Origin of the sequence: Shewanella sp. SW24 (assembly GCF_025653395.1) — a bacterium.
GTDB lineage: Bacteria > Pseudomonadota > Gammaproteobacteria > Enterobacterales > Shewanellaceae > Shewanella > Shewanella oncorhynchi.
In genome coordinates, this window is the sequence record NZ_JAKKSH010000013.1 from 57,672 (window position 1) to 147,841 (window position 90,170).

Annotated in this window: 87 protein-coding genes, 1 tRNA gene, 1 rRNA gene, 4 pseudogenes and 1 riboswitch; of the genes and pseudogenes, 47 read left to right on the forward strand and 46 right to left on the reverse strand. The window is 46.2% G+C overall.

Annotated elements, in window-relative coordinates; all coding sequences use genetic code 11:
- Positions 1–46 precede the first annotated feature (46 nt).
- The 7 genes from L5M17_RS12340 (at position 47) to L5M17_RS12370 (ending at position 6,417) form a co-directional block, all read left to right on the forward strand.
- Positions 47–1,246 carry a beta-ketoacyl-[acyl-carrier-protein] synthase family protein gene (locus L5M17_RS12340; RefSeq protein ID WP_219251354.1) on the forward strand — a complete coding sequence of 400 codons (1,200 nt, stop codon included), beginning with the start codon at positions 47–49 and terminating at the stop codon, positions 1,244–1,246.
- A 4-nt stretch (positions 1,247–1,250) separates the two neighbouring features.
- A complete protein-coding gene (locus tag L5M17_RS12345; protein ID WP_219251353.1) occupies positions 1,251–1,784 on the forward strand; it encodes a hotdog family protein in 534 nt (177 codons plus the stop codon).
- A 112-nt stretch (positions 1,785–1,896) separates the two neighbouring features.
- Entirely contained in the window at positions 1,897–2,622 is a 726-nt protein-coding gene (locus L5M17_RS12350) for a 3-ketoacyl-ACP reductase FabG2 (protein ID WP_263147783.1), read from the forward strand.
- Positions 2,623–3,891, forward strand: a complete 1,269-nt coding sequence (locus tag L5M17_RS12355) for a beta-ketoacyl-ACP synthase (protein ID WP_263147785.1) — start codon at positions 2,623–2,625, stop codon at positions 3,889–3,891.
- Positions 3,892–3,912: 21 nt separating this feature from the next.
- Complete coding sequence (locus tag L5M17_RS12360; RefSeq protein WP_263147787.1) at positions 3,913–4,656, forward strand: hypothetical protein; 744 nt, start codon at positions 3,913–3,915, stop codon at positions 4,654–4,656.
- 609 nt (positions 4,657–5,265) lie between these two features.
- Complete coding sequence (locus tag L5M17_RS12365; protein ID WP_263147790.1) at positions 5,266–5,775, forward strand: hypothetical protein; 510 nt, start codon at positions 5,266–5,268, stop codon at positions 5,773–5,775.
- A 165-nt stretch (positions 5,776–5,940) separates the two neighbouring features.
- Complete coding sequence (locus tag L5M17_RS12370) at positions 5,941–6,417, forward strand: GNAT family N-acetyltransferase (protein WP_263147793.1); 477 nt, start codon at positions 5,941–5,943, stop codon at positions 6,415–6,417.
- A 51-nt stretch (positions 6,418–6,468) separates the two neighbouring features.
- Here L5M17_RS12370 and L5M17_RS12375 read toward each other — a convergent pair whose 3' ends face one another.
- Positions 6,469–7,656: a benzoate/H(+) symporter BenE family transporter gene (locus L5M17_RS12375; RefSeq protein ID WP_263147795.1), complete on the reverse strand. Its 1,188-nt coding sequence runs from the start codon at positions 7,654–7,656 to the stop codon at positions 6,469–6,471.
- Between the two features lie 164 nt (positions 7,657–7,820).
- On the opposite strand from L5M17_RS12375, the gene L5M17_RS12380 reads away from it, so the two are divergent.
- The 3 genes from L5M17_RS12380 to L5M17_RS12390 all read left to right on the forward strand — a co-directional run bounded on the left by L5M17_RS12380 (position 7,821) and on the right by L5M17_RS12390 (position 9,126).
- Positions 7,821–8,396, forward strand: coding sequence for a helix-turn-helix domain-containing protein (locus tag L5M17_RS12380; RefSeq protein ID WP_263147798.1), 576 nt, complete (start codon positions 7,821–7,823; stop codon positions 8,394–8,396).
- Positions 8,397–8,541: 145 nt separating this feature from the next.
- Positions 8,542–8,865: a rhodanese-like domain-containing protein gene (locus L5M17_RS12385; protein ID WP_131524018.1), complete on the forward strand. Its 324-nt coding sequence runs from the start codon at positions 8,542–8,544 to the stop codon at positions 8,863–8,865.
- A 75-nt stretch (positions 8,866–8,940) separates the two neighbouring features.
- Positions 8,941–9,126, forward strand: coding sequence for a hypothetical protein (locus L5M17_RS12390; protein WP_263147802.1), 186 nt, complete (start codon positions 8,941–8,943; stop codon positions 9,124–9,126).
- A 181-nt stretch (positions 9,127–9,307) separates the two neighbouring features.
- Here the strand turns inward: L5M17_RS12390 and azoR are convergent, their stop codons facing one another.
- The 6 genes from azoR to L5M17_RS12420 all read right to left on the reverse strand — a co-directional run bounded on the left by azoR (position 9,308) and on the right by L5M17_RS12420 (position 13,570).
- A complete protein-coding gene (gene azoR, locus L5M17_RS12395; protein WP_173242729.1) occupies positions 9,308–9,904 on the reverse strand; it encodes an FMN-dependent NADH-azoreductase in 597 nt (198 codons plus the stop codon).
- A 181-nt stretch (positions 9,905–10,085) separates the two neighbouring features.
- Positions 10,086–10,523, reverse strand: coding sequence for a thioesterase domain-containing protein (locus L5M17_RS12400; RefSeq protein ID WP_263147805.1), 438 nt, complete (start codon positions 10,521–10,523; stop codon positions 10,086–10,088).
- A gap of 30 nt (positions 10,524–10,553) precedes the next feature.
- Complete coding sequence (gene dtd, locus L5M17_RS12405; protein ID WP_131524019.1) at positions 10,554–10,991, reverse strand: D-aminoacyl-tRNA deacylase; 438 nt, start codon at positions 10,989–10,991, stop codon at positions 10,554–10,556.
- 16 nt (positions 10,992–11,007) lie between these two features.
- Complete coding sequence (locus L5M17_RS12410) at positions 11,008–11,613, reverse strand: hypothetical protein (protein ID WP_263147809.1); 606 nt, start codon at positions 11,611–11,613, stop codon at positions 11,008–11,010.
- A complete protein-coding gene (locus L5M17_RS12415) occupies positions 11,610–12,563 on the reverse strand; it encodes an alpha/beta fold hydrolase (RefSeq protein WP_263147811.1) in 954 nt (317 codons plus the stop codon). The genes L5M17_RS12410 and L5M17_RS12415 overlap by 4 nt, the downstream gene beginning before the upstream one ends.
- 35 nt (positions 12,564–12,598) lie before the next feature.
- Positions 12,599–13,570, reverse strand: a complete 972-nt coding sequence (locus tag L5M17_RS12420) for a virulence factor BrkB family protein (protein WP_263147813.1) — start codon at positions 13,568–13,570, stop codon at positions 12,599–12,601.
- A gap of 81 nt (positions 13,571–13,651) precedes the next feature.
- Between L5M17_RS12420 and L5M17_RS12425 the strand changes: the two genes are divergently transcribed.
- The 6 genes and pseudogenes from L5M17_RS12425 (at position 13,652) to L5M17_RS12450 (ending at position 20,215) form a co-directional block, all read left to right on the forward strand.
- Positions 13,652–13,873 (forward strand): hypothetical protein, encoded by a 222-nt coding sequence (locus L5M17_RS12425; protein WP_006079786.1) that lies wholly within the window; start codon positions 13,652–13,654, stop codon positions 13,871–13,873.
- Between the two features lie 28 nt (positions 13,874–13,901).
- Positions 13,902–14,555, forward strand: a complete 654-nt coding sequence (locus L5M17_RS12430; protein WP_168826470.1) for a DUF2959 domain-containing protein — start codon at positions 13,902–13,904, stop codon at positions 14,553–14,555.
- Between the two features lie 266 nt (positions 14,556–14,821).
- Complete coding sequence (locus L5M17_RS12435) at positions 14,822–16,036, forward strand: 4Fe-4S binding protein (protein ID WP_105251123.1); 1,215 nt, start codon at positions 14,822–14,824, stop codon at positions 16,034–16,036.
- Positions 16,037–16,404: 368 nt separating this feature from the next.
- Positions 16,405–16,821 (forward strand): hypothetical protein, encoded by a 417-nt coding sequence (locus L5M17_RS12440; protein WP_105251122.1) that lies wholly within the window; start codon positions 16,405–16,407, stop codon positions 16,819–16,821.
- A gap of 637 nt (positions 16,822–17,458) precedes the next feature.
- Positions 17,459–18,994, forward strand: a pseudogene (locus L5M17_RS12445) (LTA synthase family protein).
- Between the two features lie 195 nt (positions 18,995–19,189).
- Positions 19,190–20,215 carry a GGDEF domain-containing protein gene (locus L5M17_RS12450; RefSeq protein WP_263147818.1) on the forward strand — a complete coding sequence of 342 codons (1,026 nt, stop codon included), beginning with the start codon at positions 19,190–19,192 and terminating at the stop codon, positions 20,213–20,215.
- A 112-nt stretch (positions 20,216–20,327) separates the two neighbouring features.
- Here the strand turns inward: L5M17_RS12450 and typA are convergent, their stop codons facing one another.
- Positions 20,328–22,139 (reverse strand): translational GTPase TypA, encoded by a 1,812-nt coding sequence (typA, locus tag L5M17_RS12455; RefSeq protein ID WP_105251119.1) that lies wholly within the window; start codon positions 22,137–22,139, stop codon positions 20,328–20,330.
- Positions 22,140–23,149: 1,010 nt separating this feature from the next.
- Here typA and glnA point away from each other — a divergent pair.
- Positions 23,150–24,559 carry a glutamate--ammonia ligase gene (gene glnA / locus L5M17_RS12460; RefSeq protein ID WP_113941334.1) on the forward strand — a complete coding sequence of 470 codons (1,410 nt, stop codon included), beginning with the start codon at positions 23,150–23,152 and terminating at the stop codon, positions 24,557–24,559.
- Between the two features lie 326 nt (positions 24,560–24,885).
- Here the strand turns inward: glnA and L5M17_RS12465 are convergent, their stop codons facing one another.
- The 3 genes from L5M17_RS12465 to L5M17_RS12475 all read right to left on the reverse strand — a co-directional run bounded on the left by L5M17_RS12465 (position 24,886) and on the right by L5M17_RS12475 (position 27,857).
- Positions 24,886–25,758: a hypothetical protein gene (locus L5M17_RS12465; RefSeq protein WP_263147820.1), complete on the reverse strand. Its 873-nt coding sequence runs from the start codon at positions 25,756–25,758 to the stop codon at positions 24,886–24,888.
- 182 nt (positions 25,759–25,940) lie between these two features.
- Positions 25,941–26,813, reverse strand: coding sequence for a hypothetical protein (locus L5M17_RS12470; protein ID WP_263147822.1), 873 nt, complete (start codon positions 26,811–26,813; stop codon positions 25,941–25,943).
- 183 nt (positions 26,814–26,996) lie between these two features.
- Positions 26,997–27,857, reverse strand: a complete 861-nt coding sequence (locus tag L5M17_RS12475) for a hypothetical protein (protein ID WP_263147825.1) — start codon at positions 27,855–27,857, stop codon at positions 26,997–26,999.
- A gap of 558 nt (positions 27,858–28,415) precedes the next feature.
- Here L5M17_RS12475 and L5M17_RS12480 point away from each other — a divergent pair.
- Positions 28,416–28,673, forward strand: a complete 258-nt coding sequence (locus L5M17_RS12480; RefSeq protein ID WP_251068942.1) for a YceK/YidQ family lipoprotein — start codon at positions 28,416–28,418, stop codon at positions 28,671–28,673.
- Positions 28,674–28,838: 165 nt separating this feature from the next.
- Here L5M17_RS12480 and L5M17_RS12485 read toward each other — a convergent pair whose 3' ends face one another.
- Both L5M17_RS12485 and L5M17_RS12490 read right to left on the reverse strand, forming a co-directional pair.
- Complete coding sequence (locus tag L5M17_RS12485; RefSeq protein WP_263147828.1) at positions 28,839–29,960, reverse strand: aminotransferase class V-fold PLP-dependent enzyme; 1,122 nt, start codon at positions 29,958–29,960, stop codon at positions 28,839–28,841.
- 4 nt (positions 29,961–29,964) lie between these two features.
- Positions 29,965–31,143 carry a PrnB family protein gene (locus L5M17_RS12490; RefSeq protein WP_105251111.1) on the reverse strand — a complete coding sequence of 393 codons (1,179 nt, stop codon included), beginning with the start codon at positions 31,141–31,143 and terminating at the stop codon, positions 29,965–29,967.
- A gap of 264 nt (positions 31,144–31,407) precedes the next feature.
- Here L5M17_RS12490 and L5M17_RS12495 point away from each other — a divergent pair, with 264 nt between their 5' ends.
- From L5M17_RS12495 to L5M17_RS12510, 4 genes and pseudogenes are all read left to right on the forward strand, one after another.
- Positions 31,408–32,751: an anaerobic C4-dicarboxylate transporter gene (locus L5M17_RS12495; protein WP_105251110.1), complete on the forward strand. Its 1,344-nt coding sequence runs from the start codon at positions 31,408–31,410 to the stop codon at positions 32,749–32,751.
- A 235-nt stretch (positions 32,752–32,986) separates the two neighbouring features.
- A complete protein-coding gene (locus L5M17_RS12500) occupies positions 32,987–33,607 on the forward strand; it encodes a CHAP domain-containing protein (RefSeq protein ID WP_263207382.1) in 621 nt (206 codons plus the stop codon).
- A 12-nt stretch (positions 33,608–33,619) separates the two neighbouring features.
- On the forward strand, positions 33,620–34,210 hold the full coding sequence (locus L5M17_RS12505) for a hypothetical protein (RefSeq protein WP_263147834.1): 591 nt from the start codon (positions 33,620–33,622) through the stop codon (positions 34,208–34,210).
- A 37-nt stretch (positions 34,211–34,247) separates the two neighbouring features.
- Positions 34,248–34,758: pseudogene (locus L5M17_RS12510) on the forward strand (M23 family metallopeptidase).
- Between the two features lie 19 nt (positions 34,759–34,777).
- On the opposite strand, the gene L5M17_RS12515 reads toward L5M17_RS12510, so the two are convergent.
- Positions 34,778–34,969, reverse strand: coding sequence for a DUF2986 domain-containing protein (locus L5M17_RS12515; RefSeq protein WP_113941341.1), 192 nt, complete (start codon positions 34,967–34,969; stop codon positions 34,778–34,780).
- A gap of 424 nt (positions 34,970–35,393) precedes the next feature.
- Between L5M17_RS12515 and L5M17_RS12520 the strand changes: the two genes are divergently transcribed.
- Positions 35,394–37,571: a TonB-dependent receptor gene (locus L5M17_RS12520; RefSeq protein WP_168826443.1), complete on the forward strand. Its 2,178-nt coding sequence runs from the start codon at positions 35,394–35,396 to the stop codon at positions 37,569–37,571.
- A gap of 72 nt (positions 37,572–37,643) precedes the next feature.
- On the opposite strand, the gene L5M17_RS12525 is transcribed toward L5M17_RS12520, so the two are convergent.
- A complete protein-coding gene (locus tag L5M17_RS12525) occupies positions 37,644–37,811 on the reverse strand; it encodes a YqaE/Pmp3 family membrane protein (RefSeq protein WP_006079767.1) in 168 nt (55 codons plus the stop codon).
- A gap of 259 nt (positions 37,812–38,070) precedes the next feature.
- On the opposite strand from L5M17_RS12525, the gene L5M17_RS12530 reads away from it, so the two are divergent.
- Entirely contained in the window at positions 38,071–39,240 is a 1,170-nt protein-coding gene (locus L5M17_RS12530) for a GGDEF domain-containing protein (RefSeq protein WP_263147837.1), read from the forward strand.
- A 26-nt stretch (positions 39,241–39,266) separates the two neighbouring features.
- Here L5M17_RS12530 and L5M17_RS12535 read toward each other — a convergent pair whose 3' ends face one another.
- From L5M17_RS12535 to L5M17_RS12550, 4 genes are read right to left on the reverse strand one after another with little or no spacing between them, the layout of a single operon-like run.
- On the reverse strand, positions 39,267–39,959 hold the full coding sequence (locus L5M17_RS12535) for a TIGR01621 family pseudouridine synthase (RefSeq protein ID WP_263147841.1): 693 nt from the start codon (positions 39,957–39,959) through the stop codon (positions 39,267–39,269).
- Positions 39,960–39,992: 33 nt separating this feature from the next.
- Positions 39,993–41,249 (reverse strand): sensor histidine kinase, encoded by a 1,257-nt coding sequence (locus L5M17_RS12540; protein ID WP_263147843.1) that lies wholly within the window; start codon positions 41,247–41,249, stop codon positions 39,993–39,995.
- A 49-nt stretch (positions 41,250–41,298) separates the two neighbouring features.
- A complete protein-coding gene (locus tag L5M17_RS12545) occupies positions 41,299–41,976 on the reverse strand; it encodes a response regulator transcription factor (protein ID WP_006079763.1) in 678 nt (225 codons plus the stop codon).
- A 60-nt stretch (positions 41,977–42,036) separates the two neighbouring features.
- On the reverse strand, positions 42,037–42,558 hold the full coding sequence (locus L5M17_RS12550) for a hypothetical protein (protein ID WP_131524044.1): 522 nt from the start codon (positions 42,556–42,558) through the stop codon (positions 42,037–42,039).
- Positions 42,559–43,042: 484 nt separating this feature from the next.
- Here L5M17_RS12550 and L5M17_RS12555 point away from each other — a divergent pair, with 484 nt between their 5' ends.
- Positions 43,043–43,204: a hypothetical protein gene (locus L5M17_RS12555; RefSeq protein WP_263147846.1), complete on the forward strand. Its 162-nt coding sequence runs from the start codon at positions 43,043–43,045 to the stop codon at positions 43,202–43,204.
- 14 nt (positions 43,205–43,218) lie between these two features.
- Here the strand turns inward: L5M17_RS12555 and L5M17_RS12560 are convergent, their stop codons facing one another.
- From L5M17_RS12560 to moaA, 7 genes are all read right to left on the reverse strand, one after another.
- Complete coding sequence (locus L5M17_RS12560) at positions 43,219–44,322, reverse strand: ABC transporter ATP-binding protein (protein WP_263147848.1); 1,104 nt, start codon at positions 44,320–44,322, stop codon at positions 43,219–43,221.
- Positions 44,303–44,983: a molybdate ABC transporter permease subunit gene (gene modB, locus L5M17_RS12565; RefSeq protein WP_105251087.1), complete on the reverse strand. Its 681-nt coding sequence runs from the start codon at positions 44,981–44,983 to the stop codon at positions 44,303–44,305. The genes L5M17_RS12560 and modB overlap by 20 nt, the downstream gene beginning before the upstream one ends.
- Positions 44,983–45,786, reverse strand: coding sequence for a molybdate ABC transporter substrate-binding protein (gene modA / locus L5M17_RS12570; RefSeq protein ID WP_263147851.1), 804 nt, complete (start codon positions 45,784–45,786; stop codon positions 44,983–44,985). The genes modB and modA overlap by 1 nt, the downstream gene beginning before the upstream one ends.
- 79 nt (positions 45,787–45,865) lie before the next feature.
- Complete coding sequence (gene moaE / locus L5M17_RS12575) at positions 45,866–46,333, reverse strand: molybdopterin synthase catalytic subunit MoaE (protein ID WP_263147854.1); 468 nt, start codon at positions 46,331–46,333, stop codon at positions 45,866–45,868.
- Position 46,334: 1 nt separating this feature from the next.
- Positions 46,335–46,586: a molybdopterin synthase sulfur carrier subunit gene (gene moaD, locus L5M17_RS12580; protein ID WP_006079756.1), complete on the reverse strand. Its 252-nt coding sequence runs from the start codon at positions 46,584–46,586 to the stop codon at positions 46,335–46,337.
- A gap of 23 nt (positions 46,587–46,609) precedes the next feature.
- The gene (gene moaC, locus L5M17_RS12585) at positions 46,610–47,086 is read right to left on the reverse strand and encodes a cyclic pyranopterin monophosphate synthase MoaC (protein WP_006079755.1); all 477 of its coding nucleotides are present in this window, start codon (positions 47,084–47,086) and stop codon (positions 46,610–46,612) included.
- 96 nt (positions 47,087–47,182) lie between these two features.
- Positions 47,183–48,163 (reverse strand): GTP 3',8-cyclase MoaA, encoded by a 981-nt coding sequence (moaA, locus tag L5M17_RS12590; RefSeq protein WP_263147857.1) that lies wholly within the window; start codon positions 48,161–48,163, stop codon positions 47,183–47,185.
- Positions 48,151–48,284: riboswitch (molybdenum cofactor riboswitch) on the reverse strand. Its footprint overlaps the gene before it by 13 nt.
- A gap of 247 nt (positions 48,285–48,531) precedes the next feature.
- Here moaA and L5M17_RS12595 point away from each other — a divergent pair.
- The gene (locus L5M17_RS12595) at positions 48,532–50,181 is read left to right on the forward strand and encodes an electron transfer flavoprotein-ubiquinone oxidoreductase (protein ID WP_263147859.1); all 1,650 of its coding nucleotides are present in this window, start codon (positions 48,532–48,534) and stop codon (positions 50,179–50,181) included.
- 345 nt (positions 50,182–50,526) lie between these two features.
- Positions 50,527–52,443 carry a methyl-accepting chemotaxis protein gene (locus L5M17_RS12600; RefSeq protein ID WP_263147862.1) on the forward strand — a complete coding sequence of 639 codons (1,917 nt, stop codon included), beginning with the start codon at positions 50,527–50,529 and terminating at the stop codon, positions 52,441–52,443.
- Positions 52,444–52,519: 76 nt separating this feature from the next.
- Here L5M17_RS12600 and L5M17_RS12605 read toward each other — a convergent pair whose 3' ends face one another.
- The 4 genes from L5M17_RS12605 to L5M17_RS12620 all read right to left on the reverse strand — a co-directional run bounded on the left by L5M17_RS12605 (position 52,520) and on the right by L5M17_RS12620 (position 56,369).
- Positions 52,520–52,876 carry a DUF4870 domain-containing protein gene (locus tag L5M17_RS12605; RefSeq protein ID WP_105251079.1) on the reverse strand — a complete coding sequence of 119 codons (357 nt, stop codon included), beginning with the start codon at positions 52,874–52,876 and terminating at the stop codon, positions 52,520–52,522.
- A gap of 35 nt (positions 52,877–52,911) precedes the next feature.
- Complete coding sequence (locus L5M17_RS12610; protein WP_198572493.1) at positions 52,912–53,607, reverse strand: MOSC domain-containing protein; 696 nt, start codon at positions 53,605–53,607, stop codon at positions 52,912–52,914.
- Between the two features lie 135 nt (positions 53,608–53,742).
- Positions 53,743–55,203, reverse strand: coding sequence for a diguanylate cyclase (locus tag L5M17_RS12615; protein WP_263147864.1), 1,461 nt, complete (start codon positions 55,201–55,203; stop codon positions 53,743–53,745).
- Between the two features lie 314 nt (positions 55,204–55,517).
- Positions 55,518–56,369 carry a PfkB family carbohydrate kinase gene (locus tag L5M17_RS12620; RefSeq protein WP_263147868.1) on the reverse strand — a complete coding sequence of 284 codons (852 nt, stop codon included), beginning with the start codon at positions 56,367–56,369 and terminating at the stop codon, positions 55,518–55,520.
- A 361-nt stretch (positions 56,370–56,730) separates the two neighbouring features.
- Here L5M17_RS12620 and L5M17_RS12625 point away from each other — a divergent pair, with 361 nt between their 5' ends.
- Complete coding sequence (locus L5M17_RS12625) at positions 56,731–56,913, forward strand: hypothetical protein (RefSeq protein WP_113941356.1); 183 nt, start codon at positions 56,731–56,733, stop codon at positions 56,911–56,913.
- Positions 56,914–56,952: 39 nt separating this feature from the next.
- On the opposite strand, the gene L5M17_RS12630 is transcribed toward L5M17_RS12625, so the two are convergent.
- Positions 56,953–57,348, reverse strand: a complete 396-nt coding sequence (locus tag L5M17_RS12630; RefSeq protein ID WP_198572490.1) for a hypothetical protein — start codon at positions 57,346–57,348, stop codon at positions 56,953–56,955.
- A gap of 365 nt (positions 57,349–57,713) precedes the next feature.
- On the opposite strand from L5M17_RS12630, the gene ovoA reads away from it, so the two are divergent.
- The gene (gene ovoA, locus L5M17_RS12635; RefSeq protein ID WP_263147871.1) at positions 57,714–59,828 is read left to right on the forward strand and encodes a 5-histidylcysteine sulfoxide synthase; all 2,115 of its coding nucleotides are present in this window, start codon (positions 57,714–57,716) and stop codon (positions 59,826–59,828) included.
- A 141-nt stretch (positions 59,829–59,969) separates the two neighbouring features.
- Here ovoA and L5M17_RS12640 read toward each other — a convergent pair.
- Positions 59,970–61,925 (reverse strand): annotated as a pseudogene (locus L5M17_RS12640) (methyl-accepting chemotaxis protein).
- A 358-nt stretch (positions 61,926–62,283) separates the two neighbouring features.
- Here L5M17_RS12640 and L5M17_RS12645 point away from each other — a divergent pair.
- From L5M17_RS12645 to glnG, 8 genes are all read left to right on the forward strand, one after another.
- Positions 62,284–62,595, forward strand: coding sequence for a pyrimidine/purine nucleoside phosphorylase (locus L5M17_RS12645; protein ID WP_063884943.1), 312 nt, complete (start codon positions 62,284–62,286; stop codon positions 62,593–62,595).
- A 296-nt stretch (positions 62,596–62,891) separates the two neighbouring features.
- Complete coding sequence (locus L5M17_RS12650; protein ID WP_212600236.1) at positions 62,892–63,488, forward strand: TetR/AcrR family transcriptional regulator; 597 nt, start codon at positions 62,892–62,894, stop codon at positions 63,486–63,488.
- Positions 63,489–63,660: 172 nt separating this feature from the next.
- Positions 63,661–64,818, forward strand: a complete 1,158-nt coding sequence (locus L5M17_RS12655) for an iron-containing alcohol dehydrogenase (protein ID WP_263147874.1) — start codon at positions 63,661–63,663, stop codon at positions 64,816–64,818.
- A gap of 59 nt (positions 64,819–64,877) precedes the next feature.
- A complete protein-coding gene (locus tag L5M17_RS12660; protein ID WP_263147877.1) occupies positions 64,878–65,570 on the forward strand; it encodes a type 1 glutamine amidotransferase domain-containing protein in 693 nt (230 codons plus the stop codon).
- 133 nt (positions 65,571–65,703) lie between these two features.
- Positions 65,704–66,330, forward strand: a complete 627-nt coding sequence (locus tag L5M17_RS12665; protein WP_131525136.1) for a glutathione S-transferase family protein — start codon at positions 65,704–65,706, stop codon at positions 66,328–66,330.
- Positions 66,331–66,534: 204 nt separating this feature from the next.
- The gene (locus L5M17_RS12670) at positions 66,535–67,041 is read left to right on the forward strand and encodes a DUF4124 domain-containing protein (RefSeq protein ID WP_263140863.1); all 507 of its coding nucleotides are present in this window, start codon (positions 66,535–66,537) and stop codon (positions 67,039–67,041) included.
- Positions 67,042–67,194: 153 nt separating this feature from the next.
- Entirely contained in the window at positions 67,195–68,241 is a 1,047-nt protein-coding gene (gene glnL, locus L5M17_RS12675; RefSeq protein ID WP_263147879.1) for a nitrogen regulation protein NR(II), read from the forward strand.
- Between the two features lie 38 nt (positions 68,242–68,279).
- Positions 68,280–69,692 carry a nitrogen regulation protein NR(I) gene (gene glnG, locus L5M17_RS12680; protein WP_263140867.1) on the forward strand — a complete coding sequence of 471 codons (1,413 nt, stop codon included), beginning with the start codon at positions 68,280–68,282 and terminating at the stop codon, positions 69,690–69,692.
- Positions 69,693–69,830: 138 nt separating this feature from the next.
- On the opposite strand, the gene L5M17_RS12685 is transcribed toward glnG, so the two are convergent.
- The 4 genes from L5M17_RS12685 to L5M17_RS12700 form a co-directional block, all read right to left on the reverse strand.
- Complete coding sequence (locus L5M17_RS12685; protein ID WP_131525140.1) at positions 69,831–70,388, reverse strand: porin family protein; 558 nt, start codon at positions 70,386–70,388, stop codon at positions 69,831–69,833.
- A 207-nt stretch (positions 70,389–70,595) separates the two neighbouring features.
- The gene (locus L5M17_RS12690) at positions 70,596–71,048 is read right to left on the reverse strand and encodes a hypothetical protein (protein WP_263147882.1); all 453 of its coding nucleotides are present in this window, start codon (positions 71,046–71,048) and stop codon (positions 70,596–70,598) included.
- Between the two features lie 14 nt (positions 71,049–71,062).
- Positions 71,063–71,953, reverse strand: coding sequence for a cation diffusion facilitator family transporter (locus L5M17_RS12695; RefSeq protein WP_212600228.1), 891 nt, complete (start codon positions 71,951–71,953; stop codon positions 71,063–71,065).
- A gap of 51 nt (positions 71,954–72,004) precedes the next feature.
- Positions 72,005–72,514 carry a Spy/CpxP family protein refolding chaperone gene (locus tag L5M17_RS12700; protein WP_113941370.1) on the reverse strand — a complete coding sequence of 170 codons (510 nt, stop codon included), beginning with the start codon at positions 72,512–72,514 and terminating at the stop codon, positions 72,005–72,007.
- A 284-nt stretch (positions 72,515–72,798) separates the two neighbouring features.
- On the opposite strand from L5M17_RS12700, the gene L5M17_RS12705 reads away from it, so the two are divergent.
- Both L5M17_RS12705 and L5M17_RS12710 read left to right on the forward strand, forming a co-directional pair.
- Entirely contained in the window at positions 72,799–73,485 is a 687-nt protein-coding gene (locus tag L5M17_RS12705; RefSeq protein ID WP_105251061.1) for a response regulator, read from the forward strand.
- Positions 73,473–74,849 (forward strand): ATP-binding protein, encoded by a 1,377-nt coding sequence (locus L5M17_RS12710; RefSeq protein WP_411568941.1) that lies wholly within the window; start codon positions 73,473–73,475, stop codon positions 74,847–74,849. The genes L5M17_RS12705 and L5M17_RS12710 overlap by 13 nt, the downstream gene beginning before the upstream one ends.
- A gap of 93 nt (positions 74,850–74,942) precedes the next feature.
- Here the strand turns inward: L5M17_RS12710 and L5M17_RS12715 are convergent, their stop codons facing one another.
- The 4 genes and pseudogenes from L5M17_RS12715 to L5M17_RS12730 all read right to left on the reverse strand — a co-directional run bounded on the left by L5M17_RS12715 (position 74,943) and on the right by L5M17_RS12730 (position 80,497).
- Positions 74,943–75,923 (reverse strand): MDR family oxidoreductase, encoded by a 981-nt coding sequence (locus L5M17_RS12715; protein ID WP_263147886.1) that lies wholly within the window; start codon positions 75,921–75,923, stop codon positions 74,943–74,945.
- A 176-nt stretch (positions 75,924–76,099) separates the two neighbouring features.
- Positions 76,100–76,615: an ankyrin repeat domain-containing protein gene (locus L5M17_RS12720; protein WP_263147890.1), complete on the reverse strand. Its 516-nt coding sequence runs from the start codon at positions 76,613–76,615 to the stop codon at positions 76,100–76,102.
- A 177-nt stretch (positions 76,616–76,792) separates the two neighbouring features.
- A pseudogene (locus L5M17_RS12725) lies at positions 76,793–78,313 on the reverse strand (catalase).
- A gap of 282 nt (positions 78,314–78,595) precedes the next feature.
- Positions 78,596–80,497, reverse strand: a complete 1,902-nt coding sequence (locus tag L5M17_RS12730) for a sigma-54-dependent Fis family transcriptional regulator (RefSeq protein ID WP_263147892.1) — start codon at positions 80,495–80,497, stop codon at positions 78,596–78,598.
- Positions 80,498–80,878: 381 nt separating this feature from the next.
- Here L5M17_RS12730 and L5M17_RS12735 point away from each other — a divergent pair, with 381 nt between their 5' ends.
- Positions 80,879–82,399 carry an aldehyde dehydrogenase family protein gene (locus L5M17_RS12735; protein WP_263147894.1) on the forward strand — a complete coding sequence of 507 codons (1,521 nt, stop codon included), beginning with the start codon at positions 80,879–80,881 and terminating at the stop codon, positions 82,397–82,399.
- A gap of 165 nt (positions 82,400–82,564) precedes the next feature.
- Here L5M17_RS12735 and L5M17_RS12740 read toward each other — a convergent pair whose 3' ends face one another.
- Together L5M17_RS12740 and L5M17_RS12745 are read right to left on the reverse strand one after the other, a co-directional pair.
- The gene (locus tag L5M17_RS12740) at positions 82,565–83,068 is read right to left on the reverse strand and encodes a hypothetical protein (RefSeq protein ID WP_263147896.1); all 504 of its coding nucleotides are present in this window, start codon (positions 83,066–83,068) and stop codon (positions 82,565–82,567) included.
- 71 nt (positions 83,069–83,139) lie between these two features.
- Positions 83,140–83,595 (reverse strand): DUF2809 domain-containing protein, encoded by a 456-nt coding sequence (locus L5M17_RS12745; RefSeq protein WP_263147898.1) that lies wholly within the window; start codon positions 83,593–83,595, stop codon positions 83,140–83,142.
- 220 nt (positions 83,596–83,815) lie between these two features.
- Here L5M17_RS12745 and L5M17_RS12750 point away from each other — a divergent pair, with 220 nt between their 5' ends.
- The 7 genes from L5M17_RS12750 (at position 83,816) to L5M17_RS12780 (ending at position 88,363) form a co-directional block, all read left to right on the forward strand.
- A complete protein-coding gene (locus tag L5M17_RS12750; RefSeq protein ID WP_006079722.1) occupies positions 83,816–84,403 on the forward strand; it encodes a cytochrome b/b6 domain-containing protein in 588 nt (195 codons plus the stop codon).
- A gap of 53 nt (positions 84,404–84,456) precedes the next feature.
- A complete protein-coding gene (locus L5M17_RS12755) occupies positions 84,457–84,903 on the forward strand; it encodes a DUF1924 domain-containing protein (RefSeq protein WP_006079721.1) in 447 nt (148 codons plus the stop codon).
- A 90-nt stretch (positions 84,904–84,993) separates the two neighbouring features.
- Entirely contained in the window at positions 84,994–85,557 is a 564-nt protein-coding gene (locus tag L5M17_RS12760) for a diheme cytochrome c (protein ID WP_263147902.1), read from the forward strand.
- Positions 85,550–85,816 (forward strand): PepSY domain-containing protein, encoded by a 267-nt coding sequence (locus L5M17_RS12765; RefSeq protein WP_105251051.1) that lies wholly within the window; start codon positions 85,550–85,552, stop codon positions 85,814–85,816. Before L5M17_RS12760 ends, L5M17_RS12765 begins: the two co-directional genes overlap by 8 nt.
- Complete coding sequence (locus L5M17_RS12770) at positions 85,816–86,475, forward strand: response regulator transcription factor (protein ID WP_263147905.1); 660 nt, start codon at positions 85,816–85,818, stop codon at positions 86,473–86,475. The genes L5M17_RS12765 and L5M17_RS12770 overlap by 1 nt, the downstream gene beginning before the upstream one ends.
- A 4-nt stretch (positions 86,476–86,479) precedes the next feature.
- Complete coding sequence (locus L5M17_RS12775; RefSeq protein ID WP_263147907.1) at positions 86,480–87,796, forward strand: sensor histidine kinase; 1,317 nt, start codon at positions 86,480–86,482, stop codon at positions 87,794–87,796.
- Positions 87,797–87,895: 99 nt separating this feature from the next.
- Positions 87,896–88,363 carry a GNAT family N-acetyltransferase gene (locus tag L5M17_RS12780; RefSeq protein ID WP_173497771.1) on the forward strand — a complete coding sequence of 156 codons (468 nt, stop codon included), beginning with the start codon at positions 87,896–87,898 and terminating at the stop codon, positions 88,361–88,363.
- A 105-nt stretch (positions 88,364–88,468) separates the two neighbouring features.
- Here the strand turns inward: L5M17_RS12780 and L5M17_RS12785 are convergent, their stop codons facing one another.
- From L5M17_RS12785 to rrf, 4 genes are all read right to left on the reverse strand, one after another.
- Positions 88,469–88,666 (reverse strand): hypothetical protein, encoded by a 198-nt coding sequence (locus tag L5M17_RS12785; protein WP_006079715.1) that lies wholly within the window; start codon positions 88,664–88,666, stop codon positions 88,469–88,471.
- Positions 88,667–89,077: 411 nt separating this feature from the next.
- Positions 89,078–89,590 carry a DUF1993 family protein gene (locus L5M17_RS12790; RefSeq protein ID WP_063885021.1) on the reverse strand — a complete coding sequence of 171 codons (513 nt, stop codon included), beginning with the start codon at positions 89,588–89,590 and terminating at the stop codon, positions 89,078–89,080.
- Between the two features lie 379 nt (positions 89,591–89,969).
- Positions 89,970–90,046 (reverse strand) — tRNA-Asp (locus L5M17_RS12795).
- 36 nt (positions 90,047–90,082) lie between these two features.
- A 5S ribosomal RNA gene (gene rrf, locus L5M17_RS12800) occupies positions 90,083–90,170 on the reverse strand; the annotation flags it as partial.

A 90,170-nucleotide genomic window follows, 5' to 3' on the forward strand; every position in this document is an offset into this window, starting at 1 on the left:
TCTGTTAGCATCCGCACTTAACTGTGCCATGGTAAAAAGACACACAATGATGAACAGAGTAGCTATTACACAGATTGGATTGTGTACCCCGCTAGGGCAAGATCCCCAGCAGGTTTTAGACCGCCTGATCGCCGGTGATACCAGTGCGATGCTGCGCAGTGACACTCTCCTGTTCGAGCACCCAACCTTAGTTGCCCCCGTGACGACAGCGCTACCAACCATTCCCGAAAAACTCATTCAGTTCGATTGCCGTAACAACCAATTACTGCTGTGCGCCGCACTGCAAATTGCGACCACAGTTGAACAAGCGAAACGGGATTTTGGTCATGCCCGTATTGGTGTTGTGCTAGGCACCAGCACGTCAGGGATTTCAAAAGGAGAAGCCGCGCTGAGCTACCGCAATCAACACGGATACTTTCCGGCGGATTACCACTATTTCCAGCAAGAGCTCGGCAGCACCAGCGACTTTTTACGCCAATATTTTGAGCTAGATGGCCCTTGCTACACAATTTCAACCGCCTGCTCATCCAGCGCCAAAGTGTTTGCCAGTGCCAAACGCCTATTACAGGCTAACCTCTGCGATATGGTGATTGTCGGCGGTGTCGACAGTTTATGCCAACTCACAGTCAATGGTTTTCACGCCTTAGAGTCTGTCTCGAAAGGCCACTGCAATCCTTTTAGCATCAACCGTGATGGCATCAATATCGGCGAAGGCGCGGCGCTTTTCGTCCTGACGTTGGGCGAGTCAGAGGTCATGCTAGCGGGTATTGGCGAGTCGAGCGATGCCCACCATATGTCGGCGCCACACCCCGAAGGCGAAGGCGCGATCAAAGCCATGCACGCGGCGTTGCAAGATGCACACATTGCAGCAAAAGACATTAGTTACATAAACTTACACGGTACAGCCACGCCTAAAAATGATGCGATGGAAAGCCGCGCCGTGGTTGAAGTGTTTGGCGTGAACACGCCCCCTTGTAGCTCGACCAAGCCCTTAGTCGGCCATACCTTAGGTGCCGCTGGCGCCATTGAAGCCGCCTTCTGTTATTTATTACTTTCAGCACATAATCACGGCAAAGCCCTGCCGCCCCACCAATGGGACGGACAAGTCGATCCACAGGATCCGTCCATTGCCTTAGTCGAGCGCCATCAAGTCGCCGCTAAGGGCGCGCTTAATTATGTGATGAGCAATTCCTTCGCCTTTGGCGGCAGCAATGCCAGCCTGATTTTCTGCCGTAACGAGGCCTAGTACCATGCAGTTACTTAAGATCAATAAACCCTTTGCCGAACAGGATATTGCCGATTTTATTCCCCATAGGGCACCGATGATTTTGCTCGATAAAATCATAGGCTATCGGCGCGATAACCTAGAGACCGAAGTCACTATCACGGCCAAGAGCCCTTATTTCGATGATAAACATCGAGCTGTACCCAATTATGTGGGTATCGAATATATGGCCCAAAGTATTGCCGCCCTTGCTGGGGTTGAGGCAAAGCTTCGCAATGATAAAATCCGCGTCGGTTTTCTATTGGGATCGCGCAAATTAACCTTGTATGCAAAGCAATATGAGCTCGGGCGCACCTATCGCACCCAAGTCAGCCGCCTCTATCAAGAGGAATCGGGATTAGCGGTATTCGATTGCCAAATTTATCTGCTGCCCGAAGCCGGCACTGAGCTAGAAAAGAGCTTAGTGGCCCAAGCCAATGTGAACGTGTTCCAACCTCAGGACACACAAGCCTATCTTGCAGGCAATCAAGACGCGGCAAATAGAAGCCTTGGGCACTAAAGCAATAATGTAGATAAAAAAGCCTTAAAGCGCCTTAACAAGCGACCTTTTTACCATAAATACATGAAACCCCATACCGACACATAACGATAAAATGGGGTGGAGAAAACAGATGAATAACAGAGTATTAGTTACCGGTTCGAGCCGCGGCATTGGTAAAGCCATCGCCCTAAAACTCGCCGCGGCAGGTTTCGATATCGCCCTGCATTACCACTGTAACCAAGCGGCTGCCGATGACACTGCCGCGCAAATCCGCGCGCTTGGGGTGAATGTGAGCCTGCTGAAATTTGATGTCGCCGACCGCGCCAGCGTCAGAGCCGCCATTGAAGCCGACATCGAGGCCAATGGTGCCTATTATGGCGTGATCCTCAATGCTGGCATCAACCGCGATACCGCCTTTCCCGCCATGACAGAAAGCGAGTGGGACAGCGTCATCCACACTAACTTAGACGGCTTTTATAATGTCATCCACCCCTGCGTCATGCCTATGGTACAAGGCCGCAAGGGCGGGCGCATCATCACCTTAGCTTCGGTTTCTGGGATTGCGGGCAACCGTGGCCAAGTCAATTACAGCGCCTCAAAAGCGGGTATTATCGGCGCAACTAAGGCATTGTCATTAGAGCTAGCAAAACGCAAAATTACCGTCAACTGTATCGCTCCCGGCTTGATTGAAACCGACATGGTGGCCGATATTCCTAAGGATATGGTCGAGCAATTAGTGCCGATGCGCCGCATGGGTAAACCGAGTGAAATCGCCGCCTTAGCCGCATTTTTAATGTCTGACGATGCCGCCTATATCACTCGCCAAGTGATATCGGTCAATGGAGGCATGATCTAAATGAGCGAGCCGACAAATCAAACCCGCTTAGGGAAACGAGTGGTTGTCACTGGCATTGGCGGCATTACCGCCCTGGGCCATGATTGGGAGGCGATAGCGGCGAGCCTTAAGGCGCAGAAAAACTGTGTCGTTACTATGGGTGACTGGGATAAATACGATGGCCTCAATACCCGCTTAGCCGCGCCCATTAACGACTTTGAAGTGCCAAGCCATTATTCGCGCAAGAAAATTCGTTCTATGGGTCGGGTTTCTATCATGGCGACCCGCGCCAGTGAACTTGCATTAATCGATGCGGGATTGTTGGACGATCCTATCGTGTCCTCGGGTGAAATGGGTATCGCCTATGGCTCGTCCACTGGCAGTACCGATGCCATCATCGCCTTTGGCGATATGTTGAAAACCGGTGATATGTCGGGCGTCACCGCCACGAGTTATATCCGCATGATGGCACACACCACAGCGGTGAATGTGGGGGTATTTTTCGGCTTAAAAGGCCGAATTCACACCACTAGCAGCGCCTGTACCTCGGGGAGCCAAGGCATAGGTTACGCCTATGAAGCCATCAAATACGGTCATCAAACCTTAATGTTGGCGGGCGGCGGCGAAGAACTCTGCCCCACAGAAGCTGTCGTGTTCGATACCCTGTTTGCCACTAGCACTAAAAACAGCACCCCCGAACTCACGCCACGCCCCTTCGATGTGAGCCGTGATGGCCTCGTGATTGGCGAAGGTGCTTGTACACTGGTACTCGAAGAGCTAGAACACGCCAAGGCGCGCGGTGCCAAGATTTACGCTGAGTTAGTCGGTTTTGGCACGAATTCAGATGGCCAACACGTCACCCAACCAAACGCGCAGACCATGGAAATCGCCATCAGGTTGGCCCTCAAAGACGCACAGCTTGAGCCTAGCGCCATAGGTTATGTGAACGCCCATGGTACGGCAACGGATCGCGGTGACATCGCCGAAAGCCACGCGACCCATGCAGTTTTTGGTGCTGGTATGCCGATTTCATCCCTTAAAAGCTACACGGGCCACACCTTAGGTGCATGCGGCGCGTTAGAGGCTTGGGTGAGTATTGAGATGATGAATGCGGGCTGGTTTGCGCCGACACTTAATCTTGAAAGTATCGACCCACAATGCGCCGATTTGGACTATATCCGTAGTGATTTACGTCCAATCGATACAGATTATGTGATGAGTAATAATTTCGCCTTTGGCGGTATTAATACCTCGCTGATTTTTAAACGCTGGGCCAATAACAACATATAAAAACCACATAAGGACATCACCATGAAACCACTCTTTGCAGGTATGCTGCTTAGCATCAGTTTATTAAGCTCGCCTTTATTGGCTCAGGAATATACGGTTGAAACCTATCAAGAAATCTTTAAGGGTGATAACCAATTCAAGCAAAAAGAAGCCATTGAATCACTCACCATCACTGGTTTATCCGATCCTGCCATTTTTGATGCGCTCGAAGCAAAGCTACTCGCATCTTTGCCCCAAGCCACTGAAAAAAATGCCATTGACTACAGTGCTTGGTTAGTCAAAGGCTTAGCTTATTCAGGCAATGATAAGTACAGCGAAACCATCAACAAGATTGTTAATGGTGATTATCCTAAAAAACTCAAAAAATACGCAGGTCAAGCTTTAGAAAACATAACGATATATAAAAAATGGAATGCGATTCTTGCGGATAAAAGCCAATATACTGCCGATCAAAGTCAGCAAAATAATGCCTTCGCCAATGCCCTACGCAGCAATGATTTAGAATTAATGCGTCTCGCGGCTAAACGCATCATAGATGACCGCCAGTACGATGATTTTATCCTAGCCGTACTCAGTAACGAATTGAAAACACCACGCTTAATGGCCGATGACAAACTCGCCATCGATACCTATGCCAACATGGCAAAAGCGCTAGCTAGTTCAGGGAATACCGCTTACCGCAATGTGATTGAAAATATGGCAACCGCGAGCTCAAACAAAAAACTCAAAAACTACGCCGAGAGTTATTTGAAGAAATACTACTAAACCTACCCATTTTACGCTTAATCGAGTAAATCATGGCCGAGCTTATCCTCGGCCATTTTTATATCCGTTTGGATCACTTTTTAAATTACTGTTGGCCTTAGCGTTTGCTGATATTCGCCTATACAGGCTTGCCATGACATTCACTCACAACACTGTGAAAGAAACCTAGGGAATCTAAGTTGATAAACGAAAGTTACGGAAGGCGAAGAGGCAGTTAAACATAGATATTGTTCAGAGTGAGGCCAACCATGGTACCGGCTCGACGACACGCAGCAAGTCCATCCCTGGATGCTCGACCGCCCCGTCCATGGGGCGGACGGTCGTCTCGCCAATCACCATGGTTTGCCTTTCGAGCATTAGTGTAATCTGTAGGCTTACAAAGACGCGAGCTAACATTTAATAACTGCAAACTTCGCTAACCAAATTTTACAACATCTAGTTAGGTAATTATTCGTTGTGAGCAAGATGTATATTTCAGAGTGTAGCTGTACGACTTTCATGCACATATGATAGGAAATGGTGATTAATTTCAAATTAAATCTACTGATATTGTAATCAAGTAAAGATAGCGATATCTTGCCTTACTCTTACTTTATTGGAAATTGTGGCATGTTTAACTGGATTACTCCTGAAATCATTATTGCTATTTCGTCAGTATTTATTGCACTGTTTGCCTTAGTTGCAACGATTTGGCAGGGTAAGATGACAAAGAAACATAATAAATTATCCGTTAAACCAATCCTTAACTGTAGAGTTGAAATATCAAATCACTGCGAGAAAATAGGAGTTCATTTCACTAACGATGGCATTGGACCGGCGGTTATTACTTCAGCGAAGATAAAACGGAATAATAAAGAATTTAGCTTGGGAGATTTTAGATATCTAGGATTATTTCCTGAATTAAGAAATGAGCATTTTCATTTCAATCTTTTGGGTATCCCAGGCACTATTTTACCTTCACAATCACAATGGCTTTTTTCTACAAATGAACATAAGAATGGCTTTGTCAAGATTAATGATCTTATTTCAGCATTAAATGAAGTAAATATTGAAATAAAATATGAATCAATGTATGAAGATAAATTTACTTTTTTAAGAAAAATTGAGCCTCCACAATAGTCCTATCTTGAGAGATGTACGGCTCAACATTCAACTGATACCTTTTCTACTCCCTAGTTTTGTGGCCTAACATTTGCTTATCTACAACGGCGCATTGGCAAACAGATAACAAAGCAATGACGCCATTATGGATAAGCCACAATTATAGGGAGTAACCGATCTGCCATGAAATCCACCATAAGAGCCATGAAAATCACCTTAGATGACCTTAAAGGGCCTGAGATTGCGGCTTTACTGCAGGAACACCTCAACGATATGCGGGCAACCTCACCGCCTGAAAGTGTGCACGCATTAGATCTTGATGGCCTGCGTCAGCCCAATATTCGCTTTTGGACCCTATGGGATGGCAATAATTTAGCGGGCTGCGGTGCACTAAAATGGTTAGATGCCGAGCACGCCGAGATCAAATCTATGCGCACCGCCGCGCCCTATAAGCAACAGGGCATAGCTTCTAAGATATTGCAGCACTTGATTAACGATGCCAAAAGCGCTGGCGTCAAACGCCTGAGTCTAGAGACAGGTTCGATGAACTTCTTCAATCCTGCCCGCCTGCTCTACTGCAAATTTGGTTTTGAAATCTGTGGCCCCTTCGACGGCTACCAACTCGACCCCAATAGCGTGTTTATGACAAAGAAAATCTAAAAAACATGCGCCTTAGTCTTTGAAATTCATCTCTAAGGCGCTTTGCTGCAGTTAAGTATTCGCTCGCTTAACTACTGATGCAGTTCTGTGCCCGTTCCACCAATGGATGATAAACCCAAGCAACAACCCCCAAAATGCGCTGCCGATGCCCAGCACACTAAAACCCGATGCCGTGACCAAGAAAGTGATAATTGCTACTTCGCGATCTTCCGTTTTAGCTAATGCAGCGGTCAGACTATTGGCAATAGTGCCGAGCAGGGCTAATCCGGCGATGGCCAGTACTAATTCCTTCGGGAAAGCGGAAAATAGGCCAACCACAGTGGCACCCAATAACCCAGTGATAAAGTAAAACACCCCGCCCCATACCGCCGCCCAGTAGCGGGTCGCGGGATTTGGATCGGCCTCTTTACCCATGCAGATGGCCGCTGTGATGGCGGATAAGTTAAAGGCAAAACCGCCAAATGGTGCGAGAATTACCCCGATTAAGCCTGTGCTCGTGATCAAAGGTGAAATGGGCGGCCTGTAACCATTACCGTGCAGCGCAGCGACACCCGGCATATTTTGCGAGGCCATAGTAACCACAAACAGCGGTAATGCTACGCCAATCACACTCGCCAACGAAAACTCAGGTGTAGTCCACACCGGCATAGCCAGTTGCAACTGAACCGCATCTAGCTTGAGCAAATCTAATTGAAAACTCATGCCTATGCCCACCAGCAAGGTCAGCAAGATGATGTAACGCGGCGCAAAAGGCTTAACGACGAAAAACACCAACAGCATGATCAAAATTAGGCTCAGCTGGGTTTGCATCGCCTGAAATAGCCCTAGGCCAAATTGCAGCAGAATCCCCGCCAACATGGCTGAAGCGACTGACTGCGGCATGATACGAATAAGTTTATCCATCCAGCCCGCCACCCCGCAAAGAGTGATTAAAATCGAACTCACCAGAAAAGCGCCTATGGCTTGGTTTACGCTCAACCCCGCTAGGCTAGTCACCATCAGCGCCGCGCCCGGTGTAGACCAAGCCGTTAGAATAGGATTCTTGTAGTAAAGCGATAATCCTATGCTGGTCACGCCCATGCCCACACCTAAAGCCCACAGCCATGAACTGATCTGTGCAGGTGTCGCACCCACAGCCTCCGCCGCTTGAAAGATGATCACAGCCGAGCTGCTATAACCCACTAATACCGCAATAAAACCCGCTGATATTTTTGATAAACTCCCTGCATCTCGCCACATATCCACTCCCTTTCTCTGCAATTAGTGTCGCCATTACTTTGTGCGCTATAACTTATAAAATGAACAAGATAGCTTTTTGTGCGCTATAACGTACGAGATGGACAAGATAACACCTGTGCGTTATAACGTACAAACTAAATTTTTATAAAAATGATGGGGCCATTGTGCAGACGATAAACAGCTATCTCGCCACCATGCTTAAAGCACTTCGCAACCAAAAGGGATGGAGTTTAGATAAAGCCGCCCAAGAGACTGGCGTTAGTAAGGCCATGATAGGACAAATCGAGCGCGGTGAATCAAGCCCAACCATTGCGACGCTGTGGAAAATTGCCAGTGGATTCAATATCTCGCTGTCGACCTTTCTCGAACCCACACCCCAGAGCCAAGGCGCAGTATTCCGTAAGCCCGACGAGTTACGCCAACAACCCGCCACCGACGGCATGCTAGTCGCCTCACTCTTCCCCTTTGAAGAGCGCTTCGGTTTCGAGATGTTTGAACTCACGCTGCTGCCAAACTATGAGCGGCTTTCTGAGCCCCATGAAACGGGTGTCACTGAGCATGTCATTGTCTTGAGCGGTACTATGGAAGTGCTAGTCGATGGCGAGTGGCAAACACTCAACCAAGGTGAAGCAGTACGATTTGCGGCCGACAAACCCCATGGCTATCGCAATCTAAACGAGCAAGCCGTGGTATTCCACGACATCATTCACTATCAACGAGCTAATGTGTCTAGCCTCTAACTATTTGTCTAGTGCCAGTAATGCAGAGTTCGAGTACCAACAACGCCAAAGACCAAACCATTACTACCGATAATCTGCAGCGCTTGCACTCGCCAATTCATTAGAATAAACTTATTGAAAATTTTCTAATGGTAGGGACAATGCTATGTTTCAATCTTTACTGGCTAAGTTATCCGGCAGCCACTCGGGCGAAAAATGTTGGCAATTGATTGAACAAGGCGCACGGGTGATTGATGTGCGTTCGCCGGAGGAATTTGCCTCAGGTCATTTGCCCCAAGCCATTAATGTGCCACTGCCAACACTCGACCAATGGTTACACCAAGTCGACAATAAACAGCATCCATTCGTGCTCTACTGTGGCGCAGGGATTCGAGCACAAAATGGCTGCGACATTCTCAAGGCCAATGGCTTTAGCTGCGTGGTGAATGGTGGTTCGCTTAAAGATTTAGTCTGCTGCCAGCCGAGCTAATTTAAGCCTTGGTTGTACGGCGCTAATCAGGCCAGTCTGTACATTGTGATGACTTAAATATCTGCGAGGTGGTGTATGCATAAAACAAATCATGCCAAAGCGTTACAGTTTGAAGCCACACAGGGTAACACTGCTGAAAAGCCGCTTGAAACTGAGCGCCATGCACGCTTTAGCATCAGTCGTAATCGCGACCAAGCCAGCACTAAGGTGCGTTATGTTGAGACTAGCACCCTCACCAAAGGCTGCAGCCTTTGCGAATAAACAGCTAAGCCTGCGACTTAAACCTAGTCGCTCCAACCTAGCCGCTCGAGTCTAGTAGCTCAAACCTAGCCACTTAAGCCAAGCGTGCTTAGCTGAAATGCACATACAAAAATGCCAGCCTATTAAGGGCTGGCATTATTTATTCAGCTAAATCAAATGACTCAGCTAATCAACGGAACAATTAAGCCTGCAACAGATCTATGCTGTGTTTCGCTTCGCCCATGCCTTTATCGTGTGCTTCAGGGCCCATATTCAGTGCTTCGGCGTAAACCACTTCAACATTGGTGATACCCATAAAGCCTAAAACCGTTTTCAAGTAAGGTACAACGTGATCCGTTGGGCCATCTTTGTGAGCGCCGCCACGGGTCGTCACTAACACGGCGCGTTTACCTTCCACTAATCCTTTTGGACCCGTTTCAGTATAAGTAAAAGTCACACCGGCACGGGCGACAAAATCGATCCAGTTTTTAAGTTGAACCGGAATCGTAAAGTTGTACATAGGTGCAGCGATAACAATCGTATCGTTCGCTTTTAATTCAGCGACTAAGGTATCTGATAAGGCGAGCATTTCTTGCTGACGTGCCGATAATTCTGCACCACCGCGTAACCCAGAAGCGATTTCACCGTCTACCATAGGTAGTACGTCTTTACCGCCTAAATCACGCACTGTAATAGCGGCGCCTTGGGTTTCCCAGTGACTCGCTAAGTGGTCAATTAACACGGCAGATTGTGAATAACCGCCAAGAATGCTTGATTTTAAAATTAAGACTTTAGACATAATCTGCTCCGAAAATAGGTAAATGACTCAGAGTAAGATGGAATATCTCAACTCTATGACGCTAGTGTATTAGCCCATAAAAAAGAAATAAAGCGGATAAAATCTGAGATTAGCTTCGATTTTTTAGAAAGGTTATACATCACCTTCGACGTACAGATACACTAAGTTGCTTTCGACGCATTCATACTTTCGACGTACTAACATACAGGCCTTCAAAAACCGCACACAATGAATCCATACAATACAATTGCACTTCCAGCTTCACCTTAACTCTGCGCCCCCTTTGTAACGGGCTGAGATCCACATCTGGCCATTGTACTTTTACCACAGGCTCACAAGTCACAGGAGCAAGATAACGAATATGGGCATCGGCGAGCACAATATCACCCGCCACGCCCACCAACTGTTGATTTAGCCACACGGCACCCCAGCCTGTTAAGGTCATCAAGGTATAAATGCTGCCCGCAAACATGGTCTGATGCAGATTAATATTGGGCGTCATCGGCGCTGTGACTCGAAATTCTCCCTCGCTGTAATCGAGTGGCACTATCTGCATAAACTCGCTAACGGGGATCGTACTGTGCCAAGTCTGGCGTAATTTAATGAGCAATTGATCCATATGCATTCCCCTTAAACATCACGATAGAAGCTACACCTGCAGATTAAAGGTCACAGGGCCATCATTGACTAAGGACACTTGCATATCGGCGCCGAACTGTCCGGTTTCTGTATGAACGCCCTTAGCGCGGCAGAATGCGACAAACTCTTCATACAAGCCTAAAGCTTGTTCCGGCGTACCCGCCCCTGAAAAACTCGGCCTCAAGCCTCGGCCTGTATCAGCGGCCAAGGTAAATTGTGACACGACTAATAAAGACCCACCGACTTGTTCTAGATTGAGATTCATCTTGCCATTTTCATCGGAAAAAACGCGATAACTCATGACTTTAGTCGCCAACTTTTCCATCTTCTCGCGGGTATCTTCTTGCTCGACACCGAGCAGAACCAACAAGCCTTTATTGATTTCACCTAGGGTTTGGTTATCAACCACCACACTGGCGCGACTCACTCTTTGAATTAACGCAATCACAACTTTTCCTTTTAGATTAAGGCTTAACGGGAACCATTTGCGGCATTAGCGGTAGCGGGCGGATATATTGCTCTACGCCATCAGGCAAAGATTGTACGACCTGCGCTAAGCCGCCATTCGTCCACAACATAAAGCGACGTAATTCTTCTATTTCAATACGGTCGGCAAAGGTCACTGTACCTTGCACTTGAATCACTGCGCCTTGGTCCAACAACACAAACTTGGCAAAATTAAGCTTCTGATTCAAGGTGCCAATCACGGCAGGCAACTCTTGGCTGGCCTGCAATTGCGGGTGCACAGCATAGAAGCGATTCATTAAAATACGGTCAATACCCGCTGAATTGATACTCGGCTCAAGCAAGAATTGGTTATTGCCAAACTGCACAGCCACTTTAGTCGGCGCAACTTGGGTGGCCAGATAATTTGCGTCAATCAACGCTTGATACAAGCGCTCAGCGGCAGCTTCATTGGTCAGTCCACCCAGTTCAACGACTTTGGGCGCGACGGGCGCACTCACGGTCTCCTGAGCCACCACAGGGTCAATCGCGCTGGTTTGCGAGGGCGCCGTGGCGGCACAGGCGGTTAATCCGAGTAAAGTGGCACTGATGAGCAATGTTTTCATTGTATTTCCCTTTGATGTATCCACGACCACATAGCATGGATTTCTGCTGTAACCGCCAAAAACAAAGACTCACTATTGAGCATATGTCCGCCATCGACAACAGATTGAATTGTAATAGCATGCTCCAACCCAGCCAAAAAATCGCGTAATAGCGTCGCTGGGCAAATTGCATCCTGCATTCCTTGCAATAACACACTACGCGCCTTCACTCTAGGCGTCACGCGCTGTAACACATTCATCGCATTGAAGTAATTATGTCGAGCAAAGTGTAACTCGATATTGGCTAATGCTAATACGGATTCGGGTAACAGCCTTGGCAGCACTAACCTCGCCCCCGCAAGCTGCAACTCCCACTGTACCCAACGCCGCGCAAAATGGTATCGCACATTTTCGTCGGCTGATGCCAAACCTAGATGGTACGAATCCAGCAGTTCAGTCAGCGATAACTGAACCGGAAAAATGTCATTGAAGAGTCGATAAGCAACAGGTTGCAATTTTGCCGCGCCGTCAGCGCCATAGAGCCAGTCGAGACCTTCTTTGGATGGAATAAATAACGCCCACAGTACCTGTGCAATCACCCGCTCTGGGAATAATCCGCTGTAAATTAAGCCTAATGTTGCCCCAAAAGAGCCACCTGCTAAACACCAACGCTCAATACCCAATGCAAGGCGAATCGCCTCAATATCGCTAATCAAACCCGTGAGATGGTTGTTGGCTAAATCGCCAAAGGGTAAAGATTGCCCAGACCCGCGTTGATCTAAAAGCAAAATCCAATATTGATCGCCATTAAATAAAGCTAAATCACCGATATCACAACCCGCTCCTGGACCGCCGTGCAAATACAGCAGTGGGATACCTTGTGGATTACCGTATTGCGCCAGATGCAATTGCTGACCATTGCCAACGTTAAACCAGTCGCGACGGATAAAAGATGGGAAGGATTCAGGCATTCAGTGTCATCGCCATTAATAATCCTCTAATGGCGTCATTCAGATTTAGCCACCGCCTTGAGTGCCGTCACCTCAGCCGAAGTTAACACCGCAGCGGAATTATCTTGGGAGGCATTTTCTAGAGGCTTAGCATTCAGAGCGGTTTCGTCATCATCTGAGCTCGACTCATAATCTAAATATTCAGGCATCGCGGCGGTAATTTCCGCGCCGAGTAATACTATCATCCACGATAAATACACCCAGACAAAGATAATGGGGATCACGGCTAAAGCACCATAAATCGCTTCATAACTCGGAAACTGAGTGACATACATAGCAAAGGCTTTTTTACCTAACTCAAACAAGATTGCGGCAACAATCGCCCCTAATAGTGCATGTAGAAACTTCACTTTTTGATTAGGCACCACCATATACAACAATAAAAATGCCGCCACAGAGAAAAGCATAGGTAAACGCTCAAGAAACACGGGCACCACACCCGACAACTGACCGTCAAAGACCTTCAGTGACACCACGTAGGAAGTGGCGACCAAACTGGCCCCCACCAATACCGGGCCCAAAGTGATGACCATCCAATACATAGAAAAAGCCACCACCACTGAACGCTTCTCTTTAGTACGCCAAATGTTATTGAGCGATTTATCAATGGCGGAAATTAGCAAAATGGCAACCACGACTAAGGCCGCAATCCCGACCGCAGTCCCCTTAGAGGCATTGGCCACAAACTCATTGATATACACTTGCACAGTATCGCCAGCGGCAGGTAAAAAATTCTGATAAACGAAACCTTCTATCTGTCCACGTATCCCCTTAAATACCGGAAAAGCTGACAGCATAGACATAGTCACCGCCACCATAGGCACGAGTGACAACAGTGTGACATAGGCTAAATGTCCGGCGCGAATATTGATTTGATCTTCAACTAAACGCCGTCTCAAATGCAGCAGGAAGTGCCAGATCCCGAGGAATAAGGCGCGAATTTGTGCCAGTTCTATCTTCTTAGTCACGGGTTTCTCTTGATTCTGTTGGTATAGACTCGTTATCTTCGTACAATAAACACTTAATTTACAAGTCTAAGGAGTGAATTGATGTCTCAACAAGGATCTGCAGGTAACGTTATTTCTGCTATTGCTAGCCTATTTTTTCCTGGGCTAGGCCAATTATTGCAAGGCCGAATAATGGCCGCACTGTTATTTTTCATTATCACAGTGGTGGGTTATGCCCTCTGGTGGCTGATTGTGCCCGCGGTAATAGGTGCTATCTTTCATCTGTGGAGCATTATCGATGCGGCGCGATTTAAAGCCGATTAATTAATTTCATTCAGCGACGGAACACCCAATGAAAAGACTGATAGCTTCAGGGCTGATTGCCACAAGTCTCCTGCTTAGTGGTTGCCAGAGTGCCTACTACGGCGCAATGGAAAAGGTCGGTTACCATAAACGCGATATTATGGTCGACAGAGTTAAAGATGCGAAAAAATCCCAACAGGATGCTCAAAAAGAGTTCAGCTCAGCCCTAGAAGAAATGCAAGCGCTGCTCAATTACAGTGATGGCAACTTAGAAAAAGCCTATAGCAGAGCCAAAGATGAATACGAATCGGCTCAAAGTGCCGCCGACAACGTCAGCAACCGCATCAATAAAGTCGAAGATGTAGCCGAAGCACTGTTCGATGAGTGGCAAAATGAAATTAGCGAGATCAGTAAAGCCAACCTACGCCGCAACAGTGAAACTAAACTCAAAGAAACGCGCCGCGCCTATGAACAATTGATTAAAAGTATGCGCCGTGCCGAGTCAAAAATGCCGCCGATACTCACCGCCATGAAAGATAATATGCTGTATCTCAAGCATAACTTGAACGCCCAAGCCATTGGTGCGATTAAAAGCGAATTTGCGAGTCTGCAAACCGATATTTCTGGCCTGATTAAAGAGATGAACACCTCGATTAACGAATCGAGCAAATTTATCGAAGCACTCGAAAAATCAAAAAATTAATCCAAATGCCCCACTGAATTCCTAAGCCCTAGCAAAATAAATTGCTGGGGCTTTTTATTCTTTGTGTGACCTGGCCCTCTGTCCCTGCAAGCCATACTTTATTTGTGCAAGACTAAAACACTTAGCTTTGTGAGCTATGGCGCGCTTTAATTGATTGATAGCGCGAATCTTAGATCTGACGCACAATTTCACTTATTACTCAAAAACTTATCCTCAGTTCACCACTCAGAGCCTGTACTTGTAACTTATTAGCTGTATTCATCACTATGACTTTTATCGAATCACTCACGCTGATGTTGGCACTCATGTATCTCGCCTCCCTCAGCTATTGGAGCGGCCAGAAATGGGGCGCGGTCGCCACACTGTTGCTCAGTATCGGTGCGGTGGCAATGAGTCTTTATTGGCCACTGGCTCTCGGGCTTCTTATTGCACTACCACTGATGCTACTTGGGCATAAATTTGCGCCTGATGCACTCAAGGGTGAAATTAAAATCAATACCCTTCGCGAAGGGACTCAACATGTCTTAGCGCTATCGCTCTTGCTGGTTGCCATACAATACACAATCAATACCGTACTGCTTAAGCAAGGAATCACACCTTGGCTAATGCGCCCCGACGTAGTCGATGCCTTTTTACCGATTGCGGGTGGCATTGAGCTTAAAGCCATTATCAGCCTCAATTTGTGGGATCAAACCCATCCTGCGGCAGCAGTCATGCTAGCGGCGGTATTACTCACAGGTTTACTCTGCAAGCGGGCATTTTGCGGTTGGGCTTGCCCATTAGGTCTGGCAGGGGAATATCTGTATTCCTTTAGAAAACGCTTTATTAAATCAGAGCTTACACCACCTGCTTGGCTAGATTGGCCACTGCGAATGTTGAAATATCTATTACTCCTAGCACTTTGCTACATAGTCATTGGTATGCCAGCACAATCCATCCCCCATTATCTTGAAGGTAATTATCATAAGATTGCCGACTTGAAGATGGCATTGTTCTTCCTAACACCCAGCCTAATCACGCTACTGGTATTTGCGCTGATCCTCGCTTTAGCTGCATGGCGTCGTCAGGGATTCTGCCGTTACTTGTGTCCCTATGGCGCAATGCTTGGGATCTTAAGCTTTGCGAGCCCATTAAAAATCCGCCGCAATACCCAGCACTGCCTTATCGAAGCAAAAGGGATGAAATGCGACAAGTGCACCCGCGCTTGCCCAGCAAACATCATAGTGCACACTAAAACCACGGTTCGCAGTGACGAGTGCCAAGCCTGCATGCGCTGTGTCGCGGCTTGCCCTAAATCTGCCGCCCTCGGCCTTGGGCTGAAATCCGGCCACAGACTCGGTCATAAGGGATTGCTCGCATTAGTGCTTATCGCATTATTTATCCTACCGCTGGGCGCTTACTTAGCAGGTTTCTGGCATAGCCAAACACCAGACAACATCCGCATGGAATTGATCCAAGTGATTAATAGAATTGGGCACTAGAACACTAGAACACTAGAACACTAGAACACTAGAACACTAGAACACTAGAACACTAGAACACTAGAACACTAGAACACTAGAACACTAGAACACTAGAACACTAGAACACCTAAAATGACACATATGACGGGATCCAATTGCGATGGAATAAAACACTAACGAAATTGGAAAACAGCAGCAGATAAGACTAGAAAACCTCAAAATGGAAACCTTTAGGTACAACTAAAGGTTGACCCACTTATTAGGAGCAATCTGAAAGGATTAAAATAAAATCATATAGAACAGATGCTTAATTGACACAAAATCTAATTACTGGTCTAATTCGCGCGCATTTAATAAAGGAATGTATTAACCAAAGGAATTATTGTGTGAAAAAATCATTATTGATCGCTCTTACTGCTCTGCCATTATTTGCTTATGCTGGCCCATTCGATTCAATCGTTAAATCAGCAACTCAATCTGTCACTGACACAGTGAATGATACGGCAACCAATGCGTTAGACAGCGCAACGAATGAAGCGATTAAAAATACATTCGGCATTAAAGAAGGCTCAACCAAGCAAACAATCACTGAAAAATTAGGTGCGCCTGCTAGCACTTATAATGAAGCGGATCTAGAAGTTTGGGCCTATGATCTTAGTGCGTTAAATGCAGCTTCTCCAATGCTGGCAGAAACCACTAAGACTTTGCTCAAAGATAATGAAGTCGCTCAGAAAAATGTGACTATCAGCTTCAAAGGTGAAAGTGTCAATGCGGTAAAATTGGCAGATAAAGCTAAGTCATAAGCTTGACGCTCACTCGATAGGGCTCTAAGTCCTATCGAGTATCCCGACGTCCTCGGCCGCACCACAGCGAGATAGGCGTTAGCAATAAAGCAACTGCCAAATACTATCCAGAAAAGACCTCACGTGCCGCCTAGTGACACACTCAGCTAACGCAATCCAGTAACCTCTCATCAGCAACCCCTGCTAAGCAATACCAACGAGCTTTGCCTGATTTTGAACTCGTGACGACTGCTGTGCTATTATGCGCCATTTCTCAATGTCTGATGATCAAATTAATCGTATGAAGTTAAGTCAATTTCGCAGTGTGTTGTTTCTTTATGTCTCAATGTTATTCATTCTCGCCTGTTTCCGCTTAGCCAATTACATTGCGTATCACGATTATTTTGCGGGAAGTATCGATGTCATGACGATACTGTTCACTTCAGTTAGATTTGATCTAATGACAGCAAGCTATGTGCTGCTATTGCCGACCTTACTCATATTAACCCCAGCAAAGGGGCGAATTGCCTCAATGATAAAAGGAACTGGACTGCAACTAGGTCTAATTATGCTGATGCTATCGACCATCGCACTGATGGGTGATTTCATCTATTTTGGGGTAGTAAACAGACACACATTTAATGATTTGCCTCTACTCATGACAGAGACATCATTTATTATTCCGTTTCTAGTCAAAGATCATCTTGCTCTGACCATATTTAGCTTAGTATTAGTTATTTCAGCCATCCTTTTTTGGCTAAAAAAATGGCGTACCCTTTTCTATGTCGCCAAACCGCATAAATCATTTCTAGCTCAATGTGGTACATTTTTACTCGCATTACCCTTATTGATCCTGTGCATGCGCGGATTAGACTTACACGGTAAGCCATTAGGGATTATCGATGCCTATGATAGCCAGAATGAGCAGCAAGCTAATTTGATATTAAATGGCATTTACACGGGGGCCAAAGGAACAGCACAGAGCTACCAACGCACAGATTACAAATATTTCAACGCAGAACAGCTTGCAGCCCATCTGAACAAAACTGAAGCTGAAGCGTATCAATATCCATTTCTCAGTCAATTCCCAGAAAATAGCCCCAATGGTCGTAACTTAGTCATTATTTTAGTTGAAGCATTGAGCTACGCCTATGTCGATGGCCTATCCGGATCAGATTATAGAGTCACACCATTTTTAGATGAATTATCTAAAAAAGCCGAAGTATATGACAATTTTTACGCCGTCGGTCAGCGCAGTAATTTAGGGGTTCAAGCCAGCTTATTCGGCCTACCGCCCCTAGAAAGTGTGGGCTATATTGGTGGTGGTCTCGAATTATCACGCCTCACAAAAATCGGTAATATCGCCCAATCACACGGCTACCAAACCCAAATGCTGCAAAGCTCAAAACGCGATTCCATTCGCCTAGATTCCATCGCTAACTATACGGGTTTTCAGCAATATTTAGGTCGCAGTGATATCCCCATTACCCGCACAGATTATCCCGATCCCGATGGTGCTCAATTTGGTTGGGACTATGAAATGCTAATGAAAACACTCGAACTGGCCAATAAAAGTGACAAACCTTTTATCAGTTTTTGATTTACAGGCACCACCCACATGCCATACGTAGAAACACCGAAGCACTTACAGGTTTATCCGTATGGCCAAGATACATTTACAGATTTTTTGAACACTGTTAGATATACAGATGAAGCTCTTAAAGCATTTTTTACAGAAGCTTCAAAGCAGGACTGGTACGAAAATACGACTTTCATGATTTTAGCAGATCATACCTTGTTCAATACGAAAACGCCGGGCTTAAAAAGTGCATTCCATATTCCGTTATGGATTTACCGTCCAGGGCAAAACATAGCCCCTAAACGGCATAAAATACTTGCAAGCCAACTAGATATTTTACCTACAGCTTTTGATTTACTCGGTTTTAATAACGAGTTCGCATCTGTTGGACGATCACTTTATAGAGACCGAAAACCCTACAGCATAGTCGTAAAAGGGGACTTACTAGGCGCATTTACTAACTCAGGTTCGTTTTTAATTGCGGGAGATAAAATCATATCAGAGAGTGATAGTGCAGATTTTACTCAAAATGATGCTCCTAAGTATGCAGAACAACTAAAACTTGAATTCCAACTATCCCAACAGGCTGTGTTAAATAATACTTGGGCTAAATGATACATTAAGTGAATACAAAACAATTTTGTCTCACAGACCATACTGCAGATACTGGCTTACATCACCCTCTGCAGTATTTTTAATATATATGTCATAAAATTGATTACAATCAGGCAACAGCTAGACTTTATCGCAGATAATATTCCTATACGGATATTAGGAAAATGGTTTTATGTTCCCCAACGGAGCTAACCTATGCGACCCGACCGACAGCAATTGATCCATTCGTTATTTGACGAATATATTGAGATGTATGCCTCCCGTGATGACAGGCTAACTCGTCGCTTTAGTGATAACTTTAGCGGCTATGCAGGGAGCAGTGACCAGCTTGTCACCAGCAGGGAAGAATGGGTGCGAATCACTCGTCAAGACTTTGCACAAGTGCCTGAGCGAATCCACATCGAAATGTTAGATCTTTCTTTACAAGATCTTGCCGACAACCTCGTGGTTGTGACTGCCTTTTTCCATATCCACTTACCTATCCCTAATCCTATGCTTTCCCGCGAGACAGCACGGCTAGTGTTGATATTTCACCGAGAAAACAACGACTGGATGATTGTCCACAGTGGCATATCCATCCCCTACGGCTTAGCCCACAAAGGGGAAATTTACCCGATCGCGCGATTAGAGGAACGTAACGTCGAACTTGAATCCATGATCACAGCTCGAACCAGTGAACTGGCAGAAGCCAATAGGCAACTTGAAATACTCAGCAATACCGACGGTTTAACCAATATAGGCAATCGCCGCCTATTTGACATGATGTTACAAACAGAGTGGAGTCGAGGACAAAGGAGTAATTCCTCACTGGCCCTCATCATGCTCGATATTGACCACTTTAAACAATTTAACGATCACTATGGCCACCTCGCCGGAGATGATTGCCTTAAACAATTAGCGAGTACACTATCCCAGTCCGGTCGCAGAGCGGGCGAATTAGTCGCTCGCTACGGCGGCGAAGAATTTGTCATTCTATTACCGAATGTCGATAATCAAACCGTACTTGAGACAGCGCAGCATATACATCAGTTGATCCAAGCCATTGCCATTCCGCATGCAAATACCGACCTTGGGATTGTAACAGTGAGCGCAGGCGTCGCCTATCTGCAACCCTCTAACAAACAAAATGCTCTAGAACTCGTTCGCCAAGCGGACGCCGCCCTCTACCGCGCAAAATCCGCTGGCCGCAATTGCATACGGGTGATGGATGAGGATGACTAATACCCATTACTCAATTTATCCCAACAAAAAGCCCTGCACAGTTTCCTATGCAGGGCTTTTTAAACCGATTGGCTCACCTTAAGGGCGTGTCACCTGAGTTAACAGGCTGGCATTAACCGCGGTTAAAGCGCTTACGATCGTTTTCAGTCAAGTGTCTCTTACGAACACGAATGTTCTTAGGCGTTACTTCAACTAATTCATCATCATCGATGAACTCAAGCGCTTGCTCAAGTGTCATTGTGATTGGCGTAGTCAGCACTTGGGCTTCGTCAGTACCAGAAGCACGCATGTTGGTCAGCTGCTTACCTTTCAAACAGTTAACAGTCAGATCGTTTGAGCGAGCGTGAATACCAACCACTTGGCCTTCGTATACTTCAGCGGCGTGGCCGATAAAGAGACGACCGCGATCTTGCAGACCGAACAGTGCGAAGGTCAGAGCCTTACCCGTTGCGTTAGAGATCAATACGCCGTTAGCGCGTTGACCGATATCGCCACCTTTATGTGGACCGTAATGGTCGAATGAGTGATAAATTAGACCAGTACCAGAAGTCGCAGTCATAAACTCAGTTTGGAAACCGATTAAACCACGGCTTGGGATGATGAAGTCGATACGGACACGACCTTTACCATCAAGCTGCATGTCTTTCATTTCAGCTTTACGGGTACCTAACTTCTCGATTACTGTGCCTTGATCTTCTTCTTCAACGTCAACAGTCAAGGTTTCAAATGGTTCACACAGTTCACCGTCGATAGTTTTCAGAATAACTTCTGGACGTGATACGGCTAACTCGTAACCTTCACGACGCATGTTTTCAATCAAGATTGATAAATGCAATTCACCACGACCAGATACACGGAAGCGATCTGGACTTTCTGTTTCTTCAACACGCAGTGCCACGTTGTGGACTAATTCTGTTTGCAGACGCTCCAGAATGTTACGTGAAGTCACATACTTACCTTCTTTACCTGCAAAAGGTGAAGTATTAACTTGGAAAGTCATGGTCAGAGTAGGTTCATCAACAGTCAAAGGTGGCATAGCTTCTACTGCACCAACGGCACAGATAGTGTCAGAAATTTTCAGCTCGCCTAAACCAGTGATAGCAACGATGTCGCCAGCGTTAGCAATTTCAACTTCAGTACGGTCTAGACCCATGTAACCTAATACTTGGCCCATTTTACCGTTACGAGTTTTGCCATCAGCGCCAATAATAGTCACTTGTTGGTTCGTTTTCACGCTACCACGCTTGATGCGGCCGATACCGATAACACCCACGTATGAGTTGTAGTCGATTTGCGAAATTTGCATCTGGAACGCGCCTTCGGCGTCAGCATCTGGGAAAGATACTTTTTCAACGATAGTTTGGAACAGCGGCGTCATATCATCGCTCGCTACATCCGGATCTAAAGTTGCAAAACCGTTTAACGCAGAAGCGTAAACGATCGGGAAATCTAACTGCTCGTCAGTTGCACCTAAGTTATCGAACAGGTCGAATACTTGGTCAATAACCCAATCTGGGCGTGCACCTGGACGGTCAATTTTGTTGATAACAACGATTGGCTTTAAGCCTTGAGCAAACGCTTTCTTCGTTACGAAGCGAGTTTGTGGCATTGGACCGTCAACGGCATCAACCAGCAATAATACTGAGTCAACCATAGACAGAACACGCTCAACCTCACCACCGAAATCGGCGTGGCCTGGGGTATCAACGATGTTAATACGGTAGTCGTTCCACTTGATGGCAGTATTCTTTGCCAGAATCGTGATCCCACGTTCCTTTTCAAGATCGTTGGAGTCCATCACCCGCTCAGTGGCTTCTCCTCGGGTTGCAAGGGTGCCTGACTGTGACAGCAACTTGTCTACCAGGGTCGTTTTGCCATGGTCAACGTGTGCAATAATGGCGATGTTACGTAAATTCTCTAGCACGGATAAACCTCTTACCATCAAACAAAAATAGGGATATTTCAGTAATTCGTTATGGTGATCGAGCTCGATCTACCACAATAAAAAGCGTGCCATTCTACTCCAGAGCGGCCTTGGCGCACAGGATTATTTTTGAACACTTATAAAACAATTCGCCAATCCTTGGGTAATTTCCGCCAATCATCCACTGAATGAAATCCTCTATAGCCAGAGTTAACGCTCTGTTTAATTGCCATATTCGTAGGAAAAATCTGAGTTAAGCAGCTGAATTTGCTATTTTTCGTATTCAATGTTAGCACTGCTAATGTCGATTTAAGCATCAGCAAAATCGACTTAGACACAGAGAAATTACCACGTGAACACACTGCAATAAATTCTGCTACACACTTAATCTAACGTTCATGTTGGCGTTTACACCCGATGACATTAAGACTCACTTCATTGTCACGGGATACCTTTTTACGCATCACTGATTTCACTAGGTCTGTGAACAGCAAAGACATTTCGCACATGAGAACGAACTCTTTCCTAATAATATGATAATAAACCACTATTGGATTGATAATACGTGGCATAGTTGGACAGACTAGCGTGGTTTTATGACAATTATGCGGCGGTTATGCGGTGGTAAATAGTCCCGATCGGCGCTGAAAGTATGTGTGAGCTTCACAGAGGCAGTACTTACTGAGATAGTGAAAGCCAAAGTGTCATTGCCATCTCATTGCCATATAAGCGGTGCATGTTATCGCTGTGCATCCCAGCTTAAGGTTTGCATGAATCACTTCAGTGCGCACCAAAATGGAGTAATGCACCAAAATGCCACAGACAAAGGCACCATTATGGTGCGCACGCGAATCCAATTAAGTGCAACAAAGATTTTAAACCATGTTAATCAGTAAGTTAAATTATTGGCATGGATATCGCTTTATAGCTCGTAAGTTTGGCTCAAGATAAATCACTTGAGTTAAAAGATTATAAAAGGGGCATCCCTTTACCCTACCGGAGGCTTGAGAATGTCAGTTGAATCAGTTTTAAAGCAACTTGAAGAATTAGAAGTTAAGTTCGTTGATTTACGTTTTACCGACACTAAAGGTAAAGAGCAGCACGTATCTATTCCTTCTCATCAGGTAGATGCTGATTTCTTCGAAGACGGCAAAATGTTTGACGGTTCTTCTATCGCAGGTTGGAAGGGCATTAACGAATCAGACATGGTACTGATGCCAGATCCAACGACATTTGTACTGGATCCTTTCACCGAAGAAACCACAGCGCTGATCCGTTGTGACATTCTTGAACCCGGTACTATGACAGGTTACGACCGTGACCCACGCTCAATTGCTAAAAAAGCAGAAGCTTACCTGATCTCTACTGGTATCGCTGATACTGTATTGATTGGACCAGAACCAGAATTCTTCCTATTTGACGATGTCCGTTTCGGTACTGACATGTCAGGTTGTTTCGTTAAGATCGACGCTAAAGAAGCGGCTTGGAACTCAGGCACTAGCTACGAAGGCGGCAACACAGGTCACCGTCCATTTGTTAAAGGCGGTTACTTCCCAGTTGCACCGGTTGACTCATCACAAGACCTACGTAGCGCTATGTGTTTAGTGCTCGAAGAAATGGGCCAAGTGGTTGAAGCGCATCACCACGAAGTGGCGACTGCAGGTCAAAACGAAATCGCCACTCGCTTCAACACCTTGACTAAGAAAGCGGATGAAATCCAAATTCTGAAGTACGTAGTGCACAACATGGCACACGCTTACGGTAAGACTGCGACTTTCATGCCTAAACCCATCGTTGGTGACAACGGTAGCGGCATGCACGTTCACCAATCTCTGGCGAAAGACGGTGTTAACTTGTTCGCTGGCGACAAATACGCAGGTTTAAGTGAAACGGCTCTGTACTACATAGGTGGTATCATCAAGCACGCTCGCGCACTGAACGCTTTCACTAACCCAAGCACTAACTCTTACAAGCGTTTAGTGCCACACTTTGAAGCACCTGTTATGTTGGCCTACTCTGCCCGTAACCGCTCTGCATCAATCCGTATTCCAGTGGTACCAAGCCCTAAAGGCCGTCGTATCGAAGCACGTTTCCCTGACCCACATGCAAACCCATACTTAGGTTTCGCAGCGCTGCTGATGGCGGGTCTTGACGGTATCCAAAACAAGATCCACCCAGGTGAAGCGATGGACAAAGATCTGTACGATCTGCCTCCAGAAGAAGCGGCTGAAATCCCACAAGTGGCAACATCATTAGAAAACGCCCTTGAAAATCTGCAAGCTGACCATGAGTTCCTGACTAAAGGCGGCGTGTTCAGTGAAGATTTCATCCAATCTTATATCGTACTGAAAACAGCAGAAGCTGAGCGCGTAGCACGTACAACTCACCCACTTGAGTTTGAAATGTACTACAGCCTGTAATGGCTATCGCTATACAACCGGCTCGCTTTATGTAATTTATACAGAAAATATAAAAGCCTCGATAGCAACGCTATCGGGGCTTTTTGTATTTTGAAGGTATATACAACTTTTATTCTGATTCAATCATCGCGTTGTTCTCTAAATAGGCATCATCGCCAACCACTCTTTTATCATTCAGAGAAGGCACGCCAGACACCGCGACAACAGCAACAATAGAGATAGATGGTTAAAAACCGATCTAAACTAAACATGGATGCAGCAGAAAAACCACCTATATAGTCGGAAGTTAACTACCGCGCCATTATTGTTAAGTGTCCATGCTTTATTCAACTAGGCTGGGTATTCTCAGGGGCAAAATCTACCAGTTGGGCAGGTTCGCCTGACTCAAATGACGCAAATGGTACGCCATCTAACACGCGCTCATTTTTAAATACACGGATTTCAGAATCAGGTAACTGCGTCATCAGTAATGACAAGATAATGTGCATCTTATCCAATGGGCAATGAAGACGAATACTTGCACGTAAGCCCATTGTTCGTACATCCGATTGGCAGGCAATAAATGGACGATTCCGCGTTATCTTAATCAAATGGCGATGCCCATTTTTTATAGGACTCTCGTAAGTTGTCTCTACATTTTTAAAACCAGTAAAGAAAAATGCCCCCAGAGCCATTCCACCTACACCAACCAGCGCTGCTGGGCCTAAAAAGGCCACCCCGACAATACAAACCACCACCCCAAACCAAGCCAGCCCCCGCACTACCGCATAGGCTGCATCCGGAATAGCATCATGATAGGTGGTAACTAACCCCTCGGTGGTGAGCCGATAATGGTACTGTTTGTCTGCAAACCAGAGGTAACGAGCAGATAAGCACATAATTAAAGCCATGATGATTAACCCTATACCCAAGCTAGTATCGCCAGATAGCAAATAGCACCCTATAAGTGCTAAGCAACCACACGGGATCAGGAAGGTTAACCAAAATAGACCATAGACAGTCGCCACCCGAATATCCCACTCATAAAGCGTGGGCGCCTCACGCACCCGCTGCTGACGTAGCTTATTGAGCCGGCTTTGCTCCTCTTGGGGTAATTGCAGGTACTCAGTGCGCGGCAGGTCTTCATACCGACTGTCGTCCAACAGTTTTGTCTCTTGCTCTGTCGACGCCAACTGCAGCGGCGCTGCTCTCTTATTCATATAGCTATTCCTTTGCTGTGCCCACGGACTGCACGGTCATCGTTAACCTATCCACACAGCTCGTACTTAATGTCTTCTCACTCTTGACGATCTTGCCGCTATAAGGCCTGTTAGCATCTTGGTGGCAAAGCTGCCACTGATGACACCGAATCTCACGCCAATAACAGGCGCGAAAGAAAGCGTTAGACGGCATGGGTATTCTCAGGGGCGAAATCTGACAGTTGGGCAGGTTCGCCTGACTCAAATGACGCAAATGGTACGCCATCTAACACGCGCTCATTTTTAAATACACGGATTTCAGAATCAGGTAACTGCGTCATCAGTAATGACAAGATAGTGTGCATCTTATCCAATGGGCAATGAAGACGAATGCTTGCGCGTAAGCCCATTGTTCGTACATCCGATTGGCAGGCTATAAATGGACGATTCCGCGTTACCTTAATCAAATGACGATGCCCATTTTTTATAGGGCTCTCATAAGTTGTCTCTACATTTTTAAAACCTGTGAAGAAAAATGCCATCACGGCAAAACCACCCGCGCCGACTAAGACGGCTGGGCCTAAAAAGGCCACCCCGACAATACAAACCACCACCCCAAACCAAGCCAGCCCCCGCACTACCGCGTAGGCTGCATCCGGAATCGCGTCATGATAGGTGGTAACTAACCCCTCGGTGGTGAGCCGATAATGGTACTGTTTGTCGGCCAACCAGAGGTAGCGCATAAATGGCCCAAAAATCATCACTATGATGAGAAAATAATACCATTGTTCAAATCCATACCAATATGTCACCAACCCAACTAGAGCCGTAATCCCGCACGGAATAAGGACCATGATCCACCCCATACCATACACAGTCGCCACCCGAATATCCCACTCATAAAGCGTAGGCGCCTCACGCACCCGCTGCTGACGTAGCTTATTGAGCCGGCTTTGCTCCTCTTGGGGTAATTGCAGGAACTCACTCCGCGGCAGGTCTTCATACCGACTGTCGTCCAACAGTTTTGTCTCTTGCTCTGTCGACGCCAACTGCTGCGGCGCTGCTCTCTTATTCATATAGCTATTCCTTTGCTGTACCCACGGACTGCACGGTCATCGTTAACCTATCCACACAGCTCGTACTTAATGTTTTCTCGCCCTTGACGACCTTGCCGCTAAAAAGTCAGTTAGCATCTTGGTGGCAAAGCTGCCACTGATGAACACCGAGTCTCGCGCCAATAACAGGCGCGCAAGAAAGCGTTAGACTGCATGGGTATTCTCAGGGGCGAAATCTGACAGTTGGGCAGGTTCGCCTGACTCAAATGACGCAAATGGTACGTCATCTAACACGCGCTCATTTTTAAATACACGGATTTCAGAATCAGGTAACTGCGTCATCAGCAATGACAAGATAATGTGCATCTTATCCAATGGGCAATGAAGACGGATACTTGCACGTAAGCCCATTGTTCGTACATCCGATTGGCAGGCAATAAATGGACGATTCCGCGTTACCTTAATCAAATGACGATGCCCATTTTTTATAGGACTCTCATAAGTTGTCTCTATATTTTTAAAACCTGTGAAGAAAAATGCCCCCAGAGCCATTCCGCCTGCACCAATCAGTGCTGCTGGGCCTAAAAAAGCCACTCCGACAATACAAACTACCACCCCAAACCAAGCCAGCCCCCGTACTACCGCGTAGGCTGCATCTGGAATCGCATCATGATAGGTGGTAACTAACCCCTCGGTGGTGAGCCGATAATGGTACTGTTTGTCGGCCAACCAGAGGTAGCGGATAAATGGCGCAAAAATCAGTGCCATGAAAAAAAAACCATACCATTGGTCAGACTCATACCAGTACGCCACCAAGCCAATCAGCACCATTATCCCGCAGGGAATAATGACAACGAGCCACCCCATGGCATACACGGTCGCTACCTTAATATCCCACTCATAGAGGGTGGGCGCCTCACGCACCCGCTGCTGACGTAGCTTATTGAGCCGGTCTTGCTCCTCTTGGGGTAATTGCAGGTACTCACTGCGCGGCAGGTCTTCATACCGACTGTCGTCCAACGGTTGCGTCTCTTGCTCTGTCGACGCCGCTGCTTTATTGTTCATCCTGTTACCTCTCGGTAGACTCTACTTGTAGCGTGGTCATCGCTAAGCAGTAAATCCAGCCATCCATTTTAAATCAGCAACATAATATGCTCTCGGCCTACCCTCAAGCGAATATTTACTGAAGCAGTTTTAAGGAAAGTAATAAAAGTAGCTAGATGGCCAGTGAGGGAAGTGGAGACTGATTTTAAAGAGTATGTTCAAAACTCATCTGAGTTCTGCGAGGGCACGGCATACAAACCTCCATGATTAATACCAATCCAAAACAATAGTCGCCGTTAACAACTAGGTTATTGAGGTTGGCTGTATCTCGTTTCTGTTGATGAATAATTGACAGATATAATCATATAGTTAGAATGCCAAGCTGTTGAAACAGAACAGGTTGGCGTCAAATGAAACCAGATCTGGTTCCACATCACTAACGCTCTCAGTTGATCAAGTGAGTAGGTCATACCGAAGCAATACAGTTTTTCACATATAAACAATGGAGTGGTTATGCGTTGGTTGACTTGGTTGGTCGTGTGCTGTTCTCTCACGGGATGTGCAACGATAACGTCGAGGATGGGAGAAGATTCAACTTGGGGTCATTCTTTCTCAAGTGTGCAAACGGCTGTTGATAATGGCGAGGAGTGTATGATTATCTCCGCGTTGGCGGCCCCGCCCTTGCTGCTCTTTACCATCCCGCTGACACTCGTTGATATGAGCAGTGCGTTGATCATCGATACTGTTATGCTACCTGCAGATTTAGCGATCACGCCCAGCGATCCCAAGCTCCACACCCCACGCCCCATGGTCTGCCGCTATGACTACAAGATTTAAGCATGATCGCACCCAATAAATAACCTCAAGTTGCCTGTGTGGCGGTGAATTAACGCCGACATACGGGAACGACCATGTCGCGATTTGCCTCCATGAGTGTTGTGCCTTGTTAGTTGTAATTACGTAGTACAACCTAGCCTAGTAAGCCATTTTAAATCATTTAAGTTAGCGATTTGCTTTAATCACATCAAGTAACAACTTGATATCGGACATATTGTTATAAATATGCGGAGAAATCCGGATCCCCATACTGCGGGCGTCGACACTAATATTCGCGTTCGCCAATGCCGTCATCATTTGATGTTGCTGTTTACCAAACTGCAGAATAAGCGTGCCGCTGCGCTTTTCAGTATCCCGCGGCGACACAAACTCATGGTCGAGCTCTTGTGCCACGGCATCAATCAATTGCTGATTGTATTTACGCAGCAACGGAGTACCTAAACCAGCAAGATAATGAATGCTATGGGTGGCAATGGCATAAGGCGCGATTGATGGTGTCCCTCCCCAAAAGCGCAGTGCGGAATGCTGGTAACGAAAATCATGGATATCAAATTCGAACGGATTCTCGTGGCTAAACCAACCCACATCCTTAGGCTGACAACTATCCAATATGGCGGGATTAACCCACAGATAGGCAGCACCAGGGCCACCGCAGAGCCATTTCACACTCGAACCGATTAAAAAATCGGGTTGTAGGCGCGCGAGATCCAGCGGAATAATCCCCGCCGATTGCGCTACATCCACTAAGCTCAAACAGCCTCGCTCACGGGCTATGGTGAAAATATTGGCTAATGGCGCCTGCTGCCCCGTATTCGAGTAAGCATGGCTGACAAACACCAGATCCACATCGCGGCTGATATGCGCATCCCACACATTAGGGTCGGTGATATCGAGCCCTTTAGGAATAAAGCGTACTTCGCAACTGGCAGGCAACGCTTTTTTAAGGGCAAAACCCATGCTGGGAAAATCAATCTCACTCATTAACACAACGGCGTGTTCGCGGTTCAATCTGTCGAGGGACATGACAATTTTAGTCAGCGCACTGGAAAGATTGACCTGAGGGCAAAAATCCTTTTGGTGGCCGTTAAATAACTTAGATAAAGCAAAGGTAAAATCATCAATCACACCCAACCACTGGCCCCAAGGTTCACGCCCCGACTCCTGCCAAGGCGCAAAAAAGGCTTCTTTAAAGACCTGCTCGGTCGATTTTAATGGCCGGCCAACGGAATGGTTTAATAGATATCCTGGACCTGCTAGGTAAAAGTCCTTTTTAAAATCTTCAAACATAGTGTTATCTCAAACTCTCTTTTAGTTTTTTAATATCACAATAACGAGTCCGAATATCGCTGCGCTGAGCGGCGGCGCGTCTGTCTCTGAGTCGCTCCAATGAGCCGAGTAGCACATGCAGTGGCGGACCACTCGCGGTAACTTTAGCTAAATGCTGCTGCTCCATACTTGTCGAAGGCTCAGCAATATATTTAGTTACTAACTCATTATGATGCTGAATCGCAGTCTCGCCATGTAATTCGCAGACTTCGATAAAGAGTCGCAAGTTTTCTTGATACCAATCTTGGGTTGAGCAGTCTTTTGCCTGCAGGAAGTCATCCATCAAATTCGGCCGACGCATGCACTCACGCAATATCTGTTGATCCTCTGGCATCATGTACAAAAACTTGTCCACCAGCATTTGCGAGTAGGAAGCTTCATTGGCGAAACAAAGACCTAGCGTTAAATCGATGACATTAATTCCTGCAAAATCCCCGGCGTTAGCGCCGCGATAAATGACCGAGCCCACCCGATAAGGTTTGTAGTAAGGGCGAACACAGTAAAAGAAACGATCCGTATCTAATCGATTGAATAATTGAGTATTCGACTCAATCACATCTTGTAATGCCTGTTTAGCGACTCGCAGTAAATCGTGACTGATGGGATGGGAAATGCCCAAAGGCTGGATCTTCAATAGCGCATCGGCGGCGCGTTTATAGGCCAAAATGCCCTTAGTGTTGTAATCCACAAACAGCTTTTCGGCGCTCAGATCGGTAAAGCGCTTATAAATGCCATTGTGGGCACGATTGTGAGTAGTTAAATGTGCGGTGGCAAAGCGCGGCGTGACGCCTATTGAAGCGCCAATATGCATGGCGAGCGCAGAAGCCTCAGCTAATGGCGATGTCGTTTCCCGCGAGGGCTCGGTAATTTCATGGCGCCGACAGGCCGCCATATACAAGCCCACATTGCCGAGTAAATCGAAGGCACTGTCGAAACCTTCATCAGTATTCCCCTCATCGAGCAAGGTCTTAATCAACTCTCGCCCTTCGCTCTCCAGCGCCAACTTAGCTTCTGCGCCGATATCGAGCACATTGGCCCGATCTGTTTGTTGGTAGTAAAGCTGTTCTAGCTCGGAATTGAGTTCCACAAAGCGGCTGCGGATCCAATCATCAAAGGCTTCGGTATTAAAGGTGGCAGGTTTCACGGGCTTATCCTTGAGTATTGTTATCGTTCTTTTAAACGGAGTGAGCTCAAAGCGTTAGCCCAATCCGTAAAACTCGTAACCAGAATGCAACTTATCGCCACATGTTTCTAGCGTTAGGTCAAATTTCCGAAAAAACTAATGCCATTTTTTATTTACACCATGCGCCAGCGCAATTTTTCAAACACTTTTACTCCGCAGAATGTTCCTGAAGACACTCATCACTCAACTAATAGCTAAGCGGTAAGTTCCGCAGAGGTAAATCGGATGATTTTAATGGAATTTATAGTAGTGCTTAGCTGCCTACTGCTAGGTACCCGCTACGGCGGCATGGGATTAGGCCTCATCAGCGGTATTGGCTTATTTTTACTGATTTTTGTTTTCGGTTTAGCGCCGGGACAACCGCCAGTGCAAGTTATGCTAACCATACTTGCAGTCATTGGCTGTGCAGCCGTATTGCAAACCGCGGGTGGATTAGATGTGATGATGCAGTATGCCGAGCGCTTACTGCGCCGTCATCCACAATACATCACGATTCTAGCGCCGCTGACCACGTGGACGCTGACCTTCCTTTGCGGTACTGGCCATGTGGTTTACACCATGTTCCCGATTATTTCCGATATCGCGCTGAAGAAAAATATTCGCCCAGAGCGCCCAATGGCGGTGGCCTCTGTCGCCTCACAAATGGCGATTTGTGCTTCGCCCGTGTCGGTAGCTGTGGTGTCTATGGTGTCGATTCTGGCATCACAACAGGGTGTAGGCCGCGCTTACAATCTGCTCGAAATTTTAATGGTGTCAGTGCCAGCATCGCTTTGCGGTGTCATGGCTGCTGCACTTTGGAGTCTGCGTCGTGGTAAAGATTTAGATAAAGATGAAGAATTTCAAGAACGCATTAAAGATCCAGTCCAAAGAGCCTTTATCTATGACAAGAGCGAAACCCTGTTAAATCAAAAATATCCGAAGGAAGCTTACTGGGCAACGGGGATTTTCTTCACCGCTATCGCTGCTGTGGTACTGTTAGGTTCATTTAGTGAATTACGTCCCGCCTTTGACGTTAAAGGTAAATCGACCTTGCTCTCGATGAACTTAGTGATCCAGATGATGATGTTAATTGCAGGTGCATTTATCCTGATGACCTGTAAAGTCAAACCGACTAACATCTCTAACGGTCCCGTTTTTAAAGCGGGCATGGTGGCAATTTTCTCAGTATTTGGTGTGGCGTGGATGAGTGATACTTTCTTCATCAGCCATATGGATGTACTGCAGGAAAACCTGTCCCATGTAGTACAAAGCCAGCCTTGGACCTATGCCTTAGTGCTGTTTCTCATCTCTAAGCTTGTTAATAGCCAAGCGGCAGCACTCACAGCAATCGCACCTATGGGACTCGCCTTAGGGGTCGATCCAAAACTCTTAATCGCCTTCCTCCCTGCAAGCTACGGTTATTTCGTGCTACCAACCTATCCAAGTGATCTGGCCTGTATCGGCTTTGACCGTTCAGGTACGACTAAAATAGGTAAGTTCATTATTAACCACAGCTTTATCATCCCAGGGTTTATCGGTGTAGCGACAGCATCGGCTGTCGGTTATCTACTCGCAACCGCTTTACTCTAACCGCCACAAATAACAAAGGCCGCTGATGCGGCCTTTATTTTAGATAACCTTAGATCACCCAAAAGTATTAACCTGTGCCAATATAAAACCCATACCCTAGACGCCCATATTCTTCAGAACATAAAATACGCAGCCCGAAAGTGAGATAAGTATCTTACTCAACAACTCTTTTTAGCTTGCCGTACTAAAGATGATTAGACGCTTATCCATTCTATTAGCTTTTTTCGCGATACTGATGGGGCTCGTATACTGTGCCTACAGTCTGATAACTCGGATTAACTTTAATTCCCACCATCAAGTAGGAGAAGTCATCGACACTCTAAACGGGGTTAATATCTATTATAACGGAGGAGTTAATACCTATTCAGGACGCAACCTATCTATAGATGGTTATAACTTAGGTATTCAATATCAATGTGTTGAATTTGTTAAGCGCTACTTTTACCAACGCTACCAGCATAAAATGCCTGACGCTTTAGGCCATGCTAGAGACTTTTTTGATAACAAGTTAAGCGATGGCATGTGGAATGAAAAACGCGCTATGTGGCAATACACTAATGCGAGTCAGACCAAACCTATGCAGGATGATCTACTCGTGTTTTCTCCATGGATATTTAACCCCTACGGTCACGTTGCAATCATTGCCTCAGTTACCGATAGCAGTATTGAAATTGCCCAGCAAAATCCCGGCCCCTTTGGCCCATCACGCGAACGGTTGGCATTAATTCAACAAAACGGCCTCTGGTATATTGATGCGCCTCGAGTAAAAGGTTGGTTAAGATGGCAGGCCCCGGAAATCACAGCATCCCCGATAGCAGAATCCGCAAATACGCCATTCCCCAGTAAGCTTCACTGAGAAATAACAATAATGTCAGTATTAACTTGGATTAAACAACGCCTTGTGCGTAATAGTGATAGCCTCAAGCAATCTAGGCCACAAACTGAGTTACGCACTGTTTTTCATCAAACCCAGATGCCCAATATCAGCTTGCCAATCATACAAACCTATCCACTCGTTGTACCTATGAACAGAGAAGATATTTTTGCTTATCAATTGCATTGCTTGCTGACTTACCAAGGGAAAGAGGCCTTAAACACTTTACTTAGCCAGGCAGGCTTTAACACATTGCCCGAGCAAACGGTCAACTTTAACGGTTTTATCGAACACCCAACCCAAGCGACCTGCGTATTACTGAACCAATATGACGATTTTGCGGGTGTGTGCATAACCTTAGTGACCAATGACAAACCCTTGCTAGAAGCATTAATCAGATTCAAATCCGCCCCGCCCAATCCATGGGAAAGCTTTCCCAATATCGATCCCGATACTCTCGGCAGTCTTCAAGGTAATATCGACTTTTGGTGCAGCTATTTTTGGCGCCCCTATTGGCTATCACTCTCAGAAGCCGAGCACTTGCAATATCCTGAAAGTTGGCGGGAATTTAGCGAGTTTCATTAAAACTTAAGGTACGCAAACACTTAATGCAGGATAAAAAATGAAATTGAAATATGTTGGATTAGCACTGACGTTACTGCTACTTGGTGGTTATCTGATCCCTGAGTCACCCGCGATCCCAGTAAAAGGTGCCAGCAGTAAAGATTGGAACAGCCAAACCTTTTGGTATGAACCTTGGGGTCCATCGGGCGTTCACAAGGGGATAGATATTTTCGCCGCCAAAAACACCGCAGTGATTGCGCCAACGCCTATGCTGATCTTGTATCGAGGTGACTTCTTCAAAGGAGGAAATGTAGTGGTTGGTTTAGGTCCTAAATGGCAAATTCATTACTTTGCCCATTTAGCACAAATTGAATCAGCCACAGGATTGATTGCCTACCAAGGTGACACTTTGGGCACTGTCGGCGATACGGGCAATACAAGGTAAACCGCCCCATTTGCACTATTCCATTTTGAGCTTATTACCTAAACCTTGGCTGATGGATACTTCAACCCAAGGTTATAAAAAGGCCTTTTATCAAAACCCTATCGAGTATTTAACTGCACTATAGGCTTAACAACTTACTTTAATCAGCTTATTGGCAGTGCAATATCAAGCTGAGGTTCTGCGGTTTTTGATGGGGTCTCATGCTCAACAGCCGCAGCTAATGCTTCTCTCTCTGCCTTCGCAATATATTTAGGTTTATTGCTAGATTGCAGTTTGGCATTGGCCTTTTTTGCCTTGCTCTTCAAGGTTTGATTAATCTTCTTTTTACGGTTCATCAGAGTACCAATGCGAGATACGGTATAAAGGGGCGCGATTATAGCCTTCCATCAACGCGCCAGACAATCGAAAGCACTAAAGCAAACGCGTGATCCAATCAAATAATCAAACCTGCGACTAAAACATAGGTCTCCTAAATCAAAGACAAATGCCAAAAAAGGTAATGCCTTACCGACATGAACTCGCACTATATGTATGTCCTTTACGGTAAAACCTCTCGATACCGAGTGCTGTGTCGCAATTTATTCATACTGTCGTCAAATCATGCAATTTCCTGTATGGCGTGACTAGACAAGCTGTAATTCCTCCCCTAAAATCGCGAATAATAAAAATCGTTATCATTTGTAATACAATTTAATGGAATATTAACCTATGCCAAGGGAGCCGGTGTAACAAACTCATTCGCCCTTAGCAGGAAGTTATATGACATTCAAAACCTCGTTTGTTGCTTTAGCCGTATTGGCAGCGTTAACCCAATCCGCTGCGGCCCAAGATGCCACCGACAACAGTCCAAACAACAAAAATAAAGACATAGAAAAAATCACTGTCACCGCGAGTCGAATGGATAAATCCCCCAGCTCGATCCCCAATACTGTCACTATCATCGACCGCGCCCAATTAGAAGAACAGTTCCGCACCACTAAAGATTTATCGACTATTATCGGTAACTTAGCGCCTAGCTTTTCACCGAGCCGCCAGAAGATGAGTAACACAGGTGAAACCCTGCGTGGTCGTCCGCCATTGATTATGATCGACGGCGTGCCTCAATCGAACCCACTTCGCAGTGGTGGTAGAGAGGGACAAACTATAGATCCTGCCATGATTGAGCGCATCGAAATCATTCACGGCGCCAATGCCATGCACGGTCTCGGTGCCCAGGGCGGTATCATCAACTACATCACTAAAAAGCCTACAGGCGACAGCGAACAGGTTGCTAGTTTCGATGTCACAGTGCCTGATTCAATGAAATCCAATGGCTTAAGCTTTGGTGCTAGCTATGCGTTTTCTGGCGAGTCAGAATTTATCGACATGATAGGTTCGGTTAGCTACCGCAATAATGGCGTCTATTACGATGCCAATCATAACGTAGTGGGTGTCGACACGACTCAAGGCGAGTCGATGGACAGTCAAAGCAAAGACTTCTTCATCAAGCTTGGCCATAACTTCGATGAGTCACGCCTTGAATTAATGGTTAACCATTACAATGCAGACAACAATGGCGATTGGATGCCCGTTGCAGGTGACAAGCCCAATGGTGTACCCACAGGTGCAGTTAAAGAAACTCAGCCATGGGAAGCCGCCAACAACCAAGTGACCACCACAAGTTTGACTTACACCCACGCCAACATTGGTGGCCAGCAACTTAGCCTGCAACTCTTTAATCAAGATTTTAAAGCGGTTTATGGTGGCGGCTGTTTCGATAGCTTCTACGATCCATCCTTCGAAGGCAGCGACCAAGTCATCCAATGCGGTGTCGGCAGTAAAGGTGAAAGCTTGTACTACGAGCAATCGCGTAACTCTTCGGTTAAATGGGGTTTAAAAAGCGCCTTAATCGCTAAGGATATTGCAGGTTCAGGAATTGATGCGGCCTACGGTGTCGACCTTTTCCGCGACACCACTGAGCAAGATTTAGTAAAAACAGGCTTTTCATGGGTTCCCGAAAGTACCTATGACAACGTTGCGCCATACTTGCAGTTAGATTATGACTTAATTGAAAATTTAACCTTATCGACTGGTGTTCGTTACGAACATGCCGAGTTAAGTGTAGATGACTACAAAACCCTATGGGGTGCAGGCAATAAGCAAATTGCGGGCGGTTCAGCCACCTTCGATGAAACCTTATTTAACGTCGGTATCTCTTATAAAATCACTCCTGACATTCGTGTTTATACCAGCTATAACCAAGGTTTTGGCATGCCGGATATCGGCCGAATTCTGCGTGATGGTAAAAGCTTCCCCGGCGACAATCCCAGCATAGATGGCTCACTGGCACTCACGCCGATAGTCACAGATAACGTTGAAGTCGGCGCCGATTACCAAGGTAAATACTTAAGCGCTAAGCTAGCTTACTATCGTTCCGCCACTGATTTTGGTTCACGTTTGGCCTTAAATAGTGATGGTTTCTACGACGTGAAGCGCGAAAAGAGTGTGATCGATGGTATTGAAGCCAATGTCACCGCCTACATTACCAGCAATGATGATCTCGGCATGAATATCGCCTTCCAGCAGGGCGAATACGATTCAAATGGTGATAGCCAAGTCGATACCGATCTCGATGGTGCAAATATTTCACCAAACCGTATCAACCTGTTCTGGACCCATAGCTTCGATAATGAAATGTCGACCCGCGTTCAAGCCAATTACTACATGGACCGCGATTTTAAAAACGCGGCGGGCAACAAGTATGCAGAGTTTGATGGCTACACGACAGTCGATGCTTCCTTCTCAATGCCGCTTTACACTGGCACCCTGAGCCTAGGTTTGCAAAATCTATTTAATAAGGATTATTTCAATTATTACTCACAAACCATGGGTACAAATGATCGTTATTTCAAAGGGATGGGGCGTACTGCAACAATAGGCTACACCTTGCCTTTCTAAGTGAAAGACCCATTTTGAAACATAAAAAAGCGCAATTACATTGCGCTTTTTTATTGTGTGGAAGAAAGCAAATTATGCCTTGGTCACGACCCAGAGTGCGTGTAATAAACCAGGGAACCAGAACAGTAAACATAACACTATGTTTATTAGCAGATCTTTACCCGCTCCCGCCTTCAAAAATACAGCAACTGGGGGCAATAAAATCGCAATAATGACTAAAAGTAGTTTATTTGTATCCATAACAGAACATCCTCAAAACGGAGATTGTAGGCAAATCAACAAGATCTAACTTCGCAGGAAGACTCAGAATTTGCAAACCTTTTAGTTTGCAAGGCGTAAATAATCCCAGCCACAGCCTAAATGAAGGCCCTTACCATTCCCTAAAATGAAAAAGGATATTCAACCCATTATCTGTCCAGAGTAGACTAAGATATCCAGTAAACTCCAACCGAAAATCCCTAAAAGCATCTATAGTTAAAGAAAAATATGAAGTAAAAGAATGATATTTGATCCCCAAGCCTTATTACTCATCAAGTTTATTTGCCTGCTTACTAGCACGGCTGCCGTCGCATGGGGACTCATTGCACAACCTTTAAAAATTGCCACTCAAGCCAGTATGCGCTTTTCTCTGGCGAACTTGTTCGTCCTCCTTGGCATCATACTCAACAGCCAACGCACCGAAGCCTCCAGTTACTTTTTTTGGTTCTGCTCGGATATGGCGATTTTATTTGGCTTCATTCTAGCGCGTTGGGGAACGAAGGCACTCTTCAGACTGAGTTCCAGCGTTAAATCGGACCTTATTCTCTTGGCACTCACCGCTGGTGTGATGCTTTTGGTTCCACCTAATTTCAGCTCCGAGCGCATTTTGGCCATCGCATTCTCAGCCTGCGCCGCGCTCATTTTCGCCATGTTAACTCGAGATAACTATCTTGCCATCAAACGCGATACGGGAAATCGAGTTGCCATCGCTATGGTCATGCCCTTAGTCGCCATGGTGGGTATTTTTATCATTCGTATCTTTATCGCCTTACTCTCTCCCGAAGAAAGTCCGATGTTTATCGCCATGCACACGCAAGAAGCCATACCTGTGCTTTGGTTCTATGTCTTTCTGGCCCTATTAATCAATATCGTGATGATAGGTAATGCCATGACGCGGCTTGTCAGTAAAATCCGCATGTTAGCGGAGCGGGACCAACTCACAGGCCTGTGGAATCGCCGTGCTATGCATAAGTTTTTAAACAATATCCATCAACGCTGGCTGCGGGATAAAGTACCTTACAGTATGATTTTATTGGATCTTGATCATTTTAAAGATATCAACGATCAATACGGGCACGATGCGGGCGATCTCGCCCTGCTGACGGCGGCGAGACTGTTTGGATCAGTATTGCGAGAAAATGACGCCCTATGTCGTCACGGTGGAGAGGAGTTTCTGGTGATTTTACCCGCGACTGATGCACCCGCGGCCAGAGTCGTCGCCGAGAAATTGCATCAAGTACTTAAGGACAATTCATTTATCTGGCAAGGTGTTATGATTAAAATCCATGCCAGTTTAGGTTACGCCACTATCTATCAAGGATGCCAACCTGACAAACTACTCATTCAAGCAGACCAAGCTATGTACCGCGCAAAATCTGAAGGCCGAGACCGTATTTGCCAAGCTTGCTAGGCTTTCGCAACATAACGCTGCAAAGATTAATCTCCTTTCGCTGGCCAAGCCAAAGCATCGGGCTCACGCCATGAAACTAGCGCCTCAGTGACACCTTCAGCGCCAAAATGCTCACCTTGAGTCGGCAAATCCCGATAAGCGTAATCATGCCAACCTGTCACGTCATCACCATAGCGAAAATGCAGACAATAGGCATGCAGATAACACCGAACCGCGGCCTCTCCGCCGTATAAATCATCCCCTAAAATGGGTACACCTAAGCTCGCCAAGGCAACTCTTAATTGATGGGTTTTACCTGAGTGGGGTTTAAGCAAATATAAACGCAATCCCTCGCTAACACTCAAAGAGAAAAACTGCGTAATCGCTGGATTCTCTTTAGTCCGCAGTAACTTAAACATGCTACGACGCGACTTTGCCATGTCACCAACCACCCAGCCTTGCTTCTTCTTCGGCTTACCTTTCGCGAGGGCGAGGTAATATTTCTGCACTTTATGGGCGGTAAACAGCTCAGTAAATTGCTTGGCGGCGACCGCGCTCTTAGCCAGAATCAACAGACCGGACGTGGGCGTATCGAGTCGATGAACAGCAAAAAGCTTAATCCCTAAATCTTGCTCAGCCTGCGCCACCACGCCTGCAGTCCCATCCTGACTGTGGAAATGCACTTTGGCTGATTTGGAAATAACAATAAAATCAGCCTCATCGGCTATGATTCGATACATGGAGTACTCGGCGTTGTAATGCGGATCATCGACTTAAAACTGAATAGTGACGACTAAGCCAGGATGATTATCCGTGAGATTAATTTTGGCATTGTGCCGTGAGAGAATCGCTTTGACCATAGATAATCCTAAACCAGTACCCTGTAAATGCCGGCTAGGGTCGAGGCGCACTAAACGTTCGAACACTCTTTCTTTACTCTCGTCTGGAATACCAGGGCCATTATCGCGGATCTGAATTTGTGGGCCTGACTGAATAATCTCAATCCGCGCACCTTGGCCAGAATACTTCATCGCATTATCGACAAGATTATATAAGGCTTGGAATAATAAGTATTTATCACCAAAAACCTTATGATCTGTCAGTAACGATAAACTCAAGGTTTGCTCGTTAGATTCAGCCACAGCATCGGCCATATCCAATAAGTCGGTACACAGTTGCGCTAGGCTTAACTCCTGCAAATCGAGTATCTGCTGACCTTCTTCGATACGCGTGAGCGACAACATGGCATCAAACGTCGCTAAACAATGATCGAGCTCCTCGGTCAAAATGGCGCAACCTTCGCTAATCTCGTTGCTCGGCTTACTCGCTAACTCTTCAATACCAATACGGATATGTGACAGTGGAGTACGTAAATCATGGGCGATATTATCGGTCGCACCACGCACTGCCATCAGGTTATTTTCGAGAATATCCAGCACATTATTAAACTGCAGCGCCAACATATCGAACTCATCCTGACGCCAACTCAAGGGTAAGCGGGTGTCATAATGACCGCGTTCAATCTGTTCACTCAAGCGGTTGTATTGCACTAATCGACGTAAAATCGCCTTAGAAAACAGATAGCCGAGCGCTAAAGTCAACACTACGGTAAGCATGACAGCCGTCGCGGCGGCACTGATAAACTTATCAATTAACGTCGCTAAGTTATCGGTACGGGTCGCAATCAACACTGGGCCGTAGCGGGTCATCACTAGGCCGCCAGTAAGAATATGCAGCTTATCCGGGCCACCGGTTAAGATAGGAAAATCCCGCGTTTGCGGCAGCATGGGCATGCCTTCGGGCATAAAGCTCAAGGCACCGACCATATCGTAGCTATTACGCCAAGCGATCAGGGCCGTTTGTGGATCGGCGGCGCGGATTTGAGCGGCAAAACTACGGCGATCAACCGTTAGGGCAAGTTGCTGATAACGTTGGGTCTCTGACTCTAAATATTGAGTCACTTGATACTGCTGCTCGATGATCAACTGCCGATAGAGGGCAAATAGCAACGCCCCGATGATCACTATCACTAAGGTCGAAAAAACGATTGTGATGCGCCAGGCGCTGCTTTGGTAAGGCTTAATGCCTTTGTCGTAAGCGATAACCCGCTCCCCTCACGGTTTCGATAAGCTCGCCATGGCCTAACTCTTCAAATTTACGGCGTAATTTTGCGATATGCACATCGATGACGTTCGTGCGCGGATCGAAGTGATAATCCCACACTGCTTCGAACAATAAGGTGCGGCTAATAACTTGATTAGCATGTTCCATCAGATACTTAAGTAACTGGAACTCTTTTGGCTGTAGCATCAACTCCTGCCCGTCTAAAGTGACATTACGGGTCAGTAACTCCATCTTCAAACCACCAACAACGAGATCAGTTGTCACAGGCACAGATTGCCCACGGTGCATCAGTTTTTCAGCGCGAACTAATAACTCGGAGAAAGCAAACGGCTTAGTCATATAGTCGTCGCCACCTGCCCGCAAGCCTTTTACTCGCTCATCGACGTGCGCTAAAGCGGATAAAATCAGCACTGGTGTTTGATTACCCGTAGCCCTTAAGGCGGCCAGCAATTTTAAGCCATCGAGTTGAGGTAACATGCGGTCGAGGATCACGAGATCGTACTGACTACTCGTCGCAAGTGACAGGCCTTGATGGCCATCGCTCGCCGTTTCGATATTGTGGCCCTGCTCAAGAAATCCTTTGACGATGTAATCAATCGTCGTCGCATCATCTTCAACTAAAAGTATTTTCATCTGTATGTTGCGCTCCTCAATCTTAAGCACTCGTGTGAGCACTCGATTGACTTAGATATTTCAATCCCACTTGAGTAAAGGTAACGGTCGTAAATTTTCGACATCAAAGGCCAACTTAAACTTACCCGTATCGTCTAACAGCTTAAGTTCTAAGTAACTGATACCTAAGTCGTGGTCTAACTTTGCTTCGGTTAAGAAGGCTTTATGATCTTTAGTGGCCTTAATGATTAGACCTGAAAAGGTTTGATCTTTTGCCGCGATCATACGCGTTGCCTCAACCTCACCCAGATCATCGGCGCTTACTTTACTCGCCTTTTGTTTCAGTAACTTACCATCACGGGCACGATATTCAAACCGCGTTATAGAGTTTGCTAAAGGATTAATCAACTCAAATTGATAGACTAATTCACCCTCTTGCTCTTCCATATGAAATTCGGCAATCACACCGGAGAACCCTTTTTCAATCTGCTGCATAACGCTCAACGGCGGTACATAGTCTCCACCCGCAAACATCGAATACATGCTCTGAGCCGCCGTTGCGACACCAGATACCAACATGAATCCTAGCAACCATAGTCTCATGGCCCCTCCATATAAATCAGCTAAGTTTGTATCTTATGAGACAATCAGTTAGAAGTCGATGGACCTATTGCGCCTGTATGCAATTCCAAGCTAATCCCTCACAATTTACCACTGGATATAGCATCACACTGTGTCAGCGTTAACTCTGGTTCGGCCATCAATTGATCTGAAATCCAACGTCAACAGAACCTAAATCGCTGATAAGCCAAACACTCAATCATTTTGTGGCTAATGTGCTAAGTCTACCTAATACCAACTTAAACGCCGATGGAAACAAGATTAAGCTTTGATCATCTGGGGATTTTTAAACATGACATTTTCAGTGATAACCCTCAATTTCGCCATTTAGAATCAAGAGGATTGAATTTTAGCGGGTATTTTAGTCTATCTGTGTCATTAAAAAGTGGGATTGGCAAATAAATCGCCCTCGACTAAAGTCAGATAACTTAGCATCAGGTAACGGTATTTTTAAATCGGAGCGAAAATGAAACCAGTCATGCGATGGATAAGCTTAAGCTTGTTATTAATAGCAGCATTAAGCGCTTATGCCTATGGCAGCGCCACCAGTGCATTGGTGTTCATCATCTTAGGCATGCTATTGGAAGGGACATTTTGGATTGGATTACTCGGTATAAAACGTTATTAAATTACGATATCACGCTATTCCAAAATATGAATTTGTTCGGATTTGAGTGCCACCGTAGTTTGCATCCCCTTAGTAAGAGCAAGCTTTTGGGCAAAATGCAGCGAGACTTCAGTGTTAAGTTGTAATGGGGTGCCAGTGACGTAGCAGATAAGCCGAACAGATTCGCCCATCACCAGCATAGCGTCGATCGTGACATCTAATTTATTAAAACTGCGGCATAAACGCCCTTTGGAAATCGAATTAAAACGAATACCTTGATTGGGGATAACCCAACGGACTCGACTTCCCACAGGGCGATCTTTGCCATAGTCGCAGGCAATTAGCTGCTCACCAAATTTAAGCCAAGTGAGATTTTTAGTGCTGTCTTGAAATACCACTTCACCATCAAAAATATTTCTTAGCCCCATCTGCCTAGCCACAGCTTCATTTCGTGGCCGCGATAACACCTCGAAAGGTGCACCTTGCTGTAGCATCTTGCCTTGGCTGATCAAAATCATCGAATCAGCCAGCAGCAAGGCTTCATTTAAGTCATGGGTGACCATAATAACTGGGCAAAGTAACTGCTCTTTGAGGCGCGCAAGTTCAAGGTATAAACGCTCGCGAGTTTCCCTGTCCACCGCAGAAAAAGGCTCATCCAGCAACAAAACCGACGGTTCACGGGCAAGCGCTCTGGCAAGCGCAACGCGCTGGCGCTGGCCGCCCGATAAATGCGCCGGTAATCTATCGGGTAATCCCTGTAGATTGACCCGTTCGAGCCAATCTTTCGCGCGCGGTATGCGCTCCGATTTGGGGATATGGTCAAGTCCAGCGACTACGTTTTCTAAGGCAGTGAGATTCGGAAATAAGCCAAAATGCTGCGGCATATAACCGATATGGCGTTGCTGCGGGCTTAAGGCGATACGCGCTTTATCATCAAACCAAGGTCGATCGCCAAAGTGGATTTGTCCCGTATCGGGATGATTCAACCCAGCGATCATCCGTAGCAGCGTGGTTTTTCCACCGCCAGATGGCCCGACCACAGCAAGTACTTCACCCGCTTTACAGCGGAAATCGGCGTTGAGTTTAATGTGTTTATGATTTTGGATCTGACACTGCAGATCAGCGATGATTTGCGCCACGCTGACCTCCTAAACGCCGCGATAGACTGGTTGTTAGTGCTAACGCCGTCACGGCAAACAGCAATAAGACTAATGACATAGTGCCAGCGGCATTAAAATCGAATGATTGCACACTGTCATAAATTGCAATCGAAATCGTCTTAGTCTCGCCAGCAATATTGCCGCCCATCATCAGCACAACGCCAAACTCCCCAAGCACATGGGAGAAGCACAGAACTAATGCCGTTAGCACACCCGGCCACACCATAGGCAATTCAATTTTAAGTAGAATTTTAAGTCGACTCATGCCGCAACAAGCCGCTGCGTCGCGAACATCATTAGGTACAGTTTCAAAGGCGCGTTGTATCGGCTGCACTGCGAAGGGAATATTGACTAAAACGGAGGCGATAACCAGACCAGAAAAGTGAAACACGAGTTGCTGACCCATGACTTGCTCAATCCATTGTCCGAGCCAACTTTGACTGCCAAGCCCCACCAGCAAGTAATAACCAATCACAGTCGGCGGTAATACTAAGGGCACCATGATCAGCGCCTCGACCCAAGATTTGCCGACAAATTGACGATAGGCTAATGCCCGTCCAGCCAAAATAGCTAAAGGAATCAACACTAAAACTGTGATGCCACTCAGCTTGACCGATAACCAAAGTGCCTGCCAATCCATCATGGTTGCTCTGGCAATGAAAAACCATAATCGGCCAAAACACGACGAGCACTATCGGCTCTTAAATAATCGTAAAAATGCTGAGCTGTTTCACCCGCCTTGGCCATTAATGCCATACGCTGAAACAGTGGACTATGCATTTTTGCTGGCACTATGGCGTAATCACAATGTTTGGCAAAAGTAGGAGACATAGCTAAAGAGAGCGCAATAATCCCGCCCTGGGTTGAACCACTAATCGCAAACTGCCCTGCTTGGGACACATTTTCCCCGAGGATCAATTTAGGTTGAATCGCATCCCACAACTGCACAAACTGCAATGCTTCTTTGGCCTTTTCGCCATAGGGAGCGTGATCAGGATTAGCAATAGCAAAACGGGTAATTTTTCCTGCAGCGAGTGCGTCGGCTAACCCCTTAAGTTCAGGATCAACGGACAAACGACCTGTTTTAGGTACAACAATAGCGAGTTGCCCTTGGGCATAAAGAACGCCGGCATCGCGGGCAACGCCAGCACTATGCAATTGCTGAATATATTTTTCATCCGCAGATAAAAATAATTCATAGGGCGCACCGTTTTGGATTTGAGTAGCAAAATTGCCCGATGACCCATAGGATATTTTTACTTTTAGCCCAGTTTCATTGGTAAATTTTTGGCTAATATCATCGAGGGCAAAACGTAAATCTGAGGCAGCGGCAATTGCGGGAATCGCTGTATTATCCGCCGCTCGACTGCTAGATGGCGCGACCGCCAAGCACCAGAGTAATGCAAAAACACAGGTATGGAAGAAACGGGTCAAACTCTGCATTGGGTCACCTTAGTGCAATATTCGCGCGGGACTTAAACTGGCAAGCTGCGTTGCGACTACGAGTATCTCTGCCACGCGACTAGTCTTTGTGTTGCCATAGCTTAGCCGCTTGTTCATCGGCATCTTTCGCTTCAACCCAACTTTTACCTTGCTCGCCCGCTTCTAATTTCCAGAATGGCGCTTTGGTTTTTAAAAAGTCGATTAAGAATTCACAAGCAGCAAAAGCGGCCTTGCGATGGGCGCTGGTTACGCCGATAAACACAATCTGCTCACCCAGAGCCATAGTACCGACACGGTGAATAACCGTCACTTTATTGAGCGGCCAACGGCTACGCGCCTCGGCAACGATTTGTTCTAGTACGGCTTCGGTCATGCCAGGATAGTGCTCTAAGGTTAGGTCTGTCACCGCGGCACCATCGTTAAAATCACGCACTTTGCCGACAAAAGTGACTACGGCACCATCGCTATCATCTTGAGCTAGCAGGCGATATTCGTCAGAAACACTAAAATCGACCTCTTGCACTCGAACTGCGGGTAATAAACGCATATTAACCTCCTGTAACCGGTGGGAAAAAGGCGACTTCATCACCATCGTTTACAGGTGTATCCCATTGGCTAATGGTCTGATTTACCGCCACCAGCAATTTGTCAGAGGTTAATACTTTAGCCCATTTGTCGTCGGTTGCCGCCAGCGTTGCCCGTAATGCTTCGGCAGTTTGTGTCTGCTCGCTCGCCTCTAGGCTTAATTTAGCTGTGCCCAACAATTCTCGAACTTGAGCAAAAAACAACACGTTAATCATAGTCTTCTCTCGTTTTTGATACGCTAAACCTTAAAATGTCCCGACTTGCCGCCACGCTTTTCCAACAGACGGACTTGGGAGATAACCATATCTTTTTGCACAGCCTTGCACATGTCATAGATAGTTAACGCCGCCACTGAAGCTGCAGTTAACGCTTCCATTTCTACGCCCGTTTTGCCGGATAACTTGCACAGGCTAGTAATACGCACGCGGTTATGTTCAGGTTGTGCCTCTAAATCGACTTCAACTTTCGTTAGCATCAGCGGATGGCAGAGAGGGATAAGATCTGAGGTTTTTTTCGCAGCTTGAATGCCCGCAATACGCGCGGTCGCAAACACATCACCCTTGTGGTGGCTACCACTCATGATCATCTCGAGTGTCGTGCTCGCCATCTCGATAAAAGCTTCTGCACGGGCTTCGCGCTCGGTAACGGCTTTTTCAGTTACATCGACCATATGGGCATTGCCATCGGCATTAATATGGGTAAATACATTGCTCATTGGAGCGATCCTTTAATTGAGGTCAAAACAGGGTACAAGGGAAATTGAACTTATACTCGCGCTAAATTGGCTATGGCAACAGACCTAAAACTAGGTCTAGCCGCCAATAGAGGCAAGATGCTGAGTGACACCTGTGATGCCTTGATGCAAGTAATGGGTTTCTTTCTTCTGGGCTAATTGACCGTGCAGACGCTCCATTAATTCCGCTTGCTGGTTAGAATGCTGTAGCAGATCACGTAAATCGACACCGGATTCCGTAAAGAGGCACAAGTGCAATTTACCCTTAGCAGATACCCGTAAACGGTTACAGGTAGCACAAAAATTATTGGCATAGGGCATGATCAAGCCGATACGGCCCTGATAATCGCTGCGGCTGAAATTTTGGGCTGGACCATCGGAGGCACTTGGCGTATCTAATTGCCAGCCATCTGCCAGTAACTGTGCTTTGATGTCGGCGCCCGCTAGGTGATGGGCTTCAAAATACTCACGACCAAGACCCGTTTCCATCAGCTCGATAAAACGCAGGTCGATTGGCGTGTGTTTAATCCAGTGTAAAAAACGTGGCAAATCTTTATCGTTTAAACCTTTAAGCAGTACGGCGTTGATTTTTACTCGCTCGAAACCTGCTGACAAGGCGGCATCAATCCCCCGCATCACTTCGTCAAACTTATTTTCGCCGGTGATCTGGTAAAACATTTTGGGATCTAAACTATCCACGGACACATTGATACGACGCAAGCCAGCATCGAACCATTCTTTGGCATGCTTTTCGAGTCGATATCCATTAGTGGTCGTCGCAATAGTATGAATGCGCGGGTTATCAGCGACGACACGAATGATGTCGGTAAAGTCTTTACGCAGGGTAGGTTCACCGCCTGTAATGCGGATTTTTTGGGTGCCGACTTGGCTAAATGCGGAGACTAAGTTTTCTATCTCATTGAGAGATAAGAATTTTGGTTTACCTTCAGGATGATAACCATCAGGGAGGCAGTAACTGCATTTGAAGTTACAAACGTCAGTGACTGACATCCGTAAATAGTGAAATTTTCGACCAAAGCTGTCTTGTAATTGAGACATGATCACCTTTCCAAGTGTGGGAGGTGAGAGCATTTCTTATCCCACCCCGGTGGCATTATTACCACGGCTACACCTCCATATCTTTCGACTTAGGCAGGCAAGCTCGGAGAACCGTCGTCGGTGATTATAGGCCGAAAGTACTCACTAGCTATACCCCTAAACAGGTATTTATTAACCTAGATCACGCTAGCGTGAATAATCTGTGACAGTCCTCACCTAAAGATTTGTATTGAATTAGACTAAACAGCAGCTTAATCCACTGTGACCTTATCTTATTTTCAGGTAAGGTGGTGCAAGCAATAAAACGCCCGTTTACAAACTACAACACTCGATAAAAATCGGGGAAACGTGAAGGAAGAGGTGAACTGATGGAACGCGAATCAATGGAATTCGATGTTGTTATCGTCGGTGCTGGTCCAGCTGGCTTGGCCACGGCATGTCGATTAATGCAAATATCACAGGATTCAGGTAAAGAAATTACCGTCTGTGTGGTAGAAAAAGGCTCAGAAGTGGGCGCGCATATTCTGTCAGGCGCTGTGTTCGAGACAAAAGTGCTCGACGAGCTATTCAGCGACTGGCGCGAAAAAGATGCCCCAATAAAAACCGCTGTCACCCACGACGAAATCTACCTGCTCAGCTCAGCCACCAACGGCCGAGTCATGCCTAATGCTTTTGTGCCAAAAACCATGCACAACGACGGCAATTTTATTATCAGCGTCGGTAATCTGTCCCGCTGGCTAGCTAGCCGCGCAGAAGAACTCGGTGTCGAAATATTCCCAGGGTTTGCTGCAAGTGAGTTGTTATTTAACGAAGATAACAGCGTTAAAGGCATTTTAATTGGCGATATGGGCATAGGCGCTGACGGCGAGCCAAAAGATAGCTACATGCCAGGTATGGAGTTGCATGCTAAATATACTGTATTTTCTGAGGGTTGCCGTGGCCACTTAGGCAAGCAACTTATCGAAAAATACCATTTAGATAATGGTAAAACACCTCAGCATTATGGCTTAGGCTTTAAAGAAATTTGGAAAGTCCCCGCCGAGCAACATGAGCAAGGCAAAGTCGTTCACACTGGTGGCTGGCCATTAACCGAAGGCGCATCGGGTGGCGGCTTCCTTTACCATATGGAAGACAACCAAATTGCGGTCGGCCTTATTATTGATTTGAACTACAAAAATCCGCATCTGAGCCCATTTGACGAATTCCAGCGCTATAAAACCCACCCTGTGATTGCTAAGTATTTAACGGGTGGTGAACGCCTTAGTTATGGCGCCCGCGCGATTACTAAAGGCGGCTTAAACTCGCTACCTAAGATGAGCTTCCCCGGAGGCCTTATCATAGGTTGCAATGCGGGCACCTTGAACTTCGCTAAAATCAAAGGTACTCACACTGCGATGAAGAGTGGAATCGTTGCCGCTGAAACCTTAGCTACAGCCATGATGGCAGGCGTTGAGGGCGGTAAAGATCTCGACTGTTATCAAACTCACTTCGAAGAAAGCTGGCTGCACGAAGAATTGTATAAATCACGCAACTTTGGCCCTGCAATGCACAAGTTTGGCACCTATTTAGGCGGCGCCTTCAACTATATCGATCAAAACTGGTTTGGTGGAAAGTTCCCTATCACACTGCGTGATGAACACCCTGACTATGCGCAAATGGCACCTGTGAGCGCTTACAGCAAGATTGATTATCCCAAACCCGATGGCAAACTCAGTTTCGATAAACTCTCCTCAGTATATCTGTCGAGCACTTACCATGAGGAAGATCAACCCTGCCATTTACGCCTAAAGGACAGCAGCATTCCACTGGGCATAAACCTCACCCAATTTAATGAGCCAGCACAGCGTTACTGCCCTGCCGGCGTATATGAAATTGTCGAAGAGGCGGGTCAGCCTAAGTTTGTGATTAATGCGCAAAACTGCATTCACTGCAAAACCTGCGATATCAAAGATCCCAGCCAAAACATCACTTGGGTTACGCCTGAGGGTGGTGGCGGCCCCAACTATCCGAATATGTAACAAATTAACAAAAAATGTAAACGAAGGCGTTCGATAGGGCGCCTTTTTTTCACCTTTAACACAAACAACTCACTTTTTTTGCTTGCCCTAACTCGCGACATTGGCCACAATTGCCGCACAAAAAGAGTGCGTTAAAAATCACCATTTCATTTCCGTCTATACTCTACATAATTAGATCTACCGCAAGACCAACAGGTTAGGTCAAATAAGTGTTCTATACGCTGTTTTATTCGGCAACTGACCCAGACTAAGGTTAACTTTTAACATTTCTGTCCGATAATAAATGTCGTACAAGAGTGCGTCGACCGATATCTCAAAACGTCCAACACAGGCATATTGATATTTATGATATTGAATAACCTCACTATTAAGCAGAAAATTCTGCTAACCGTGACATTTGCAGTACTGCTGTCGACCATACTCGTTGGAGTATTAAGCCAGAACAGTGCTAAGCGTGTCGTAGAACAACGTATGCTTGGGTCAGAAATGCCCAGCTTAATGATGCAAATCCGTAATAAAATTGAGTTGGATATCTCCAGCTTAATGAACGCCGCTGAACAACTCGCTAGCAGCCGCATGCTGCTTCAATGGCTAGAAAACGATCGACCTCAGGAGCAAGAAGCTCAAGTCGTTGCTCAGTTAAAGGACATCACCCTCCAATATAAGCTGGCACAAGCCTCCTACGCCGACAGACAAACGGCGGCTTATTACACTCAGGATGGGTTTCTACGCGTACTCACTCCTGCACAAGACGGTTGGTTTTTTGGTTACCGAGACAGTGGCCAAGAACGTATGCTAAACGTCTTCACAGAGGCAAATGGCGAGGTAAAACTCTTTATTAACTACCAACAACCTAATGGTCGTGGTTTAGTTGGTCTAGCCAAATCCCTCGATGATATGGTGCGTTTGCTTGGATCTTTTAAGATTGAAAAGACAGGTTTTGTTTATCTTGTTGATGCCAAAGGTGAGGTAAAACTGCACCCAGATACCAGCCAAATTGGTAAGAGCACCCTAAACAATCTTTATAAAGATGCGAGTTCAAACTCCTTATTAAATCGCGGCGATTTCAATCTGATCAATACCAAGATCAATGGTAAAGATATGCTAGTTGCCAGTAGTTATATCGCATCTATGGATTGGTATTTAGTGGCACAAGTGCCTGAAGCAGAAGTCTTCGCACTATTAGCAGATGCCGCTTATCAGATCTTAATCTGGACTCTGCTCATTGCTGCTGGCTTTATTGTGCTTGCAATCGCAGTAGCTGGATCGGTCAGCCGCCCAATCGCCCAAGTTGCCGCCATGTTCCGTGATATTGGTGAAGGTGAAGGTGATTTACGCCAACGCTTACCCGTCAATGGTGAAGATGAAATTGCGCAGCTTGCCAAAGGATTTAATAGCTTTATCAGCAAGATTCAGGAGTCTGTCATCGAAGTAGCACAAACCAGCGAACAGCTTGGTTTCTCTGCGAAGGATGTCTCGAATCAGGCGCAGCAAACCTTAGAAGACAGCCACGAACAGAAAGATCGCACCATGATGGTGGTAACGGCGATTAATGAGATGGGGGCGACTGTTAACGAAATCGCCAGCAATGCTGCCCAAGCTGCGGTTGCAGCCAGAGATGCAGATACCGAAGCCAGCAGCGGCCAAGTGGTAGTAACCCGTGCTCGCGATACCATTAACCAATTGTCAAAAGACGTTGGCCAAGTGGGTGAAGTGATTGAGTCCCTCGCGACCCACACTAAATCTATCGGTGGTATTTTAGATGTGATCCGCGCAATCTCTGAGCAGACTAACTTGTTAGCCCTCAACGCGGCCATTGAAGCAGCACGTGCCGGCGAAGCTGGACGCGGATTTGCTGTCGTGGCCGATGAAGTGCGTAACTTAGCCTCACGCACAGCAGCATCGACCAATGAAGTGCAAGGCATGATCGACAAGCTGCAATCGGAAGCCAGCCGCGCGGTTAATGCGATGGCCCAGAGTCGTACCCGCTCCCACGAAGGCGTTGTGGCCGTCGATGAAGCCAGCAAATCGTTAATTGGCATTAGCGATCGCATTGGTCTTATCAGCGACATGAACATCCAAGTTGCTGCGGCAACGGAAGAACAATCCACAGTGGTGGAGGACATCAACCGTAACGTCACTGAAATCAATGACATTACTCAACGTACTGCCAATACTGCCCAAGCGGCGGCACAGGCGAGTTTAGCCTTGAATCAACTGTCACACCGCTTAGATACCTTAGTGGCCAAGTTTAAGGTGTAAAACCTTAAAACTTACGCCATAAAAAACGCCTTAGATGTTTCCATCTAAGGCGTTTTTCTTTAACTCGCAGAGGCAATTAATCCATAGCAATAAATTTAATCGTTAATGGATAGCGATACACTTTACCTTCGCTGGCCTTAATAATCGCCAGCACAGTGCACACCAAATCGAATATGCCGAGTATGGCTAAAAAGATGAAACCTATTCCGACCAAAGCTAATACGCCACTGATGATCACATAAATCAACAGGCTCAATTTAAAGTTCAAGCAACTACGGCCACATTGATCAACAAATGCGGACTCTTCACGCTTCATCAGCCAAATGATCAAAGGACCAAGAATAGAGCCCAACGGCACTAAGTATCCAATAAAACTTGAGGCGTATACCAGTAAGCCAAAATCTTTATCACTTTTTGTAACGGGCTCAATCATAGGTCATCCCTGTTTTATCATTTGAATATAAAGCCTTATTTACCACTCGGTCCATATAAACGCATTTGCCAATCTTCTACTGTCTGTAATGCTAAACGACGTTGTAGGCTATTAACCCAACTCAGCGCTAATCCCTCGCAGGAAGCTAAACGATCATATGCACTGGCATTAAACGTTGGCGAGAAATAGAGTGACATGGCCTCGGCAACACTGATATCAGTACGACGCTCAACTAATTCAATCCTATCGTTTAACTGAATAATCCCTGGGGTTAAGATTCTATAAAACCAACCACATAATTGGCTTTGCTGCATGGCGAGGGCAAATTCTCTGTGACCAAATTGCAGATTCAATTTAAAACAAGGTGAACGCGGCTGAGTCACTTGCACTTTTACTGCACCAATTTGCAAGATATCGCCAATATTGACTTGAGTTTCGTTCAGTCCAACTGTGCTAATGTTCTCTCCCATGCTGGGCGCATCTTCGAGCTGGGTGATTAAGTCCCAACGACGATATTGGCCGTAGTGCTCGCGGGGGAAATGATGTAGCACGCGATCAAGGCCGCCATGGTGTTTTGGATCGGCCTGCGCGTCCCCTTCAACATGGTCGATATGCACTAACAGTTGTTGAGCCGCTTGCTTACCATCAATCCCAGTAGCAACACCGGACATTTCTTGAAGATGGGTTCCTAAGTACAATCCAGACAACTTATTAATCAACAACTTTGACATCTGCAACTCCAAATCAATGACCTATCGCGCATTACTGTCAGAGTGTAAACCGCGATACGCCAATAATACAATCAACCCGCGCCATAACCCACAAAGGTAGGCTAAACATTGCTGCCAAGAAGAACCGAGTAGAGTCTATGAATGATTTAACACCACTTGATTTCGGCCCGCTTCTTTTGCCTGATACAAGGCCAGATCGGCACGTTTAATAAGATCCTCCGCGGGCTCTTGCACTTGATGCTCAGCAACACCAATACTGGCAGTAATAGAAATGTGCAATCCATTCACTTTAATTTCCCGCTGGGAAATGAGGTCACGGATCTGTTCTGCCAGTTCTGCCGCTCGGGATAAATCCATCTCAGGGAGTAAAATTAAAAACTCCTCACCGCCCCAGCGACATAAAATATCCTGTTGTTGTAGTAAACCACGCAGCATATTGGTCATGGTTTTTAATACTAAGTCACCAATCCCATGCCCATAACTGTCGTTCACTTTTTTAAAGTGGTCGATATCCAACAAGAGTATTGAAATCGGCGATTGTGTCAGCTTAGCTTTATCTAACGCCAGCCTAAAGTACTCATCAAACACCTGACGGTTGGCGGCGCCAGTGAGCTTATCGGTAGACGCCATAATTTCTAGTTTGCGCTGATAACGACCTAAGGTCATGTTTGAGATGAATAAAATACCTAGAGTCACCATTAGGCTTAACGCCAAATTACCCCAAAACGTATTTAACAGTTCCCGCTCCTGTGGCGCATCCTCCTGCTCAACAATCAAATACCACTTAAACTCAGGAACTAAGCGACTATTGAGATAAACCGTTTTCCCGTTTTTCTGATAGCTGAAGGCGGCACTTGGGCTGGTTAAAATACGCGTAGCCAAATTATCAAGCCCTACGTTCGTTTGCAGCGAATCCGTACCGTCATATTGATCGCCATGCAAAGTGACATTACCTTGCCGATCCGTAAAGAACACTCGGCGGTTATAACGCTTTTGATATAACTCAATTAAGGCTTTAACCTTTTCAACCGCCAACCCAACACCGGTAACACCAATAAATTTTCCTTCAAAATCAAAAACTTTATAATTCACAAATACGGTTGTTTTACTGCGGTCCGCCGTATCGGCATCAATATTGACCTCATAATGCCCAGATTCAGGTAAAGAACGCACTCGAAAATACCAAGCATCGTCAGGCTCTACATCTTGGATTTGTTTTAAAATGCCCGTGGAATGGTAATAATTTCGACTTTTCTCAGACACAAAAAAGCTCGTGACAGTACCGTATTTTTCTTGGATTTCCTTAAGGTAACGAATGAGTTTTTCGGGCTCTTGCTCATGACTTAAGGTCCAATCCCGAACAAAGGTATCCTGCGCCATCAAGGATGAAATAAAGATGGGTCGTAACAAATCCTGTTGAATTTCTGAATAAATATTATCACTTGTGAGCGGTAAGGTATTGCTCTCTATTTGTTGGCTCAGTGAATCATGGGCCACTTTGTAACTGATACCGCTGGTCACTAAAAAGGCGACCAAAAGCAAAACAGACAGAAGCCAAATAAATTTATTTTTATCATTCCAAGCGTTATTGCCCATTCTCAACTCCAAAGACTACAGAACACCTTGAGTGGCTTATTATTTTAATTTAACGATAACTATTTTAGTTGAATAAATGTTAACGCAATTGTGCCATGGCCGCACAAGATTTCTGTCGTATTGGCGTTCTACGATGGAATAACTTTATTTTGAGCAAAAAAATGCCTCGTTGGGGAAACGAGGCAAAAAACATACTAACCAATAAATGGGAGAAAAGTACAAGAAAACGTTAAGGGACAAGCTATGCGCCACAAGACATACTCTAGCAAGGACGTATGACAAAAAGATGACTCAAACTGGTCGCCCGCAGATTTTCATGCGATTTGCTTCGCCTCTAAATACTGTTTTAGTGCCTCACCCGGAATAGAACTATCAGTTGCCACCGCAAATGCCGCCCAAATCGCCCCTTCTGCCATGGCCTCAGTAATCGACTGGCCGATGCAGAGACTGTGGATCAACCCTGCCGCATAGGCATCACCCGCGCCTGTGGTATCAACAACTGTGGCAGGGATAGCAGCAACATGCTGCACTTGATCATGCGTGTAAACCTTAGCCCCATTGATACCATCGGTGACAATAAAGTAACGCAGACAATCGCCGCCAATGCTTTTGCCATATTCCCAAGATGCGCCATCACAACGCCCCTGAATATCACTCATGGAGGCCAATAAAATATGACAAGGTCTCTGTCTGTCGTCCTTGGCTAATTGCGCGACCACAAGACAATGTTCTAAAGCTGTTTTTGCCCAGCTGACAGAGCCTTCAGCGGAAGTATTAAAATACAACGCGTCCCATGGCTGCCATTTCGGCGGTACAGATAATTCAAATATGGGTCTTTGTGGCCGAATAATGGTGCGCTCGCCGTCTGGCGTCATTACAAGCAGCATTTCGCATGTATTGCCGGTGCGGCGCTGCACTAAGCGACAATCGAGCCCTTGCGTACTGGCTTCTGCAATGAGCCAATCCCCCATGTCATCACGGCCCACTTGACTCACCAGCGCGACGCTATGCCCTGCCCAGACTAAACCTAATCCGGTATTTGCCCCACCGCCGCCGAGCCTTTGGCCGCCATCTTGATAATGGAAACGTCCACCTGTTTTTAAAGGTTTATCAAGCAGTAAGATCCGATCACAGTTGAGATTGGCAACTAACAGAATATTAGCCATTACACGGCTCCAAAGGGCAAAAAAGCATCAAGGCCAGAAGATAAAAACAAAGAAATATCAATCTAGAGCAAAATGCTCACAGGCACAATCCAATCATCAAGATAGAAACATTATAAGGATATGGCAGCGCCTTGATGTAAGCATTTGTCCCGAAGAAGACGAGGAAAACAGTTATACACTCATACGGTATAACATAGATGTTAACTCTAACACTTTGTTTAAAATAGATTTATAGAAAAGATAACGTCTCAGGACAAAATGAAGCGTAACCATTTTGAAGCCGACTCGATTAATTATCAGTAGACATAGTTAAAATGCATGCTGGATACATATATTAAATTTATGAATGGAATCAAACGCTATGCTAATGGAAATATGGGATACCGCCGAAGAAAAATCTGAGCAGCTACGCCGTTATCAGCTCTGTATAGATGAATTTAATGAATTGAATTTTCACGATGTTTATATTGCAGAAATCAAACAAGAATACCAACAACTTGCTGAACAAGTAAAAGTGCAGTCAACCTCGGATCCCGAGCGCTAACTGCACTTTGCCATCTAGTTACTCACGATAAACCTTCAATTACTTTATTGGCGTCAATGGTGATAAAGACGCAAATTGTACTGTTAATGTCCAATCTGTAATGACCATATCTGAAGGCTGCCAACTATCATCAACCCACTCATAAACCAAGCCAGGGTTTTCCTCTGCGTTGACTAACAAACGCCGTCCATCTTGCAACACAAGCGTATAATCGAGCCCCTGCGCATCGACACTTTCAATGTCCCCCAAGACATTGTGCTTAATGGCCGAAATAGTTCCGGTTGCCTTAACGGCATCGTTTTCCTTTGCACCGCTGTAAAACTTTAACGCCTCGTTTGCGGCAGTCTTGTGAAAAACAAACTCCTCAGTCACACCCACTACGATCGACGGATCAAGCTCATACCAGGCGGGTATCCATAATGCGTTAATTGTCATCCCGTTATATCCTGCATAATAATTTTACGGACGGGATCATTCTGCCTTAACCCCGACAGAGAAAATACTCTTCAGGGATAAAATAATTTTAATCCCTGTAAGGGATAGCATCACTAAATTGAGCGCATCACTTTCTTTGTAAGATAATCCCAAACCAAAGGGTCATACCTGAGATGCTTTAAGCTCCAGCACTGATGTTGGACTCAATTGGTCTTTCTGTTAGTTTGTAAAACACTTTGCCTGAAACCGACACATTAAGCTGACAAAGTGATCCTGAGCTCAGTAATCGCGTATAGAGTCACACACGATAGATTAATCTTCCCATGCTTGCACCGCAGGCCGATAAATACGGAGTTTACTTGTCTATGGATAAGCCCATAACGCAACCCCCTCAAACCCTTAAGCTCATTGGTGAAACTGAGGCCGGAAAGCGTCAAGAGCTTAAGCAATACTTTAATCAGACATGGGCTTTATACGAGTCTCTGTATGATTTAATCCAAGAAGATAGCGCCTATTACCTCAAAGCCGAGCCGCTACGCCATCCGTTAATTTTTTACTTTGGCCATACGGCCACTTTCTATATCAACAAACTCAAACTCGGTAAATTTCTCGATGAACGAGTAAACGACAACTTCGAATCCATGTTCGCCATTGGTGTCGATGAGATGTCTTGGGATGATTTGAACGAACAACATTATCCGTGGCCGGATGTGGCAGAGGTGCGCAGCTATCGCCAACAAGTTAATGCTGTCGTCAATCGTGTTATCGATGAAATGCCTCTAGCGTTACCTATCACTCAAAATAGCCCAGCTTGGATCATTTTGATGGGCATTGAACATGAGCGTATTCATTTAGAAACCTCATCGGTGATCATCCGCCAACTGCCGCTGGAATATGTCGCACCCAACCACCTCTGGCCTGCGTGCCAAGACACCGCCCCTGCCGAGGCCAACAGTTTATTGGCTGTAAAAGGGCAAAAGGTGACCTTAGGCAAAACTGAACAAGACCAAACCTACGGTTGGGACAATGAATACGGCCATAAAATATTTAACGTTAACGACTTTAAGGCTGCTAAATTCTTAGTCTCGAATCAAGAGTATCTCGCATTCGTCGAAGCTGGCGGCTATCGCTCACCCCAATTTTGGAATGAAGAAGGCCAAGCTTGGCTTGCCTATACCCAAGCACAAATGCCGCGTTTTTGGCGCTTAAGACAAGATAAATGGTGGCAACGTAACTTAGTGGAAGAAATTCCGCTGCCATTAAACTGGCCCGTTGAAGTGAATCAGCTCGAAGCTAAGGCTTTCTGCAATTGGAAAGCCGAACAAAAGCAAAGCAATATACGTCTATTAACTGAAGCTGAGTGGTACATCTTACGCGAGAATGTGCCCGCCGATGCGCCCGATTGGCATGAAGTGCCGGGCAATATTGCTTTGGCTTATTACGCCTCTTCTTGCCCAGTGAATCGCTTCGAACATAATGGCTTTTTCGATATTGTCGGTAATGTTTGGCAATGGACAGAAACCGCAATCGACGGTTTTGACGGCTTCGCCGTACACCCACTTTACGATGATTTCTCCACCCCAACCTTCGATGGCAAACATAATCTCATCAAAGGCGGCTCGTGGATCTCTACGGGTAATGAGGCAATAGCTTCATCACGCTATGCGTTTCGTCGACATTTTTATCAACACGCGGGCTTTCGCTATGTGGAATCCACCCAAAATCCAGCTCAAATGGCCGAGGTCAATGTGTACGAAACGGATGAACTGATTTCCCAATACCTTGAATTCCACTATGGCGCCGAATATTTCGGGGTTGCTAACTTCTGCGTCAATGGTGTGCAGCAAGCGCTGAGTGAAATTCAATTGACTCATACAGCTAAAGCCCTCGATATCGGCTGCTCCGTTGGTCGCGCGAGTTTCGAACTGGCAAAAGTGTTTGATCATGTTGATGGTATCGACTTCTCGGCGCGCTTTATTCAACAGGCCTATGCGCTGACAGAACAAGGTGAAAAACGTTACACCATACGTACCGAAGGCGACTTACAGGAATTTAAGAGTGCGAGTCTCGTAAAACTGGGATATGAGCTTGAGGCGAAAAAGGTCAACTTTATGCAAGGTGATGCCTGTAATTTAAAGCCCATCTACACAGGTTATGATTTGGTTTATGCCTCAAATCTTATCGACAGGTTGAACGAGCCTAAACACTTTTTAACCAGTATTGCCCAGCGGATTAATCAAGGTGGATACCTTGTGATTGCCTCGCCATACACTTGGCTTGAAGATTATACGCCCAAGGATAAATGGTTAGGTGGCGTTAAAGTCAAAGGAGAGAACTTCACCACCTTAGATGGTTTGACCGAAACCTTGATCGGCCAATTTGAGCTGGTCGCAGTGAAGGAAATTCCCTTCGTGATCCGCGAGACTAAACGTAAATTCCAACATTCCATCTCAGAAATGACAATTTGGCGTAAACGTTAATGCTCACTCATGGGATAACCAACTGAAGTCCTGATAAAAATATCCGCCAGAAATCCATTTCTGGCGGATGTGTAACATCCAGCTCAGTCACATTTACAGCACCAACTAAGGTGAGAACACTGTAAATGCAGCGAAAAATATCTACACCTTAAACTGTGCCGTTGTTAAACCAAGCTGATTTGCTAACCCCAACAGACTCCGCGTACTCGCTGCTACTTGACTGATAGCCGCACTATTTTCCTCCGCCGCCACGCTTAAGCCCGCAATCCCCTGCGCAATCGTCGCCGAAACCGTTGTTTGTTCTTCCGCAGCGGTTGCGGTTTGAATCATTAATGCCTTTAAGGTTTCTAAGCGCAAAGCAATATCATCCACCGCGGTCTGCATTCCATCGGCATCTTCTGCGGTTTTAGAGGCTTCAGTGGAACAAGTCACACTATGCAACGCCAGCACACCTGACTGTTGCTGAATACCTTTTAACACTTGCCCAATATCCTGAGTTGCTAACTGAACCTTCACCGCTAACTGACGCACCTCATCGGCAACCACAGCAAATCCACGACCATGCTCGCCAGCTCTCGCTGCTTCAATCGCCGCATTAAGAGACAAGAGATTAGTTTGTTCCGCAATCGCATTTATCACAGCTAATACTGAGCCGATTTTCTGACTATCCGCCTCAAGACTGCCCACCTGTTGATGAATAGTTGCAAAACTGCTCAAGGTCACTTTTAAGCTTTTACGAGTACTGGCCAAGTTTTGCGAAAGAATTTCACTCGAATGGGTACAGGCGGACACTTCATCGGAGGATCTCATCGTATTCGTGCTGATTTCAGCTGCGGCATAACTCATTTCTTCAACTGCAGTGGCCAACATATCAGTTTCTTTAGCCTGCATCTGAATACTGCAATCGGCTTGTGTCATAGCGGCAGAGTTTTGTTCGGCGGCAGATTCAAGTTCATGCCCAACGCCCACCAGCTGACTGATGATTTCTTTGAGCTTAGTTTGCATCCGCGCCAACCAACTCATCAGGTGATTATCCGTTTGAACATGCGGTAAATTATGAGTTAAATCGCCAGAGGCGATCATACTGGTCAAGTTACACATGTCCTCAGGCTCACCGCCGAGCGGCTTTAATACAAACCCTGTAACTAACTTAGCGGCAGCGAACGCCAACACTAAGGCTGCTGCACAAACAGATAAACCGATAAACATCATACGGTAGGCGGGAGCTGCTATTTCACTCACATCAATTTCAGCCATCAAACCCCAACGTAAACCGAGCTCAACGACAGGAGAATAAGCGGATAAAACGGGATTATTGTTATAGTCATTCACTTGCATCACCCCCGATTTACCAGCCAGCGCCTCCTTTACCGCCAGCGTATCGACACCATTCTGAGCTATCGTTCCCGCAAACGAAGCCGTAACCGTGCGATTAATGGGATCGAGAAAAGAATCAGAACGCATACGATTATTTGGGCCAATGAGATAAGTTTCACCACTTTGCCCCATACCCTCACGAATTTGCATAACTCTGTTGATGCGATCGATTGATACTTGAGCCGCCACCACCAATCTTTGCTGATTGAACTGAATCGACTGGCCAATAAATGCCGCAGGTTGACCATTTGAAGGCGCGTATGCGGAAAAATCTTGTAGTAATACTGTGCCCGCCGATCCCAATGCCTTATTGAATAACTGTGCTAATCCCGAATCATGGAAGGGTCAAGTACGCAAATTGGTGCCGAAATCAGACTCCTTCGCCACTGTATATAAAACGGTACCATCGTCACTAATAATAAATAGGTCATAAAAACCGAGGGATTTATTTAATGACTGCAAGGTTTGATCTATGTCAGTAAGAGTATCGAGGCTTTTTTGGCTGGCAATTACGGCGCTGACGGCCTGCAGGTTATCGGAAAAGTCCTGAAACATGCCAACAATCTGCCGTTGCTTGATCTCACGCACTGCCACTAAACGAGACTGAGCCTCGGCAAACAATTCATCCCGAGCAATGTAAGTCACTATTGCGGTAGCAAATATGAGGGGTAATAGGACAATCAATAAACTGATAAGCTGAATTTTACGAGTAAAACCCATGGTGAGACTCCTTGTCGCGCATCGAATTCCATTCCTTCAATCTTTGCAGAATCAAACCTGCCTTAAAACTATAGGAGAAGAATCTCAGCTAAACAAAGCGGTGCCGACTATTTTCATCAAAAGTTCACTAAAATTCCGACAACTCATTATTTTTAAGTAGAAAAATGATTAATAACTTTAAATGACAGCCAAGCCATACCGACCATTTCAAACAAAATGATATAGTGGGAAATAAGCAATAAACCGAACGTTAGCATCAACTTATATTGAATGCGCACATCCATGCGACAAATAATGCATTGAAATTTATTAAATATGCATATAAATTCATCCCAAGCCAATTTATAGAGGATTAATAATGAGTTTACTCGAGCAAGTGTCAGTATCTAAAAAAGCCAACATCTACTTTGATGGCAAAGTGGCTAGCCGTAGCGTATTTTTTGCCGATGGCAGCAAGCAAACCTTAGGTGTTGTATTACCAGGGGAATATGAGTTCTCAACCTCCCAAGGCGAAATCATGGAAGTGACTAGCGGCCGTTTTGAGGTGTTACTTCCAGAAACAACGACTTGGCAAGAATTTAGCGAAGGAACTCAGTTTGAGCTGGCTGCAAATGTTAGCTTTAAAATTCGTAACACAGCCATTGCCGAATATTGCTGTAGCTATCTCTAGTCATCTCGATTAAGTGACAGTGCGATTAATATTTCATATCAATCGTTAATCGAACGCTCACAGTGACGGTTTATCTCAGCACTGTGAGTATGTTGTCCTACCGAACCATTTCACCATTTCACCATTTCACCATCAGAATGCTTTATCCGTCTGACATTTATCAATCTGGCAATTTTATCAACCTGGCTCAAGGCAGCGTAAAACTCACAAGGCAAAGTATACTAAATCGAATGCGTTGATATCGCCGACAAAAACAACACTAGACGACCGGTCTAATTTGACTTATCCTAAACCCCATGAAAATTGAAACTCAATCCACTCGCCAGCACATTCTCGACATCGGCTACAAGCTAATCGTACGCAAAGGCTTTTCCAGCGTCGGCTTATCCCTACTGCTGCAGGCGGCCGAAGTGCCTAAAGGCTCGTTTTATCACTACTTCAAATCCAAAGAACAATTTGGCGAAGCGCTTATTACTGATTATTTTGAAAAATATCAATTAGATTTAGACGCATTATTCAATGACTCAACACTGACAGGCCATCAACGCTTGATGCAATACTGGCAACAATGGTTGCACGTACAAGCCGATGGCTGCGTAGATCAAAAGTGTCTGGTCGTGAAACTCAGCGCCGAAGTGGCCGATTTATCCGAAGCCATGCGTGTTGCCTTACTTAAAGGCTCCGCCGGCATCATAGAGAGGTTAACGACTTGCGTTCAAGTGGGCATAACAGATAGATCAATCGCCCTGCAAGATCCGCAATCAACCGCTGAAATGTTGTATCACATGTGGTTAGGCGCCAGCTTAATGAACAAGTTGGGCCACAGCCCTGCGGCACTCGAACGTGCACTCGTGACGACTAAAGCCATTTTAACGCCTAAAACGGCCCTTTAACCTAATACCGACTCAAAACTAATATTTGCTGATATCGATCAGCCCAGATTTTTAAAGAATACATTTTCACGCCCCGAAATTAGACGACTGGTCTACTAATTTAACGGGCTATTAATTAATGCAGCTCAATTAACGCTGCTCATTTAAAGTAATAATAGGAATAACATCATCCATGCTAAATTTTAACTATTACAACCCGACCCGCATCCGTTTTGGTAAAGACACTATCGCCGAAATTGATTCTCTAGTACCGAGCGATGCTAAAGTGATGATCCTCTTTGGCGGCAGCAGTGCTAGAAAAACAGGCACGTTAGACGAAGTTAAACAATCATTGGGTAATCGTTTCGTTGTCGAGTTCGATGGCATTGAGCCAAACCCAACCTATGAAACCTTAATGAAAGCCGTCGCCCAAGTGCGTGAGCAGAATATCGACTTCCTCCTCGCGGTTGGCGGTGGTTCGGTTATCGATGGCACTAAATTTGTTGCCGCGGCAGCGGTATTTGAAGGCGAACCTTGGGACATTCTCACTAGCTGGGGCGCAAATGTAACTCAAGCTATGCCTTTTGGCTCAGTCTTAACCTTACCTGCGACCGGTTCCGAAATGAACAACGCCAGCGTAGTAACCCGCAAATCACTTCAAGCTAAGCTGCCATTCCGTAATGACTTGGTTTATCCACAATTCTCAATACTTGATCCGACGAAAACCTTCACCCTACCAGAGCGCCAAGTGGCCAACGGTGTTGTCGATGCTTTTGTACATATCACAGAGCAATACCTCACTTACCCCGTTAACGCCGCCGTGCAGGACAGATTTGCCGAAGGTCTTTTACAAACCTTGATTGAGCTTGGTCCACAAGTGCTAGTTCAACCCGAAGATTACGACATTCGCGCGAACTTAATGTGGGTTGCCACTATGGCACTCAACGGCACGATTGGCGTCGGTGTTCCCCACGACTGGGCAACCCATATGATTGGCCATGAACTAACTGCACTTTACGATATCGACCATGCGCGCACATTGGCAATTGTACTGCCTGCCCTGTTGCAATGTACAAAAGAGGCTAAACGCGAAAAGCTACTCCAATACGCAGACCGCGTGTGGCACATCAACACAGGTACCGATGACGAGCGCATCGATGCCGCTATTGCAAAAACCAAGGCTTTCTTCGAAGCCATGGGCATACCGACACATTTATCTGCCTATGATCTCGATGCCAGCCACGTTGATACCATAGTGAAGCAGCTTGAACTGCACGGCATGGTGGCACTCGGCGAACATGGCAACATTGACCCAGCCATGAGCCGTAACATTTTGACCTTAGCCCTATAACGTCAAATGAACTAAACCCAAAGCTCACACGTATTGATGTGAGCAACTTAGGTAAAGGTATGAAAATGAATATATTAATGGTACTCACGTCGCATGATAAACTCGGTGATACCAGTTTAAAAACCGGCTTTTGGCTAGAAGAATTCGCCTCACCTTTTTATGTTTTTAAAGATAAAGGTTTTGACATTACCTTAGCCTCACCCCTGGGCGGTCAACCACCTCTCGATCCAAAAAGTGATGAGCCAGACTTTCAGACCGAAGCCACTGCGCGCTTTAGCAAAGATCCTGAGGCTCAAGCACTGCTAGCGAATACCACTCGCTTAAGTGAAATCAATGCAGCCGATTATGATGCGGTTTTTTATCCGGGCGGTCACGGCCCACTGTGGGATCTTGCCGAAGAGAAACATTCTATCGCCTTAATTGAACAGTTTTATCAAGCCAATAAACCCCTAGGGCTCGTATGTCATGCGCCTGCTGCACTGCAGCACCCTAAAACCAGTGATGGTAAGCCATTGGTCAGCGGCAAGCGTGTTACCGGTTTCAGCAACTCTGAAGAAGAAGCCGTGCAACTCACTCATGTCGTGCCATTTTTGGTTGAAGACATGCTGCAGAAAAATGGTGGCAATTATGTCAAAGGTGATGACTGGACAAGCTTTGTCGTCGCAGATGGCCATTTGATCACAGGCCAAAATCCGGGATCATCCGAAGCCGTAGCCGAAACCATAGTTGCGCAATTGAACGCGAGAGGCTAAGCGATAAATACGCGACGCTCAGCTTGAAATGAACAAAGACAGGCGCACAAGTGTGCTAAATGCGTTAAAAAGAGCTGTTGCACCATAATGGTGCGACAGCCAAAATGTACTCTCACTGTCCAAAGGAAAGCCCATGATCACCTTGCACCATCTCAATAAATCACGCTCTAAACGTATCATCTGGTTGCTAGAGGAACTCGGTCAACCCTATGAAATTAAGAGTTATCAACGTGATAGCCAGACTTTTCTCGCGCCACCCGAACTTAAGCAAATTCATCCGTTAGGCAAATCACCCGTTATCGAAATGGACGGTCAAGTGATAGCCGAATCGGGCGCGATCACCGAATATCTGATTGAAAAATATGCGGCGGATACCTTAGCCCCCGCCAGAGACAGCGCAGACTATGTCAGTTATCTGCAATGGCTACACTTTGCCGAAAGCTCAGCCATGCTGCCTTTGTTACTGCGTATGTTCGTGCAAAAGGACGGTTGTAAAACCAATTTCCTTGAAGGTTATGCCGCGACGGAAGTCAGTAAGATTAGTCATTACTTCAATGATATGTTGGCTGATAAAACCTATCTTGTTGCAGACAAGCTCACGGGTGCGGATATCATGATGTCCTTCGTGGTGGAGCTACTGGCTAACAGTGGCGATCTCGCGAAATTTGAACACATTGAACGCTATGCCACTCAATTATCCCAACATGCCGCTTGGGTCAAAGCGAGTGAGATCGAGAAACAACTCGATGCAAGCCTGTAATTGATGGATCGAATTCGGGCACATGTTAGTGCCCGAGCTTAACCCACTTTAACTAACCCCTGTTTCTGCCTCCCCATTTTCTGTCGACTTTATACCTTCTCAGTGGTGACGTCCTTAACCACTTAGCGCAACAAACACCATGATTTTTGATGTAAAAGAGACTAATCTTGATTAACTCTATCTCAAGGCTACAGGGACTTTAGCATGCGTTCACTCACACTCATCGGCTTAGTGCTATTTAGCATGTTAGCGCAAGCGACTGTTTATAAATGGGTCGATAAAGATGGCAAAGTCCATTACTCCGATGAGCCGCAGCCAAATGCCCAAGTCGTTGAGCTAAAAGATAAGACCTTAAATCAAATTGCCCTTCCTCTGCCCAAAACAGACTTAAACAGCTCAAATCAAGCAATTGAATCTATTAAATATCAAGTCAATATTACCTCTCCGACCGAAGAGGAAACCGTCAGAGATAACAATGGCGATTTCGACGTCGTTGCGACTATCACCCCAGAGCTAAAAAGTCAGTATTTGATGGCCCTCAAGCTCGATGGCAACCCCATAGGTCAGCCACAAATTGGCGGTACCTTCAAACTCAAAAACATCGACCGAGGTGAACATACCTTAGTCGTTGACGCTTTGACTCAAAACGGCAAAGTCTTTGCATCAAGTTCACCAAGAAAGATATTTCTTCATCAAGCAGCTAAGCGTTAATGTCACTATTTGTATAGTAAAAGTTAGTATAAAAACTTTAAATACATGAAGTTAGATTAACTCCTCCTGACTAAACCGTTTGATGAAGACAAGTTGCAGCTTGCACCAGATTGGTGCACCATAGTGGTGCAACCCTATTTCTAGGAACGGTCGATGGATAAAGAGACACTGCTCAATCATTTAGTTACCGCTGTACTTGTCATAGATAAGGATCTCAAGCCTTGTTATGCCAACGCAGCAGCAGAGCAATTATTAGGTGTTGGTAGCCATAGACTCGTAGAACAAACTTTGCCTGAGCACTATCAAATCCTCGGTGTCGACGCCAAGCTATTAATGGATGCAGTAACAGCCGGCCAAGGCTTAACGGTCAATACGGCAGCACTAGTCACGCTCGATGGCCAACATCATACCGTTGATTTAACCCTTATTCCCCTCGATGACGAGGCTGAACTCAGCCTGCTCGAACTGCGCCAAGTTGACCAACAAAGACGCATTCATCAGCAACTGAGTCAAGATGCACAGCAACAAGCGGCGCAGTTTTTGGTGCGCAACTTAGCCCATGAAATCAAGAATCCTTTAGGCGGCCTTCGCGGTGCGGCACAGCTATTATCGCGGGAGCTGGATGATCCGGCGCTGAAGGAATTCACTACGCTCATCATAGAGCAGGCCGATCGGCTGCGTAATTTAGTGGACCGTCTGCTCGGCCCCCAAAGGCCGACACAGCACAGTCTGCACAACATCCATCAAGTGGTGCAAAAGGTCTATAAGTTAGTTGAAATGGCGCTGCCCGCTAACATCCAGCTCAAACGGGATTACGATCCATCCATTCCCGATATCGAGATAGATCCTGACCAAATGCAGCAAGCTGTGCTGAACATTTTACAAAATGCGGTGCAGGCGCTTGAACATACGGGCGGCGAGATTTTGATCCGCACTCGCACTCAACACCAAGTCACTATAGGTTCACAGCGCCACAAGCTAGTGTTAACCCTATCGATTATCGACAACGGCCCCGGTATACCGCCTGAGCTAATGGACACATTATTTTATCCCATGGTGACAAGCCGTGAGCAAGGTTCAGGTTTAGGCCTCTCGATTGCCCATAATATTGCCCGTTTACACTCGGGAAGGATCGATTGCCTCTCCAGCGCAGGGCACACAGAATTTATCATTTCATTACCGATTTTAAGCGCTAAATAATTTCGACAGTACCTACCCATACCGTATGAGGAAGCAAGATGCGAATTAGTGAACAAGTGTGGATCCTCGACGATGACAGCTCGATACGCTGGGTACTCGAAAAGGCACTGCAAGGTGCTAAGCTCAGCACCGCCAGCTTTGCCGCCGCCGAATCCCTGTGGCAGGCATTAGAAATATCGCAGCCGCACGTGATAGTATCGGACATCCGTATGCCCGGCACGGACGGTTTAAGCCTGCTCGAACGATTGCAGGTGCATTATCCCCATATTCCCGTGATCATTATGACAGCGCACTCAGACTTAGACAGTGCAGTGAGTGCCTATCAAGCGGGCGCATTTGAGTATCTGCCTAAACCCTTCGACATCGATGAGGCAATCTCTCTGGTTGAGCGCGCACTTACCCATGCCACTGAACAGAGCCCCGCACCCGCGCAGGAAGCCCAAGTCAAAACACCCGAAATCATAGGTGAAGCGCCAGCGATGCAGGAAGTGTTTCGCGCCATAGGCAGACTTTCACGCTCATCCATCAGCGTGCTGATCAATGGGCAATCGGGTACGGGAAAAGAGTTAGTGGCAGGTGCGTTACACAAACACAGCCCACGTAAAGACAAGCCATTTATCGCGCTGAACATGGCAGCGATCCCTAAGGATTTAATCGAATCTGAGCTATTCGGCCACGAAAAAGGTGCCTTCACTGGCGCAGCCAATGTGCGCCAAGGTCGCTTCGAACAAGCAAACGGTGGCACGCTCTTTTTAGATGAAATCGGCGATATGCCGTTAGACGTACAAACACGGTTACTCAGAGTACTTGCCGATGGTCAATTCTACCGCGTCGGTGGTCATAATGCGGTACAAGTCGATGTGCGTATCATAGCGGCGACCCACCAAGATCTTGAATTATTAGTGCAAAAAGGCAGCTTTAGGGAAGATTTGTTCCATCGCCTCAACGTGATCCGCGTGCACTTGCCGCCACTATCACAAAGACGAGAAGACATTCCGCAACTTGCCACCCATTTCCTCGCCTCGGCTGCGAAGGAAATTGGCGTAGAAACTAAGATCATGACCAAGGAAACCGCGGTAAAACTCTCCCAATTACCTTGGCCTGGTAATGTCCGACAACTTGAAAACACCTGTCGTTGGTTAACCGTAATGGCATCGGGGCAAGAAATTTTACCCCAAGATTTACCGCCAGAATTACTGAAAGACCCTGTGAGTGTCACCCACACGGCGAAAGGCAGCCAAGATTGGCAATCGGCACTAACTGAGTGGATAGACCAAAAACTCTCGGAAGGAAACAGCGATCTGTTAACTGAGGTGCAGCCCGCATTCGAGCGCATACTGCTAGAAACTGCGCTGCGCCATACTCAAGGCCATAAACAGGAAGCGGCGAAACGTTTAGGCTGGGGACGAAATACCTTAACGCGGAAATTAAAAGAACTGTCGATGGATTGAGTAGATAAAATAACGTTACTACTCGTTATATCAATACAAGCTTATTCATATCAAACAATAAAAAGGGATATCTTCACATCCCTTTTTATTTTAAATTAATTTTCATTGGCATGAATTAAATATGCCAAATCTAAAAAATTAGAATTGATAATGCATACCTACAGCGAATTGCTTAATATCAGTGTCAATATCTTTTAATCCTAAATAGCTACGGTCGGCATCTAAATCACCTGTAGTGACATCATAGCTTACACGGATATTTAAGTGCTCTGTTACGGCGGCATTAACACCTACACCATAAGTCCAACCAAAACCAGTAAAGTCTTCATCGTAACCATAGCCATCAACATTCGCCGCCATAGATGCAATACCCACTTTGGCATAGGCAGAAAAAATATCATTAATTTGTGCAGTAAATTTAGGTGTGAAGCTTAATGCACCTGCACTAATATCAACATCCTTATCGCCTAAGTCACCAGTGGCAAACAGGTTAGCTTCTAAACCAAACCATTCATTGAAGTTATAGCCACCGTATACGCCTACACCAGTACCGGTTTCTGAACCATCAAAAGCATCAGCTGTGACTCTATTTAATGCACCACCCACATAAAATCCAGTAGTGTCGGTTGCTGCAGAGACTTGAGTGGCCGCTAATGCTGATAGTAAAGAGATAGCAACAATTGATAATTTATTCATCATAATTCCCTAATGATTTAACGAAAGTATTAGACGGCGCGGATATTACAATAAGCAATTCAGAAGTGTCATGGTTTAAATTATCAAAATACAAATCATACAGCATTGATTCAGCTTGAGTCGGAAAATGGAAGTTATTGTTATTCGTTATGTGGCTAAATAATATTTACTGTAAGTATTATTTTTAAATTGAAACTATTAATAACTTTAACTTAACACCCGCAACAGCCCTATAAAACTCGCATATAGCCAACGGATGAGGGAACGACGCCTTCTCACATCCAAACATTCGGATACGACAACTCTGCCAGACGCCACACAAGTAATACGTGTACGCCAAAGAAATAATGGCCAGACATGGACTCGATAAGCTTGGTTAGCAATGTCGAGATCAATTTTCTGCGGTAAGTAATAAAGATGTTTACGCAGGACTAACTGACTCCAAGCCCCCGCTATCACAGGAGATACGGTACTATCTGCTTGATTTACTATCGAAGATTTCTGTTCCATCAGGAGCGTGATTTCTGCATTCATAGGAATGCTAACGTCAGAAACCACAGATTCGGCTATCAACTCAAAGCGAGTCGATAGCCTATGATAGCGGCATATCAATCGAGTGGAATGATCCCATCTGTGACTTTGCTTCTGCATCCATGCCATAACTTGCCCTTAATTTATGTTTCGTTTACATCAGGTTTAACCGGATCTTGATGAATAATCACCTCAGCATCTTCGAAGGCGGCTTTGACTCTTATCCCTGTTGTATCGGCAATACTGTGGGCTTCATTCAAACTCAAATTGCCATCGAGTTCTAAATGAAATTGAATAAAAACAGTTTTGCCTGCTTGACGAGTGCGTAAATCATGCAGCCCTTGCACCCGTGGATCTTCCATCGCGATTTGCGTAATTTGCTGGCGAGTTTCTTCGTCTAGCTCTCTGTCTAACAAGGCTTGAATTGAGCGATAACCTAAGCCAAAGGCTTGATGACCAATATAAAATGCAATCATTACCGCAAATAAACCGTCAGCCCACCACCAACCGTATTGCGCTAATACTAATGCCAACAATACCGCACCATTAAGGAATAAATCTGATTTATAGTGCAGCGAATCAGCTTCAACCACAGTACTTTTTGTCGCCGCTAATGCGCGTTTCTGCAACATGACTAAAGCTAACGTCATCACAATCGCTATGATAGAAACAACTACACCTATGGTGGCATTTTCAACCGGAACAGGTGTTAATAGACGCTCGCCACCATAGAACAGTAATAAAAATGCAGAGCCCATAATAAAGGCGGATTGCGCTAGAGACGCTAACGGCTCAGCCTTACCATGGCCATATCTGTGGTCATGATCCGGCGGCACAAGCGCGTAACGAATGGCAATAAAATTGATAATAGAAGCGAGAGCATCGGCAAAGGAATCCGTCAAAGATGCCAACATACTGGCAGAGCCGGAATAAAGCCAAGCGAACATCTTGATAAGAATAAGGATCAAAGCGGTAGCCACGGAAGCGCGGCTAGCCAGTTTGACCCAAAAATCGTATTGGGAAGTTTGAGTCATAAGGGATCTATCTTGAGAAGCTATGACCCTATTGTATATCAGCTAAGACGCTTAACCGCGAGGTTCTTTACCAGCTTGTGCTTCAAATCTCGCTTTAAACTTAGCTTGCTGCTCTGGTGTCAGCAGATTAAATATTTGATTATGCAGCTTCATACGTTCAATGGCTTGAGTTTGACGCTGCTCTTGCTGCGCACTCATCAGTGCCTTTGCTTGTGTTTCATCAAAACTAGGCGCGGTAATTAAGGCCTGCATCTCAGTGCGATGTGCCAAGCGTTCCTCTTTCGTTGGACGATTATCAGCGCGCGTGGCTTTCTGATCGGCAAACAACTTTTTGACGTCAGCTTTCTGGGCATCCGTTAAATCGAGCCCTTCAAACATACGATGCATGCCACCGTGGTCCATATGTCGGCCGCCATGTTCCATGCGGTCGCCTTTATGGAATTCAGATTTAGAGAAGTCGCAGCCAGCATCCTTAGGTGCAGCATTAACTGCCGTCGCGAAAACCGCAGAACTCGCTAGAATGGCAAACAGGCTCGCTTTCAAAGGTGATAATGTTTTCATAGTGTTAACCTCGATGGTTCAACTTTAATATGGCAATTAATAAGACACAGTGACGACCCTTTTAAGCCGAGTCACTTTCGACCCTTCCAGTCTAAACCCCTATATGTAAGTGAGGGCGTTGCCTGAGTAAATCACTGTAAAGTTGCGGCAATAACTCTATTCTTTACTTTGGCTTACATTGCTACACAGCAATTGACATCAAAACAGGTATACTCAGCCAAAGCGCTAAAAGTGTCTATGATAAACAGGCACATGAGGCCACATTACAGAGATTAAGGAACAGTATGAGTCGGATATTATTAATCGATGACGATCTGGGGTTATCTGAGCTACTAGGGCAACTGCTCGAGTTAGAAGGGTTTCAATTAACCTTGGCCTACGACGGTAAACAAGGTTTAGATCTGGCACTGACCGCAGATTACGATCTGATCCTACTCGATGTCATGCTACCTAAATTAAACGGTTTTGAAGTGCTACGCGCACTGCGCCAACATAAACAAACCCCAGTATTAATGCTGACCGCTCGCGGCGATGAAATCGATCGCGTAGTTGGGCTTGAAATCGGCGCCGATGATTATCTGCCAAAGCCGTTTAATGACAGAGAGTTAATCGCCCGTATCCGCGCCATTATTCGTCGTTCGAACTTAACAACCCAAGAAATCCATGCCGCGCCCGCCCAAGAGTTTGGCGATCTACGCTTAGATCCATCGCGCCAAGAAGCTTACTGTAATGAGCAATTAATCATACTCACAGGCACTGAATTCACTCTGCTGCACACCCTAGCACTGCACGCTGGAGAGTTGATGAACAAGGAAGAGTTAAACGAGAAAGTGCTCGGCAAAAAACTCATGCCCTTCGATCGCAGCTTAGACATGCATTTATCGAATCTACGTAAAAAACTCCCCGAGCGTAGCGATGGTCGGCCAAGGGTGAAAACCATCCGTGGCAAAGGTTATATTTGGCTCCCATAACGGTGGTATCGACTGTGCCTAATCGTTTATTTATCAAATTATTGCTCGGATTTTGGCTTTGCAGCTCGCTAATCATTGCCTTAGTGGGTCTGCTACCATTGCTGCAACAAAATCACGACCGTGCGCCACTGCCACCTCACCTTGAAAAAGTCCTATCGACTATAGCTAAGCGCATTCAAGAAAACCCCGCCTTACTGGAATCCGATTTTCTTCGGCGCTGGGAAAGACACAGAGACATGGAAGGCAAACCTCTGCGGGTCTATCTTGTCAACAGCCAAGGCCAAGTGATCAACACCCACAGGGTGAGTCGCGGTGTACGCAGCTTTATGCTGATGGCAGATGAAGAAAAACAACCGATTAGCCATCAGTTTAAAGATGAGCTGGTGTTTGGTCCCTATCAATTTAATCTGGGCGCTGAAACCTATTCACTGTATGGTCGCCTACCAGATAACCATCCACGGCCTTGGTTCTTTTTCTTCGCCGAAAATAAGTTATTAACCTTAAGCCTAGCGATTTTCCTTTCGGGATTATTATGTGGCTTGCTCGCGTGGCATTTAGGTAAAGCATTAAATTCACTAAAAAAAAGTGCGAATGCCCTCGCCGAAGGTGACTTAAGTCACCGTGTCGATAAGTCCACCACACAGCGTAAAGATGAAATAGGCCAATTAGCCAAGGCCTTCAATAGCATGGCGGACTCCATCGAAGCTATGGTTAATAATCAACAGCGGCTCATGGGGGATATTTCCCATGAACTACGCACCCCATTGACGCGACTGCAATTATCCCTAGCCCTCGCACGTAAAAAAGGTCAGCAGACCACCGAAACGGAACGCATAGGTTATGAAGCTGAGCAACTCGAAAAGCTTATCAGTGAATTGTTAGAGCTCTCGCGGGTCAAGCTCAGCACTAACGAAACTAAGGTACATTTAGGCTTGGCAGAATCCCTGAGCCAAGTTTTAGACGATGCGGAATTTGAAGCAGAACAGCAAGGTAAAAGCATTACTATCGATATCGATGAAGAAATTGAGTTAGCGCATTTTCCTAAATCACTTTCCCGCGCGATTGAAAATCTGCTGCGTAACGCGATCCGTTATGCCGCAAGCGACATTCACCTACAGGCGAGTGCGACGGCTGATCAAGTACAAATTACCATAAAAGACGATGGTCCAGGCATAGATGCCGCCGAACTCGATGCCATTTTTAAACCTTTCTACCGCCCCGACTCGGCACGACAAAGAGAAAGCGGCGGCTGGGGACTTGGGCTGGCAATCACTGAAGCGGCGATTACCGCCCACAAAGGTAAGATTAAAGCCGAGAACCGTATACCAACGGGCCTTAAAGTGACGATTACACTGCCGAAATAGCCGATATGAAGAACAAGTACAGGAGGCTGAACTAATTAGTCGTAATTGGCAACACCTCAGTGTTGCCATCGTGTTAAAACGTAGGGAACGGGATTACAGCTTAACTAATACACGTCCGGTAACTTGACCTTGGATAATTTTATTCGCGAAATCAGGCACCTCTGCCAATGATATCTGCTGGCAAGCTTGCTGATAAAAATGTTCGGGTAGTGCTTTAATCACAGCTTCCCACGCCGCTTTTCGTTTCTCGAATGGACAAGAAACGGAGTCGATTCCCAGTAGGCTAACACCCCGTAAAATAAACGGCATAACGGTTGTTGGTAATGCAAAACCGCCCGCTAAACCACAGATAGCGGCTGCGCCACCGTATTGCATTTGCGCTAATGCTTTGGCGAGGATCCTGTTGCCAACGGTATCGACCACACCCGCCCAGCGCTGCGCCTCAAGCGGCTTAGCATCTTGTTCAAGCTCACTGCGATCAATCACTTCTGCGGCACCAAGCTCCTTCAATAAAGGCGCATTCTGTTCAACCCGACCACTGCAGGCGACCACACGATAGCCAGCATTGGCGAGCAAAGTCACCGCCACAGAACCCACACCACCACTGGCACCTGTGACAAGAATATCCCCACTTTGCGGTGTTATCCCAGCCTGCTGCAGCGCTTGCACGCACAACATCGCCGTAAGCCCAGCCGTGCCTATCATCATTGCTTTAGCGGCATCACAACCTTGCGGCATGGGCACCAGCCAGTCGGCTTTAACTCGCGCTTTTTGCGCCATACCACCCCAGTGGTTTTCGCCCACACCCCAGCCCGTCAAAATCACCTGATCGCCAACTTGGTATCTTGCATCCGTCGATTCGCGCACCACGCCCGCAAAATCGATGCCTGGTACCATAGGAAACTGACGAATGATTTTGCCAGCACCGGTCACAGCTAAACCATCTTTATAATTCAGCGAGGAATAGGCGACATCAACCAAGACTTCCCCTTCTGGCAAATCAGCTTCTGTAATTTGTGAAACTTGAGCAAACGTACGTTTATCTTCTTGCGTCAGTAGTAAGGCATCAAACATAAATCGCTCTCCGAAGGCCAAACCGTATTAAACGATATTCAAAAAGTTACCATAAAAGGCATAGACATCATTAACAAGCAGACTTATTGCTAATAGTAAATGCTGAGATCTAAACAGATTAAAGATAATGACCAAAAGTGATCAAGCGCAAGAGATGGCAAGATCTAGCGTCTTTATTACTTTAAACTCGCCTGCTGTAAAGCGCCGCTTTGACCCCAGTAGCGGGCGAACTCAGTCAAGGTCATTCCGGCATTATTCGTTAGGTTCGCATCGCATTCTTTTGCGTATAGCCGCTTTACAATATTGAATTCGGCCTTAATCACAGCGCCCATCATTGCCGTATTACCACGCTTATCTTGCAAACAAGCATTAGCACCATGCTCAAGCAATAAATCCGTTGCAGCCTCTTGGCCGTTATAAGCCGCCACCATTAGCGCGGTATAGGTTTGACTATTTCTCTGGTCAATAGGGAAGCCTGCATCGAGAAAATGCTCAAGCACTGTGATATCGCCGGTACGCGCTGCAGCAAAAAAGTAGTCCACCAGCAATTGTACTTGTGCGGTATCGGGCTCGTCCGTTTGACTGACAGTTGCGGGTGTAACCAATGGCGCTTGAAGCGAACCCGCCCCCATTGCCACCGACATACTCAGGGCCACAATAATCAATAATAAGATAGCAATAGTGTGTTTCATCAATGGCTCCCAGCACAGCTAAAATAGAGATTTAAACAATGAGACGTGACGAAATGCCCGCAAGACGCTCTCTTAAACTGGGCAGAAAAGAGCTTGTTTACGTCTTGCGGGACTTACTGGATTCGGACAGTTAACGCGCAAATCTCTGCGACCAAAACAGTCCTAAAAATAACGACATCAGATTGAACGCTGTTTAACCTCGGCCAGATCACCCTTTACGGCCTTGGTTAAACGCTCACCAAACTCTGGGTCTGCACGATAAAAGTGACTGAGCATCTGATGTTTCACATTGGTATCGTTCACTTTGCCTAAGTCACCGGCCAAGTTAGTGATCAGATCTGCTCTATCTTGCTTGCTCAAGCTGCGATAAAAGACGCCCGCTTGGCTAAAGTTATCCTACTTGCTAATAGCCGTTTGTTGCACAGTCCCCGTCAGCGCAGTTGTTACCGCACGATAACGATTATCTTCGGCCAAGGCTAAATGTACGCTCGGTTGATAGTTCACATCGGACTGGGTATGCCCCATATTGCCCGCACCTTCTTGGTTGTGGTTTGCCACCGCCACTAAGGGTTTATTAATCGGCAATTGCGACAAATTCGCGCCGAGTCGATACAGCTGAGTATCGGCGTAGGAGAACATACGGCCTTGCAGTAATCTGTCTTCCGAAGGCTCAATCCCTGGGATCAAATTCGATGGCGCAAATGCCGCTTGCTCAGTCTCTTGGAAGAAGTTTGCAGGCATGCGGTTCAGCGTCATAGTGCCCACTTTTTGTTCTGGCACATCTAGCCACACCTTAGTGGCATCTAACGGGTTGTAATCAAAATTATTAAGCTCAGTCGGGTCGAGTAATTGAACGTACAGATCCCACTTAGGATAGTTACCCTTGTTGATCTCACTGTAAAGATCATCAGTTAAATGGTTAAAGTTTTGCCCTTGGACTTTAACCACTTCATCGGGACGTAAGCCTTTAACACCTTGCAGACTCTTCCAGTTAAATTTCACGTATTTAACTTGGTTATCTCGATTCACAAATTTGTACGCATGCACACCGAAACCGTCCATTTCACGATAACTGGCAGGTACACCTAAGTTACTGTAAACCTAAGTCAAAATATGGGTTGAACCCGCTTCGTGACTGAAAAAATCGAAGAAACGATTCGGATCTTGCATATTGGTCACTGGCGATGGTTTGAGTGAATGCACCATGTCAGGAAACTTGATCGCATCGCGAATGAAGAATACGGGTAAGTTATTACCCACTAAGTCCCAGTTACCTTGGTCCGAATAAAATTTGGTCGCAAACCCACGGGGATCACGCAGCGTTTCTGGTGAACCTTTTGAGTGGATCACAGTAGAAAAGCGCACAAATACGGGTGTAACTTTACCTTTTTGTGCAAAGGGTGCCGCTTGGGTTAGGTTGCTAAAATCGCCACTCGATACAAACTCACCATGGACACCTGTGCCTCTGGCGTGGACGACACGCTCAGGAATACGTTCACGGGCAAAGCGTTGTAGCTTCTGGATAAGCTGCACATCTTGCAATAACACGCTGCCATTACTGCCCGCTGTGGTCGAGTTTTGGTTATCACCCACAGGTGCACCATTGTCACGTGTCAGGGTATTTGTTGGTAAAGTTTGAGCCTGTACATTCAATGTCAGACCCATAGAAATAATTAAAAGGCTTTTAGTAAGATGCATAACAGTTCCTCTTCTATGCATAACGCCAAGCTCTTTTCTGCCTGCCCGCAGTATAGTTCTGAATTGGTAATTAGAAGAAACGATCTTTATCGATTATACGAATCAATAAAACCTATTAGACATAAATTGGCAACAACAAAAAGTCACATTGTCAGATACTGAAGCTAGAGATTGTGGACTAAAACCTCTCGGTTTTAGTCTATTGCGAAGTGGATAAACGTGGGGTGATTAAGAGATATTTAGCGATTGATTGAGCTTCACAACAAGAGCCGTAAGCTAGCATTAATCCTTAATCCCCATCAGTTTTAATCGCCGGTACAAGGCATTACGGCTGATCCCTAAACGCTTAGCGCATTGGCTCACATTGCCATTACAGGCTTGGTATGCCTGCAGCACATTGCTATAAATCACCTCATTTAGGGAATCCGATTGAACCTGTGTGACATTCGGCTCCACAACGAACTTGCCACTTGGCAGGGGTGATACTGAATGTTGACGGCTTACCTCCTTAAATTCTTCACATAAGGGTGCAGCTTGCAACAGGTCTTCTTTTAACGGCTCGCATGTGAGTTTGGCCGCCAGATAATCGGGTAAATGTTGCCAATTGAGGGTATTGTCCCCTTCTGCCATCAAGCAAGCGACTTGCATGAGGTTATCCAGCTCACGCAAATTCCCCGGCCAGTCGTATTGCATCATTTTCCCTAACAGTTCTGGGCAGATATCCTGCGCGGCGATACGATGTTTACGATGCAATTTATGGATAATACGCTCGATATCCAGCCGCTCCCGCAGCGCAGGCAAGCGCACTTGCAAGCCATTGAGTCGGTAGAACAGATCCTGCCGAAACAGCCCTTGAGTCACCTGTTGTTCTAAATCCATATGGGTTGCGGCAATGATTTGGATATCGACTTTAAAGCTTTGATTACTGCCAACGGGTACCACTTCGCGCTCCTGCAATACCCTGAGTAAACGACTCTGTGCCGCCAGCGGCATTTCGCCAATTTCATCTAAAAACAAAAAACCGCCGTGAGCTTGGCGAATTTTGCCGATAAATCCAGTGCGGTTCGCCCCAGTAAAAGCGCCAGCCTGATAACCAAAGAGTTCAGATTCGACTAACTCTGCAGGCAATGCCGCACAGTTCACCGCCACTAAGGGCTCGCTGCGACGCGCACTCTGGGCATGGAGCTTTTTAACAAACTGCTCTTTACCGACGCCAGTTTCACCAAGCACTAACAGCGGAATTTGCTTGGTGATCACCTTATTGGCATGTTGCCAAGCGCGCTCAAGTTGAGGATCGCGAAACCGAACCCCCAATTGATTGAGCGATTTATTGCTAATCGCAACTCGACCCTTAGCGCTGGGAATATTTAAGGATTGAGTCTGTAAATGCAAAGCTAAATGTTGATTAAAGCCACCCGCACGGCTCCAATTATCGCCTAAGTACTGTTCGACGGCATCGCCCACCTTGGCATGATTAAGCAATTGTTTCGCCATGGGATTACAACCCACGATGCGACCATCACTATCGGCAATCACTATGCCCTGCCAACCCGAATTCAACAGATTTGGCTGCGCCGCTAAATCGATTCGATAATGGCTATCGGGCAGATGGCACAAAAGCGCGGTCTCGACCTGCTGCGCCAAACTGGACACTAACATCAGCGTCTGCTGGGTGTGCCTTTGCTGCTCGCTGGTGATATCAATCACCCCGAGCATCTCACCTTGGGGGGAAAATATCGGGCAAGCAGTGCAACTCATAAAACGATTTTGGCGAATAAAATGTTGCTCACCCACTACAGATACCGCTTGTTTGGCGGTAAGCGCCGTCCCTATCGCATTAGTGCCCTTATGCTGCTCAAGCCAATTCACCCCAATATCCAGAGCTACATCCGCCAGTTTTGTGGAGTAACGGCTCACGCCCCAATGCCTAAGCACGTAACCCTCGGCATCGCTGAGCAAGAGTCGGCTATTAGAATGCGCCATCAACTGATTAAACAAAGGCAAGGCGTGGGATTGCACTAATGCAATGAGCATTTGATATTGCTCATGTTTCTGCTTTAGTTCGCAGGCATCGAGCCTGAGTTCCTGGGGTAACTGAAATTCTGACAAGCCAGCGCCAATGCTGCGCTGCCACGAATCGGCCAACCACGCCTGTGTCGATAATAAATGCGGTTTAACTGTCATAGCCATGCTCCCCCTAGCTGTGTTCCGTTTCGGCACAATTGCTGTGTGCCACTCAATGACAAAGTAACCACAGGACACACTTCTCTCCCTGAGTGCCCATACTTATTCAAATCTGCAAAATTAGCTTTTCATCATACTGTTAGCACAACAAGTGTACAACTCCTGCCAGTTTGGCACTCTCCTTGCGATGCTCACTTGGTATGCAAGCCTAAGGTGTTGCATAAGAGAACACTAAGCCAATCAATAGGATTGGCTTAAAGCAAAACGAAAAATATTTAAAAAGACATCCAGCAGAGATGCATCAACAAGACTCCCTTGCTGAAGCCAAGAGCGTAAAAATCGCCAACGCCCAGCATGCCATCCACAAGAAGGAATGATTCTATGATTTATGCTCAACCCGGAACCGCAGGCGCAATCGTTAACTTTAAAGAAAAATACGCCAACTTTATCGGCGGAAAATGGGTCGCCCCAGTCAATGGCAAATACTTCGACAATCGCTCCCCCGTGAATGGCCAAAACTTTTGCCAAATCCCGCGGTCCGATGCACAAGATATTGAATTAGCATTAGATGCCGCTCACGCAGCCAAAGAAGCATGGGGTAAAACCTCAGTCACCGAGCGCTCAAACCTGTTACTGTGCATTGCCGATCGCGTCGAGCAAAATCTCGAATACTTAGCCGTTGCCGAAACCTGGGAAAACGGTAAAGCGGTGCGTGAAACCTTAAATGCCGACTTGCCCTTATTCGTCGATCACTTCCGCTACTTTGCGGGTTGTATCCGCGCACAGGAAGGCAGCGCTGCCGATATCGATGGCAACACAGTCAGTTATCACTTCCCAGAGCCTTTAGGCGTGGTCGGCCAGATCATTCCTTGGAACTTTCCACTCTTAATGGCCGCATGGAAAATCGCACCTGCGCTAGCGGCGGGTAACTGTGTGGTACTCAAGCCTGCGGAGCAGACGCCAGTCTCGATTCTGGTCTTGCTCGAGCTGATTGAAGACCTATTACCCGCGGGTATTCTTAACGTAGTCAACGGCTTTGGCGCCGAAGCAGGACAAGCTTTGGCCACCAGCAAACGCATCGCTAAATTGGCCTTTACGGGCTCCACCGAAATTGGCTATCACATTTTAAAATGCGCCGCCGAATCCTTAATTCCATCGACCGTTGAGCTTGGCGGTAAGTCGCCTAACGTGTTTTTTGCCGATGTGATGGACCATGAGGACGAATATTTAAATAAAGCCGTCGAAGGTATGTTGCTGGCCTTCTTTAACCAAGGTGAAGTCTGTACTTGCCCATCTCGGGTGCTAGTCCAAGAATCGATTTTCGATCGCTTTATCGAAAAAGTGCTCGCCCGCGCGCAAACCATTAAACAAGGCGATCCCTTAGATACCGACACTCAAGTCGGCGCTCAAGCCTCTAAAGAGCAATTCGATAAAATCTTAAGTTACTTAGCCATAGGTAAGGCTGAAGGTGCAGAAGTACTATTGGGCGGCACACTTTGCCAACTCGATGGCGGTCAAAGCGAAGGTTATTATATCAGCCCGACGATTATGAAAGGCCACAATAAGATGCGTATCTTCCAAGAAGAAATCTTCGGCCCCGTCATTTCGGTCACCACTTTTAAAGATGAAGCCGAAGCCTTAGCGATCGCGAACGATACTGAGTACGGCCTAGGCGCTGGTGTGTGGACACGGGACATGAACACGGCTCAACGCATGGGACGTGGCATTCAAGCGGGCCGCGTGTGGATTAACTGTTATCACGCCTATCCAGCCCATGCCGCCTTTGGTGGATACAAAAAATCCGGCATCGGCCGCGAAACCCATAAAATGATGCTCAACCACTATCAAAATACCAAGAATCTCTTGGTGAGTTACGATGTTAATCCTTTAGGTTTCTTCTAAGGTTTTGGGGCTCAAACAAGCTGATGTGAGGAAGCTTTTATTAGGTTTTTAAACGTCTTTGCAAGCAAGCTTATAAAACTTTCCGCATGAGTAATAGATACAAGTGATAAACATGAAAGGGCGAATAGCCCTTTCTTTTTTAACTGAATTTAATTCAAACCTCACTCAGTTTATATTATCAATCCGCGCTAAACGCTGAGCTAATTCAGCAAGAGATGAGGCTGTTTGTGGATCGCTTTGGGGATCGATAACTTCAACCAGTTTAAGTTTTGGCTGAAAAGTTAACCAAGAACTACCCGTTGTAATCACTAAATCCAGCACAAACTGACCATAATAGTGCAACCTCAGTCGGTTATCCGTCATAGGCCAATGGGCATAAAGCAGAAAAGAATCGTACATTTGCGCCAAAGAGGTTGTCGCAATGAGCTTAAACCCTTCATCAAGCAAACTAAACTCGGTCGATTCTTCGAAGGGACAATCGAAAGAAGTGATGACCAAATACCCCGAGGTTTTATTGGGTAAAACGCAGCGGTATTGGCCTTCAATCACTAGGCCTGCAATAAAAGAGTGAGTAGGTTGGCCATTGAAATACAAAGGCATTTTCAGTGGATCAGGCTCAAGTCCATCAGTACGTGCTGTTAGCAGTGAAAACCCCGTTATCGGCTGCATCCCTTACCCCACTTATCTCGCATTCCTATCCGCGAAAACACACGTCACGCGGCTCTTGCAAACTCAAATCACTAGGACTGACGGCTTTTCCAATAACAGCCCAGTAATATCAAATAGCCGACAAAATATGCCACGAGATCTAGTGGATCAAAATGGCTACCTATCACTATTCGCGCCAAACGATTTCCGCCCAAGCCCAGCTTATCGACTAAGCCCCAATATTGGCCAAACTCGATAGCAAAGGCAAACAGCAATACCGCCAACGCCAGCCAAGGCGTTTGAAAAAAGCGTTTAATACCCTCGTCTGTACTATTGGCTACCGGATTGACTACTGGGGGTACAACAACGCGCGCCATGCAAAACAGTAAGATCACTACCAATACATCGCCCACAAAACCACGAATAAAACCCGCAGGCGCATATAAAGCGATTAAGACTTCAGTCAAAAATAATAAAACGGCATAAATAAAAAAGGATTTACGACTCGGATTGCGGCTGATGAAAGCGCGAATAACGGCGGTAGACATAGATACGTTAGTCCCTAACTTCACTCGGTTGAGGTGGCAGAATCTACCGTAATACCAAGAGGTTAACAAGCGAGTTTTCGTTGGAATTTAAGACTCGTCACCCAGGCAAGCGCGCCACTTAACCCCATCAACTCACTGAATGTTCGCGCCTCAAAATTTAAGCGAGGTTTAAGTTTGGGTTAAGTAGCCTACACCTAAACCAACTTAGGAGCGTCACACCATGTCATCAAACACACTGCAAACCATCAAAGTCTGGGACCTGTTGATCCGCATATTCCATTGGTCTCTCGTCGGCTTTTTCACCTTAGCCTACCTTACTGAAGGCGAAGACGAGTGGATGACCATCCACAGTTACGCAGGTTACAGCATCTTAATTTTACTGGTGTTTCGCCTGCTGTGGGGCGTGATTGGTACCCACAATGCGCGCTTTAGCAACTTTATCACTCGCCCTAAAGAAGTGCTGGTGTACCTCAAAGGGCTCATCACAGGCAAAGCCAAAGACTACATAGGCCATAACCCCGCTGGAGCAATGATGATAGTGGCCTTGATTGCCAGCATCGCCATCACGGGATTCTCAGGCATGGCACTGTACGCCACCGACGGACACGGCCCATTAGCCACGAGCTTTTTCGCCACTTGGCCTGAAGGCGCCATAAAAGAAGTCCATGAATTCTTTGCCAACTTCACCGTATTCCTTGTGGTTATCCATGTCGGCGGCGTCATCGTCAGCAGCCTGTTACACAAAGAAAACTTAGTCAGAGCCATGGTCACGGGCAAGAAACAACGCCCAGTGGAACAAAAAGATTAATCCATTAGCCATTTTGCTTAGCAACAAGACATCCAGCCCAAAAGGAATGCCCTATGAACAGATTAACCAGACACACGAATAAAAGTCGCCTTGCTATCGTCGCAATTTCAACTTTGCTGCTGACTAGCCTCAGCGTTAGCGCCGCCAACAGTAAAGTGCAAAGCCTGCCACTTAGCGCTGAGCGTATTGGCACGCAGCTGCAAAGCTATCAAGCCCAAGGCGCTGGACCCTTTACCGCCGCCGCAGGACAAAAGCTTTGGCTACAGGACATGGACGGTCGCAGCTGCGCCAGTTGCCATACCGCCAAAGTCACCGACATGGGGATGCACCAAAATACCCGTAAACCCATTGACCCTATGGCGCCGTCGATTACCGCAGATCGGTTAACAGACTCAGCCAAAATCGAGAAATGGTTTACCCGTAACTGTAACTGGACCTTTAAACGCGACTGCACGCCGCAGGAAAAAGGCGATGCCTTACTCTGGTTAAGCCTGCAATAACCGCCAAATTTCGACTTTATAACTCATTCAATTAGATCAATTAATTTCAATACCTTCCACAGAAGGTAACGGCACAAAAAGGAAGATGTCATGACTAAACAAGCACACCCTATTAGCTGGTTCTTAGGTTCATCACTCACAGCTGCGGCATTAGCCATTGGCGTTATCGGTGTCAGCCTAACCTTAACCGGCACAGGCTATGCGGACGATGGCCGCGGGCTCAGCCGCGCCATTCCACAAAATGCGGAATATACGGCAGAATGTGGCAGCTGCCACATGGCTTACCCCGCGAACTTGCTCCCCGCCGACAAGTGGCGCGCCATTACCGCAAATCTTGAGAATCACTTTGGTGACAACGCCAGCCTAGATCCTCAAGTCACTGCTAGAATTGAGGAATATCTGGTTCAACATGCGGCGCAAAATGGTAAGGTGATGAAAAACAGCACGCCGCTGCTCGTAGGGTCTGGGCCGCAGAAGATCACAGAACAGGCATTTTTTATTCGCAAACACGATGAGATCCCAAGGCGTATGGTGCAAGATAACCCCAAAGTCGGCTCATTCAGTCAATGCAGCAATTGTCACAACCTCGCAGAGAAGGGCATATTCGATGAAGATACCGTTAATATTCCTGGCTTTGGCCGTTGGGATGATTAGCAGTCCAAGCTGCAATGCCCACGACGATGATCTTTCCAGCAAGGTGGTCGAGTGGGTTAAGGAGGGCAAGGTTTTGCCCTTCGACACCATAATGCAACGCTATGAATCAAGGCTAAAGGGACGATTGCTCGATCTCGAAGTCGAGCAAAAACATGGCAGGATCATCTACGAGCTCGAAATCCTTCGTGACGATGGCATAGTGTATGAAATCAAGATTGACGCCAAAACCGGCGAGTGGCTAAAGGAAAAGGTCGACTGATGCGTTTGCTATTGATTGAAGATGATACCGATCTGGTCGCGCGCCTCATTCACGCCCTTAACAAGGCGGGTTATACCGTCGAGCACGCCGATAACGGTATTGATGGTGCCTTTTTAGGCGAAGAAGAAAACTTCGAAGCCGTGATCCTCGATCTCGGCTTACCCGGCAAACCCGGTTTAGAAGTCCTCGGCCAATGGCGACAAAAAGGCTTAGCCATGCCAGTGCTGATCCTCACCGCCCGCGATGCGTGGCATGAGCGGGTCGACGGCCTCAAGGCGGGTGCCGATGATTACCTTGGCAAGCCTTTTCATATTGAAGAACTACTCGCAAGGCTCGAAGTGTTGATCCGCCGCCACTTTGGCCGCGCCGACAATGTGTTGCAGCATGCAGGCGTCTCCCTCGATGTCGACAAACAGGCGGTCACCAATGTCGACGGTGAAGTGATAGAGCTGACTAAGATTGAATATCGCCTACTGCATTATTTAATGGTCAATCCCAGCAAAATCATCTCTAAGTCAGAGCTCAGTGAACGCATTTACGAAGAAGATCAAATCAAAGACAGCAATGTCATCGAAGTGTACGTCAACCGCCTGCGCCAGCGCTTAGGCAAGGATTATATCGAAACCCGCCGCGGCCAAGGTTATCGACTCAAGGAGTAAAGGCGTGTATTCACTCAAGGGTTATCTGACGCGCAATCTGCTGATCACGCTCACCTTTGCCATGGTGCTGTTACTGTATTTTCTGTACCAAGGCATCCAAATATTGACCCAAGATTTTGTTGCCTCGCGATTGCAACACGATGCCGACAGCCTGATCTCCGCCCTGAATCACAATCCCGATGGCACCTGGGCGCTCACCACCGACCGCTTGCCCAATGTGTACCACAGGGTTAATTCTGGGCATTATTTTGCGATTCAAATCGGCGAGCAAACTCTGCGTTCACGCTCCCTATTCGACCATAACGTGAACATGCCTAAACTGACCGCTGGTGAGCAACACCAAGCCACTGAGTTTGTCAGCAAAGAGCATTGGCTGATGTTCAGTCAGGCCGTTATCAAAGATGATCAATTAGTTACCCTGTGGGTGACAGAAGATATTAGCTCGCTTGAACAAACCCAAGTGCAGTTTTTAGCCTTTGCCAGCGCAGCCGTGTTGCTCACGATTGTCATTCTATTAATAGCACAGTATCAATTACTTAAACGCGGTTTTAAACCCTTAGAGCAGATGCCAGAAGCCATACGGCAAATGCGCACCCAAGGGCAAGAAATCAATCCTGACCAAGTGCCAAGCGAGATAGTCCCGCTGATCGAAGAGATAGATCGTTTAGTTAATCAATTGGGCCAGCGAGTACAACGCTCCCGTAATGCCTTGGGTAACTTGGCCCACGAGATGAAACGTCCGTTACAAGGGCTGCAGTCCTACCTAGAAAGCCTTCCACCTGAACAGCGAAGTGAGGGCAGTAAAGTGCTCGCAAACCTGCACCACATCATCGAGAGAGAGCTTAAGCGCACTAAGATTGTCGGCTTGTCCACTCCAGGACGTTATACCGTGCTCGATGACGATCTTGCGCCGCTGATTCAAGTAATGCAGCGCATTTACCCAGACCGCATTATTTATAGCCATTACACGAGCGGCTTAGTGATGCCGTTTGATCGGGATGACTTACTCGAACTCTTAGGCAACTTGCTGGATAATGCCTGCAAGCATGGTCGCAAAAATATTGAGATCCATATCAGTCAGCAGAACGTGCCAACCACAGGCTATGGGATAGAAGTGAGTGATGATGGCGAAGGCGTCTCCGATGCCGCGCTGTCCGTTATCATTGAGCGCGGCATTCGGCTAGATGAAAGCATCCAGGGCCATGGTTTAGGATTATCTATCTGCAAAGATATCGTCGACAGTTATCAAGGCGAACTCGGTTTTAGCCATGCGAAACAAGGCGGGCTTAAAGCCAGCGTATTTCTGCCGATCCCGAATTAAGCGGTATACTCACTCGGCCTATGACCACTAAGTTCATGCAAGCCAATAGAGGGTATAATTTGCCCATTCCCCCTTTCAGCAATCAGTCTAGAGATTTATATGAAAGTTATCGACCTAAAATCTGCCCCGCAACACATTCCACAATTGGCGGAGTGGCATCATCAAGCATGGGCACATTTGAGTTCTGCGGATGCTTCTGTCACCACGCTGATTGAGGAAATGAACGAGTATTTAACTGACGCCGCCATCCCCAAAATGTTTATCTGCGAACAGGAAAATCAAGTGATGGGATCATCTTCATTAATCACTGCAGATATGGACAGCCGAACTGACTTAAGCCCTTGGCTCGCCAATGTGTATGTGAATGCAAACCATCGAAATAAAGGATTAGGTAAGTTGCTAGTCAATGCCGTCATTGAGCATGCTAGAGCGATTGGTTTACAGAAAATCTATTTGTTTACTGCAGATAAAGCCGATTTTTATCGAGCGCTGGGTTGGTCAATGATTTCACATGAAGATTATAAGGGCGAGATGGTCACGATAATGGAATATAAATTTAAGAAGTGAATGTTTAAAGAGAGTGAGCAAGCCTCACGACGGGCGTCGTGAAGCTGTACATGCTGGCTAAATATCTAGATGTGATATCCAATACTTAGCGACAAGCCAAAGGCTTTAGTCAATTTCTATATCCACGCCGAAACGATTGGATAATTGGCGTTGCTCGTGCAGAATTTCAATTCGGCGGCGAGTGTCTTGGGTTAACTTGTCTTTGAGGCGCAAACCACTAGTAATGGCGGCTTTTTTTGCTTTCTTGCTCTTAGTTGTCGTTGCATCAGTTGGACTCTCGACGGCTTGAGATTCGATAGACATAGCTAACTCCTTTAATTAGAACCTTAAATAGGCTCTTCCAGTAAATCCCTGCTCAAAACGAACAAACAGGTCATCTTTATAATGAGTCAATTCGCCATTCACTATTTAAGTAATAGATAATTTGGCGACTCATAAACTTACGGCCCATATCATTTACCTAAGCCAACAAAATTAAATCACATGCTAACAGGATAAAAATAATCGAGACGTAAGGTCGAAATGAAAAACTGAGTATTGATTGACTTCATCCGCGTAACAGAACCCTAACGAGTCCTAAATTTCCAGCGACAAAGCGGCATAACATAGGTAGAGAAAGAACAGGTAGTAATGCAGAAAGGTTGGTAAGCTCGAGCGGCAAAGCGCTGCTGCGCAACAATTAGGCTACGCAACAGTACTACATCTAGCCTAGATTTACGACTTATATGGCATAGCGCCGAGGTAATCTTTCTTGCCAATTTCAACACCGTTGTGGCGCAAAATCGCGTAGGCTGTTGTTACATGGAAGTAAATGTTCGGAATAGCGTGCTCAATGGCAAACTCATAACCTGTAAGATATTTTCCTTCCCATCGTGGTTGTGAGACATGGATCGTGGCCGCATTAGCAAAATCATCCGCTTTAAACGTCGCTAAATAATCCAAAACCGAGCTAATACGCGCTTGCAACTCAGCCAGCGTCGTCTCGCTATCATCATGCTTTGGTACTGTATCTAAGTTATCAGTCAAACGTGCTACGCCAATTTTGGCAGTATCGCAGGCAATTTGAACTTGGCGAATAAGATTGAATTGATCCGGCGCTAAACGTGAGTTTAATAGCACCGCCATATCAACTTTCTTGAGGTTTGCGAAGCATTCGCCTTTTTCAAGAATAACGCTTAAATTTTTCAGCATCTTGCTAAATTGTACAACCGTTAAATCATAAAGCATGGCATAGACCTCATTGATGGACGCTACAAAACTGCAGCACTTAAGACGATCTTGGGGCAAATTACTCAATTTCAATCATTCTTGGAATTTAAGTATCTGCTTAATAATAAATACTTCAATATAAACGATATTAAGTCAATTAGGACGAGAAAAAGATAGACGTTACCAGTAGGCATAGAGCGTCAGCTACAAGCCAAGAGATTAAAATTATCTCGGACTGATCCGAATAACAATAACGTACACTCGTAGGAATTGGGATGGCCGGCTATGACGATAACCACATACTTCGAGCCCAAAGCATGTGCGTCACTGACACGAATTATCCACGACACCATAACGAAAAAAGCCTCATCTTTCGATGAGGCTTATCTCTTAATGTTGGCGGAGCGGACGGGACTCGAACCCGCGACCCCCGGCGTGACAGGCCGGTATTCTAACCAACTGAACTACCGCTCCTTTAGCTTAACGTCTACACGTTAACCTAAATTAGGCGCTTGGCGATGACCTACTCTCACATGGGGAGACCCCACACTACCATCGGCGCGTTTGCGTTTCACTTCTGAGTTCGGGATGGGATCAG

Coding starts and splice junctions, on each gene's coding strand:
- L5M17_RS12650 (WP_212600236.1), top strand. CDS start 62,892: ATGAAAATTGAAACTCAATCCACTCGCCAGCACATTCTCGACATCGGC.
- L5M17_RS12390 (WP_263147802.1), top strand. CDS start 8,941: ATGCATAAAACAAATCATGCCAAAGCGTTACAGTTTGAAGCCACACAG.
- L5M17_RS12745 (WP_263147898.1), bottom strand. CDS start 83,595: ATGTCTACCGCCGTTATTCGCGCTTTCATCAGCCGCAATCCGAGTCGT.
- L5M17_RS12720 (WP_263147890.1), bottom strand. CDS start 76,615: ATGAAACACACTATTGCTATCTTATTATTGATTATTGTGGCCCTGAGT.
- L5M17_RS12365 (WP_263147790.1), top strand. CDS start 5,266: ATGTTTAACTGGATTACTCCTGAAATCATTATTGCTATTTCGTCAGTA.
- L5M17_RS12415 (WP_263147811.1), bottom strand. CDS start 12,563: ATGCCTGAATCCTTCCCATCTTTTATCCGTCGCGACTGGTTTAACGTT.
- modA (WP_263147851.1), bottom strand. CDS start 45,786: ATGCAGAGTTTGACCCGTTTCTTCCATACCTGTGTTTTTGCATTACTC.
- L5M17_RS12735 (WP_263147894.1), top strand. CDS start 80,879: ATGATTTATGCTCAACCCGGAACCGCAGGCGCAATCGTTAACTTTAAA.
- ovoA (WP_263147871.1), top strand. CDS start 57,714: ATGGATAAGCCCATAACGCAACCCCCTCAAACCCTTAAGCTCATTGGT.
- L5M17_RS12385 (WP_131524018.1), top strand. CDS start 8,542: ATGTTTCAATCTTTACTGGCTAAGTTATCCGGCAGCCACTCGGGCGAA.
- L5M17_RS12600 (WP_263147862.1), top strand. CDS start 50,527: ATGATATTGAATAACCTCACTATTAAGCAGAAAATTCTGCTAACCGTG.
- glnG (WP_263140867.1), top strand. CDS start 68,280: ATGCGAATTAGTGAACAAGTGTGGATCCTCGACGATGACAGCTCGATA.
- L5M17_RS12485 (WP_263147828.1), bottom strand. CDS start 29,960: ATGTTTGAAGATTTTAAAAAGGACTTTTACCTAGCAGGTCCAGGATAT.
- glnA (WP_113941334.1), top strand. CDS start 23,150: ATGTCAGTTGAATCAGTTTTAAAGCAACTTGAAGAATTAGAAGTTAAG.
- L5M17_RS12615 (WP_263147864.1), bottom strand. CDS start 55,203: ATGGGCAATAACGCTTGGAATGATAAAAATAAATTTATTTGGCTTCTG.
- L5M17_RS12345 (WP_219251353.1), top strand. CDS start 1,251: ATGCAGTTACTTAAGATCAATAAACCCTTTGCCGAACAGGATATTGCC.
- L5M17_RS12620 (WP_263147868.1), bottom strand. CDS start 56,369: ATGGCTAATATTCTGTTAGTTGCCAATCTCAACTGTGATCGGATCTTA.
- L5M17_RS12730 (WP_263147892.1), bottom strand. CDS start 80,497: ATGACAGTTAAACCGCATTTATTATCGACACAGGCGTGGTTGGCCGAT.
- moaD (WP_006079756.1), bottom strand. CDS start 46,586: ATGATTAACGTGTTGTTTTTTGCTCAAGTTCGAGAATTGTTGGGCACA.
- moaC (WP_006079755.1), bottom strand. CDS start 47,086: ATGAGCAATGTATTTACCCATATTAATGCCGATGGCAATGCCCATATG.
- L5M17_RS12505 (WP_263147834.1), top strand. CDS start 33,620: ATGTCAGTATTAACTTGGATTAAACAACGCCTTGTGCGTAATAGTGAT.
- L5M17_RS12450 (WP_263147818.1), top strand. CDS start 19,190: ATGCGACCCGACCGACAGCAATTGATCCATTCGTTATTTGACGAATAT.
- L5M17_RS12630 (WP_198572490.1), bottom strand. CDS start 57,348: ATGACAATTAACGCATTATGGATACCCGCCTGGTATGAGCTTGATCCG.
- L5M17_RS12340 (WP_219251354.1), top strand. CDS start 47: ATGATGAACAGAGTAGCTATTACACAGATTGGATTGTGTACCCCGCTA.
- L5M17_RS12695 (WP_212600228.1), bottom strand. CDS start 71,953: ATGACTCAAACTTCCCAATACGATTTTTGGGTCAAACTGGCTAGCCGC.
- L5M17_RS12535 (WP_263147841.1), bottom strand. CDS start 39,959: ATGTATCGAATCATAGCCGATGAGGCTGATTTTATTGTTATTTCCAAA.
- L5M17_RS12790 (WP_063885021.1), bottom strand. CDS start 89,590: ATGCTTTATGATTTAACGGTTGTACAATTTAGCAAGATGCTGAAAAAT.
- L5M17_RS12655 (WP_263147874.1), top strand. CDS start 63,661: ATGCTAAATTTTAACTATTACAACCCGACCCGCATCCGTTTTGGTAAA.
- moaE (WP_263147854.1), bottom strand. CDS start 46,333: ATGCGTTTATTACCCGCAGTTCGAGTGCAAGAGGTCGATTTTAGTGTT.
- azoR (WP_173242729.1), bottom strand. CDS start 9,904: ATGTCTAAAGTCTTAATTTTAAAATCAAGCATTCTTGGCGGTTATTCA.
- L5M17_RS12595 (WP_263147859.1), top strand. CDS start 48,532: ATGGAACGCGAATCAATGGAATTCGATGTTGTTATCGTCGGTGCTGGT.
- L5M17_RS12430 (WP_168826470.1), top strand. CDS start 13,902: ATGAAAAGACTGATAGCTTCAGGGCTGATTGCCACAAGTCTCCTGCTT.
- L5M17_RS12480 (WP_251068942.1), top strand. CDS start 28,416: ATGGGAGAAGATTCAACTTGGGGTCATTCTTTCTCAAGTGTGCAAACG.
- L5M17_RS12690 (WP_263147882.1), bottom strand. CDS start 71,048: ATGGCATGGATGCAGAAGCAAAGTCACAGATGGGATCATTCCACTCGA.
- L5M17_RS12685 (WP_131525140.1), bottom strand. CDS start 70,388: ATGAATAAATTATCAATTGTTGCTATCTCTTTACTATCAGCATTAGCG.
- L5M17_RS12530 (WP_263147837.1), top strand. CDS start 38,071: ATGATATTTGATCCCCAAGCCTTATTACTCATCAAGTTTATTTGCCTG.
- L5M17_RS12375 (WP_263147795.1), bottom strand. CDS start 7,656: ATGTGGCGAGATGCAGGGAGTTTATCAAAAATATCAGCGGGTTTTATT.
- L5M17_RS12350 (WP_263147783.1), top strand. CDS start 1,897: ATGAATAACAGAGTATTAGTTACCGGTTCGAGCCGCGGCATTGGTAAA.
- L5M17_RS12550 (WP_131524044.1), bottom strand. CDS start 42,558: ATGAGACTATGGTTGCTAGGATTCATGTTGGTATCTGGTGTCGCAACG.
- L5M17_RS12545 (WP_006079763.1), bottom strand. CDS start 41,976: ATGAAAATACTTTTAGTTGAAGATGATGCGACGACGATTGATTACATC.
- L5M17_RS12495 (WP_105251110.1), top strand. CDS start 31,408: ATGATTTTAATGGAATTTATAGTAGTGCTTAGCTGCCTACTGCTAGGT.
- L5M17_RS12665 (WP_131525136.1), top strand. CDS start 65,704: ATGATCACCTTGCACCATCTCAATAAATCACGCTCTAAACGTATCATC.
- L5M17_RS12670 (WP_263140863.1), top strand. CDS start 66,535: ATGCGTTCACTCACACTCATCGGCTTAGTGCTATTTAGCATGTTAGCG.
- L5M17_RS12700 (WP_113941370.1), bottom strand. CDS start 72,514: ATGAAAACATTATCACCTTTGAAAGCGAGCCTGTTTGCCATTCTAGCG.
- L5M17_RS12525 (WP_006079767.1), bottom strand. CDS start 37,811: ATGGATACAAATAAACTACTTTTAGTCATTATTGCGATTTTATTGCCC.
- L5M17_RS12610 (WP_198572493.1), bottom strand. CDS start 53,607: ATGTCAAAGTTGTTGATTAATAAGTTGTCTGGATTGTACTTAGGAACC.
- L5M17_RS12645 (WP_063884943.1), top strand. CDS start 62,284: ATGAGTTTACTCGAGCAAGTGTCAGTATCTAAAAAAGCCAACATCTAC.
- L5M17_RS12435 (WP_105251123.1), top strand. CDS start 14,822: ATGACTTTTATCGAATCACTCACGCTGATGTTGGCACTCATGTATCTC.
- L5M17_RS12715 (WP_263147886.1), bottom strand. CDS start 75,923: ATGTTTGATGCCTTACTACTGACGCAAGAAGATAAACGTACGTTTGCT.
- L5M17_RS12520 (WP_168826443.1), top strand. CDS start 35,394: ATGACATTCAAAACCTCGTTTGTTGCTTTAGCCGTATTGGCAGCGTTA.
- L5M17_RS12410 (WP_263147809.1), bottom strand. CDS start 11,613: ATGAAAACATTGCTCATCAGTGCCACTTTACTCGGATTAACCGCCTGT.
- L5M17_RS12750 (WP_006079722.1), top strand. CDS start 83,816: ATGTCATCAAACACACTGCAAACCATCAAAGTCTGGGACCTGTTGATC.
- L5M17_RS12765 (WP_105251051.1), top strand. CDS start 85,550: ATGATTAGCAGTCCAAGCTGCAATGCCCACGACGATGATCTTTCCAGC.
- glnL (WP_263147879.1), top strand. CDS start 67,195: ATGGATAAAGAGACACTGCTCAATCATTTAGTTACCGCTGTACTTGTC.
- L5M17_RS12555 (WP_263147846.1), top strand. CDS start 43,043: ATGAAACCAGTCATGCGATGGATAAGCTTAAGCTTGTTATTAATAGCA.
- L5M17_RS12470 (WP_263147822.1), bottom strand. CDS start 26,813: ATGAATAAGAGAGCAGCGCCGCAGCAGTTGGCGTCGACAGAGCAAGAG.
- L5M17_RS12755 (WP_006079721.1), top strand. CDS start 84,457: ATGAACAGATTAACCAGACACACGAATAAAAGTCGCCTTGCTATCGTC.
- L5M17_RS12770 (WP_263147905.1), top strand. CDS start 85,816: ATGCGTTTGCTATTGATTGAAGATGATACCGATCTGGTCGCGCGCCTC.
- L5M17_RS12785 (WP_006079715.1), bottom strand. CDS start 88,666: ATGTCTATCGAATCTCAAGCCGTCGAGAGTCCAACTGATGCAACGACA.
- L5M17_RS12475 (WP_263147825.1), bottom strand. CDS start 27,857: ATGAACAATAAAGCAGCGGCGTCGACAGAGCAAGAGACGCAACCGTTG.
- L5M17_RS12625 (WP_113941356.1), top strand. CDS start 56,731: ATGCTAATGGAAATATGGGATACCGCCGAAGAAAAATCTGAGCAGCTA.
- L5M17_RS12370 (WP_263147793.1), top strand. CDS start 5,941: ATGAAATCCACCATAAGAGCCATGAAAATCACCTTAGATGACCTTAAA.
- L5M17_RS12355 (WP_263147785.1), top strand. CDS start 2,623: ATGAGCGAGCCGACAAATCAAACCCGCTTAGGGAAACGAGTGGTTGTC.
- L5M17_RS12400 (WP_263147805.1), bottom strand. CDS start 10,523: ATGGATCAATTGCTCATTAAATTACGCCAGACTTGGCACAGTACGATC.
- modB (WP_105251087.1), bottom strand. CDS start 44,983: ATGGATTGGCAGGCACTTTGGTTATCGGTCAAGCTGAGTGGCATCACA.
- L5M17_RS12660 (WP_263147877.1), top strand. CDS start 64,878: ATGAAAATGAATATATTAATGGTACTCACGTCGCATGATAAACTCGGT.
- moaA (WP_263147857.1), bottom strand. CDS start 48,163: ATGTCTCAATTACAAGACAGCTTTGGTCGAAAATTTCACTATTTACGG.
- L5M17_RS12605 (WP_105251079.1), bottom strand. CDS start 52,876: ATGATTGAGCCCGTTACAAAAAGTGATAAAGATTTTGGCTTACTGGTA.
- L5M17_RS12780 (WP_173497771.1), top strand. CDS start 87,896: ATGAAAGTTATCGACCTAAAATCTGCCCCGCAACACATTCCACAATTG.
- L5M17_RS12760 (WP_263147902.1), top strand. CDS start 84,994: ATGACTAAACAAGCACACCCTATTAGCTGGTTCTTAGGTTCATCACTC.
- L5M17_RS12515 (WP_113941341.1), bottom strand. CDS start 34,969: ATGAACCGTAAAAAGAAGATTAATCAAACCTTGAAGAGCAAGGCAAAA.
- L5M17_RS12740 (WP_263147896.1), bottom strand. CDS start 83,068: ATGCAGCCGATAACGGGGTTTTCACTGCTAACAGCACGTACTGATGGA.
- L5M17_RS12705 (WP_105251061.1), top strand. CDS start 72,799: ATGAGTCGGATATTATTAATCGATGACGATCTGGGGTTATCTGAGCTA.
- L5M17_RS12425 (WP_006079786.1), top strand. CDS start 13,652: ATGTCTCAACAAGGATCTGCAGGTAACGTTATTTCTGCTATTGCTAGC.
- L5M17_RS12465 (WP_263147820.1), bottom strand. CDS start 25,758: ATGAATAAGAGAGCAGCGCCGCTGCAGTTGGCGTCGACAGAGCAAGAG.
- L5M17_RS12500 (WP_263207382.1), top strand. CDS start 32,987: ATGGGGCTCGTATACTGTGCCTACAGTCTGATAACTCGGATTAACTTT.
- L5M17_RS12360 (WP_263147787.1), top strand. CDS start 3,913: ATGAAACCACTCTTTGCAGGTATGCTGCTTAGCATCAGTTTATTAAGC.